The organism is Streptomyces sp. NPDC090106, assembly GCF_044747265.1.
Lineage (GTDB): Bacteria > Actinomycetota > Actinomycetes > Streptomycetales > Streptomycetaceae > Streptomyces.
The window spans coordinates 396293-508637 of record NZ_JBIVDS010000002.1; the positions used below are offsets into that span (position 1 = coordinate 396293).

The 112345-nt window shown below is 71.7% G+C and carries 105 protein-coding genes, 2 tRNA genes and 1 riboswitch (1 of these 108 only partly in view); of the genes, 59 read left to right on the forward strand and 48 right to left on the reverse strand.

Translation table 11 applies throughout. From position 1 onward, the window contains the following. The first annotated feature begins 155 nt into the window (after positions 1–155). Positions 156–1946, forward strand: coding sequence for a DUF3492 domain-containing protein (locus ACIPSE_RS07320; RefSeq protein WP_401658411.1), 1791 nt, complete (start codon positions 156–158; stop codon positions 1944–1946). A 35-nt stretch (positions 1947–1981) separates the two neighbouring features. Here ACIPSE_RS07320 and ACIPSE_RS07325 read toward each other — a convergent pair whose 3' ends face one another. After that, entirely contained in the window at positions 1982–2452 is a 471-nt protein-coding gene (locus ACIPSE_RS07325) for a hypothetical protein (RefSeq protein ID WP_401659804.1), read from the reverse strand. Between ACIPSE_RS07325 and ACIPSE_RS07330 the strand changes: the two genes are divergently transcribed. The 4 genes from ACIPSE_RS07330 to moeZ all read left to right on the forward strand — a co-directional run bounded on the left by ACIPSE_RS07330 (position 2354) and on the right by moeZ (position 6609). Further along, a complete protein-coding gene (locus ACIPSE_RS07330) occupies positions 2354–3499 on the forward strand; it encodes a hypothetical protein (RefSeq protein WP_401659739.1) in 1146 nt (381 codons plus the stop codon). The genes ACIPSE_RS07325 and ACIPSE_RS07330 overlap by 99 nt on opposite strands. A gap of 159 nt (positions 3500–3658) precedes the next feature. Further along, the gene (locus ACIPSE_RS07335) at positions 3659–4624 is read left to right on the forward strand and encodes an NAD-dependent epimerase/dehydratase family protein (RefSeq protein WP_401658413.1); all 966 of its coding nucleotides are present in this window, start codon (positions 3659–3661) and stop codon (positions 4622–4624) included. Further along, positions 4612–5367: a spherulation-specific family 4 protein gene (locus tag ACIPSE_RS07340; protein WP_401658415.1), complete on the forward strand. Its 756-nt coding sequence runs from the start codon at positions 4612–4614 to the stop codon at positions 5365–5367. The genes ACIPSE_RS07335 and ACIPSE_RS07340 overlap by 13 nt, the downstream gene beginning before the upstream one ends. Before the next feature lie 63 nt (positions 5368–5430). Next, positions 5431–6609: an adenylyltransferase/sulfurtransferase MoeZ gene (gene moeZ, locus ACIPSE_RS07345; RefSeq protein WP_401658418.1), complete on the forward strand. Its 1179-nt coding sequence runs from the start codon at positions 5431–5433 to the stop codon at positions 6607–6609. Positions 6610–6679: 70 nt separating this feature from the next. On the opposite strand, the gene ACIPSE_RS07350 is transcribed toward moeZ, so the two are convergent. The 3 genes from ACIPSE_RS07350 to ACIPSE_RS07360 all read right to left on the reverse strand — a co-directional run bounded on the left by ACIPSE_RS07350 (position 6680) and on the right by ACIPSE_RS07360 (position 12796). Next, entirely contained in the window at positions 6680–8239 is a 1560-nt protein-coding gene (locus ACIPSE_RS07350; protein ID WP_401658421.1) for an alpha/beta hydrolase, read from the reverse strand. A gap of 159 nt (positions 8240–8398) precedes the next feature. After that, entirely contained in the window at positions 8399–9943 is a 1545-nt protein-coding gene (locus ACIPSE_RS07355; RefSeq protein ID WP_401658423.1) for an alpha/beta hydrolase, read from the reverse strand. 135 nt (positions 9944–10078) lie between these two features. Beyond that, complete coding sequence (locus ACIPSE_RS07360) at positions 10079–12796, reverse strand: lysylphosphatidylglycerol synthase domain-containing protein (protein WP_401658426.1); 2718 nt, start codon at positions 12794–12796, stop codon at positions 10079–10081. Between the two features lie 186 nt (positions 12797–12982). Between ACIPSE_RS07360 and ACIPSE_RS07365 the strand changes: the two genes are divergently transcribed. The 5 genes from ACIPSE_RS07365 to nudC all read left to right on the forward strand — a co-directional run bounded on the left by ACIPSE_RS07365 (position 12983) and on the right by nudC (position 23002). Further along, the gene (locus tag ACIPSE_RS07365; protein WP_401658429.1) at positions 12983–13348 is read left to right on the forward strand and encodes an MGMT family protein; all 366 of its coding nucleotides are present in this window, start codon (positions 12983–12985) and stop codon (positions 13346–13348) included. 176 nt (positions 13349–13524) lie between these two features. Continuing rightward, on the forward strand, positions 13525–16935 hold the full coding sequence (locus tag ACIPSE_RS07370) for an ATP-dependent helicase (protein WP_401658431.1): 3411 nt from the start codon (positions 13525–13527) through the stop codon (positions 16933–16935). Positions 16936–17051: 116 nt separating this feature from the next. After that, entirely contained in the window at positions 17052–20561 is a 3510-nt protein-coding gene (locus ACIPSE_RS07375; RefSeq protein WP_401658434.1) for an ATP-dependent helicase, read from the forward strand. 10 nt (positions 20562–20571) lie between these two features. Then, positions 20572–21984 (forward strand): dipeptidase, encoded by a 1413-nt coding sequence (locus ACIPSE_RS07380; RefSeq protein ID WP_401658437.1) that lies wholly within the window; start codon positions 20572–20574, stop codon positions 21982–21984. A gap of 73 nt (positions 21985–22057) precedes the next feature. Beyond that, positions 22058–23002 carry an NAD(+) diphosphatase gene (gene nudC, locus ACIPSE_RS07385; protein ID WP_401658440.1) on the forward strand — a complete coding sequence of 315 codons (945 nt, stop codon included), beginning with the start codon at positions 22058–22060 and terminating at the stop codon, positions 23000–23002. 75 nt (positions 23003–23077) lie between these two features. Here the strand turns inward: nudC and ACIPSE_RS07390 are convergent, their stop codons facing one another. Beyond that, positions 23078–23320, reverse strand: a complete 243-nt coding sequence (locus tag ACIPSE_RS07390) for a mycoredoxin (RefSeq protein ID WP_401658443.1) — start codon at positions 23318–23320, stop codon at positions 23078–23080. Between the two features lie 184 nt (positions 23321–23504). On the opposite strand from ACIPSE_RS07390, the gene ACIPSE_RS07395 reads away from it, so the two are divergent. From ACIPSE_RS07395 to ACIPSE_RS07415, 5 genes are all read left to right on the forward strand, one after another. After that, positions 23505–25703, forward strand: a complete 2199-nt coding sequence (locus ACIPSE_RS07395) for an ATP-dependent DNA helicase UvrD2 (RefSeq protein ID WP_401658445.1) — start codon at positions 23505–23507, stop codon at positions 25701–25703. Between the two features lie 165 nt (positions 25704–25868). Continuing rightward, on the forward strand, positions 25869–26195 hold the full coding sequence (locus tag ACIPSE_RS07400) for a hypothetical protein (protein WP_401658448.1): 327 nt from the start codon (positions 25869–25871) through the stop codon (positions 26193–26195). Between the two features lie 179 nt (positions 26196–26374). Then, a complete protein-coding gene (locus ACIPSE_RS07405) occupies positions 26375–26743 on the forward strand; it encodes a WhiB family transcriptional regulator (protein ID WP_019754617.1) in 369 nt (122 codons plus the stop codon). A gap of 5 nt (positions 26744–26748) precedes the next feature. Next, the gene (locus tag ACIPSE_RS07410) at positions 26749–27072 is read left to right on the forward strand and encodes a hypothetical protein (protein WP_401658451.1); all 324 of its coding nucleotides are present in this window, start codon (positions 26749–26751) and stop codon (positions 27070–27072) included. 135 nt (positions 27073–27207) lie between these two features. Further along, positions 27208–27414 carry a hypothetical protein gene (locus ACIPSE_RS07415; protein ID WP_401658454.1) on the forward strand — a complete coding sequence of 69 codons (207 nt, stop codon included), beginning with the start codon at positions 27208–27210 and terminating at the stop codon, positions 27412–27414. An 18-nt stretch (positions 27415–27432) separates the two neighbouring features. Here the strand turns inward: ACIPSE_RS07415 and ACIPSE_RS07420 are convergent, their stop codons facing one another. Both ACIPSE_RS07420 and ACIPSE_RS07425 read right to left on the reverse strand, forming a co-directional pair. Beyond that, positions 27433–28800: an ABC1 kinase family protein gene (locus ACIPSE_RS07420; protein WP_401658456.1), complete on the reverse strand. Its 1368-nt coding sequence runs from the start codon at positions 28798–28800 to the stop codon at positions 27433–27435. After that, positions 28793–29959: a TOMM precursor leader peptide-binding protein gene (locus ACIPSE_RS07425; RefSeq protein WP_401659742.1), complete on the reverse strand. Its 1167-nt coding sequence runs from the start codon at positions 29957–29959 to the stop codon at positions 28793–28795. Before ACIPSE_RS07425 ends, ACIPSE_RS07420 begins: the two co-directional genes overlap by 8 nt. A gap of 356 nt (positions 29960–30315) precedes the next feature. Here ACIPSE_RS07425 and ACIPSE_RS07430 point away from each other — a divergent pair, with 356 nt between their 5' ends. From ACIPSE_RS07430 to ACIPSE_RS07445, 4 genes are all read left to right on the forward strand, one after another. Next, a complete protein-coding gene (locus ACIPSE_RS07430) occupies positions 30316–30912 on the forward strand; it encodes a M48 family metallopeptidase (RefSeq protein ID WP_401658459.1) in 597 nt (198 codons plus the stop codon). 145 nt (positions 30913–31057) lie between these two features. Continuing rightward, the gene (locus ACIPSE_RS07435) at positions 31058–32743 is read left to right on the forward strand and encodes a TerD family protein (RefSeq protein WP_401658462.1); all 1686 of its coding nucleotides are present in this window, start codon (positions 31058–31060) and stop codon (positions 32741–32743) included. A gap of 11 nt (positions 32744–32754) precedes the next feature. Continuing rightward, positions 32755–33435: an AIM24 family protein gene (locus ACIPSE_RS07440; RefSeq protein ID WP_274243173.1), complete on the forward strand. Its 681-nt coding sequence runs from the start codon at positions 32755–32757 to the stop codon at positions 33433–33435. A gap of 18 nt (positions 33436–33453) precedes the next feature. Further along, positions 33454–34209 carry an AIM24 family protein gene (locus ACIPSE_RS07445; RefSeq protein WP_401658465.1) on the forward strand — a complete coding sequence of 252 codons (756 nt, stop codon included), beginning with the start codon at positions 33454–33456 and terminating at the stop codon, positions 34207–34209. 99 nt (positions 34210–34308) lie between these two features. Here the strand turns inward: ACIPSE_RS07445 and ACIPSE_RS07450 are convergent, their stop codons facing one another. Further along, positions 34309–34824: an NUDIX hydrolase gene (locus tag ACIPSE_RS07450; RefSeq protein WP_401658467.1), complete on the reverse strand. Its 516-nt coding sequence runs from the start codon at positions 34822–34824 to the stop codon at positions 34309–34311. After that, positions 34821–36278: a zinc-dependent metalloprotease gene (locus ACIPSE_RS07455; RefSeq protein ID WP_401658470.1), complete on the reverse strand. Its 1458-nt coding sequence runs from the start codon at positions 36276–36278 to the stop codon at positions 34821–34823. The genes ACIPSE_RS07450 and ACIPSE_RS07455 overlap by 4 nt, the downstream gene beginning before the upstream one ends. A gap of 192 nt (positions 36279–36470) precedes the next feature. Here ACIPSE_RS07455 and ACIPSE_RS07460 point away from each other — a divergent pair, with 192 nt between their 5' ends. The 4 genes from ACIPSE_RS07460 (at position 36471) to ACIPSE_RS07475 (ending at position 39641) form a co-directional block, all read left to right on the forward strand. Beyond that, entirely contained in the window at positions 36471–37583 is a 1113-nt protein-coding gene (locus tag ACIPSE_RS07460; RefSeq protein ID WP_401658473.1) for an SDR family oxidoreductase, read from the forward strand. 120 nt (positions 37584–37703) lie between these two features. Beyond that, positions 37704–38165 carry a molybdenum cofactor biosynthesis protein MoaE gene (locus ACIPSE_RS07465; RefSeq protein WP_401658476.1) on the forward strand — a complete coding sequence of 154 codons (462 nt, stop codon included), beginning with the start codon at positions 37704–37706 and terminating at the stop codon, positions 38163–38165. A gap of 80 nt (positions 38166–38245) precedes the next feature. Next, on the forward strand, positions 38246–38467 hold the full coding sequence (locus ACIPSE_RS07470) for a hypothetical protein (protein WP_401659807.1): 222 nt from the start codon (positions 38246–38248) through the stop codon (positions 38465–38467). A gap of 79 nt (positions 38468–38546) precedes the next feature. Further along, positions 38547–39641, forward strand: coding sequence for a PDZ domain-containing protein (locus ACIPSE_RS07475; protein ID WP_401658478.1), 1095 nt, complete (start codon positions 38547–38549; stop codon positions 39639–39641). A 30-nt stretch (positions 39642–39671) separates the two neighbouring features. Here ACIPSE_RS07475 and ACIPSE_RS07480 read toward each other — a convergent pair whose 3' ends face one another. Beyond that, positions 39672–40214 carry a PPA1309 family protein gene (locus ACIPSE_RS07480; protein ID WP_401658481.1) on the reverse strand — a complete coding sequence of 181 codons (543 nt, stop codon included), beginning with the start codon at positions 40212–40214 and terminating at the stop codon, positions 39672–39674. A gap of 163 nt (positions 40215–40377) precedes the next feature. Here ACIPSE_RS07480 and ACIPSE_RS07485 point away from each other — a divergent pair, with 163 nt between their 5' ends. From ACIPSE_RS07485 to ACIPSE_RS07500, 4 genes are all read left to right on the forward strand, one after another. Continuing rightward, positions 40378–43320 carry a UPF0182 family protein gene (locus tag ACIPSE_RS07485; protein WP_401659745.1) on the forward strand — a complete coding sequence of 981 codons (2943 nt, stop codon included), beginning with the start codon at positions 40378–40380 and terminating at the stop codon, positions 43318–43320. Between the two features lie 41 nt (positions 43321–43361). Next, a tRNA-Met gene (locus ACIPSE_RS07490) sits at positions 43362–43435 on the forward strand. A gap of 217 nt (positions 43436–43652) precedes the next feature. Then, positions 43653–45473 carry a tetratricopeptide repeat protein gene (locus tag ACIPSE_RS07495; protein WP_401658484.1) on the forward strand — a complete coding sequence of 607 codons (1821 nt, stop codon included), beginning with the start codon at positions 43653–43655 and terminating at the stop codon, positions 45471–45473. A gap of 87 nt (positions 45474–45560) precedes the next feature. After that, a tRNA-Met gene (locus ACIPSE_RS07500) sits at positions 45561–45634 on the forward strand. An 82-nt stretch (positions 45635–45716) separates the two neighbouring features. Here ACIPSE_RS07500 and ACIPSE_RS07505 read toward each other — a convergent pair. The 6 genes from ACIPSE_RS07505 to hisN form a co-directional block, all read right to left on the reverse strand. Next, positions 45717–46865 carry an ABC transporter substrate-binding protein gene (locus ACIPSE_RS07505; RefSeq protein WP_401658487.1) on the reverse strand — a complete coding sequence of 383 codons (1149 nt, stop codon included), beginning with the start codon at positions 46863–46865 and terminating at the stop codon, positions 45717–45719. Next, complete coding sequence (locus ACIPSE_RS07510) at positions 46862–47722, reverse strand: ABC transporter permease (RefSeq protein ID WP_401658490.1); 861 nt, start codon at positions 47720–47722, stop codon at positions 46862–46864. Before ACIPSE_RS07510 ends, ACIPSE_RS07505 begins: the two co-directional genes overlap by 4 nt. Continuing rightward, positions 47719–48486, reverse strand: coding sequence for an ABC transporter ATP-binding protein (locus ACIPSE_RS07515; protein WP_401658492.1), 768 nt, complete (start codon positions 48484–48486; stop codon positions 47719–47721). Before ACIPSE_RS07515 ends, ACIPSE_RS07510 begins: the two co-directional genes overlap by 4 nt. A gap of 176 nt (positions 48487–48662) precedes the next feature. Then, positions 48663–49079, reverse strand: a complete 417-nt coding sequence (locus tag ACIPSE_RS07520; protein WP_401658495.1) for a Fur family transcriptional regulator — start codon at positions 49077–49079, stop codon at positions 48663–48665. Between the two features lie 130 nt (positions 49080–49209). Continuing rightward, a complete protein-coding gene (locus tag ACIPSE_RS07525; protein WP_401658498.1) occupies positions 49210–49608 on the reverse strand; it encodes a cyclic nucleotide-binding/CBS domain-containing protein in 399 nt (132 codons plus the stop codon). 170 nt (positions 49609–49778) lie between these two features. Next, positions 49779–50579, reverse strand: coding sequence for a histidinol-phosphatase (hisN, locus tag ACIPSE_RS07530; protein ID WP_401658501.1), 801 nt, complete (start codon positions 50577–50579; stop codon positions 49779–49781). 177 nt (positions 50580–50756) lie between these two features. Here hisN and ACIPSE_RS07535 point away from each other — a divergent pair, with 177 nt between their 5' ends. Beyond that, entirely contained in the window at positions 50757–51365 is a 609-nt protein-coding gene (locus ACIPSE_RS07535) for a TetR/AcrR family transcriptional regulator (RefSeq protein WP_401658504.1), read from the forward strand. A gap of 9 nt (positions 51366–51374) precedes the next feature. On the opposite strand, the gene ACIPSE_RS07540 is transcribed toward ACIPSE_RS07535, so the two are convergent. The 4 genes from ACIPSE_RS07540 to ACIPSE_RS07555 form a co-directional block, all read right to left on the reverse strand. After that, a complete protein-coding gene (locus ACIPSE_RS07540) occupies positions 51375–51698 on the reverse strand; it encodes a DMT family transporter (protein WP_401658507.1) in 324 nt (107 codons plus the stop codon). Between the two features lie 86 nt (positions 51699–51784). Beyond that, the gene (rsgA, locus tag ACIPSE_RS07545) at positions 51785–52795 is read right to left on the reverse strand and encodes a ribosome small subunit-dependent GTPase A (protein ID WP_401658510.1); all 1011 of its coding nucleotides are present in this window, start codon (positions 52793–52795) and stop codon (positions 51785–51787) included. Positions 52796–52808: 13 nt separating this feature from the next. Continuing rightward, positions 52809–54149: a 3-phosphoshikimate 1-carboxyvinyltransferase gene (aroA, locus tag ACIPSE_RS07550; RefSeq protein ID WP_401658512.1), complete on the reverse strand. Its 1341-nt coding sequence runs from the start codon at positions 54147–54149 to the stop codon at positions 52809–52811. An 86-nt stretch (positions 54150–54235) separates the two neighbouring features. Then, entirely contained in the window at positions 54236–54949 is a 714-nt protein-coding gene (locus ACIPSE_RS07555; RefSeq protein WP_401658514.1) for a M50 family metallopeptidase, read from the reverse strand. Between the two features lie 50 nt (positions 54950–54999). Here ACIPSE_RS07555 and ACIPSE_RS07560 point away from each other — a divergent pair, with 50 nt between their 5' ends. From ACIPSE_RS07560 to ACIPSE_RS07605, 10 genes are all read left to right on the forward strand, one after another. After that, positions 55000–55815 (forward strand): SOS response-associated peptidase, encoded by an 816-nt coding sequence (locus tag ACIPSE_RS07560; protein WP_401658517.1) that lies wholly within the window; start codon positions 55000–55002, stop codon positions 55813–55815. A gap of 1 nt (position 55816) precedes the next feature. Beyond that, positions 55817–56470: an alpha/beta family hydrolase gene (locus tag ACIPSE_RS07565; protein WP_401658519.1), complete on the forward strand. Its 654-nt coding sequence runs from the start codon at positions 55817–55819 to the stop codon at positions 56468–56470. Positions 56471–56715: 245 nt separating this feature from the next. Next, complete coding sequence (gene sigR, locus ACIPSE_RS07570) at positions 56716–57399, forward strand: RNA polymerase sigma factor SigR (RefSeq protein ID WP_401658522.1); 684 nt, start codon at positions 56716–56718, stop codon at positions 57397–57399. Further along, positions 57396–57701: a mycothiol system anti-sigma-R factor gene (gene rsrA / locus ACIPSE_RS07575; protein ID WP_401658525.1), complete on the forward strand. Its 306-nt coding sequence runs from the start codon at positions 57396–57398 to the stop codon at positions 57699–57701. Before sigR ends, rsrA begins: the two co-directional genes overlap by 4 nt. 94 nt (positions 57702–57795) lie before the next feature. Beyond that, on the forward strand, positions 57796–59085 hold the full coding sequence (locus ACIPSE_RS07580; protein ID WP_401658528.1) for an HD-GYP domain-containing protein: 1290 nt from the start codon (positions 57796–57798) through the stop codon (positions 59083–59085). Next, the gene (locus tag ACIPSE_RS07585; RefSeq protein WP_401658530.1) at positions 59082–60311 is read left to right on the forward strand and encodes an HD-GYP domain-containing protein; all 1230 of its coding nucleotides are present in this window, start codon (positions 59082–59084) and stop codon (positions 60309–60311) included. The genes ACIPSE_RS07580 and ACIPSE_RS07585 overlap by 4 nt, the downstream gene beginning before the upstream one ends. 117 nt (positions 60312–60428) lie before the next feature. After that, complete coding sequence (locus ACIPSE_RS07590; protein ID WP_401658532.1) at positions 60429–61409, forward strand: tetratricopeptide repeat protein; 981 nt, start codon at positions 60429–60431, stop codon at positions 61407–61409. A gap of 84 nt (positions 61410–61493) precedes the next feature. Continuing rightward, positions 61494–62144, forward strand: coding sequence for a peptide deformylase (gene def / locus ACIPSE_RS07595; protein WP_401658535.1), 651 nt, complete (start codon positions 61494–61496; stop codon positions 62142–62144). A 287-nt stretch (positions 62145–62431) separates the two neighbouring features. Further along, positions 62432–63517: an epi-isozizaene synthase gene (gene cyc1 / locus ACIPSE_RS07600; RefSeq protein ID WP_401658537.1), complete on the forward strand. Its 1086-nt coding sequence runs from the start codon at positions 62432–62434 to the stop codon at positions 63515–63517. Continuing rightward, positions 63514–64890, forward strand: a complete 1377-nt coding sequence (locus ACIPSE_RS07605) for a cytochrome P450 (protein ID WP_401658540.1) — start codon at positions 63514–63516, stop codon at positions 64888–64890. Before cyc1 ends, ACIPSE_RS07605 begins: the two co-directional genes overlap by 4 nt. On the opposite strand, the gene ACIPSE_RS07610 is transcribed toward ACIPSE_RS07605, so the two are convergent. Continuing rightward, positions 64891–65856, reverse strand: a complete 966-nt coding sequence (locus ACIPSE_RS07610) for a GlxA family transcriptional regulator (RefSeq protein ID WP_401658542.1) — start codon at positions 65854–65856, stop codon at positions 64891–64893. A gap of 92 nt (positions 65857–65948) precedes the next feature. Between ACIPSE_RS07610 and ACIPSE_RS07615 the strand changes: the two genes are divergently transcribed. Further along, positions 65949–66125, forward strand: a complete 177-nt coding sequence (locus ACIPSE_RS07615; protein ID WP_401658545.1) for a hypothetical protein — start codon at positions 65949–65951, stop codon at positions 66123–66125. On the opposite strand, the gene ACIPSE_RS07620 is transcribed toward ACIPSE_RS07615, so the two are convergent. The 9 genes from ACIPSE_RS07620 to ACIPSE_RS07660 form a co-directional block, all read right to left on the reverse strand. Further along, on the reverse strand, positions 66092–66523 hold the full coding sequence (locus ACIPSE_RS07620; protein ID WP_401658548.1) for a hypothetical protein: 432 nt from the start codon (positions 66521–66523) through the stop codon (positions 66092–66094). The two genes, ACIPSE_RS07615 and ACIPSE_RS07620, sit on opposite strands and share 34 nt — an antisense overlap. A gap of 66 nt (positions 66524–66589) precedes the next feature. After that, positions 66590–67603, reverse strand: coding sequence for a ribonucleotide-diphosphate reductase subunit beta (locus tag ACIPSE_RS07625; RefSeq protein ID WP_401658551.1), 1014 nt, complete (start codon positions 67601–67603; stop codon positions 66590–66592). Next, positions 67603–69957, reverse strand: coding sequence for a ribonucleoside-diphosphate reductase subunit alpha (locus ACIPSE_RS07630; protein WP_401658554.1), 2355 nt, complete (start codon positions 69955–69957; stop codon positions 67603–67605). The genes ACIPSE_RS07625 and ACIPSE_RS07630 overlap by 1 nt, the downstream gene beginning before the upstream one ends. Positions 69958–70101: 144 nt before the next feature. Further along, positions 70102–70185, reverse strand: a riboswitch (cobalamin riboswitch). 77 nt (positions 70186–70262) lie between these two features. Then, positions 70263–70766, reverse strand: coding sequence for a GNAT family N-acetyltransferase (locus ACIPSE_RS07635; RefSeq protein ID WP_401658557.1), 504 nt, complete (start codon positions 70764–70766; stop codon positions 70263–70265). Positions 70767–70897: 131 nt separating this feature from the next. Then, positions 70898–72514 (reverse strand): monocarboxylate uptake permease MctP, encoded by a 1617-nt coding sequence (gene mctP / locus ACIPSE_RS07640; protein WP_401658560.1) that lies wholly within the window; start codon positions 72512–72514, stop codon positions 70898–70900. Beyond that, entirely contained in the window at positions 72511–72762 is a 252-nt protein-coding gene (locus ACIPSE_RS07645) for a DUF3311 domain-containing protein (RefSeq protein WP_401658563.1), read from the reverse strand. Before ACIPSE_RS07645 ends, mctP begins: the two co-directional genes overlap by 4 nt. A gap of 127 nt (positions 72763–72889) precedes the next feature. Continuing rightward, positions 72890–73090: a CstA-like transporter-associated (seleno)protein gene (locus tag ACIPSE_RS07650; protein ID WP_401658566.1), complete on the reverse strand. Its 201-nt coding sequence runs from the start codon at positions 73088–73090 to the stop codon at positions 72890–72892. Then, complete coding sequence (locus ACIPSE_RS07655) at positions 73062–75197, reverse strand: carbon starvation CstA family protein (protein WP_401658569.1); 2136 nt, start codon at positions 75195–75197, stop codon at positions 73062–73064. The genes ACIPSE_RS07650 and ACIPSE_RS07655 overlap by 29 nt, the downstream gene beginning before the upstream one ends. A 136-nt stretch (positions 75198–75333) precedes the next feature. Next, positions 75334–76098, reverse strand: coding sequence for a GntR family transcriptional regulator (locus ACIPSE_RS07660; protein ID WP_401658572.1), 765 nt, complete (start codon positions 76096–76098; stop codon positions 75334–75336). A gap of 306 nt (positions 76099–76404) precedes the next feature. On the opposite strand from ACIPSE_RS07660, the gene ACIPSE_RS07665 reads away from it, so the two are divergent. The 4 genes from ACIPSE_RS07665 (at position 76405) to ACIPSE_RS07680 (ending at position 81083) form a co-directional block, all read left to right on the forward strand. Next, the gene (locus ACIPSE_RS07665) at positions 76405–77685 is read left to right on the forward strand and encodes an extracellular solute-binding protein (protein ID WP_401658575.1); all 1281 of its coding nucleotides are present in this window, start codon (positions 76405–76407) and stop codon (positions 77683–77685) included. Between the two features lie 78 nt (positions 77686–77763). Beyond that, positions 77764–78762 carry a carbohydrate ABC transporter permease gene (locus ACIPSE_RS07670; protein WP_401658578.1) on the forward strand — a complete coding sequence of 333 codons (999 nt, stop codon included), beginning with the start codon at positions 77764–77766 and terminating at the stop codon, positions 78760–78762. Beyond that, a complete protein-coding gene (locus ACIPSE_RS07675; protein ID WP_401658580.1) occupies positions 78759–79589 on the forward strand; it encodes a carbohydrate ABC transporter permease in 831 nt (276 codons plus the stop codon). The genes ACIPSE_RS07670 and ACIPSE_RS07675 overlap by 4 nt, the downstream gene beginning before the upstream one ends. A gap of 9 nt (positions 79590–79598) precedes the next feature. Continuing rightward, entirely contained in the window at positions 79599–81083 is a 1485-nt protein-coding gene (locus ACIPSE_RS07680) for a glycoside hydrolase family 3 protein (protein ID WP_401658583.1), read from the forward strand. Between the two features lie 92 nt (positions 81084–81175). On the opposite strand, the gene nagB is transcribed toward ACIPSE_RS07680, so the two are convergent. After that, entirely contained in the window at positions 81176–81961 is a 786-nt protein-coding gene (gene nagB, locus ACIPSE_RS07685; protein ID WP_401658586.1) for a glucosamine-6-phosphate deaminase, read from the reverse strand. Between the two features lie 623 nt (positions 81962–82584). Here nagB and ACIPSE_RS07690 point away from each other — a divergent pair. Further along, complete coding sequence (locus ACIPSE_RS07690; protein WP_401659748.1) at positions 82585–84051, forward strand: sensor histidine kinase; 1467 nt, start codon at positions 82585–82587, stop codon at positions 84049–84051. 196 nt (positions 84052–84247) lie between these two features. On the opposite strand, the gene ACIPSE_RS07695 is transcribed toward ACIPSE_RS07690, so the two are convergent. Together ACIPSE_RS07695 and ACIPSE_RS07700 are read right to left on the reverse strand one after the other, a co-directional pair. Further along, positions 84248–84505, reverse strand: coding sequence for a WhiB family transcriptional regulator (locus ACIPSE_RS07695; protein WP_006142322.1), 258 nt, complete (start codon positions 84503–84505; stop codon positions 84248–84250). A gap of 319 nt (positions 84506–84824) precedes the next feature. Continuing rightward, entirely contained in the window at positions 84825–85793 is a 969-nt protein-coding gene (locus tag ACIPSE_RS07700) for a diacylglycerol/lipid kinase family protein (RefSeq protein ID WP_401658589.1), read from the reverse strand. A gap of 207 nt (positions 85794–86000) precedes the next feature. Between ACIPSE_RS07700 and ACIPSE_RS07705 the strand changes: the two genes are divergently transcribed. Further along, on the forward strand, positions 86001–86447 hold the full coding sequence (locus tag ACIPSE_RS07705; protein WP_401658592.1) for a hypothetical protein: 447 nt from the start codon (positions 86001–86003) through the stop codon (positions 86445–86447). 33 nt (positions 86448–86480) lie between these two features. Here the strand turns inward: ACIPSE_RS07705 and ACIPSE_RS07710 are convergent, their stop codons facing one another. The 3 genes from ACIPSE_RS07710 to ACIPSE_RS07720 form a co-directional block, all read right to left on the reverse strand. Then, positions 86481–87605 (reverse strand): RNA polymerase sigma factor SigF, encoded by a 1125-nt coding sequence (locus ACIPSE_RS07710; protein ID WP_401658595.1) that lies wholly within the window; start codon positions 87603–87605, stop codon positions 86481–86483. Next, positions 87602–88015, reverse strand: a complete 414-nt coding sequence (locus ACIPSE_RS07715) for an anti-sigma regulatory factor (protein ID WP_030784224.1) — start codon at positions 88013–88015, stop codon at positions 87602–87604. The genes ACIPSE_RS07710 and ACIPSE_RS07715 overlap by 4 nt, the downstream gene beginning before the upstream one ends. A 269-nt stretch (positions 88016–88284) precedes the next feature. Next, on the reverse strand, positions 88285–88545 hold the full coding sequence (locus tag ACIPSE_RS07720) for a UBP-type zinc finger domain-containing protein (protein WP_401658597.1): 261 nt from the start codon (positions 88543–88545) through the stop codon (positions 88285–88287). Positions 88546–88606: 61 nt separating this feature from the next. Between ACIPSE_RS07720 and ACIPSE_RS07725 the strand changes: the two genes are divergently transcribed. Next, positions 88607–90202 carry a Na+/H+ antiporter gene (locus ACIPSE_RS07725; protein ID WP_401658600.1) on the forward strand — a complete coding sequence of 532 codons (1596 nt, stop codon included), beginning with the start codon at positions 88607–88609 and terminating at the stop codon, positions 90200–90202. Between the two features lie 33 nt (positions 90203–90235). Here ACIPSE_RS07725 and ACIPSE_RS07730 read toward each other — a convergent pair whose 3' ends face one another. After that, the gene (locus ACIPSE_RS07730; protein WP_401658603.1) at positions 90236–91141 is read right to left on the reverse strand and encodes a 1-aminocyclopropane-1-carboxylate deaminase/D-cysteine desulfhydrase; all 906 of its coding nucleotides are present in this window, start codon (positions 91139–91141) and stop codon (positions 90236–90238) included. 42 nt (positions 91142–91183) lie between these two features. Next, the gene (locus tag ACIPSE_RS07735) at positions 91184–91774 is read right to left on the reverse strand and encodes an N-acetylmuramoyl-L-alanine amidase (protein WP_401658605.1); all 591 of its coding nucleotides are present in this window, start codon (positions 91772–91774) and stop codon (positions 91184–91186) included. A gap of 345 nt (positions 91775–92119) precedes the next feature. Here ACIPSE_RS07735 and ACIPSE_RS07740 point away from each other — a divergent pair, with 345 nt between their 5' ends. The 7 genes from ACIPSE_RS07740 to ACIPSE_RS07770 all read left to right on the forward strand — a co-directional run bounded on the left by ACIPSE_RS07740 (position 92120) and on the right by ACIPSE_RS07770 (position 98117). Next, positions 92120–93526 (forward strand): family 2B encapsulin nanocompartment shell protein, encoded by a 1407-nt coding sequence (locus ACIPSE_RS07740; RefSeq protein ID WP_401658608.1) that lies wholly within the window; start codon positions 92120–92122, stop codon positions 93524–93526. Next, positions 93526–94764 carry a family 2 encapsulin nanocompartment cargo protein polyprenyl transferase gene (locus ACIPSE_RS07745; RefSeq protein WP_401658610.1) on the forward strand — a complete coding sequence of 413 codons (1239 nt, stop codon included), beginning with the start codon at positions 93526–93528 and terminating at the stop codon, positions 94762–94764. The genes ACIPSE_RS07740 and ACIPSE_RS07745 overlap by 1 nt, the downstream gene beginning before the upstream one ends. Positions 94765–95117: 353 nt before the next feature. Continuing rightward, the gene (locus ACIPSE_RS07750; protein WP_401658613.1) at positions 95118–95711 is read left to right on the forward strand and encodes a GNAT family N-acetyltransferase; all 594 of its coding nucleotides are present in this window, start codon (positions 95118–95120) and stop codon (positions 95709–95711) included. A gap of 112 nt (positions 95712–95823) precedes the next feature. Continuing rightward, a complete protein-coding gene (locus ACIPSE_RS07755) occupies positions 95824–96045 on the forward strand; it encodes a hypothetical protein (protein WP_401658616.1) in 222 nt (73 codons plus the stop codon). A gap of 96 nt (positions 96046–96141) precedes the next feature. Continuing rightward, positions 96142–96564, forward strand: coding sequence for a YciI family protein (locus ACIPSE_RS07760; RefSeq protein ID WP_401658619.1), 423 nt, complete (start codon positions 96142–96144; stop codon positions 96562–96564). Beyond that, positions 96561–97778 (forward strand): RNA polymerase sigma factor, encoded by a 1218-nt coding sequence (locus ACIPSE_RS07765; RefSeq protein ID WP_401658622.1) that lies wholly within the window; start codon positions 96561–96563, stop codon positions 97776–97778. The genes ACIPSE_RS07760 and ACIPSE_RS07765 overlap by 4 nt, the downstream gene beginning before the upstream one ends. A gap of 9 nt (positions 97779–97787) precedes the next feature. Next, the gene (locus tag ACIPSE_RS07770; protein WP_401658625.1) at positions 97788–98117 is read left to right on the forward strand and encodes a DUF952 domain-containing protein; all 330 of its coding nucleotides are present in this window, start codon (positions 97788–97790) and stop codon (positions 98115–98117) included. Here ACIPSE_RS07770 and ACIPSE_RS07775 read toward each other — a convergent pair. The 5 genes from ACIPSE_RS07775 to sodN form a co-directional block, all read right to left on the reverse strand. Next, entirely contained in the window at positions 98114–98842 is a 729-nt protein-coding gene (locus ACIPSE_RS07775) for a VOC family protein (protein ID WP_401658628.1), read from the reverse strand. The genes ACIPSE_RS07770 and ACIPSE_RS07775 overlap by 4 nt on opposite strands. 44 nt (positions 98843–98886) lie before the next feature. Then, positions 98887–99297, reverse strand: a complete 411-nt coding sequence (locus ACIPSE_RS07780; RefSeq protein ID WP_401658630.1) for a VOC family protein — start codon at positions 99295–99297, stop codon at positions 98887–98889. A gap of 47 nt (positions 99298–99344) precedes the next feature. After that, complete coding sequence (locus ACIPSE_RS07785; protein ID WP_401658632.1) at positions 99345–99737, reverse strand: helix-turn-helix transcriptional regulator; 393 nt, start codon at positions 99735–99737, stop codon at positions 99345–99347. Positions 99738–99840: 103 nt separating this feature from the next. After that, positions 99841–102078 (reverse strand): peptidoglycan recognition protein, encoded by a 2238-nt coding sequence (locus ACIPSE_RS07790; RefSeq protein WP_401658635.1) that lies wholly within the window; start codon positions 102076–102078, stop codon positions 99841–99843. Between the two features lie 254 nt (positions 102079–102332). Further along, positions 102333–102728, reverse strand: a complete 396-nt coding sequence (gene sodN / locus ACIPSE_RS07795) for a superoxide dismutase, Ni (protein WP_401658638.1) — start codon at positions 102726–102728, stop codon at positions 102333–102335. A gap of 145 nt (positions 102729–102873) precedes the next feature. Between sodN and sodX the strand changes: the two genes are divergently transcribed. Further along, positions 102874–103311 (forward strand): nickel-type superoxide dismutase maturation protease, encoded by a 438-nt coding sequence (gene sodX / locus ACIPSE_RS07800; protein WP_401659751.1) that lies wholly within the window; start codon positions 102874–102876, stop codon positions 103309–103311. Here the strand turns inward: sodX and ACIPSE_RS07805 are convergent. Beyond that, positions 103215–103844, reverse strand: a complete 630-nt coding sequence (locus ACIPSE_RS07805; protein WP_401658640.1) for a CGNR zinc finger domain-containing protein — start codon at positions 103842–103844, stop codon at positions 103215–103217. The two genes, sodX and ACIPSE_RS07805, sit on opposite strands and share 97 nt — an antisense overlap. A gap of 102 nt (positions 103845–103946) precedes the next feature. Between ACIPSE_RS07805 and ACIPSE_RS07810 the strand changes: the two genes are divergently transcribed. After that, complete coding sequence (locus tag ACIPSE_RS07810; protein ID WP_401658643.1) at positions 103947–104705, forward strand: class I SAM-dependent methyltransferase; 759 nt, start codon at positions 103947–103949, stop codon at positions 104703–104705. A gap of 70 nt (positions 104706–104775) precedes the next feature. Here ACIPSE_RS07810 and ACIPSE_RS07815 read toward each other — a convergent pair whose 3' ends face one another. From ACIPSE_RS07815 to ACIPSE_RS07825, 3 genes are read right to left on the reverse strand one after another with little or no spacing between them, the layout of a single operon-like run. Next, on the reverse strand, positions 104776–105537 hold the full coding sequence (locus tag ACIPSE_RS07815) for an amino acid ABC transporter ATP-binding protein (RefSeq protein ID WP_401658646.1): 762 nt from the start codon (positions 105535–105537) through the stop codon (positions 104776–104778). Then, positions 105534–106475 carry an amino acid ABC transporter permease gene (locus ACIPSE_RS07820; RefSeq protein WP_401658649.1) on the reverse strand — a complete coding sequence of 314 codons (942 nt, stop codon included), beginning with the start codon at positions 106473–106475 and terminating at the stop codon, positions 105534–105536. Before ACIPSE_RS07820 ends, ACIPSE_RS07815 begins: the two co-directional genes overlap by 4 nt. 32 nt (positions 106476–106507) lie before the next feature. Continuing rightward, the gene (locus tag ACIPSE_RS07825) at positions 106508–107470 is read right to left on the reverse strand and encodes an ABC transporter substrate-binding protein (protein WP_401658652.1); all 963 of its coding nucleotides are present in this window, start codon (positions 107468–107470) and stop codon (positions 106508–106510) included. A 618-nt stretch (positions 107471–108088) separates the two neighbouring features. On the opposite strand from ACIPSE_RS07825, the gene ACIPSE_RS07830 reads away from it, so the two are divergent. From ACIPSE_RS07830 to ACIPSE_RS07845, 4 genes are all read left to right on the forward strand, one after another. After that, positions 108089–109312 (forward strand): NADP-dependent malic enzyme, encoded by a 1224-nt coding sequence (locus ACIPSE_RS07830; RefSeq protein ID WP_401658655.1) that lies wholly within the window; start codon positions 108089–108091, stop codon positions 109310–109312. A gap of 238 nt (positions 109313–109550) precedes the next feature. Continuing rightward, the gene (locus tag ACIPSE_RS07835) at positions 109551–110516 is read left to right on the forward strand and encodes a zinc-binding dehydrogenase (protein ID WP_401658658.1); all 966 of its coding nucleotides are present in this window, start codon (positions 109551–109553) and stop codon (positions 110514–110516) included. A 100-nt stretch (positions 110517–110616) separates the two neighbouring features. Further along, positions 110617–110826: a helix-turn-helix domain-containing protein gene (locus tag ACIPSE_RS07840; protein WP_007384656.1), complete on the forward strand. Its 210-nt coding sequence runs from the start codon at positions 110617–110619 to the stop codon at positions 110824–110826. After that, entirely contained in the window at positions 110826–111392 is a 567-nt protein-coding gene (locus ACIPSE_RS07845) for a Clp protease N-terminal domain-containing protein (protein WP_401658662.1), read from the forward strand. The genes ACIPSE_RS07840 and ACIPSE_RS07845 overlap by 1 nt, the downstream gene beginning before the upstream one ends. Positions 111393–111500: 108 nt before the next feature. Here the strand turns inward: ACIPSE_RS07845 and ACIPSE_RS07850 are convergent, their stop codons facing one another. Beyond that, positions 111501–112345, reverse strand: the 3' portion of a protein-coding gene (locus ACIPSE_RS07850) for a helix-turn-helix transcriptional regulator (RefSeq protein ID WP_401658665.1). The gene runs 199 nt beyond the window's last position; only the last 845 of its 1044 coding nucleotides appear in the window; the start codon falls outside the window, past its right edge — the gene reads right to left on this strand; its stop codon occupies positions 111501–111503.

The following is a 112345-nucleotide window of genomic DNA, read 5'->3' on the forward strand; positions in this document are numbered from 1 at the left end:
CCCCACCCCGACTTTTATTTCCACCCCCTACCCCCGTTGGGGGGGGGGGCCCGACCCCCCCCCCCCCCCACCACCGCCTTGTCCGCATACGTTCGTCCCGCTGCGAGCCGCCGGGTCAACGGCGGCTCCCCAAACGGGAGATCGGGGGTGCGCGCGTGCGCATCGGACTGCTTACGGAGGGTGGCTATCCGTATGTGAGCGGTGACGCCAGGCTCTGGTGCGACCGGCTCGTGCGCGGGCTCGGGCAGCACGAGTTCGACATCTACGCGCTCAGTCGCAGCGAGCGGCAGGAGGACGAGGGCTGGATCCCGCTGCCGCCGCAGGTCAGCCGCGTCCGCACGGCCCCGCTGTGGATGGCGGAGGAGGACGGCGCGACGTACGGCCGTGCGGCGCGCAGGCGATTCGCCGAGCACTACGGCGAGTTGGCCGCCGTGCTCTGCGCGGGCCCCTCCGAGGACCCGTCGACCGCCGAGGCGGACCGTTTCGGCAGCGCGCTGTACGGGCTCGCCGAACTCGCCCGCGACGAGGGCGGGCTGGTCGCGGCGCTCCGCTCCGAGACCGCCGTGCGCGCCCTGGAGCGCGCCTGTCGTGCGCCGGGCGCCCTCCGTGCCGCCCGCGAGGCCCGCGTCCCCGATCTGCTCGCCGTGGCCGCGCACCTCGAACGCGCCCTGCGCCCCCTGTCCCTGGACTGGTACGAGGACGACGGACTCGGCTCCGTCGACCTGTGCCACGCCGCGTCCGGTGGCCCCGCGGCCCTCACCGGACTGCTCGTCCGGCACTTCGCCGGCGTCCCGCTGCTGGTGACCGAGTACGGCGTCCAGCTGCGCACCCACTTCCTGTCGGCCCCGGACACCGCGCCCCCCGTGCGCTCCCTGGCCGGTGCCTTCCAGGGCCGTCTCGCCGCGGAGATCTACCGCCGGGCCGCCCTCGTCACGCCCGGCAACGCGCACGCCCGCCGCTGGCAGGAACGCTGCGGCGCCGACCGCGACCGGATCCGCACGGTCTATCCGGGCATGGACGCCGCCCAGTTCGCCGAGGTCGGCGAGTCGGCGGAGTGCGTCGACCCGGACACGCTGGTCTGGGTCGGCCGGGTGGAACCCGCCAAGGACCTGGTCTCCCTGCTGCACGCCTTCGCGGAGGTCCGCAAGGAGGAGCCGAAGACCCGTCTGCGGATCATCGGTGCGCCGGTCGGTGCGGCGGCCGGTGCGTCAGGAGGTGCCTCGGGCGGTGCTCCAGGCAGTGCCTCGGGCGGTGTTTCGGCCGGTGGCTCAGGCGGTGCCTCGGCCGGTGCCGAGGGCGCGTCCTACCTCGGCCACTGCCGGATGCTCGCGGCCCAGCTCTTCCCGGACGAGGCGGACGGCCTGCACGCCGTCGGCTCCAACCCGGTCTCCTTCGAGGAGATCGGCGGCCCCGAGGCCCCGAGCGTCGCCGACGCCTACGCGGCGGGCGCGGTGACCGTCCTGTCGAGCGTCGTCGAGGGCTTCCCCATCAGCCTCGTCGAGGCCATGTTCTGCGGGCGCGCGACCGTCTCCACCGACGTCGGCGCGGTCGTCGAGGTCATCGGCGGCACCGGACTCGTGGTACCGCCGCGCAACCCCAAGGCGCTCGCCGAGGCGTGCCTCGCGCTGCTGCGCGACCCCGAGCGCCGCGAACGCCTGGGCGCCGCCGCGCGGGCCCGGGCGCTGGAGCTGTTCACCGTCGAGCAGAACATCGCGGCATTTCACGGCATTTACCTGGAGATCGTCTCGCACCACCCGGTCCGCCGTGTCGTCCTCGACGGCGCCACCGGGGAACCGCTGCCCTTCGCCGCCCCCGCCGAGGCCCATGTGCCCGGCCGCTGGACCGGCCCCGGGGCGCGGCTCGTGGCCAGGGGCGGCCCCGGCTGGGCCGCCGGAGCCCCGGTCCGCGCCAACTCCCCGCATCCGGCGACGGAGGGAGCACGATGAGCGAGCTCGGCGAACTGGACCGCCCTGGTACACCGTCAAGTCCCGGCGCGTGGGACCCGCGGTCGCGGGAGTGGCTGAAGGGGGAGGGGGAGGACGCCGTCGGGCCGGATGCCGTCGGGCCGGACGCGTCCGGCGGTGACGGGGCTTTCGGCGGTGACGGGGCCTTCGGCGGTGACGAGACTGTAGGTGTTGACGAGGCTGTAGTCGTTGACGGTGCTGTAGGTGTTGACGGGGTCGGCGGTGATGCAGGCGCCGTCGGCGGTGAGTCCGGCGCGCGTCGCGAGGAGGCCTCGGACGGCCAGGTGGCGGATGGCGCGACCGACGTGGCCGACGTGGCCGACGTGGCCGGGGAGGCCGCAGTGGCCGCCGGCGGGGGCGTCGGGAGCGGCGGACGCGGTGCGGGCGGCGTGGGCGGTGAGGGCGGCGACGGCGGTCCTGTCGGGCGGCGCCGGAGCGCCCCGTCCCGGCGCCGCGCCGATGCGGACCCGGTCAAGGCACTGATGCACCGTCACCGCGACCTGTGCGAACGGGCCGTGGACCCCCTGGAGATCGCGGCAGGCCTGGAGGCCCACGGCGTCACCGACCGCACCGCGGCCCGCTTCCGCCACCGCGACGTCTTCTCCCTCGCCGAGGAGATGTACGCGCGCGTGTCCCGCGACGCGGAGTCCCCGACGGCCCCCGACGACCTCCCGGCCCCCCGGATCCGCGCCGACTGGGTGCTGCTCACACTGCTGCCGGGCGCGCTGTGCGGCGCGACGCTGGCCGGGCTCGGGCTCACCCACGGCCGGGTGCGGCTGTTCGCGGCCGTCGTCGGCGGCCTCGCCGTGGCGCTGGCCCTGCGCGCGGCCCTCGCCCGGGGCCCGCTGCACGCCATGCACCCCACCCCGCCGCACACCCGCACGGTCACCTTCTGGCTCCTCGCCTGGGCCGCGCTCGGTGACGGACTCCTGCGGGGCGCCGTCAGCGGGGGCCCGGACGGCCTGCCCACCGGCGCGCCCGGCGGTGACTGGCCCACGGCGGTCGCGCCCCTCCTGGCGCTCACCCTGGCCTGCGCGCCCGCCGCCTGGTCCGCGCACCTCTTCGCGACCCGGGCCCGCCGCCGGCTCACGGGCAGCAGGGGCCTGGAGGACTTCGCGGACGCCGTACGGCCCCTGCTCGTCGGCGGCTTCGCCCTGTTCGCCGCCGCTCTGACCGCCGTCCTCGCGGTGACCGCCGCGGTGCTCGACGCCCCGGCCGCCTACGCCCAGACGGTGACCCTCGGTGCCCTCCTGTTCCTCGCCCGCCTGCTCACCGTCCACGGCTACACCCGCGCGCCCGCCCTCGTCCTCACGGTGACGGTCGCGGTGCAGGCGACGGCCCTGGCGAGCGTGTTCGCGTCCCGCCTGCCCGGCTGCGACGTCCTGGGCGCCCCGGTCACGGCGGCCGTGACGTCCTGGGGCGCGGGCAGCGTGCCCGCCCTGGTCTGCGGCGGCGGTGCCACGGTCCTCCTGCTCCACGCGACCCGCAGGCTCACCCGCGCCTCGGCCCACGCCCCCACGGACCACCCGTGGTGAGGCCGCGGAAGCGGCAGCCGCACCCCACCCCCGCGACGCGGCTCCACCCCCCACTTCCCTTCACCCGCACTCCCCGCCCCACCACCGGCGGAACCCCTCCTAAGGAGAGCACCACATGATCACCTCCCGACCCCACCCCGAGGCCCCGGGAGCAGCACGATGAGGGTCCTGCTGATCGGAGCCAACGGCTACCTGGGCCGCTTCGTGGCCGACCGTCTGCTCGCCGACCCGGCCGTCCAGCTCACCGCGCTGGGCCGCGGCGACGACGCCGACGTCCGCTTCGACCTCGCGTCCGGCAGCCCCGGCGCGCTCACCCGCTTCCTCGACGCGGTCCACCCCGGCGTCGTCGTCAACTGCGCCGGAGCCACCCGCGGCGGCGCCCGCGAGCTCACCCGCCACAACACCGTCGCCGTCGCCACGGTCTGCGAGGCGCTGCGCCGCAGCGGCTGCGGCGCCCGGCTGGTGCAGATCGGCTGCGGCGCCGAGTACGGCCCCAGCCAGCCCGGCTCCTCCACCGCCGAGGACGCCGTGCCCCGCCCCGGCGGCCCGTACGGGGTCAGCAAGCTCGCCGCCACCGAACTCGTCCTCGGATCCGGCCTCGACGCGGTCGTGCTGCGGGTCTTCTCGCCCGCCGGACCCGGCACGCCCGCCGGTTCGCCGCTCGGCCGCCTCGCCGAGGCCATGCGCCGTGCCATGCAGTCCGGCGACGGTGAGCTGAAGCTCGCCGGGCTCGGCGTCCAGCGCGACTTCATCGACGTCCGTGACGTGGCCCGCGCGGTGCACGCCGCCTCGCTGTCCGCCGCGCAGGGCGTCATCAACATCGGCTCGGGCCGGGCCGTGCGGCTGCGGGACGCCGCCGCCGTCCTCGCCCGGGTCGCCGGGTACGGCGGCGCCCTCCACGAACTCGACGGACCCCCGGGACCGCCCCTGCGGGCCACCATCGGACACCCCCGCTCCGCCGAGTCCGACCACGCGGCCCCGGTCGCGTACCCGTACCCGGACGGCTGCGGCAGCTGGCAGCAGGCCGATGTCCGCACCGCGCGCGACCGGCTCGGCTGGCGGCCCCGCATCAACCTCGAAGAGTCCCTGGCCGACATCTGGATGGAGGCGGCGTGCCGCATCTGACCAGCGCCCAGGGCGCCGCCGCCACCGGTCTGCGCACCGGCCTCGGTGTCCCGGGCTTCGCCCACCCCCTCGTCGCCCCTGCCGAGTGGGCCGAACTGACCCGGCCGGGCGCGCCCGTCGACTGGGTCGTCCTGAACGTCGCCGACGGCCCCGGCGCCCGTCCCGACACGCACTGCCTGGAGGCGGCCGGGCGGCTGCGCAACGCGGGCGTCCGCGTCCTCGGCCACCTCGACACCCTCCACGGTGCCCGCGCCTTCGGCGACCTGGTCTCCGACGCGCAGCGCTATCTCGACTGGTACCGGGTCGACGGCTTCCTCCTCGACCGCTGCCCCGCCGAACGCTCCGCGCTCCCCGAGATCCGCCGCACGGTCACCACGCTCCGCGCGATGCGCGACGGCGCCCATGTCGTCCTCGGCCACGGCACCCACCCCTACCCGGGCTACGCCGAGAACGCGGACCAGCTCGTCACCTTCGACGGACCGTGGAGCGACTACCGCTGGTCGCAGGTGGCCGAGTGGACCGCCGACTACCCGCCGGACCGCTTCTGCCACTTCGTGCACGGCGTTCCCGGACCGCATCTCGACGAGGCGCTGCGCATCGCCCGCTGGCAGGGCGCCGCCACCATCTGGTTCACCGACCGCACCGACCGCACCGACCGCGGCGGACTCGGCGACCCCTGGGAGACCATGCCCGGCTACTGGGACACCCTTGTCTCGCGGATCGGGACGGGTGTCTCGGAATGAAAAAGGGCGTGGCACTGTTACGGAGAGAACAACCGTAATGACTGACCGACCAACGGAGTCCCCGTGTCGCTGCCACCCCTGGTCGAGCCCGCCGCCGAGCTCACCGTAGACGAGGTCCGCAGGTACTCCCGCCACCTGATCATCCCCGACGTCGGGATGGACGGGCAGAAGCGGCTGAAGAACGCCAAGGTGCTCTGTGTGGGCGCCGGCGGCCTGGGCTCGCCGGCGCTGATGTACCTGGCCGCCGCGGGCGTGGGCACGCTCGGCATCGTGGAGTTCGACGAGGTCGACGAGTCGAATCTGCAGCGTCAGATCATCCACAGCCAGGCCGACATCGGCCGCTCCAAGGCCGAGTCCGCCCGTGACTCCGTCCTCGGCATCAACCCGTACGTGAACGTGGTCCTGCACGAAGAGCGGCTCGAAGCCGAGAACGTGATGGACATCTTCAGCCAGTACGACCTGATCGTCGACGGCACGGACAACTTCGCGACCCGCTACCTCGTCAACGACGCGGCCGTGCTGCTGAACAAGCCGTACGTGTGGGGCTCCATCTACCGCTTCGACGGCCAGGCCTCGGTCTTCTGGTCCGAGCACGGCCCCTGCTACCGCTGCCTCTACCCCGAGCCCCCGCCGCCGGGCATGGTCCCCTCCTGCGCCGAGGGCGGCGTCCTGGGCGTGCTGTGCGCGTCCATCGGCTCCATCCAGGTCAACGAGGCCATCAAGCTCCTCGCGGGCATCGGCGACCCCCTCGTCGGCCGCCTGATGATCTACGACGCCCTGGAGATGCAGTACCGCCAGGTCAAGGTCCGCAAGGACCCGAACTGCGCGGTCTGCGGCGAGAACCCCACCGTCACCGAGCTCATCGACTACGAGGCCTTCTGCGGCGTCGTCTCCGAGGAGGCCCAGGAGGCCGCCGCCGGCTCGACGATCACTCCCAAGCAGCTCAAGGAGTGGATCGACGACGGCGAGAACATCGAGATCATCGACGTCCGCGAGATCAACGAGTACGAGATCGTCTCCATCCCGGGCGCCAAGCTGATCCCGAAGAACGAGTTCCTCATGGGCACCGCCCTGGAGGGCCTGCCCCAGGACAAGAAGATCGTCCTGCACTGCAAGACCGGTGTCCGCAGTGCGGAGGTCCTCGCGGTCCTGAAGTCCGCGGGCTTCTCCGACGCCGTGCACGTCGGCGGCGGCGTGATCGGCTGGGTCAACCAGATCGAGCCCGACAAGCCGGTCTACTGACCGCACCCGCTCCGGCCGGCGGGGGGGGGGGGCCCCCCCCGGGGGGGGGGCCCCCCCCCCCCCGCCGCCGTCATGAGCAGACCTTGCCGTCCCTCGGCACCGTGCCCTTGAGCAGATACGCGTTCACCGTCGAGTCGACGCAGTCGCTCCCGCTGCCGTACGCGCCGTGCCCCTCGCCCTTCCAGGTCAGCACCACTCCGACGCCCTGGCCCAGTTCGTCGGCCATCTTCCGCGCGCCCTCGTACGGCGTCGCCGGGTCGCCCGTGTTGCCGACGACGAGGATCGGCGCCGCGCCGGCCGCGCTGACCTCGGGGGTGTCCCACTGCCCGGCCACCGGCCAGTCGTGGCACCAGCCGGCCGTGTCCCAGCCCAGGAACGGTCCGAAGACCGGCGAGAGCTTCTCGAACTCGGGCAGCAGCTTCTTCGTCTCCTCCGCGGTCGGCCGGGACTTGTCGTCCAGGCACGATATGACCCGCTGGGAGTGGGTCGTCGTGCCGTAGTGGCCCGAGGTGTCCCGCTCGTTGTAGCCGTCGGCCAGGCTCAGCAGCTCCGAGCCGTCACCCTGCTCGGCCGCCTCCAGCGCGCTGGTCAGGGTCGGCCAACTGGCCTTGCTGTACAGGGGGAGCACGATGCCGGTGACCGCGAGCGTCTGGGTCAGCTTCCGGGAGGACCCGGTGGGCAGCGGGTCCGCGTCGAGGTCCGCGAGGAGGTCGGCGATCTTCCGGGTGCCCGTCTCGGGGTCCTGGCCGGTCGACTTCAGATAGTCGTCGAGCGCGCGCTGGAAGCCCCGGGTCTGGTTCTCCGCGTGCCCGACGGTGTCGGCGGTCGGGTCGACGACCGCGTCGAGGATCAGCCGCCCCACCTTCTCGGGGAACAGGTGGGCGTAGACCCCGCCGAGTTCGGTGCCGTACGAGATGCCGAAGTAGTGCATCTTCGCGTCACCCAGCACCTGGCGCATCAGGTCCATGTCGCGGGCCGTGTCCGTGGTCGACACATGGGCCAACAGCGTCCCGGCCGCCCGCTCGCAGCCCTCGCCGAAGTCCTTGGCGTCCTCGAAGTACGCCTGCTCCTCGGCGGGGGTGTCCGGGGTGGCGTCGATCGACTCGGCGGCCTGGATCCGCCGGTCGTCGCGGCAGCGCACGCCCTCACTGGCGGCCACCCCGCGCGGGTCCCAGCTCACCAGGTCGTACCGCTCGCGCAGCGGGGCCACCGTCGCCCCGTACAGCGGCATCATGGAGACGCCCGAGCCGCCCGGGCCGCCGAAGTTGAACAGCAGCGAGCCGAGCCGGGTGTCCGAACCCCCGCGTGCCTCGGCGCGGATCAGCGCGAGGCCGATCGTCCGGCCCTCGGGCTTCGCCCAGTCCAGCGGCACCTTGAGCGTCGCGCACCGCCAGTCGCTGCTCGGCGCGGGCGAGTCGGACGTGCCCTTGCAGGCCTTCCAGTCGAGCTTCTGCGCGGTCAGCGAGGACGGCAGCGCCGCGACGGTCCCGGAGCCGGAGGGGGAGGCCGACGAGGGAGCCGCCCCGCTCGCCCTGTCGTCGTCGCTCCCCTCGTCAGACGAACCGCTGCACGCCCCCACCAGCAGTGCCGCGGCGGCGGCCAGGGCCGTCCACCGTACGAAACGCGTCATCGCACTTCCCCCCTCGCGGGCCGTCCGCATCGTGCGGCGGATGGCGGTCATGCCATGGTAGGCGGACCGGGCGACGACGGCCGAGACCTGTGGATAACCTTCTGACCTGCAATTTCTTTGATGGGCGGCGGGCCTGATCCGCCTGTGGGCGAGGGGACTTCAGGAACACACGGTTCCCGCCGCCGGCACCTTGCCGTTCAGCAGATAGCCGTTCACCGCGCTCTGCACGCACTTGTTCTTGCTGTCGTACGCGCCGTGCCCCTGCCCCTTGTACGTCAGCTCGACCCCGACCCCCGCGCCCAGCGCCTCGACCATCTTCCCGGCGCCCTCGTACGGCGTCGCCGGGTCGCCCGTGTTGCCGATGACGACGATGGGGGCCGAGCCCTTCGCGCTCACGTCGGGATGCGCGCCCGCGCCCGCCACCGCCCAGTCCGTGCAACTGAGCATGCCCCAGGCGAGATAGTCCCCGAAGATCTCGGAGGCCTCCCGGAACTCGGGCAGCTTCTCCTCGACGTAGGCCTCGGTGTACCGGGGCTTGTCGTCGGCGCAGTTGATGGCGATGTTCGCCGCGGCGAGGTTGCTGTACTGGCCGTCGTCGTTGCGGCCGTTCATGGAGTCGGCGAGCAGCATCAGGGTCTGGCCGTTCCCGTCGTACGCCTCCTCCAGGCCCTGGGTCAGATACGGCCAGAAGTCCTTGGAGTACAGGGACTGGGCGATGCCGCTGGTCGCCGCGGTCTGGGTCAGCCGGCGGGTGCCGAGGCCGGGGAGCGGTCGGCTGTCCAGGCTCTTCAGGAGTGCGGCGATGCGGTCCTTCACGTCGTCCGCGGTGTCGCCGATGGAGCAGTCCTCGACCTGGGAGGTGCAGTCCTTCGCGAAGTTGTCGAGGGCGAGCTGGAAGCCCTTGGTCTGTCCCAGGGAGCCCTGCTCGGAGGTCTCGGTCGGGTCGACGACGGCGTCGAACACCGCCCGGCCCACCTTCTTCGGGAACAAGTGGGCGTAGACCCCGCCGAGTTCGGTGCCGTACGAGATGCCGAAGTAGTGCAGCCGGTCGTCGCCCAGGACCTGGCGCATCAGGTCCATGTCGCGGGCCGCGTCGGTGGTGCGGACGTGCGGCAGCACCTTCTTGGAGTTGTCCTCGCAGGCCGCGTTGAACTCCTTGGTGTTGCTCAGCAGCGCGGCCCGCTCGCCCGCGTCGTCCGGCGTCGCGTCCTGCTGGAAGTAGGCGTCGAGCTGAAGGTCGGTCAGGCACTGCACGGGGGCGCTGCGGCCGACGCCGCGCGGGTCGAAGCTCACCAGGTCGTAGCGGGTGCGCAGCTTCGCGTAGTCCGAGCCGAAGGCGGGCAGGGTGGTGACGCCCGAGCCGCCGGGGCCGCCGAAGTTGAAGATCAGCGAGCCGATGCGCTGGTCCTCGTCGCCGCTCGTCCGCGCCCGGATCAGCGCCAGGTCGATCGTGTCGCCCTTGGGCTCCGCCCAGTCCAGAGGGGCCTTCAGGGTCGCGCACTGCCATGCGTCGCCGTTCGGCAGGGGTGACGGGGCGTCACCGCCGCCCTCCGCCGCGGACGGGGCCGGGCAGTCCTTCCAGCTCAGCTTCTGGGCCGTCACGTCCTGGTCCTCGGAGCCGTCTCCGCACCCGGAGAGCAGGGCGGAGAGCAGCACGGCGGAGGTGGTCAGGGCAGCGGCGCGCAGGCGGGGAGGGTTCGGCATGATCCCATCCTGCGGTGGGGCACGCCCGCCCGCTCGGGGCACGGGCCGTACGAGGTACGCGCGCGTGCCCGTCGCCACCGGGACGCCCTCGCGAGGGAGGGCCACCGCCGCGGGCCTCGCGTGTGATCCGTGCGGCTACAGGGCGCCCTTGCGGGACAGGTGGTTGAAGAACAGCCAGCCCGGCAGCACCGGCAGCCACAGGGTCAGCAGCCGGTACAGCAGCACGGACGGCGCGGCGACCTCGCTGGGCAGGCCCACCGCGATCAGACCGACCGTCAAAGTCGCCTCCACGGCGCCGACACCGCCCGGCGTCGGCGCCGCCGAACCGAGCGCGTTGCCCGCGAGGAAGACGACGGCCACGCTGGCGATGCTGATCGAGGTGCCCTCGGTGCCGAAGGCGCGGATCGAGGCGTCCAGGCACATCACGAAGCAGGCGGTCAGCAGCAGCATGCCGCCGATGCCGGTCAGGAGCTTCTGGGGCCGCTGGAGCACGTCCAGCATGCGCGGCACGACGCCCGCGAACAGCGAGCGCACGCGCGTGACGACGAACTTGCGCAGGAACGGCACCGACGTCACCACGAGCACCAGCACCGCGACCGTCAGCAGACCCGCGATGACCGTCCGGGACGGCGACAGCGACGGGGTCTTCTCGGTGCCGGTGAGATAGCCGAAGGACAGCAGCATCAGGATGTGGCAGCCCAGGCCGAACAGCTGCGAGGCGCCCACGCTGGCCACCGCGAGCCCGGGGCGCACCCCCGAGCGCTGGAGGAAGCGCGTGTTGAGGGCGACGCCGCCGACCGCCGCCGGGGCGACGATCTTCACGAAGGACCCGGCTACCTGCGCCGCCACCGTCCGCACGAACGGCACCCGCTCGGGCACGAAGCCCAGCAGCGCCATGGCCGCCGCCACATAGCTCAGCGCCGAGAACAGCACGGCCGCCGCGACCCAGCCCCACTCGGCGTTCTTGATGAGCGGCCCGAACTCGATGTGGGTGAGCTGGGTCAGCAGGAAGTACGCGCCGATGGCCCCGGCGATGAGACTGATCAGCGTGCGCGGGCGCACCCGCTCCAGGCGGGCCGGTTCGACGGGCGCCTGCGGCCGGATCAGCAGCACCTCGTGGCGGATCAGCGTGAGCAGATCCTCCTCGCGCGCTTCCTCGATGGCCTCGTCGATGGCCCGCTTCTCGGCCCGCGCCTCCGCCCGTACGGCCTTCTTGTCGGGCTTCTCGAGCACGGGGGGCGTCGCGGCGTCCGCGCTCTCCTCCAGGCGGGCCTGTTTGGCCTGCTTGGACGCTTCGAGGACCGCGTCGCGCTCGCGCTGGGCGCGTTCCCGGGCGAGCCGGCGCAGCGTCGCGCGCGTGGAGCGGCTGAGCGCGATCGGCTGGAGCATCGGCAGACAGTCGGCCACCGCGTCGGGCCCGAGGACGTCCACCGCCGCCCGCACCGCGCGCTCGGCGCCCACCCGCAGACCCTGGGTGGCCAGCAGCTGGGAGATGTCCATGCGCAGCAGCAGATCACCGGCCGCGATCTCGCCGACCCGCAGATCGGTGAGGATCACCTTGCCGGAACGATCCACCAGAATCGCGTCACCCACCAGCCTGCGGTGCGCGATCCGCCGGGACTGGAGCGCCCGCACCTGGTGCCAGGTGTCGCGCAGCAGTTCGTCGGTGATGTCCTCGTCCGGCAGCGAGTCCAGGGTGCGGCCACCGGTGTGCTCGTAGACGAGCATCACGGCGTCGGGACCGAGCTCGGAGGTCGCGATCAGCTTGGGCGCGTTGGCACCGGCGGCGATCGCCGCGTAGGCGAGCAGCGCCTCCTGCTCCAGGGCCTGGCGCAGCGACTGCAGACTGCTGCGGGTCGCGAAGCCGCGCAGCGTCAGGTTGCGCCACGCACGGTAGAAGAACCCCTGCGCCTGCTGTTCGCGGTCCACGACCGTCACGTCCAGCGGCGGACCGTCCTCCAGCGTCACGAAGTAGCGCCGCCCCCGGTCGCCCGTCTCCACCGTGTCCTGCTGCTCCTCGCGGGCCGCGCTGACCGGGTGGAAGCCGACGTGCCGCAGGCCCGCCATGAGCGTGCGCCCGGTGGGCCGGACATTGGGCGAGCCGACCGCGTACAGCGTGCCGTAGGCGACCGTCCAGCCGATCAGCACCGTCAGGATGATCGAGAACGGTGTCGTGTAGCCGGACACCAGCATCGAGAACGCGTCCAGGAGCAGCACCGTCCACAGCACCGCGCGCCAGCGCGGCCGGCGGGACATGCCGACGGCCGTCATGTACGCGATGACCGGCGCGAGATAGCCGTGCACCGGGTCGGTGAGGGCGTGGATGTCGCCGGGGGAGGGCTGGGTCAGCGCCTCCTGGATCGAGCCGGGGGCGGCCTTGGCGACCCACAGGTCGGTGGCCAGCGTCACACCGTGCGCGAGGACCGCCGCGAGCACGCCGTCGGCGATGCGCAGCCCGTCCCGCTTGATCAGCCGCTCGATCGCGAAGGCGACGGGCACCAGCAGGATCGCGATGCTGGACGCCAGCCCCGCGATCTTGATGAGCAGGTCGGGTGCCTGCCCGGTGCCCTTGTTGATGTCCTGTTCGAGACCGGAGGTGGTGCCGTGCGCGAACGCGGCGATCGCCAGCAGCACGGCGACGGCCAGTACGCCGACCAGCAGCCGCATGAGGTCCGAGGGGCGGTGCACGCGCGCGGGGAGCAGCGGCTCGTCGCCCTCGACCTCGTCGCTGTGGGTGTCGTCGTGGAAATCCGCGCTGGTCACGGCCTTCTCGTCGGTGTCCTCGGAGTCCGGGCGCGACGAAGCGGCAGAGGTGCTTTCCGCGTCCTCAGGGTGCACGCCCTGTTGCTTCATCGTCTCTTCTTGATCTCGTATCACCGGTCACCGCCCGCACGATGGTGGCATGCCGCACCGACACACGGGGGCATCAGGGTGCAAACGCGGGGGCGCACAGTCTGCCCGAAGCGCCGCCCCGGAGCGAGGGATACGCACGGTCGCCAGCGCGTCACATTGTCGGTGGGGTGGGGCAGGATGGGACGGATGAGTGACGAGAGCCTGCCGCCGGACGCGCTGCCCGAGTACGCGGAGCGGGTCCTGGAGGTCGCCGAACTGATTCCGCCCGGGCGCGTCATGACGTACGGCGATGTCGCGGAGTGGCTGGAGCAGGGCGGCCCGCGGCAGGTCGGACGCGTGATGGCCCTCTACGGCGGTGCCGTCCCCTGGTGGCGTGTCGTCCGCTCGGACGGGGCGCTGCTCCCGGGCCACGAGCTGCGGGCCCTGGACCACTACCGCGAGGAGGGCACGCCGCTGCGGACCGCGAGCAGAGCCGCCGAGGGCCACCTGCCGCGCCTCGACATGAGACAGGCGCGATGGGACGGCGGCGAACGCGCGGAAGGTCACACCTGACAGCTTCCGCCATCGCACGGGCCCAGGGGGAGCCGGTGATCCGTACGGGGGAACCGGGGCACCGCCACCCGTCGGCGGCGTAGCGTCGCCTGTACGCGTCCCTCTCACCCCGCGATCCCCGCCCCGCACCCACGGCGGACGTTCCACCAGCACACCCACCAGGACCGGCGAACCACGTGAGTTCCTCTTTCTCCACCAGAAGCCTGACGCACCCCCCGGTGCGTCAGGGGAACCGTGGCGCTTACCGACTGGTCCGCACCCCGCCGGCCACCGCCGGCCCCCCTCTTCTGGACGCCGCTCAGCGCTCCGTGGTTGACCACGGGTCCGGGCCGCTGCTCGTCCTCGCAGGTCCGGGCACCGGCAAGACCACCACGCTCGTCGAGTCGGTGGCGGAGCGCGTCGCCCGCGGCGGCGACCCCGCGCGCGTGCTCGTGCTGACGTTCAGCCGCAAGGCCGCCGTCGAACTGCGCGACCGCATGGCACTGCGCATCGGCGCCGCCCGAGCGCCTCGGGCGACCACCTTCCACTCGTTCTGCTACGCCTTGGTCCGCGCCCACCAGGACAGCGACCTCTTCGTCGAGCCGCTGCGCCTGCTGTCCGGCCCCGAGCAGGACGTCGCCGTGCGTGAACTGCTGGCCGGCCAGCCCGACCTGGAACGCCTCGGCCTGGCGCACGTGAGCTGGCCCGACGAGCTGCGCGCCTGCCTGACCACGCGCGGGTTCGCCGACGAGGTCCGCGCGGTCCTCGCCCGCAGCCGCGAACTGGGCCTCGGTCCCGGCGCCCTGGACGCCTTCGCCCGCCGTATCGGCCGCCCCGACTGGCGGGCCGCCGCCGCGTTCCTCGCCGAGTACCTCGACGTCCTCGACCTCCAGGGCGTCCTCGACTACGCCGAACTCGTCCACCGCGCGGTGCTCCTCGCGAGTGGTCCCGAGACGGCCCTGCGGCTCGCCGCGCAGTACGACGCCGTGTACGTCGACGAGTACCAGGACACCGACCCGGCCCAGGTACGGCTCCTTCAGGCCCTCGCGGGCGGCGGACGCACCCTGGTCGCGTTCGGCGACCCCGACCAGTCGATCTACGCGTTCCGGGGCGCCGACGTCAACGGCATCCTCGACTTCCCCGACGCCTTCCCGCGCGTGGACGGCCGTCCCGCCCCCGTCGAGGTCCTGCGCACCTCCCGCCGCTCCGGCGCCGGCCTGCTCGCCGCGACCCGGCTGCTGACCCAGCGCATGCCGCTGACCCGGCTTCCCACGGAGAAGGTCCGCGCGCACCGCGAGCTCACGCCCGTGCGCGACGGCGGCGGCGTCGAGGTCTTCACGTACCCGACGCCGGGCACCGAACTGGACAACATCGCGGACATCCTGCGCCGGGCGCATCTGGAGGACGGGGTGCCCTGGGGCGAGATGGCCGTCCTGGTGCGCGCCGGGTCACGCATGATCCCGACGGTGCGGCGGGCGCTGACCTCGGCGGGCGTCCCCCTGGACATCGACGGCGACGACCTGGCCCTGCGGCACGAGCCGGCGGTGGCACCGCTGCTGACGGCGCTGCGGGCGGTGGCCGAGGCGGAGACGGCGGAAGCTGGGGAAGCCGCGGCAACGGGGGAGGCCGCGGAAGCCGCGGGCGCCACGCAGACCGCGGACGCCACGGAAGCCGAGGAGGTCACCGAGGCCGAGGATGTCACCGGGGCCGCTGAGGCCGGTTCCTGCTGGCTCGGCACCGAGACCGCCCTCACCCTCCTCACCTCGCCCCTCGCCGGGATGGACGCCGCCGACCTGCGCCGCCTGGGCCGGGCCCTGCGGGAGGAGGAGCGCGCCGCGGGCAACGCGTTCCCGCCGCCCTCCGACGAACTGCTCGCGCGGGCGCTCGCCGAACCCGAGCGGCTCGCCGTGCACGACCCCGGGTACGCGCGCGGCGCCCAGCGGCTCGGCGCGCTGCTGCGCCGGGCGAGGGAGCGGCTCGCGGGCGGCGGCAGCGCCGAGGAGGCCCTCTGGGACCTGTGGCAGGGCACGCCCTGGCCCTCGCGCCTGGAACGCTCCGCCCGGCGCGGCGGCGCCGCCGGCCGCAACGCCGACCGTGACCTGGACGCCGTGTGCGCGCTGTTCGCGACCGCCGCGCGCGCCGAGGAGCGCGGCGGCGGCCGGGGCGCGCTGAACTTCCTGGAAGAGGTCGACGCCGAGGACATCGCCGCCGACACCCTCGCCCGCCGGGCCGTCCGCCCCGACGCCGTCCGCCTGATGACCGCGCACCGCGCCAAGGGGCTCCAGTGGCGCCTGGTCGTCGTCGCGGGCGTCCAGGAGGGCCTGTGGCCGGACCTGCGCCGCCGCGGTTCCCTCCTGGAGGCCGACCGCATCGGCCGCGACGGTCTCGCCGAACCGCTCACCCCGGGCGCCCTGCTCGCCGAGGAGCGCCGCCTGTTCTACGTCGCCGCCACACGCGCGCGTGAGCGGCTCGTCGTCACCGCGGTGAAGGCGCCGGCCGACGACGGCGACCAGCCCTCCCGGTTCCTGACCGAGCTGGGCGTCGAACCGAAGGACGTCACCGGCCGTCCCCGCCGCCCCCTGTCGGTGGCCGCGCTCGTCGCCGAACTGCGGGCCACGACGGTCGACCCGCGCGTGTCGGAGCGGCTCAGGGAGGCCGCCGCCCGCCGGCTCGCCCGGCTGGCCGCGCTCGCCGACGAGGAGGGCCGCCCGCTCGTGCCGTCCGCCCACCCCTACCGCTGGTGGGGCATGTTCGAGCCGACCGAGTCCAAGGTGCCGCTGCGCGACCGCGACGAGCCCGTAGTGCTCTCCGGGAGCGCCCTCGACCAGCTCGCCAACACCTGCGCCCTGCAATGGTTCCTGGGCCGCGAGGTGAAGGCCGACGCGCCCGCCACGGCCGCCCAGGGCTTCGGCAACGTCGTGCACGTCCTCGCCGACGAGGTCGCCTCCGGGCACACCCCGGCCGACCTCGCCGTCCTCATGGAGCGCCTGGACTCCGTGTGGAACGCGCTCGCCTTCGACGCGCCCTGGAAGTCGGCGCAGGAGAAGGAGAACGCGCGCGTGGCGCTCGAACGCTTTCTGAAGTGGCATGTCGACACCAGTGGTGCCCGCACCGGACGCACCCCGGTCGCCAGCGAGCACGACTTCGACGTCACCCTCGCGGCGGGCGACTACGAGGTGCGCATCCGCGGCCAGATGGACCGCGTCGAGGCCGACGGCGACGGCCGCGCGTACGTCGTCGACTTCAAGACCGGCAAGCAGGCCCCCAGCGCCCGTGAGGTGGAACACCACCCGCAGCTCGCCGTCTACCAGCTCGCCGTCCGTGAGGGCGCCGTCGACGACGCCTTCGGCGGGGCGCGGCCCGAACCGGGCGGCGCCGAACTCGTCCAGCTGCGGCAGGGCGCCGCCCAGCGCGACGGCGGCGAGACGCTGCCCAAGGTGCAGGCCCAGGAGCCGCTGGACGGCGAGTGGGTCGGCGACCTGCTCGCGACGGCCGCCGGGAAGGTCCTCGACGAGCGGTTCGCGCCCAGGACCGGGCAGCACTGCACGCACTGCTCGTTCCGGGCCTCGTGCAGCGCCCGGCCCGAGGGGCGCCAGGTGGTGGAGTGAGCGCACCGCTGTGACGCGTCGCACCACATGAGCTGACCTGCGCTTCTTCCGGATCGGGGGGCGACCGGAGGGCGATTCGTCCTCGACTGTCGGTGCCCGCCGCTAGCCTCTGCCTCATGCCCGCCCGTATCACCGATCCCGACCAGCTCAAGGAGCTCCTCGGCATCCCGTTCACCCCGGAGCAGACGGCCTGCATCACCGCGCCGCCCGCCCCGCAGGTGATCGTGGCCGGAGCCGGGTCGGGCAAGACGACGGTGATGGCGGCCCGCGTGGTCTGGCTCGTCGGCACCGGCCAGGTCGCCCCCGAACAGGTCCTCGGCCTGACCTTCACCAACAAGGCCGCCGGCGAACTCGCCGAACGCGTCCGCAAGGCGCTGGTCAGGGCGGGCGTCACCGACCCCGACGTCATCGACCCGGACAACCCGCCGGGCGAACCCGTGATCTCGACGTACCACTCCTTCGCGGGCCGCCTGCTGACCGACCACGGGCTGCGCCTCGGCCTGGAGCCCACCTCGCGGCTCCTCGCCGACGCCACCCGCTACCAGCTCGCCGCGCGCGTGCTGCGCGAGGCCCCCGGCCCCTACCCGTCGCTGACCCGCTCCTTCCCCGACCTGGTCGGGGACCTGCTCACCCTCGACGCCGAGCTGTCCGAACACCTCGTCCGGCCGGAACGGCTGCGCGCGTACGACGCCGGGCTGCTGCTCTCCCTCCAGAGCGCCAAGCTCACCAACGCCGACCTGCGCAAGGTGCCCGAGGCGGCGGCCTCCCGGCGGGAACTGGCCGAACTGGTCGGCCGCTACCGGGCCGCCAAACGCGCGCGCGACCTGCTCGACTTCGGTGACCAGATCGCCCTGTCCGCCGAACTCGCCCAGATCCCCGAGGTGGGGCGCGTCCTGCGGGACGAGTTCCGGGTCGTCCTGCTCGACGAGTACCAGGACACCTCCGTCGCCCAGCGCATCCTGCTCGCGGGCCTGTTCGGCGACGGCACCGGACACCCCGTGACCGCCGTCGGCGACCCCTGCCAGGCCATCTACGGCTGGCGCGGCGCCTCCGTCGCCAACCTCGACGACTTCCCCGAGCACTTCGCCCACGCCGACGGCCGCCCCGCCACCCGCCAGGCACTCAGCGAGAACCGGCGCAGCGGCGGCCTGCTCCTCGACCTCGCCAACGGCCTCGCCGAGCCCCTGCGCGCCATGCACGCGGGCGTGGAGGCGCTCCGCCCGGCCCCGGGAGCCGAACGCGACGGCATGGTCCGCTGCGCCCTGCTGTCCACCCACGCCGAGGAGATCGGCTGGATCGCCGACTCCATCGCCCATCTCGTGCACACCGGCAAGGCACCGGGCGAGATCGCCGTCCTGTGCCGTACGGCCACCGACTTCGCCGAGATCCAGGGCGCGCTGGTCGCCCGGGACGTCCCCGTCGAGGTCGTCGGCCTGTCCGGGCTGCTGCACCTGCCCGAGGTCGCCGACCTCGTCGCCGTCTGCGAGGTCCTCCAGGACCCCGGCGCCAACGCCGCCCTGGTCCGTCTCCTCACCGGCCCCCGCTGGCGCATCGGCCCGCGCGACCTCGCGCTGCTGGGCCGCCGCGCCCGGCGGCTCGTGGCGCACGCGCGCGTGGACGCCGGTGACGACCGCGACCGGCGGCTCGCGGTCGCCGTCGAGGGGGTCGACCCGGCCGAGGTGATATCGCTCGCGGACGCCCTCGACACCTTCGTCCTCGACACGTTCACCGGGGCGGCGGACGGCGACGACGACGGGCTGCCGTTCTCGCCGGACGCGCGCGTGCGGTTCGCCCGGCTCGCCACCGAGCTGCGCGAACTGCGGCGCTCGCTCGCCGACCCGCTCATGGACGTCCTGCACCGCGTGCTCGCCGTCACCGGCCTCGAGGTCGAGCTGTCGGCGTCCCCGCACGCCCTGGCCGCCCGCCGCCGCGAGACCCTGTCCAACTTCCTCGACGTCGCCGCCTCCTTCGCGGCCGGTGACAACGAGGCGACCCTGCTGGCCTTCCTCGGCTTCCTGCGCACCGCCGCCCAGTACGAGAAGGGCCTCGACAACGCGCTCCCGGGCGGCGAGAACACCGTCAAGGTGCTCACCGCGCACCGGTCCAAAGGCCTGGAGTGGGACGTCGTCGCCGTTCCCGGCCTGGTCACCGGCACCTTCCCCAGCACCCAGGGCCGGGAGAAGTGGACCGCCCAGGGCAAGGTCCTGCCGCACGAACTGCGCGGCGACGCCGTCACCCTGCCGGACGTCGAGGCGTGGGACTCCCGGGGCCTGAAGGCCTTCCACGAGGCCATGAAGGACCATCAGCACACCGAGGAGCTCCGCCTCGGCTACGTCACCTTCACCCGCCCCCGCTCCCTCCTCCTCGGCTCCGGCCACTGGTGGGGCCCGGCCCAGAAGAAACCGCGCGGCCCCTCCGGCTTCCTCCAGGCGCTGTACGAGCACTGCGCGGCCGGACACGGCGAGATCGAGGCTTGGGCCGACGAGCCCGCCGAGGGCGAGGAGAACCCGGCGCTCCACCCGGCCGACGCCGACCACGCCTGGCCCCTGCCCCTGGACGGCACGGCGCTCAAGCGCCGCCGGGCCGCCGCCGAGACCGTCCTCGCCCACCTGGAGGCCCTCGCCTCCGACGCCGCCGACGACAGCCGCCCCGCCGCCTCGCACGACCCGGACGCCTACGACGACCCGGACTGGCCGCCGCCCCCGGAGGACGACTTCGACGGCGACTTCGACGACGGCTTCCCCGCTGAGATCCCGCAGGAGGACGCCGGCGACTGGGACGCCTGGACCGCGGACCGCCCGACCGTCCCCCACCAGGCGACGGCCCCCGCGGCTCCGCACTCCGCGACTCCGCACCCCGAGGAGCCCAGGCCCCGGGAGCCCCTCACCCCGGAGGAGGCCCGCACCCTCGCCTCCTGGGACCGCGACCTCGACGCCCTCACCGGCGAACTGCTCCGCGCGCGGGAGGCCGTCACCGATGTCCCCCTGCCCATGACCCTCAGCGCCTCGCAGGTGATGCGCCTGGCCGCCGACCCGGACGGGTTCGCCCAGGAACTCGCGCGCCCCATGCCGCGCCCCCCGCAGCCTGCCGCGCGCCGGGGCACGCGCTTCCACGCATGGGTGGAGGCCCGCTTCGAAGAGCTGACGCTGCCCATGCTGGAGCCCGACGACCTCCCCGGCGCCGACGCCGAGATCGCCGACGAACGCGACCTGGAAGCCCTCAAGGAGGCGTTCGAACGCACCGAGTACGCCCACCGCACCCCCCACAGCGTCGAGGCCCCGATCCAGCTCACCATCGCCGGACGCGTCGTACGGGGCCGCATCGACGCCGTCTACGAGCTGGAGGGCGGCGAGCACCCGTCGTACGAGATCGTCGACTGGAAGACCGGCCGCGACCGCAGCGCCGATCCGCTCCAGCTCGCCCTGTACCGGCTGGCCTGGGCCGAGCAGCAGGGGGTGCCCGTCGAGTCGGTCACGGCCGCGTTCGTGTACGTGCGCAGCGGCGAGGTCGAACGGCCGCGGGACCTGCCCGGGCGCAGAACGCTAGAGCGACTGTTGCTGGAGGAGCCCTCCGCGCCAGCAAACTGTGAGGAACCGCCCACCGAGGATGTCGGTGCGGGCCGATAGGCTCGTGACCATGAGCCATCCCGTTGACAGCGTCGTCAGCGCTGTCCGTCCGTACGTCGAGCAGCACCGCGCCGCCTTCCTCGGCGACCTCGCCGAATGGCTGCGCATCCCGTCCGTGTCGGCCCAGCCCGACCACGCGCCCGACGTACGCCGCAGCGCCGACTGGCTCGCCGCCAAACTCAAGGAGACCGGCTTCCCCACCAGCGAGGTCTGGGAGACGCCCGGCGCCCCCGCCGTCTTCGCCGAGTGGCCCTCGGACGACCCCGAGGCGCCCACCGTCCTCGTCTACGGCCACCACGACGTGCAGCCCGCCGCCCTGGAGGACGGCTGGGACAGCGAGCCCTTCGAGCCCGTCGTCCGCGACGGCCGCCTCTACGCGCGCGGCGCCGCCGACGACAAGGGACAGGTGTTCTTCCACACACTCGGCGTCCGCGCCCACCTCGCCGCCACCGGCCGCACCGCGCCCGCCGTCCACCTCAAGCTGCTGATCGAGGGCGAGGAGGAGTCGGGCTCCCCGCACTTCCGGGCCCTGGTGGAGGAGCGCGCGCAGCGGCTCGCCGCCGACGCCGTGATCGTCTCCGACACCGGCATGTGGGCCGAGGACACCCCCACCGTCTGCACCGGCATGCGCGGCCTCGCCGAGTGCGAGATCCAGTTGCACGGACCCGACCAGGACATCCACTCCGGCTCCTTCGGCGGCGCCGTGCCCAACCCGGCGACCGCCGTCGCCCGCCTCGTCGCGGCCCTGCACGACGAGCACGCGCGCGTGGCCGTCCCCGGCTTCTACGACGGGATCGTCGAGCTCACCGACCGCGAGCGCGCGCTCTTCGCCGAGCTGCCGTTCGACGAGTCGCGCTGGCTGCGCACCGCCAAGTCCCACGCCGCCCACGGCGAGGCCGGACACACCACGCTGGAGCGGATCTGGGCCCGCCCGACCGCCGAGGTCAACGGCATCGGCGGCGGCTACCAGGGCCCCGGCAGCAAGACGATCATCCCGTCCTCCGCGATGGTGAAGCTGTCCTTCCGGCTCGTCGCCGGCCAGGACCCCGACCACGTCGAGAAGGCCGTCCGCGCGTGGGTCGCCGACCAGGTGCCCGCCGGGATCCGGGCCGAGATCACCTTCGGCGCCGCCACCCGCCCCTGTCTGACCCCGCTGGACCACCCGGCGCTCCGCTCCGTCGCGCACGCGATGGGACGGGCCTTCGGGAAACCCGTCCGCTTCACCCGCGAGGGCGGCTCGGGTCCCGCCGCCGACCTCCAGGAAGTACTGGGCGCGCCCGTGCTCTTCCTCGGCATCTCCGTCCCCTCCGACGGCTGGCACGCGCCGAACGAGAAGGTCGAACTGGACCTCCTCCTCAAGGGCGTCGAGACCACCGCCTACCTGTGGGGCGATCTCGCCGAGCAGTGGCGGCACGCGCCGTGACCCTCCCGCACCCCATGTCCTGTCGAACCACCCGCCGAAACAATCCGTTCCACCGGGGGAGTTGGAAGCACCCGTGACCACCTGGACCGACCACACCGCCGACCGACCCATCTCGCTCACCGCCCCCAGCGGCATCGACCGGGCCGCCCACCACCGGCTCGACGAGGCCTGGCTCGCGGCGGCCTGGAGCCACCCCACCACGCGCTGCTTCGTGGTCTCCGGCGGTCAGGTCCTCATCGACGAGACGCCCGAGGGGCGTACCGAACTCGTCATGACGCCGGCCTTCGAGGCGCCCCTCACCGAGGCCCACCGCTACTTCCTCGGCATCGACGAGGACGGCGTGCGCTACTTCGCCCTCCAGAAGGACGCCCTGCCCGGCCGGATCGACCAGTCCGCCCGCCCCGCCGGCCTGCGCGAGGCCGGACTGCTGCTGTCCGCGCGCGAGGCCGGACTGATGGTGCACGCGGTCGGCCTGGAGAACTGGCAGCGCACCCACCGCTTCTGCTCCCGCTGCGGCGAGCGCACCGTCATCGCCGCCGCCGGGCACATCCGGCGCTGCCAGGCGTGCGGCGCCGAGCACTATCCGCGCACCGACCCCGCCGTGATCATGGCCGTCACGGACGAGGAGGACCGCATCCTGCTCGGCCGCCAGGTGCACTGGCCCGAGGGACGCTTCTCCACGCTCGCCGGTTTCGTCGAGCCCGGTGAGTCCATCGAGCAGGCGGTGCGCCGCGAGGTCTTCGAGGAGGCCGGGGTCACCGTCGGCCCCGTCGAGTACGTCGCCAGCCAGCCCTGGCCGTTCCCGTCCAGCCTCATGCTCGGCTTCATGGCCCGCGCCACCACCACCGAGATCGACGTCGACGGCGACGAGATCCACGAGGCCCGCTGGTTCTCCCGCGACGAACTGGGCGCCGCCTTCGAGTCCGGCGAGGTCATGCCGCCCTACGGCATCTCCATCGCGGCCCGCCTGATCGAGCTCTGGTACGGCAAGCCGCTCCCGACCCGGAGCTTCGTCTGACCGCGGCGCCGGACGTATGACGACGTGAGGGGCCGCCCCGTCCGGGGCGGCCCCTCACGTCGTACACGCCTGCGTCTACGCGGCGATCTTCTGCTTCACCTGCGCCAGCGACGGGTTCGTCAGCGTGGAGCCGTCGCCGAAGAGCACGGTCGGGACCGTCTGGTTGCCGCCGTTCGCCTTCTCGACGAACGCCGCGGACTCGGGGTCCTGCTCGATGTTGATCTCGGTGTACGCGATGCCTTCGCGGTCGAGCTGCTTCTTCAGCCGCTGGCAGTAACCGCACCATGTGGTGCTGTACATCGTCACGGTGCCCTGCATGTCTCGCGCGCTCCTCTGATGGCTCGGGGGAAGAAGTCGTCCAGAGAGGGAACGTACGCGAACCGGCCGCCATTCCCACCCGGGGTATGCCCGCGAGGTGACGCCTGCCGCATTAGTACGACCACGGGTGCCCGCCTGTGGACAACCGGCACAGCCGTCTCCGCCGACCTGGCAGCATGGCGGGGTGACACCAGCAACGCACTCCTCACTCTTCCCGCAGGTCCCGGACTCGGCCGACGCGGTGCTCGACGGGCTCGACCCCGAGCAGCGCGAGGTGGCCACCGCCCTGCAGGGACCGGTGTGTGTGCTGGCGGGCGCGGGCACCGGCAAGACCCGGGCCATCACCCACCGCATCGCCTACGGGGTGCGCGCGGGCATCCTCCACCCCTCCAGCGTGCTCGCCGTCACCTTCACCAACCGCGCCGCCGGTGAGATGCGCGGCCGGCTCCGCCAGCTCGGCGCCTCCGGCGTCCAGGCCCGCACCTTCCACTCGGCCGCCCTGCGCCAGCTCCAGTACTTCTGGCCCAAGGCCGTCGGCGGCTCCATGCCCCGGCTCGTCGACCGCAAGATCCAACTCGTCGCCGACGCCGCGGCGGCCTGCCGCATCCGCCTGGACCGGGGCGAGCTGCGGGACGTCACCGCCGAGATCGAGTGGTCCAAGGTCACCCAGACCGTCCCCGCCGACTACGCCCCCGCCGTCGCCAAGGCGGGCCGTGACGCCCCCCGCAACCCCGCCGAGATCGCCCAGCTCTACGCCGCCTACGAGGACCTCAAGCGCGACCGGGGCGTCATCGACTTCGAGGACGTCCTGCTGCTCACGGTGGCCGTCCTCCAGGACCGGCACGACATCGCCGACCAGGTCCGCGCCCAGTACCAGCACTTCGTCGTCGACGAGTACCAGGACGTCAGCCCCCTCCAGCAGCGGCTGCTGGAACTGTGGCTCGGCGACCGCGACAACCTGTGCGTCGTCGGGGACGCCAGCCAGACGATCTACTCGTTCACAGGCGCAACTCCCGACCATCTCCTCGACTTCCGCACCCGCCACCCCGGCGCCACCGTCGTCAAGCTGGTGCGCGACTACCGCTCCACCCCCCAGGTCGTCCACCTCGCCAACGGCCTGCTCGCCCAGGCCAGCGGACGCGCCGCCGACCACCGCCTCGAACTCGTCTCCCAGCGCGCCGCCGGACCCGAGCCCGGCTACGGCGAGTACACCGACGAACCCGCCGAGGCCGAGGGCGCCGCCCGGCGCATCCGCGACCTGATGGCCGCCGGGGTCCCGGCCGCCGAGATCGCCGTCCTGTTCCGCACCAACGCCCAGTCCGAGACCTACGAACAGGCCCTCGCCGACGCCGGCGTCCCCTACCAGCTGCGCGGCGCCGAGCGGTTCTTCGACCGCCCCGAGGTGCGCAAGGCCGGGATCGCGCTGCGCGCCGCGGCCCGCTTCGGAGGCAACGACACCCGCCTGGAGGACGCCGTCGACCTGCCCTCGCAGGTGCGTGCCGTCCTCTCCGGCGACGGCTGGACCTCCGAGCCGCCCGCCGGTTCCGGCGCCGTCAGGGAGCGCTGGGAGTCGCTGGCCGCGTTGGTGAACCTCGCGCAGGACTTCGCGGCCGGTCGGCCCGGCGCGACCCTCGCCGACCTCGTCGCCGAACTCGACGAACGGGCGGGTGCCCAGCACGCCCCGACCGTCCAGGGCGTCACCCTCGCCTCCCTGCACTCCGCCAAGGGACTGGAGTGGGACGTCGTGTTCCTCGTCGGCGTCGCCGAGGGCATGATGCCGATCACCTACGCAAAGACCGACGAGCAGATCGAGGAGGAGCGCCGCCTCCTCTACGTGGGGGTCACCCGCGCCCGCGAGCGCCTCCATGTCTCCTGGGCCCTGTCCCGCTCGCCCGGCGGGCGCCCCAGCCGCCGCCCCAGCCGCTTCCTCGACGGGCTGCGCCCCGGCTCCACCGCCACCACCGGCCGCACCGCCGCCGCGGGCCCCGGCGGCGTCGAGCGCGGCTACACGAGCGCCGCGGCGGGAGTCGTGCCGCGCCGGAGCCGACGCGTCCCGGCCCGCTGCCGGGTCTGCGGACGCACGCTCACCGACGCCGGCGAGATGAAGCTGATGCGGTGCGAGGACTGCCCCTCCGACATGGACGAGGGCCTCTACGAACGGTTGCGGGAGTGGCGCGCGGTCCAGGCGCGACGCAGCGGACAGCCCGCGTTCTGTGTCTTCACCGACAAGACCCTCATCGCGATCGCCGAGTCGGCCCCCGACGACGAGCACGAACTGGCGCGCATCGCGGGCGTCGGACAACGCAAGTTCAACCGCTACGGAGCCGATGTCCTGGCCATCTGCGCAGGCCAGGAGGTCGGGACCGAAGACGATGACGACTGAGGCGAACTCGTCGAAAAAATAGTTTGCGCATGCCCCAGCAATCCCCATAGGTTCTTAGCCACGGGAACGGAGGGCTTCTCTGAGCCCCCGATTCCGTGCTGTACTTACATATCCGCAGGGCCGGTTCACCCCGGTCCATCGAGACGCCGAGAGGAGGCGAGTCCAGTGATCAGCATCAACACCAGCTCTGTCAGCTCCGTGAAAATGACCGATCCCTCGGTCGTCGCCTCCCTGTGCATGCTCGGCGCCCCGATTCAGGGCACCGGTCTGTCCGGCATCAATGCCGCCAAGCCGGCGTCCTCCCTGTCGCTCTCGGGCCTTCCCGTCCGTGAGCGCGATGAGCGACCGACCAAGGCACTGGAAGCAGTAGCGGCACAGGCGCAGGCCTATGCCTTTGCGGCGGCCGGTGCCGGATTCCGGAAGCTGACGACGACGCAGCACCACCAGATGTGGGCCTTCCGTGGGCCAGAACCCTGGAGTGATCCAGCCTGACAGCCGATCAGGCCGGCGCCTTCAGGGCCGCGGAACCCCATCCGGGATCCGCGGCCCTTCTGTTTTTCCCCTCACCGGGGACGACGGAGCCGAAGGGGCCTCGGGACAAGAAAAGAACCCGGTACCAAGCCGACCACCGGTCCTACAGGGCCGGACCGACCAGACGAGGAAGACCAACCGTGCAACTCGAAGCGCACGCCCCGTCCGTACCGCCTTCAGACACGATCCCCAAGCCCGGCCTCACGGAGGACTCCACCTTGACCCCGCTCACCGCGCTCACCGCGCTCGACGACGCCATCGAGAACCTCGGCGTACCCGTCCCCTGCCGCTCGTACGACCCGGAGGTCTTCTTCGCGGAGTCGCCGGCCGACGTCGAGTACGCCAAGTCCCTCTGCCGCACCTGCCCGCTGATGGAGGCCTGCCTCGCCGGCGCCAAGGAGCGGCGTGAGCCTTGGGGCGTCTGGGGTGGCGAGCTGTTCGTCCAGGGCGTCGTCGTCGCCCGGAAGCGGCCCCGTGGCCGTCCGCGCAAGAACCCGGTCACGGCATGAACACCATGAGCACCGCAGGAACGATCGACCGTCCCCACACGCACGACCCCAAGAAGCAGGCCCCGATGACACCGTCGACCAGCGAGCCCGCGGGCTCCGCGACTTCAGACTTCACCACCACCGACGCGAACGACTCGCGTCAGAACAGGACCCGTGAGATGCAACTCCAACCAGAAGCCCTGGCTCGTGCGCATATGCACGAGCGACTGCGGGAGGCGCAGCGGGAGCGCCGGGCCGTGAGCCTGGCCGCCGCGCGCCGCATGCAGCGCCGGGCCGAGCGTGCCTCGCTGCGCGCCCGCCGTGCGCTCGCCCTCGCGGTCATGCAGTGACCGAACCCACCTGAAGCGGTGGCCCCCGCGCGCCGGGGGAGAAGGCTCCTCGCGGGGGCCGGTCCGTCCGAGCGGACCGGCCCCCGCGGTGCGTGGTGCCGGGCCGCCGACCGGTCACGGCGTTATCGTCGCCGGGTGACGAGTCTTCCCGGGAACGGTGACGACGGCTCGGCCCCGGAGCCGCGTCCACTGGTCTGCGCCCGCTGCGGCACCACAGCCGACGGCCCCCGCCCCACCTGGACCTGTTCCGTGGAGAACGGGATCCGCGCCTACTTCTGCGACACCTGCTCCAGAGCGAACCTCAGAGCGATCGAGAGCCGCTTGGACTCGGCCTGGTGGTAGGGCCGGACCGGCGCGGTCTCACGCCTCCGCGGCGGTCGCCTCGTCCTCCGGCTCCTCATGGACGAACCCGGGCAGCCAGGCCTCCAGCTCCTCGCGCAGCCGGACCGTCGCGCCGAGCTGGCACAGCACACCGATGGTGCTGAGGGTCACCCGGTGGATCAGGAGATAGGCGGGCGGGAGGTTGAGCTGCTTGCCGAGCTGGTAGGCGGGGGAGCGGATGTCGGCGATCCGGGCCGCCTGGCTGCGCATCCAGCCCCGGGTGAAGGTGAACTCCTCGACCAGCGCCGGTTCGATGATCGGGCGCAGGTAGTCGAGGACGGCGTCCGGGTCGAGGTCTATCGACTCCTTGACGAACCCCTCCAGGCGCAGGAGTTCGTAGACGGCCTCGGCCTCGTCGTCGAGGGTCATGCGCAGGGACTCGCCGATGGTGGTCGGCAGACCGCCCGGAAGGCGGTCGACCGTACCGAAGTCCAGGACGCCGAGCCGCCAGTCGTCCTCCCCGTCCGGGCCGCCGGGCAGCAGCCGGAAGTTCCCGGGATGCGGGTCGGCGTGCAGCAGACCGGTGCGGGCCGGGCCGGAGAACAGGAAACGGGCCAGGAGCTGACCGGCGCGGTCGCGCTGCTCCTGGCTGCCGTCCGCGATGACCTCGGACAGCGGCACCCCGTCGATCCACTCCGTGACCAGGACCTGTTCGCACTGGTGGACCACCGCGGGCACCACCACGTCCGGGTCGCCCGCGAACTCCTCGGCATGCACTTCCTGGGCCTGCGCCTCCAGGCCGTAGTCCAGTTCCTCCGAGACCCGGTCCCTGAGCTCGGCGATCAGCGGCTTGATGTCCATGCCGGGGATCAGCGGGCCCAGCAGACGGGCGAAGCGGCTCAGCTGGGTGAGGTCCGAGAGCAGGGCCTCGCCGGCGCCCGGATACTGCACCTTGACCGCCACCTCGCGGCCGTCGTGCCACACCGCGTGGTGCACCTGGCCGATCGACGCCGCGGCCGAGGGCTTGTCCTCGAACTCCAGGAACAGTTCCTGCCAGTCCTGGCCGAGCCGCTCCTCCAGCACACCGTGCACGGTGCGGGTGGGCATCGGGGGCGCGGCCTCCTGGAGCCTGGTGAGTGCCGCCCGGTAGGGCCCGGCGACCTCCTCGGGCAGCGCCGACTCGAACACGGACAGCGCCTGCCCGAACTTCATCGCGCCGCCCTTGAGCTCGCCGAGCACCTTGAACAGCTGCTCCGCGGTGCGCTGCTGCAGCTCACGGCCGACGATCTCCGCGGACTCCCCGACGATTCTCTTGCCGAGCCCCCAGGTCGCCCGACCGGCGAAGCCGAGCGGGAGCGCGGCGAGCTTGGCGGTCCGGGTGACCGCCTTCCGGGGAAGATCAGACATGCGCCCTCCAAGTCCCAGCAGGCCGTGCGGTGCCCGTCCGGCGGAGAGGCTCCGCCCGACCGGGCGACGTCTTCGACGGCCCATGCTCCGCCATTGTCTCGTGCGACTCCCCTGCAATGGAGGTGTGTTCTCCCTTACCTTCGCGCACCGCTCCGCACGGACACCCCGGGTGCGCCCAGACCGGCCGGGCGTGCCAGTTCATCGCGGGCAGCGACACCTCCCAGCGGGCGCCCGCGCTGGAGGGCAGCCGCCCGTCGAGGAAGGCCAGCGCGTGCGCGGCGGCCAGACCGGCGACCGTCGTGGCCAGCGCCACGTCGCAGGACGGCACCGGCCGCGGGCGCCCCGCCCCCGACCGCCACTGCGCGACCAGCCGCGGCCAGACCGGGTCCCGGTCCGTGCGGCCCTCGTGCAGACAGCCCGCGCAGCTCGTCTCGCCCGGCAGGACGAGCGGGCCCACGACACCCGTCGCCTCCACCACACCGGCGTACAGATGGGGTGTGCCGGAGGCGATGAGGTCCTCTTCGAAGGGCGGCGCGTGCACGTCGACGTCGTCCCTCGGGGCGAGGACGACCAGGGAGTACCCCGGATCGGCGGCTCCTGAGGACGACCCGGGGCCGCGGCGCGGCGAGGTGTCGGGGGCGCAGCGGCGTACCGCCCGGCGGGCGGCCTCCTCCCGGCGCACGCCGACCGACTCGGCGGGCAGCCCGCCCGGGGCGACGTCCCACGGCTCGACCTTGCCCGTGTCGCGGACCTCGACCTCGCCGACGCCGGCGGCCGACAGCAGGGAGGCCAGCAGGACGCCGACCCGGCCCGCGCCCCTGATCCGGACCCGCAGTGAGCGGCGGGCGGCCAGCAGTTCCATCGCCTCGCCCGGTACGGACGTGGTCACGGACAGCGAGGCCAGATCCGGGCGCAGCCGGTCGAGGGTCTTCCGCTTCCGGCGCAGCGCCGCGACCGCCGGGCCGCCGCCCCGCGTGTCGTCCAGGAGCCCGGAGGCGGACAGCCGCCGCACCAGCGCGTCGGCATGACCGTCGGGCAGGCCCGTGCGGGCGGCCTCCTCGCGCAGCAGCGCGTTGCCGCGCGTGCCGTTGAGCAGGTCGAGGAAGCTGCCCGTCGCCGTGTCGACCGGGCCGAGCGTCATCGCGTGCGCCGGGGCCATCCCGAACTGGACGGTGTTCAGATCGCGCCAGCCGCGCCGCAGCGCCGGTTTCACGACCGGGACCTGCGGAATCCGCACGGCCGCGGGCGCCGCGCCCGCCGGAACGGATGGAGTCTTCGACCGCATGACAGGCCCCCGTAGCCTCGTGGAACATCCCCGTGCGCCGCCGGAGAACGCTCGGTGAGCGCTCGTCGACCCGTCGGCGAACGCCAGCTTGCCCGGAAGCGGCGGACCGTGCCGAAAGTTATCCACAGGCTGGGGGTATTCGTCGTACGAATCCAGCGGTTGGCTGGGGATCGGAACCGAACCGTCCCGGAGTCGGGACTTCCACCGTGCACAGCGGGTAACGTCGGGGCGTGTCCGCCGACCCACTGCACCGCGCCGGAACACCACAGCGCAGCACGAAGAGCCAGCCGCCGAACGGCTCGGGGGCGACCGCGATCGAGGTGCGCAGAAGCGCTCGTCGACGCCGGACGGTCTCCGCCTACCGCGAGGGCGACCGCACGATCGTGCTGATCCCTGCCCGGATGTCCGAGGCGGAGGAGCAACGCTGGGTGAGCGTCATGCTCGACAAACTCGCCGCGCAGGAGAGCAAGCGGGTGCTCGGCGACGACGAGCTGGCCGAGCGCGCGGAGCGGCTGTCGGGCCAGTACTTCGGCGGCCGGGCCCGGCCCAGGTCGGTGCGCTGGGTCACGAACCAGAACACGCGCTGGGGCTCGTGCACCCCCGCCGAGGGCAGCATCCGGCTGTCGCACCGGCTCCAGGGCATGCCCGAGTACGTCGTCGACTACGTCCTGCTGCACGAGCTCGCGCATCTGCTCGTCCCCGGACACGGGCCGCGTTTCTGGCGGCTCCTGGAGGCGTATCCGCGCACCGAGCGGGCCCGCGGCTATCTGGAGGGCGTGGTCGCGGCCGAGCGGCTGCCCCATCTGCCCGGCGCGCGCGGGGAGTGAGCAGCGCGCCTGCGGCGGGGAATGACCCGACATCCCCTTGCGCGGTGATTGTGTACCGGGTCTGTACCGACATCCTCCGGTGTCAGTGTTTGCGGTTAGCCTGACGCGACGCACTCACAATCCGGATGGGGGACGGTCGTTACGCATGGCCAGGGAATTCCAGCGCGGCCACAAGGCCAGGATCAGTGACCTCACCGCGGGCACCGATCTGTACGTAGGCGTGCAGATCACCGGCCCCGGACTGACCTTCGACATCAGCTGCTTCGGCCTCGACGCCGACGAGCGGCTCACGGACGACCGGTACTTCGTCTTCTTCAACCAGCCGAAGTCCCCGGAGGAGTCCATCCAGCTCCTGGGCGCCCAGGCGGGCGACACGGAGTCGTTCCGGATCACCCTCGACCGGATCCCGCAGCAGATCCAGAAGCTGTCCTTCACGGCGACGATCGACGGCGCAGGCCAGATGTCGCAGATCGCCCCCGGGTACGTCCGGATCGTGGCGGGCGGCGAGGAAGTGGCCCGCTACTCCTTCAACGGCTCGGAGTTCTCCACCGAGCGTGCCGTGATGCTCGGCGACTTCTACCTGAAGGACGTCTGGCGGTTCGCCGCGGTCGGACAGGGCTTCGACGGCGGTCTGGAGGCGCTGCTGAAGAACTTCGGCGGCGAGGTGATGGAGGAGGAGGCCCCCGAGGCTCCCCAGCAGCAGGCGCCCCCGTCCGGCGCCGCTCCCGGGTTCGCCCCGCCGGCCTTCGGAGCCCCGAGCGCCCCCGTCCCGGCGCCCGCTCCGGCCCCCGCGCCCGCGCCGCAGGGCTACGCACCCCCGGCGCACGTGCCGGACATGCACGCCCAGCCGACCATCGTCGCGCCCCTGACCCCGCCCGGCGGCGCCCCCGTACCGCCCCCGGCGCCGGCTCCCGCCTTCGGCCAGCCGCCGCAGCAGCAGCCGTACGGCCAGGGCGCCCCCGGTCAGACGGCCCCGCCGCCGCCCGGCTACGGCACCGCGCCGCACGCCCCGCAGCCTCCCGGCCCGCCGCCCGGCTACGGCCAGCAGACGCCGCCCCCGGGGTACGGCCAGCACACCCCGCCGCCGGGCTACGGCCAGCAGCCTCCCGGCTACGGTCAGGTCCCCGGCCAGCCCGCCCCCTACGGCGCGCCCCAGGGCGCCGGACAGGCCCCGGGTGTGGCCGCAGCCCTCCAGCAGTTCAAGGAGACGCCCACCGGGCAGCGCTGGACCCAGCAGAACAAGAAGATGGTCCGTGTCGACCTCGGCATCGGCGGCCAGCCCGTGCTCGCCCGGCAGGGCAGCATGGTGCTCTACCAGGGCAAGGTCGACTTCAGCTACAAGGGCGCGGGCTTCGCCGGCCGGATCGTGGGCAACGCGACCGGCCAGGAGATGCAGCTCATGCGCTGTACCGGCCAGGGTCAGGTGTTCCTCGCCGAGAACTCCACGATGCTCCACCCGATCGAACTCCAGGGCGACGGCATCTGCGTCTCCGCGGAGAACGTCCTCGCCTTCGACGAGAGCCTCCAGTACGAGGTCCGCCGGATCGAGGGGCACGGCATCCCCGGTGGCGCGCTGTTCACGATGCAGTTCACCGGCACCGGCACGATCGTCGTCAAGACGCACGGCACGCCCGTCGTCCTCCCGGTCACGCCCACGACGTTCGCCGACGCCAACGCGGTCGTCGCCTGGTCGTCCGCCGCCCAGGTGGTCGTCTCCAGCCAGGTGCGCATGCGCCGCAACGCCTACCCCGGCGACACCGGGGAGAGCGTCAACCTGCAGTTCCGGGCCGCTCCCGGCAACTTCATCGTCGTCCAGCCGTACGAGATCTGAGGGAGTCCGTCATGAACCAGCCGCTCGCGGGCTTCGCTCCCGCACCCGTCTCGGCCCGCATGGAGAACCACGGCAACCACATGCTGAAGGTCGCCATGCAGACCGGCAACGACCTCTTCGCGCGCGTGGGCTCGATGGTCGCCTACGAGGGCTTCGTGCAGTACGAGCCCAACCCGCCCGCCGTCCGGCAGATCGCCAAGGACTGGATGACCGGCGAGGGCGCGCCCCTGATGAAGTGCACCGGCGACGGTCTGCTCTACCTCGCCGACTACGGCGCCAACGTCGTCGTGATCAACCTCAACGGCGACGGCATCTCCGTCAACGCCACCAATCTGCTCGCCTTCGACGCACATCTGACGTGGGGCGTGGAGCGGGTCAAGGGGCTCGCCAAGTTCGCCGGTCAGGGCCTGTGGAACACCAAGATCTCCGGGCAGGGCTGGGTCGCTCTGACCTCCCGGGGCAAGCCGATCGTCGTCGACTGCGGTGGCGGCGAGGACGAGACGTACGTCGACCCGGACGCGCTCGTGGCCTGGTCGCCGAACCTCAAGGTCAAGGGCAAGCGCAGCTTCAAGGCGCAGTCGCTCATCGGCCGGGGCAGCGGTGAGGCCTACCAGATGGCCTTCTCCGGCCAGGGCATCGTCGTCGTCCAGCCCAGCGAGGACAGCACCGACCGTCTCCGGGTCCGGGGCTGAGGGGGAGCCAGAAAAGCCATGCAGAGCCCGATTTTCGCGTACAACGACCAGCAGACCCAGGAGCGCTGGAGCCTGCAGAACAAGCAGATGCTCCGCGTCACCCTGGAGGGCCACGACGACATCCTCGCCCGCAAGGGCACGATGGTCGCCTACCAGGGGCTGATGGAGTTCGACGCCGAGTACCAGAACAACCAGCAGGGACGCTCGCGCGCGTACACCGGCGAGGGACTGGACCTCATGCGCTGCCACGGGCAGGGCACCGTCTACCTCGCCAACCTCAAGCAGCACGTCCATCTCGTCGACGTGGAGGGGGACGGTCTCACCGTCGACAGCTCCTACGTCCTCGCCATGGACTCCTCGCTGCACCACGAGGTCATCGCCGTCGACAGCCAGTACGGCATCTCCGGCTCCGGGAAGTACCAGCTCAACATCACCGGCCGCGGCAAGGTCGCCCTCATGACCTCCGGCGCCCCGCTGATGATGCAGGTCACCCCGGACAAGTACGTCAACTGCGACGCCGACGCCATCGTCGCCTGGTCGACGTCGCTGCGCGTCCAGATGCAGGCCCAGACGCATTCCTCCGGGGTGTGGCGGCGCCGCGGCAGCACCGGTGAGGGCTGGGAGCTCAGCTTCATGGGCAGCGGCTACGCCATCGTCCAGCCCAGCGAGCTGCTCCCGCCGCAGAACGCCCAGATCGGATCGGGGCTCGCCGCCCAGTACGGGATGGGCCAGCAGGGCGTGCGCGGCCAGAACCAGGGCAACGTCTGGAGCTGACGCGAAGTCCGAGGACCGGGCCCGGCGAGCCCGGCACGACGCGCGAGGGGCGGCCACCCGGGTGGCCGCCCCTTCCGCGTGTCCGCGCCCGCGGCACGGTCACAGCCTGGCGCGGGTCGCCTCCAGCAGCCGTACGACCGAGTCGTCGGCCACGTCCGCCACCTCGTCGTAGGGGAACCAGCGCAGGTCCAGGGACTCGTCGCTGATCGCCTCCACGGCGTCGGCCGGGGCCAGCGCGGCGTACTGCACGTCCAGGTGCCAGGCGCACGGGGTGAGGTGGCGGTCCAGCCGGACCGGGCCGCCGGACAGCAGCGCCAGACCTTCGATGCCGGACTCCTCGGTGCCCTCGCGCAGGGCGGAGGCCGCCAGCGAGACGTCCCCGGGCTCGCAGTGGCCGCCCGTCTGGAGCCACATCCACAGCTTCTTGTGCAGGGTCAGCAGCACCCGCCCGCGCGACGGGTCGATCACCAGCGCGCTCGCCGTGACATGCCCGTCGGAGCAGGCCTTCCACATACCGTCCGGGTGGGCCGCCAGATGGTCCAGGTACTCCTGGCGCAGCTCGGCCTGGTCCTCGTATCCCTTCAGGACGAGGACCGCGTCGTCGTGCAGGCTCACTCGGAGTCGTCGCCCTTTTCTTCCTCGTCCTTCGTCAGCTTCGGCTTCTCGGCGGAGTCAGAGCCGGAGCCGGAGCCGGACGCCGCCTCGCCGAGCATCTTGTCCAGCTCGGAGAAGTCGAGCTGCTCGCGGTGCACGAAGCCGTCCGGGTCGTCCAGGTCGGAGGCGGTCGGCAGCATGTCCGGGTGGGCCCACAGACCGTCCCGGCCGTCGACACCGCGCGCGTCCGTGAGCGAGGCCCACAGACGGGAGGCGTCACGCAGCCGGCGCGGGCGCAGCTCCAGACCGATCAGCGTGGCGAACGTCTGCTCGGCCGGACCGCCCGAGGCGCGACGGCGGCGCAGGGTCTCGCGCAGCGCGTCGGCGGACGACAGACGGGGCTTGGCGGCGGCGTGGACCACCGCGTCGACCCAGCCCTCGACGAGCGCCAGAGCCGTCTCCAGACGGGCCAGGGCGGCCTTCTGCTCCGGGGTGTCCTCCGGCTGGAACATGCCCTGCTGGAGCGCGTCCTGAAGCTGCTCGGGGTTCTGCGGGTCGAACTGGCCGACCACGTCCTCCAGCTTCGCCGTGTCGACCTTGATCCCGCGCGCGTAGCCCTCGACCGCGCCGAACAGATGCGAGCGCAGCCACGGCACGTGCGCGAACAGCCGCTGGTGGGCGGCCTCGCGCAGGGCGAGATACAGCCGCACCTCCTCCTGCGCCACGCCCAGGTCCTTGCCGAACGACTCGATGTTCAGCGGCAGCAGCGCGGCCTTCCCGGCCGGGCCGAGCGGCAGGCCGATGTCGGTCGAGCCGACGACCTCGCCCGCGAGCACGCCGACGGCCTGCCCGATCTGCGTGCCGAACATGGCGCCGCCCATCGAGCGCATCATGCCGATGAGCGGGCCCGCCATGGCCTGCATCTCCTCGGGCAGGACATCGCCCATCGCGGTGCCCACGCGCTCGGCGACCGGGTCGACGAGCTCCTTCCACGCGGGCAGGGTCGCCTCGACCCACTCCGCGCGGGACCACGCCACGGCGGTGCCGGCGCCGGACGGCAGCGACGTCGCGTCGTCGAGCCACAGGTCGGCCAGGCGCACGGCCTCCTGGACGGCGGTGCGCTCGGACGGGCCGATACTCGCGTCCTTCACGCCGTCCGACGTGCCCTGGGAGACCGTCTGGCGGGCGATCTGCTTGGCCATGTCCCAGTTCACCGGGCCGCCCTCGTACGAGAGCATCTGGCCCAGCTGCTGGAACGCGGCGCCCAGGTCGTTGGGGTTCAGGGAACCGAACATGGCAGCGAACGGGTTGTCGGCACCGGGGGCGCCAAAGCCTCCGGCTCCGGGCAGCCCGCCGAAACCGAACGGGTTGGCCGGGCCCTGACCACCACCGCTCTGCTGGTCCTTCTTCTTGCCCTCGTCGCCGTCTTCCGGCTCCTCCGGCGGAAGGCCGAATCCGAATGGGGTGTCACTCACGGGATTCCTCGGCTGGTAAGGCCACCGGTTCTCGCCGGCGGCACGACTGCCCGATAACACCACCCAGCGTAGACACCGCGGACGGTTCGGGCCTCGATGCTTCGCCGACTCCCGGCCTGCGGCAGGATGGATGCCACCTGGTACGTACGCGTCACTCGCGCCCGTACTGAAGACAACCGCTGGAGACGCCCGGTGAGTTCCCCTGATCCACAGGTTCGCGCAGCGCGAAACCCGTCAACCCCGTCCGGCGTGCGCGGGCCCGTCGTCGCGGTCACCGGTGCCGCGGCGGGCATCGGCGCGCTGCTCACCGAGCGGCTCGCCGCGTCCGAGGAGATCAAGCAGGTCATCGCCATCGACGAGCGCCGCGGCGAGTGCGCCGCCGCGCAGTGGCACATCCTCGACGTGCGGGACCCGGCCATCGCGGACAAGCTGCGCGGCGCCGACGTGGTGGTCCACCTGGCGCTCGACCTGGACCTGGAGACCGACGCGGCGGCGCGCACGGCGTACAACGTCCGGGGGACGCAGACCGTGCTGACGGCCGCCGCGGCGGCCGGCGTGCACCGCGTGGTGCTGTGCACGTCCGCCATGGTCTACGGCGCCCTCCCCGACAACGAGCTGCCGCTGTCCGAGGACGGCGAACTGCGGGCGACGGCCGAGGCGACCGGCGTCGGCGACCTGCTGGAGATCGAGCGGCTCGCCCGCCGCGCCCCGCGCGCCCACCCCGGGCTCAATGTCACCGTCGTACGGCCCGCCGTCCTCGTCGGTGGCACCGACACCGCTCTGACCAGGTACTTCGAGTCTCCCCGGCTGCTCGTGGTCGCCGGGTCCCGGCCCGCCTGGCAGTTCTGCCACGTCGAGGACCTGTGCAGCGCCCTGGAGTACGCCGTCCTGGAGAAGGTCGAGGGGGAGCTCGCCGTCGGGTGCGAGGGGTGGCTGGAGCAGGAGGAGGTCGAGGAGCTCAGCGGCATCCGGCGCATGGAGCTGCCCTCCGCCGTCGCGCTCGGCGCGGCGGCCCGGCTGCACCGGATCGGCCTGACGCCGTCCCCCGCGGGGGACCTCGCCTACACGATGTACCCGTGGGTGGTCAGCGGGAGCCGGCTGCACGACGCCGGATGGCGGCCCCGGTGGACCAACGAGGAGGTCCTCGCCGAGCTGCTGGAGGAGGTCGCCGGACGGCACACCGTCGCCGGGCGGCGCCTCGGACGCAAGGACGCCACCGCCGCGGGAGCGGCCGGTGCGACGGTCGCGCTGCTGGGCGCGGCGGCCGTGGTGCGGCGGGCCCGCAAGGCCCGGCGCCGGATCTGACGGCCCGCGCGCGGGAGCCGCTGCCGCGCGGCGCGCTGTAGGAGGCTCCAAAGCGGCACGCGCGCGTGCCGGGTGATCGGCGTATTCCGTGACGTCGAAGGCATGCGGCACGATGGGGCCATGGGAAGCAGAATCGACCACCCGGGTGAGCTCGCCGCCGACGAGCCGGTCAAGCTCATCGCGATCCGGGAGAGCGCGCTCTCGCTCGACGAGGTCTTCGCGGCCGTCGGGGACGACGCCGCCGGCGGGACCGCCCTGTTCGTGGGAACCGTGCGCAACCACGACGGCGGCGCCGACGTGGACGCGCTCGGGTACTCCTGCCACCCGAGTGCCGAGGCCGAGATGCGGCGGATCGCGGAGAAGGTCGTCGCCGAGTACCCGGTACGGGCGCTCGCCGCGGTGCACCGCGTGGGCGATCTGGAGGTCGGGGACCTCGCCGTCGTCGTCGCCGTCTCCTGTCCGCACCGCGGGGAGGCCTTCGAGGCCTGCCGCAAGCTGATCGACGACCTCAAGCACGAGGTGCCCATCTGGAAGCACCAGCGCTTCTCGGACGGCACCGAGGAATGGGTCGGCGCCTGCTGATCCGGCCCGGCCCCGTCCCCCTGCCAGCGGCTTCCTCCGGTTGCGTAACCGCCCCCCGCGCGTGAGCGTTGTCAGTGCGGATGGTTAATCTGCTGATCAGTCAGTTGTGGTGGTACGTCTGGGGTTGGGAGGTCGGGATGGCGGCGCTCGCCTGGTTGCTGATTCCGCTGGCGGCTGCGATCGGTGCCGGTCTGTGGGGGACCTGGGCCAACCGGACGCGCAGGAGCCGCAGCGACGGTCCCGAACTCGACGGATACGCCCGCTTCCGTGAGGCCATGGAGAAGCAGCACTCCGGTACCTGAGCGGGCACCGGTACCCGCGAGGGCACCTGAACACCCGCCCTGACGGGTCGCCGACAGACGCGTCCCGTACTGTCGTTCCATGCCACGCCGCACCGCGACGATGCTCGCCTCCACCCTGATGCTGATCGCGCTCCTGTGCGCGGGAGTCTTCATCCCCGTGCCGTACGCGGAGATGTCCCCGGGGCCGACGGTCAACACCCTCGGCGAGCACGACGGCGAGCCGGTGCTGCAGATCTCCGGTCACAAGACCTACGCGACCTCCGGGCACCTGAACATGACCACGGTCCGGGTCACGAGCGCCGACTACCGGATGAACCTCGTCGAGGCCGTCTACGGATGGCTCGCGCACGACAACAAGGTCGTGCCGCACGACACGCTCTACCCGGACGGCAAGACCGAGGAGCAGTCCACCCAGGAGAACGCCGAGGAGTTCAGCCAGTCCCAGGAGAGCGCCAAGGTGGCGGCGCTCAAGCAGCTGGACGTCCCGGTGAAGTCCTTCGTGATCGTCTCCACGGTCGTCAAGGACTCGCCCTCGGAGGGCAAGCTGCACGCCGGTGACGTGATCAAGGCCGTCGACGGGACCGTCGTCAAGGAGCCCACCGACGTCGCCGAACTCGTCACCCAGCACAAGCCGGGGGAGAAGGTCGTCTTCACGATCGTGCCGGCCAAGGAACAGGCCGCCGCGGAGAAGGAGAACAAGACGGCCACGGAGACCGAGGACGTGACGATCACGACCGCGACCTCCACCGACTCCGCCGAGAAGCGCGCCATCGTCGGGATCTCCGCCGGGACCGACCACACCTTCCCGTTCACCATCGACATCAAGCTCGCCGACGTCGGCGGCCCGAGCGCCGGACTGATGTTCGCGCTCGGCATCTACGACAAGCTCACCCCGGGCAGCCTCACCGGCGGCAAGTTCGTGGCCGGCACCGGGACCATCGACGACGACGGCACGGTCGGCCCGATCGGCGGCATCGAGATGAAGACGGTCGGCGCCAGGGACAAGGGCGCGCAGTACTTCCTGACGCCCGCCGACAACTGCGCGTCGGCCGCCGAGGACACCCCCGACGGCCTCACCCTGGTCAAGGTGAAGACCATCGAGGACGCCCTCGGCGCACTGAAGGACATCCGCTCCGGCAAGACCTCCGACCTGCCGAAGTGCACCACGAAGTAGCCCGCGCGAGGAACACGCGGGCGCTCTCCGTCAGTCCTCGAACGTCGCCGCCAGCGCCTCCGCCAGCCCCGGCACCAGCTTGCCGCCGGTGAGGACCTCCGTCGGGGAGTCCTTCTCACGCAGCCGGATCGCGGCGTCGCGCGTGCCGTCGCGCAGGACGGCGACCGTCATCCGGACCTCCTGACGGTCGGGGTGCCGGGCGACCCAGGCCGCGAGCTTCTTCTCGCTCAGCCCCTCGGGGACCTGCGCCTCGGCGGACGGCGGCAGCATCAGCCGCTCGACGGTCAGGGCGCAGCCGACGACCGCGTCGGGCCAGGCGATCGTGCCGAGGAAGTCGTCCAGCGGCTTGCCCGCCGGGATCTCCTCCTGCTCGATGGGGGTGAGACCGGAGGTCTCCTGCGCGTCGGCCAGGCCGAGCTGGGCCGCGAGGGCCGGTTCCTGGGTGCGCAGCCGGGCGGTGTCTACGAGGGCGAACAGGCGGGCGGGCTGGTCCCAGCCGAGGCCGGAGACGTACTCGTCGATCTCGAGCACGGCCCGGGTCAGGGGGCTCGCTGCCATAGGAGTGTTGGACATGGTCACAATCCTGCCTCGTTCATGGCCGGAATCGGGAACCGAGTAAAGCGTGAGTAAGTTGCATAGGTGAGGGCCTACGATCACGTGGCCCACGGACGGCTCGTGACAAGGCGGGCCTGACGGACCAACAGCGAACTTCGAGGTGCGCACCTTGGCTTTCCAGATGCCGGACCGCGGCGGAGGCCCGACGGGGCCACGGATCAGAGTGGGCCGCCCGTCCCGGCGTGTCCGGACCCTGCTCATGACGCTGGGCGTCCTTGCCGTACTCGGCATGGCGTTCACCATGTTCGCCGGGTTCTGGACGGACTGGCTCTGGTACCGGTCGGTGAACTACTCGTCCGTGTTCACGACCACCCTGTGGACGAAGATCGGGCTGTTCTTCGTCTTCGGCCTGCTGATGGCGGTGGCGGTCGGCTTCAACATCTGGCTGGCCCACCGGCTGCGTCCGCCGCTGAGCGCCATGTCCATGGAGCAGCAGAACCTCGACCGCTACCGCATGGGCATCGCCCCGTACAAGAAGTGGCTGCTGCTCGGGATCACCTCGCTGGTCGGCCTCATCGCGGGCGCCTCCGCGTCCAGCCAGTGGCGGACCTGGCTGATGTGGGTCAACGGCGTGTCCTTCGGTGAGAAGGACCCGCAGTTCAAGCTCGACATCTCCTTCTACACCTTCGACCTGCCCTGGTACCGCTTCCTGCTCGGTTTCGGATTCGCGGCCGCGATCCTCTCCCTGATCGCCGCGGCGCTCGTCCACTACCTCTACGGCGGGCTCCGGGTGACCTCCCCGGGCGCGCGCGCCACCGCCGCCGCGACCGGACACCTCTCGGTGCTGCTCGGTCTGTTCGTCACGCTCAAGGCGGTCGCGTACTGGCTCGACCGGTACGGGCTCGCGGTGAAGTCCAGCGACTTCAAGGCGACCGACAACTGGACGGGCCTGCGGTACGTCGACGCCAACGCATATCTGCCGGCCAAGACGATCCTGTTCTGCATCGCCGTCATCTGCGCCCTGCTGTTCTTCGCCACCCTGTGGCGGCGCACCTGGCAGCTGCCCGTCATCGGCTTCGGCCTGATGGTGCTCTCCGCGATCCTCATCGGCGGCCTGTACCCGGCGATCGTCCAGAAGTTCCAGGTCCAGCCGAACGAGCAGGCCAAGGAAGCGCCGTACGTCGAGAAGAACCTGAAGGCGACGCGCGACGCCTACGGCATCGACGACGCCCAGGTCAGCGAGTACGAGGGCACGGGCAGCACCACGGACAAGACCAAGCTGCGCGACGACGTCGACACCACGGCCAGCATCCGCGTGATGGACCCGAACATCGTCTCGCCGACGTTCCAGCAGCTCCAGCAGATGCGGAACTACTACGCGTTCCCGACCAACCTGGACGTCGACCGGTACAGCAAGGACGGCAAGGACCAGGACACGGTCATCGGTCTGCGTGAGCTGAACCTCGCGGGCATCCCGAAGAACAACTGGATCAACGACCACTTCCGCTACACCCACGGGTACGGCGTGGTCGCCGCCAAGGGCACCGCCGCCGACTCCGAGGGCCGCCCGGTCTTCACCGAGTCCGACCTGCCCTCGCAGGGCGACCTCGGCACGTACCAGCAGCGGATCTACTACGGCGAGAAGACGACCGAGTACTCCATCGTCGGCGGTCCCCAGAAGGAGATCGACTACTCCGACGACAACGGCGAGAAGACCTTCAGCTACACCGGCGACAGCGGGGTCAACCTCTCCAACCCGGTCAACCGGGCGGCGTACGCGGTGGCGTTCAGCGAGCCGCAGATCCTCTACTCCGGAGCGATCGGCGAGGGCTCGCGCATCCTGTACAACCGCACGCCCAAGGAGCGCGTCGAGGCGGTCGCCCCCTGGCTGACCATCGACGGCGACGCCTACCCGGCGGTCGTCAGCGGGCGCATCCAGTGGATCGTCGACGCGTACACGACGACGAACGGCTACCCGTACTCGTCCCGTACGACCCTCGGTGACACGACGGCGGACTCGCTGACCGCGACGAACGACTCGCGCGCGGTGGTGGCCCAGCAGAACCAGGTCAACTACATCCGCAACTCGGTGAAGGCGACCGTCGACGCGTACACCGGCGAGGTCAAGCTCTACCAGTGGGACACCAAGGACCCGGTCCTCAAGACCTGGATGAAGGCGTTCCCGGGCACGGTCGAGCCGAAGACCGCGATCTCGGGCGACCTGATGGACCACCTGCGGTACCCGCAGGACCTGTTCAAGGTCCAGCGTGAGCTGCTCAGCCGCTACCACGTGAAGGACGCCACGACGTTCCTCAGCGGCAGCGAGGTGTGGCAGGTGCCGGACGACCCGACCAACACGTCGGGCGACGCGGTGCCGCCGTACTACCTGAGCATGAAGATGCCCGACCAGAAGGAACAGGCGTTCTCGCTCACGACGACGTTCACGCCCAACGGCCGGGACAACCTCAGCGCGTTCATGTCGGTGGACGCCGAGGCGGGGACGGACAGTTACGGCAAGATCAGAATCCTGAAGCTGCCGACGAACACCACCGTCCAGGGTCCCAAACAGGTGCAGAGCCAGTTCAACTCCGAACAGGAGATCGCCGAGACCATCAGCCTCCTCAACAGAGGCGACTCCAAGGTCGAGTACGGCAACCTCCTGACGGTGCCCCTGGACGGCGGTCTGCTGTACGTCGAGCCCGTGTACGTGCGCGGTGGCGGCCTGAAGTACCCGCTGCTGCGGAAGGTGCTGGTGACCTACGGAGGCAACACCGCCTTCGAGGACACCCTCGACGAGGCCCTCAACAAGGTCTTCGGCGCCGAGGGCACGACCACCGAGCCGCCGGAGGACGACGGCGGCGGGACGACCACTCCGCCGAGCTCCGACAACCCGACGGTCCAACAGGCCCTGGACGACGCCCAGAAGGCCTTCGACGCCGGCCAGGAAGCCCTGAAGAAGGGGGACTGGGAGGCGTACGGAGTGGCGCAGAAGGACCTGGAGGAAGCGCTCCAGCGCGCCGAGGACGCTCAGGCGCAGGAGGACAAGACCGGGAGCGGCCCGAGCCCCGGCGCGAGCCCGAGCGGCAGTCCCAGCAGCAGTCCCAGCAGTAGTCCCACCGCGTGATCAAGCTCCTCCCGCGCCGTGATACGGTTGTCTCACAACGGCGCGGGGTGGAGCAGCTCGGTAGCTCGCTGGGCTCATAACCCAGAGGTCGCAGGTTCAAATCCTGTCCCCGCTACTGAAAACGAAGGCCCGGATCCTGATACAGGATCCGGGCCTTCGTGGTGTGTGAACGATCGACGAACGCATGTGCCGAGGGAGTGATGGCCGCGCCGCCGTGGGGAGTTGGGGGAACTGTGTTTGACTTGTCGTTCTGTGGGCATGTCGACAAAACGCTGAAGTGACCTTACGGGCTGCGGTATACCGGGTGTACCCAGGTTGCAGGTGGTGCGACGATGGATGTTATGGGGGACAAGGCAACTCTGTACGAGACAGGGCGATTTGCGCAGCCCTCCGCTCGCGACGGAGCGAGCGAGGGCGCCGAGGAGGCGGCTGAGGAAGCCGTGGAGGAGCTCCGCCGACGGCTCGCCGCCGAGGCCGGTGACGTCGAGGCGATGAGTGTCCTCGGCGCGATGCTGCTGCGCCGCGGTGACCTCGACGGAGCCGAACCCCAGCTCCGTGCCGCCACCGCGGCCGGTGACCGGGCCGCCGCCAACAACCTCGGTGTCCTCCTGCACCAGCGCGGCTACGCCGACGACGCCGCCGGCTGGTGGCGGATCGCCGCCGTCGCCGGGTCCGCCGCCGCCGCGCACGCCCTGGGCCGCCACCACCGCGAGCGCGGCGACGAACCCGCCGCCGAGTACTGGCTGCGCCAGTCCGCCGAACAGGGACACGCCCTCGGCACGTACGCCCTCGCCGACCTGCTGGAGCACCGCGGCGACGCCGGGGCCGGCGACTGGATGCGCGCCGCCGCCGAGCGCGGCCACCGCGAGGCGGCCTACCGGCTCGCGCGCGCCCTCGACCGGCAGGCGCCGGGCGAGGACGAGACCGGGCCGGACGCCGCCGCGACGGCCGAGGCCGAGCAGTGGTACCGCCAGGCCGCCGCGCGCGGGCACCGGCGGGCCGCGCTGTACCTCGGTGCGATCCTGGAGCGCCGCGGCGACCTCAAGGAGGCCGGCCGCTGGTACCTGACCTCCGCCAAGGACGGCGACGCCCGGGCCGCCTGCGCGCTCGGCTTCCTGCTGCGCGACGCCGGCGACACCGAGAGCGCCGCCGTGTGGTGGCTGCGCGCCGCCCAGGACGGCGACGGCAACGCCGCCAACGCGCTGGGCGCGCTGCACGCCGAGCGGGGCGAGACCCAGACCGCCGAGCGCTGGTACCGGGCCGCGATGGACGCCGGGGACGTCAACGGCGCCTACAACCTCGGCCTGCTCTGCGCCGAACAGGGCCGCACCGCCCAGGCCGAGCAGTGGTACCGGCGCGCCGCGTACGCCGGGCACCGCGAGGCCGCGAACGCGCTCGCGATCCTGCTGCTCCAGGTCGGGGACGCGACCGGCGCCGAGCCCTGGTTCTCCAAGGCGGCCGAGGCGGGCAGCGTGGACGCCGCGTTCAACCTCGGCATCCTGTTCGCCGGCCGGGGCGAGGAGACCGTCGCCCTGCGCTGGTACGAGCGCGCCGCCGCCGCCGGGCACACCGAGGCGGCCCTCCAGGTCGGCATCGCCCGGCTCCGGGACGGCGACGAACCCGCCGCCGAGCGGCATCTGCGCTGCGCCGCGGGCGGCGGCAGCCCGGAGGCGGCGTACCGCCTGGCGACGGTGCTGGACGCCCGGCGCCCGCCGGCACCCGCCCATGAGCTGGGCGAGCCGGTGCACACGCTGAAGACCGAGTGCGAGGAGTGGTACGAGCGCGCCGCCACGCAGGGGCACCGGCGCGCGCAGGTGCGGGTCGGCATGCTCGCGGCGGGCCGGGGCGACGTCGTGGAGGCGGCGCGCTGGTACCGCACCGCCGCCGAGGCCGGGTCCCGCAACGGCGCCTTCAACCTCGGGCTGCTGCTGGCCCGCGAGGGGAGTGAGCCCGAGGCCGCCGTGTGGTGGACCAGGGCCGCCGACGCCGGGCACGGGCGGGCGGCGTTGCGGCTCGCCCTGGTCTACGCGCGTCGTGGCGAGCTGGCCGAGGGGCAGCGCTGGGCGGACCGTGCGGTGACCCTGGGGCCGGACGAGGTCACCGAGCGCGCGGCCCGGCTGCGGGACGCCCTGCGGGAGGAGCTGTCGGCGTGACGGCGGTCGCCTCCCGTCCCCGCGGGCGGCCCCTGGGGAAGCGATTTGCCTCCGCTCGCGTCCCTGACGTAGTGTTGCGTTCATCGACGCGGGGTGGAGCAGCTCGGTAGCTCGCTGGGCTCATAACCCAGAGGTCGCAGGTTCAAATCCTGTCCCCGCTACTGAAGGCCGAGGGCCGGAATCCGAAAGGGTTCCGGCCCTCGGTGCGTGCGCGGTCCTTGGTGTCTTCCGGACCGCCGGCCGTCACTCCCGGTGCCCGACGGCCTCCTCGTACAGGGACCGGTCCACCGTCCTCGACTCCGGCAGCGGATCGCCCTCGCCCGCGCCCTGGGCGGCGTACGCCTTCTGGAGGCGGTCCGTGGTGCCGGAGCGGATCTCCCAGTCCATGCGCAGGGACGGGGTCGACCGGAGGGTCTCCTCGTCGGCCTTCAGGAGCTTCGCGAGATAGCCGACGAAGGCCGCGTCGGACTTGTAGTCGCTCGCGAAGTACGTGTTCACGGTGCGGATGTACGCCCGCAGCAGCGCGACCCCGGCGTCCACGTCGTCCTGGAGCAGCGCGGGTCCGTAGAGCAGGCCGCCGAGCGGTTCGCCCGCGGGCTGGCCGCCCAGGAAGGCGTATCCGGCCTTGCCGTCGACCGTGCGCCAGACCGGGTCGAGGAGCCAGGCGGAGTCGACGCCGCCGTTCTGGAGGGCGGTCAGGACGTCGGCGGAGCCGAGCTGCTGGTACTGGATCCGGTCGAGACCGCCGCCGTGCCGCTCCAGCGCCTTCTCCATGGGGTACGCGATGACCGAGCCCTTGCCGATCATCGTGCCGAGGCGGCGGCCCGCCATGTCGACGCGGGCCGCGCTCTCGCCGTCCTTCAGGCGCACCCACAGGCCGCTCCTGGACGCCGGGTCGGGGGAGAAGTTGCCGGCCACCCACCTGATGTCGAAGCCGCCCCGGACGCCGTTCATGACGGCCGCCTCGGGGGCCGCCCAGATCGCGTCGAGGTCGCCCTTGGCGAGCAGCGGGAGCGCGTCCGGGGTCGGCAGGACCTTGAGGGTGACGTCCAGGCCCTCCTTCCTGAACTCGCCCTTGTCCAGAGCCACTTGAAGCGGCGCCACGTACTCGGCGCTGAGCGTGCCCGTCGCGATCGTCAGCGTGCGGGTCCGCTTCAGCGGGCGGGGTGCCGGGGCGCCCTGCCGGCAGCGGGCGGGCGGCCGGTTCGCGGACAGGTCCGCGGGGTCCGTCCACGCGGTGTCGCCGCACCCCTCCACCGGCCCGACCGTCCGCTCACCCGCCCCCGTCCCCGGCTCCGTGTCCGCGTCGTACGGCGACGAGCACGCCGCCGACGCGAGCAGCGCGGCCGTCACGGCGGCCACCGCGTATCCGCGCGCACGTCCCGCCCTCATGACTGCCCCCGTCCGCGGTCCCTCGGCGCCCACGGGGTGAGCAGCCGTCCCGCCCGTCGCACCAGTTCGGAGAAGACGACGCCGAGGACGGCGACGCAGACGATGCCGACGAACATCACGTCGTTCCGGAACAGCGCGCGCGAGTCGAAGATGAGATGGCCGAGGCCGTTCGTCGCGGCGATCTGCTCCGAGGCGACGATCACCAGGACCGCCACGCCCGCCGCGATCCGCGCGCCCACCAGGACGGACGGCAGGGAGGCGGGCAGCAGGACATGGCGGAACATCTGCCAGGGCGTGGCGCCGAAGACGCGGCCCGCGTCCCGGTGGCCCTCGGGGATCGACATCACCGCGGACATCGTGGAGATCCAGACGAAGAAGAAGACCGTGGCCGCCACCAGGGCGACCTGCGGGCCCTCGCCCAGGCCGAACATGTTCAGGAAGACCGGCAGGAGCGCCAGCTTGGGGACCACGTACAGGGCGTCCAGGAGGGGCTCCAGGGCGGCCCGCACCAGGGAGAGGGAGCCCATCAGCAGGCCGAGCAGGTAGCCGGCGGCGGTGCCGACCGCGTAGCCCGCCAGGACGCGCTTCAGGGTCGCCCACACGTCCGGCCACAGCTCGCCGGCCGCGGCCCGGTCCCAGCCGTCGGCGAAGATCGTGGACGGGGCCGGGTAGACGCGGGGGTCGATCCAGGCCCGGTCGGCGGCCAGTTGCCACAGCAGGACCAGCGCGGCCGGGACGGCGACCGCCAGGGACAGTTCGAGGGCCCTGCGGCGACGGTGGGTGCGGACGGGGTGCAGTTCGTGCGGTCCCGGGGCGCGGACCAGGACGGTCCCGGGGGTGGGAGCGGTGGTCGTCATGCCGGTACCGCCTCCTTGCGCAGCAGGTCCCACAACTCGCTCTTCAGGGACGTGAAGTCGGGGGTGTCGCGGATGCCGCCGGTGCGCGGGCGGGGGAAGGGCGGGCGGTGCTCGGCGATGATCCGGCCCGGGCGGGCGGACATCACCAGGACGCGGTCGCCGAGGACGATCGCCTCCTCCAGGCTGTGCGTGATGAAGAGGGTGGTCGTGCGCAGCGCCTGGGTGAGGTCGAGGAGTTCGTCCTGGAGGATCGTGCGGAGCTGGGCGTCCAGGGCGGCGAACGGCTCGTCCATCAGCAGGAGTTCGGGTTCCACGGCCAGCGCCCGGGCGATCGCGACGCGTTGGCGCATCCCGCCGGAGAGCGTGGCCGGGTAGGCGTCCGCGAAGTCGGCGAGGCCCATGCGGGCCAGCCACGCGTCGGTGCGGGAGTCGGCCTCGGCGCGCGGGACGCGCTGGACGTCCAGGCCGAAGCGGACGTTGGCGCGGACCGTCTTCCAGTCGTAGATGCCGTAGTCCTGGAAGATCATGGCCGCCGGGCGGGGCGAGGACGCGCGGATCTCCAGGCGGCCCGTGCTCGGGCGCAGCAGGCCCGCCGCGATGCGCAGCAGCGTCGACTTGCCGCAGCCCGAGGGGCCGACCAGACAGACGAACTCGCCCGGGGCGACGGTCAGATCGAGCGGGCCGAGGGCGTCGACGGCGCGCGGCGGGCGGCCGAAGACGCGGGTCACGGAGGTGGCGTGGAGTTTGGGGTGCGGGTCTCCCACGGTTGCTCCTCGCGGAGTTCGGTACGGAGTGAGGTGTCGGCGGGGTGTGATCGGGGTGCGCGTGGGGGTGCCGCACGACGATATGACGGACCGTCAGTTTCGGGAAGTGTGCAGACGGCACGAAGCCCCGGCATCGCGGGGATGCCGGGGCTTCGGACGAGCGGGACGAGCGGGTGCTAGGCGACCGCGCAGTTCGGGCAGACGCCTCGGTAGGTGACCTCGACGTCCGAGACCGTGAAGCCGAACCGCTCCGAGTCGGGGAGGTCGGCCAGCGGGTTGCCGCTCGGGTGGACGTCCTTGATCGCGCCGCACCGGGCGCAGACCAGGTGGTGATGGGGGCGGTGCGCGTTGGGGTCGTACCGCTTGGCGCGCTTGTCGGTGGCGACTTCGAGGACCTCGCCGAGCGAGACCAGCTCGCCCAGCGTGTTGTAGACGGTCGCCCGGGAGATCTCGGGCAGTTTGGCGACGGCCCTGGAGTGGACCTCGTCGGCCGTCAGGTGGACGTGTTCGCCGTCGAGGACCTCGGCGACGACGCGTCGCTGCGCGGTCATTCGCCATCCGCGTCCACGGAGCCGTTCCAGAAGGTCACTCATAGGCGTCAGCCTAACAGAAGGGGACCAGGATGCGAATGAGTGTGATATTGGACGGTGTCTAAGGTGGCCGTGGTGCGGGGCCCGGGCGCGGGCCCTGGTGCGGGCCCGGGCGCGGGCTCCGGAGCGGGCTCTAGTGCGAGAGCGTCATGCGCTGCCGCACCGGTACCCAGCAGCGGATGATGTCGCGGACCGAGACGATGCCCGCGGGCTCGCCGCGCTCCAGCACGATGAGGTGGCGGAAGCCGCCGTGCGCCATCGCGTGCGCGGCCTCGTCGAGGGTCCAGGTGGGGGCGGCGAAGACGACGTCGGTCGTGGTGTGGGCTCCCGCGGGCTCCAGGTCCGGATTCTGGCCCAGGCCGACGGAGTTGAGGATGTCGCGTTCGGTGAGGATGCCGGTGCCGGTGCCGTCGGGATCGAGGACGACGGCCGCGCCGACCCGGCGGGCGGCCATCAGGGCGGCTGCCTGGCGCAGGGTGTGGGCGGGGCCGATGGTGAGGACGACTGTGCTCATGGCGTCGCGGACGAGCATGGGTGCGGAGTCACCTCCTGAGGAACCGCTGCGATAGTTCAGCGATTCACAAGTTCACAAATGAGGGTTCTCTCAGAGTGGCAGGTAAAGCAGGGGTCAACAAGGGGGCGCGTGCCGCCCATTGAGGGCGCACGCGCTCATCTGTGGCGATCGGGGACGCCGCCCGGCCATCAGTAACGCTGGTTGAGATAGTCCAGCAGCTCGTCGTGGAGCAGGCCGTTGGACGCCGCCGCGTTGCCGCTGTGCGGGCCGGGCCGGCCGTCGAGACCGGTGAAGCTGCCGCCGGCCTCCTGGACGACGACCGCCGTGGCCGCCATGTCCCACAGGGAGAGCTCCGGTTCGGCGCAGATGTCCACCGCGCCCTCGGCGACCAGCATGTACGGCCAGAAGTCGCCGTACGCGCGCGTGCGCCACACGTCACGGGTCAGGTCCAGGAAGCCGCCGAGGCGCCCCTGCTCCTCCCAGCCGGTCAGCGAGGAGTACGCGAACGAGGCGTCCGCGATCTTGCCGACCTGGGAGACGCGCAGCCGGGACGCCGAGGACAGACTGCGCCCGGTGAACGCGCCGTGCCCCTTCGCGGCCCACCAGCGGCGGCCCAGCGCGGGCGCGGAGACGACCCCGACGACGGGCTGGTAGCCGCCCTCCGCCGCCTCCGTCAGGGAGATCAGCGTGGCCCAGACGGGCACGCCGCGCACGTAGTTCTTGGTGCCGTCGATCGGGTCGATCACCCAGCGACGCGGACCGGTGCCCTCGACACCGAACTCCTCGCCGAGGATCGCGTCCCGCGGGCGGGCCCGCTGGAGCTGGCCGCGGATCAGTTCCTCCGCCGCCTTGTCGGCCTCGCTCACCGGGGTCATGTCCGGCTTGGTCTCGACCTTCAGGTCGAGGGCCTTGAAGCGCTCCATGGTCAGCGCGTCGGCGGCGTCGGCGAGGACGTGGGCGAGGCGGAGGTCGTCGAGGTAGTCCGGCATGTGACGAACCGTATCCGCCGGTGGCGGTACGGGGCTACAGGGGCCGAACTGTGGACATGCCCCACGGCAGACGGCGTATAGCCGATCAAGGGCGCCCCCCCAGTGCCCTCGCGAACCCTTGACAGTGCCCCCGCGCGCGTCAAATCTGGGTGCGGAGCCGCTCGGCCCTGGGAGGCGATGATGCCTGCAGCGCGGGAATCCCTGCTCGACGCCGCGTACACGGCGCTGGCCCGCCGGCCGTGGTCCGCCGTGCGGATGGTGGACGTCGCCGCGGCGGCCGGAGTGTCCCGGCAGACGCTGTACAACGAGTTCGGGAGCAAGGAGGGGCTGGCCCGCGCCCTCGTCAGGCGAGAGGCCGACGGCTATCTCGCCGGCGTCGAACGCGCGCTGGCCACCCCGTCCGACGCCCGGGACCGGCTGACCGCCGCCGCCCAGTGGACCACCGGCTCCGCCCGCGAGAACGCGCTCGTGCGGGCCATGCTCACCGGCTGCTGGAGCGAGCGGCTGCCCTCCCCGACCCTGTCGGCGGTGCCGTCCTCCTCGGCCGTGCCCGCGCAGCGCCGCGCCGACGGCCCGCTGCCCTCGCCCGGTGACTTCGTCGCCATGGTGCGCGACCGCGCGGTCACCGTCCTCGGCGGCCCCGGCACCTCCAAGACGGACACCGCCGAACTGGCCCGCGCCTGCGAGCTCGTCGTCCGCCTCGCCATCTCCTGCGTCGCGGCCCCGCCGGGGGAGGGCGGCGTCACCGATCTCGTCCGCTTCGCCCTCCACCGTCAGCCGGTGTGAACGCCCCGCTCAGTGCGCCGATCCGGAGAGCTGGAGGCCGATCACGCCGACGATGACCAGGCTGATCGAGATCAGCTTGAGGGTCGACACCAGGTCGCCTAGGAAGATCATCCCGTAGATCGCGGTACCCGCGGCCCCGATGCCGGTCCACACGGCGTAGGCGGGGCCGACGTCGAGCTTGCGCAGGGACAGGGTCAGCAGGCCGAAGCTGCCGAGCGCGAAGACGCAGAACGCGACCGTCGGCCACAGCCTCGTGAAGCCGTGCGACAGCTTGAGGCACACGGCGAACCCGGTCTCCAGCAGTCCGGCCACCACCACCAGCAGCCACGCCATGTGCTGTCCTCCCGTTTGTCCGGCTCGGTCCGGCTCGGTGCGATTATGCACTTACCGGCCTCGCGCCCTCACAAACAACGCGGAGGTCAGTCGCCTTCCTTCCGCTCGCGCGTGGCGAGCAGTCGGCGCAGCGAGTACAGACGCGCGGGGTCCGCGTGCCCGTCGGCCACCCACTGGTCCAGCGCGCAGTCCGGCTCATCATGACTGCACGCGCGCGGACAGCCCTCGGTTCCCGGTTCCAGGTCGGGGAACGCGTGGATCACCCGGGACGGGTCGATGTGCGCGAGTCCGAAGGACCGCACGCCCGGGGTGTCGATGACCCAGCCGTCCGAGTCGTCCAGGGGGAGCGCCAGCGCCGAGGTCGTGGTGTGCCGGCCGCGGCCGGTCACCGCGTTCACATGACCCGTCAGCCGGCGCCGCTCCTCCGGGACCAGCGCGTTGACCAGGGTCGTCTTGCCGACACCGGAGTGGCCGACGAACGCCGTGATCTTGCCGTTCAGGACGGCGCGCACCCGGTCCGCCGCGTCGCCGTTCTCCAGCTCCTCACGGCTGGTGACGACGTAGGGGATGTCGAGGTCGCCGTACAGCTCCAGGAGCTTGTCCGGCGGGGCCAGGTCCGACTTCGTCAGGACCAGGACCGGTTCCAGGCCGCCGTCGTAGGCCGCGACCAGGCAGCGGTCGATCAGCCGTGGGCGGGGTTCGGGGTCGGCGAGGGCGGTGACGACGGCGAGCTGGTCGGCGTTGGCGACGACCACCCGCTCGTAGGGGTCGTCGTCGTCCGCGGTGCGGCGCAGCACCGAGGTGCGCTCCTCGATGCGGACGATCCGCGCGAGGGTGTCCTTCGCGCCGGACAGATCGCCCACGAGAGCGACCCGGTCGCCCACGATCGCCGCCTTGCGGCCCAGCTCACGGGCCTTCATCGCCATCACGATCCGGTCGTCGACCAGGACGGTCAGCCGGCCCCGGTCGACGGTGAGGACCATGCCCTCGGCCGCGTCCTCGTGCTTGGGGCGGATGTTGGACCGCGGCCGGTTGCCCTTGCGGTTGGGGCGCTGCCGGATGTCGTCCTCGTCGGTGTGCTTGCCGTAGCGGCGCATGGTTCCTGAGCCCCTATGCCCCGAGCATCCCGGTCCACAGATCGGGGAAGTCCGGCAGGGTCTTCGCCGTCGTCGCCACGTTCTCGATCTCCACGCCCTCGACCGCGAGGCCGATGATCGCTCCGGCCGTCGCCATGCGGTGGTCCTCGTAGGTGTGGAAGACGCCGCCGTGCAGGGGGCGCGGGCGGATGCTCAGTCCGTCGGCGGTCTCGGTGACGTCACCGCCGAGTTCGTTGATCTCCTTGGTGAGCGCGGCCAGCCGGTCCGTCTCGTGCAGCCGCAGGTGGGCCACCCCGCGCAGGGTCGAGGGGGAGTCGGCGAGAGCCGCGACGGCCGCGATGCCCGGGGTCAGCTCGCCGACCTCGCTCAGGTCGACGTCGATGCCGTGGATCGCGCCCGACCCGGTGAACTCCAGTCCGTACTCGGTGAGTTCGCAGGAGCCGCCCATCTCGGTGAAGATCTCCCGGAGCCGGTCACCCGGCTGGGTGGTGCGGGCCGGCCAGTCCGGGACGACGACCTTGCCGCCGGTCACCAGCGCCGCCGCGAGGAACGGCTGGGCGTTGGACAGGTCCGGCTCGATCGTCAGGTCCCGGCCCAGCAGGGCACCCGGCGTCACCCGCCACACGTTCGCCTCGCCCCCCGACTCCGGGGTGTCGACCTGGGCGCCGACCGCGCGCAGCATGTCGACCGTCATCCGGATGTGCGGCAGCGACGGCAGCGTGCCACCGGTGTGCCGGACCTCGACGCCCTGGTTGAAGCGCGGCCCGGACAGCAGCAGGGCGCTCACGAACTGCGAGGAACTGGACGCGTCGATCTCCACCGGGCCGCCCTCCAGGGCGCCCCCGCCGTGCACCGTCAGCGGCAGTGCGCCCCGCCCGTCGTCGTCGATCCGCGCACCGAGGACCCGCAGCGCGTCGATCACACCGTGCAGCGGACGCTCGTACGACCGCGGGTCGCCGTCGAAGCGGATCGGGCCCGCGGCGAGCGCGGCGACCGGGGGCAGGAACCGCATCACGGTGCCCGCGTTGCCGACGTCGACGGTGGCCGGGCCCGACAGGCCCGCGGGGAGCACCCGCCAGGCCTCGCCCGAGCCGTCGGCACCGCCCGTGGCGGAGGAGCTGGAGGACACCGTCTCCTCGATGCCGACGCCCATCGTGCGCAGGGCCGCCGCCATGAGCAGGGTGTCGCGGGAGCGCAGGGGGCGGCGCAGCCAGCCGGGCTCGCTGGCGAGGGCCGCGAGGACCAGGGCGCGGTTGGTGACGGACTTCGACCCCGGGACGTGGACCGTCGCGTCGACGGCCCCGGTTGCGTGAGGGGCGGGCCAGAGGGCGGTGTCTGCGGGGTTCAAAGCCATGGGGCCACTTTAGTGCGGGGCCGCGCACGGGGTGCGGCCCCGTTGTCGCTGGTCGCGCCCCGCGGCGGACGCCGCCCTGGCCCCCGTCACACCTCCAGCAGCCACCTGCCCCCGCCTATCAGCGAGCACAGGGACACCGCGTGGAACAGGAACAGCCACATCCCCGCCGGTACATGGGTGAGCCGGGACAGCTGGTCCGCGTCCGAGTCGCCCGCGCCGCCGCGCCGCCGCTTCGCCTGGAGCTCGAACGCCGGACGCACCCCGCCGAGCAGCAGGAACCACACCACCGCGTACGCGAACGCCGCCTGCACCTGGGGTCCCGCGAGCCAGGACACCACCACGAAGGTGCCGCCGGTCAGGATCACGGTCAGGGCGCCGTAGGCGTTGCGGATCATCACCAGCATCGCGATCAGCAGGGCCGTGGCCAGCCAGAGCAGCAGGGTGATGCGCCCGGCGGCGAGCAGGGCCGCGCCTCCCAGGCCCAGCAGGGGCGGGGCCGTGTAGCCCGCCGCGGCGGTGAGGATCATGCCGATGCCGTGCGGCTTGCCCCGGCTGACGGTCAGGCCGCTGGTGTCGGAGTGCAGGCGGATGCCGGTGAGCTGGCGGCCGGTGAGGAGCGCGACCAGACCGTGGCCGCCCTCGTGGGCGATGGTGATGGCGTTGCGGGAGACGCGCCACAGGCCCGGGGGCGCGACCACGGCGAGTGCCGCGACCAGGGTGGCGATCACCACCCACACATCGGGGTCGGGCTGGGTGCCGATGAGCTCGTCCCACAGGGAGGTCGCCGTACTGCTGTCCATATCTCCTGGTCGCTCCCTCTGGTCGTACCGGGTCTGGCAGTGTGGCACGTATGTGCGGACGGTATGCAGCCAGTCGTGGGCCCGAGGATCTCGCAGGAATCTTTGAGATCGAGAAGTGGGAGCCGGAGGAGACCCTGGCGCCCGACTACAACGTGGCCCCGACCAAGGAGGTCCATGTCGTCCTCGACCGTCCTGTGAAGGACGCGGACGACCCGAGGCCGGTTCGCCAGCTGCGCAAGCTGCGGTGGGGGCTCGTCCCGAGCTGGTCCAAGACGCCCGAGGGCGCGGCCCGGATGATCAACGCGCGCGCGGAGACCGTGCACGAGAAGCCCTCCTACAAGCGGGCGTTCATGACGCGGCGGTGCATCGTCCCCGCCGACGGCTACTACGAGTGGGTCACCTCCGGTGCCGAGCGGGACCTGGAGGTCGAGGGGAAGAAGAAGCGGCCCCGCAAGCAGCCCTACTTCGTGCTGCCCGCCGACGGGTCGGTCTTCGCGATGGCCGGGCTGTACGAGTTCTGGCGTGACCGCACCCTGCCCGACGACCATCCGCAGGCCTGGTGGGTGACCTGCTCGGTCATCACGACCGAGGCGGAGACCGCCCCGCTGGCCGTGGCCCCCGCCGAGGGTCCCCGCGCGCTCGCCGACATCCATCCCCGTATGCCTCTCATGCTCACCCCCGACCGCTGGGACTCCTGGCTGGACCCGGCCCGCACCGACGTCGAGGACCTGCGGTCGCTGCTGGCCCCGCCGCCGCACGGCCTGATGCGCGCCTACCCCGTGTCCACCGCCGTCAGCAACGTCCGCAACAACGGGCCGGAGCTGCTGACCGAACTGGAGGGGCCCGAGGAGGGCACACTCTTCTGATGTGACGACAGAGACCGATGTGACGACGGAGACCGTGACCACCGACGCGGGGGACGCCCGTGTCACCTGGCACCGGGCGAAGCGGAAGGCCCGGCTCGTGCTCGCCGTCGGCCACGGCGCCGGCGGCGGCATCGAGGCCCGGGACCTCCGGGCGCTCGCCGGGGTCCTGCCCGCGCACGGCGTCACCGTCGCCCTGGTGGAGCAGCCCTGGCGGGTGGCGGGCAGGAAGGTCGCGCCCGCGCCGAAGACGCTCGACACGGGATGGCGGGGCATCTGGCCGGCCGTCGCGGCCCCCGGGCTCCCGGTGATCTCCGGCGGGCGCAGCGCGGGCGCGCGCGTGGCCTGCCGTACGGCCGCCGAGCTGGGGGCCGCCGCCGTCCTCGCGCTCGGCTTCCCGCTGCACCCGCCGGGGCGGCCGGAGAAGTCGCGCGCCGCGGAGCTGCTCGGCGCGGGGGTGCCGACCCTCGTCGTGCAGGGCGGGAACGACCCCTTCGGCAGGCCGGAGGAGTTCCCGGACGGCGGTTCCTTCGAGCTGGTGGAGATTCCCTCCGGCGACCATGGATTCGCGGTGCCCAAGCGCGCGGGGATCACTCAGGAAGAGGCCGTGACGCTCATCACCGACGCGGTGGTGACGTGGACCGGGTCACTCGGGTAAAGGCTCGGGAATGTTGCGCGACGGACCTCTGTTGTGCGGGACAGAAGCGCTCACACGCCTGAGGAGAGGGAGTCCGCCGCATGGGTTCGACCTACTGCCCGAGCCGCAGCAGCCGTTCCGACCTGGACTGGACGGTGCTGCACGCGGCCAAGCCCGCGCCCATTCGAGGGGCGGCGGGGACGGGTAGTCGTCTATCCTCCGATTCTGGTGGCATCGGGTTCGGTGCTGCCCGGAATCTTGAGGAGGTGGGTCCGGTTCCCGGTACCGACGCAGGGACCGACAACGGCCAGGCGGAGCAGCCCGAGGGCCGGGGCACGAGCACGGAGTCCACGGCGGAGCGCACCGCGCGCTTCGAGCGGGACGCGCTCGAATTCCTCGACCAGATGTATTCGGCCGCCCTGCGCATGACGCGCAACCCGGCCGATGCCGAGGACCTGGTGCAGGAGACCTACGCCAAGGCGTACGCGTCCTTCCACCAGTTCCGTGAGGGCACCAATCTGAAGGCCTGGCTGTACCGGATCCTCACCAACACGTTCATCAACTCCTACCGCAAGAAGCAGCGCGAACCCCAGCGCTCCGCGGCCGAGGAGATCGAGGACTGGCAGCTGGCGCGCGCCGAGTCGCACATGTCGACCGGTCTGCGCTCGGCCGAGTCGCAGGCGCTGGACCACCTGCCCGACTCGGACGTGAAGGAAGCGCTCCAGGCGATCCCGGAGGAGTTCCGTATCGCCGTGTACCTCGCCGACGTAGAGGGCTTTGCGTACAAGGAGATCGCGGACATCATGGGGACACCCATCGGTACGGTGATGTCCCGGCTGCACCGGGGCCGCCGCCAACTGCGCGGCATGCTGGAGGACTACGCGCGCGAGCGCGGCCTGGTCCCGGCGGGCGCCGGAGAGTCGGACGAAGCGAAAGGCTCGGGCTCATGAGCTGCGGAGAGCCGCACGAGACGGACTGCAGCGAGGTACTCGATCATCTCTACGAGTTCCTCGACAGCGAGATGCCGGACGTCGACCGCGACAAGTTCAAGCAGCACTTCACGGAGTGCTCGCCGTGCCTGGAGAAGTACGGGCTCGAAGAGGCCGTGAAGAAGCTCGTCAAGCGCTGCTGCGGTCATGACGACGTCCCGACCGACCTGCGCGCCAAGGTGCTGGGCCGGCTCGACCTGATCCGCTCCGGGCAGGCCGTGCCCGAGCACGACGTGGCCGCGGCCCCGGCCCAGGAGGCCTGAACTCCCCCCGGGGAACGGGCAGTCGTCACTCGAACGTGCTAATCCCCGGGTTATCGGCCCGCAGGACCCCTCCGGCCCTCCTACGCTCCGGAGCATGGAGGGGCTACCGGCACAGGCGCGCGCATACGTGGTCTGTGTGGCTCTTCTCGCACTCCTGTGCCTGACACCGCTGCCCGACGTGCACACCCCCTGGTGGGCGGTGGCGCTGCTCGCGGCGCTGTACGCCGGGGGCGAGCGACTGTCGGGCGCCTTCTACCCCGTGCTCCTCGCCGGAGCCTTTCTGCTGCCCCCGCCCGCCGCCGCGCTGGTCGCCCTCCCCGGCGCCCTGCTCGCCCCGGTGGAGCGGCGGCCCCGGACCGTGCGGCGCGTGTGGCGCGCCGCCCAGCTGGCCCTGGCCGTCTGGGCGGCGGCCCGCGCGCACTGGGCGCTCGGCGGCCGGGACGCGGTCGTCGCCTCCGACTTCCCCTACGCCCTGGTGCCCGGGGGCGCCGCCGTCCTCGCCTTCTGCCTGGTCCTCACCGCCCTCGACGGCGGCATCCTCGCCCTCGCCGAACGCGTCCCGCCGCGGCTCGCCTGGCGGGGGCTGCTCGCCCGCTCCCTCGCGCCCGTCGGCGTCCACGGCCTCGCCGGACTGATGATGGCCGTCCTGTGGCGCAGCCCGTACGGGCCCGTCGCCGCGCTGCTCGTGCTGCTGCCGATGTGCGTGTCCTGGTGGGCGTTCGCCCAGTACCACCGCGAGCGGGCCGCGCATCAGGCCACCATCCGCGCGCTCGTCCAGGCCGTCGACATCAAGGACGGCTACACCCGCGGGCACAGCGAACGCGTCGGCCAGGCCTCCTTGATGATCGCCCGCGAACTCGGCATGGACGAGAGCCGTGTCGAGGTCCTGCGCTTCGCCGGGATCCTGCACGACGTCGGCAAACTCGGCGTCCCCACCCGGCTGCTGCGCAAGGACGGCCCGCTGACCCCCGAGGAACGCCGGGTCATCGAGCTGCACCCCGAGTACGGGCACGAGATGGTGCGCGGGATCTCCTTCCTCGGCGAGGCCCGGGCCGCCGTGCTGCACCACCACGAGCGGCTGGACGGCAGCGGCTACCCGTACGGGCTCAAAGGGACGCAGATCCCCGAGTCCGCCCGGGTGGTGGCCGTCGCCGACGCCTTCGACGCCATGACGTCCACCCGTTCCTACAGCCGCGCCCGCCCCGTCGACGTCGCCCTCGCGGAACTGGAGCGCTGCGCCGGCGCCCAGTTCGACCCGTCGATGGTCACCGCCCTGGTCCGCGCGCTCGGCCGGCACGGCTGGCATCCGGCGGTCACCGCGGACGAGCCCGAGCCGCCGCGACCGCGCAGGCCGGTGTCCCCGCGCCCGGGTGCCCGGCGGTGAGGCGCCCCGAGCGGCTGGTGCACGTCTGCGCCGGGCTCGTGGTGTGCGTGTCCCTGACCGAGGTCCTGCGCGAAGGGCTCGCGGACCGGGGAATCGCGCTCGCCTTCGCCGCGCTGATCGTCGTCGGCGAGGTGACGCGCTGGACCGGCGCCCGGGTGCGGGAGGCGGCCCCGCTCGGGGCGGCCGGGGCGCTGTCGTACGCGCTGCTCGGGGCGGACGCGGGGGCGGCGACGCGGCACGGGGCGGCGCAGGTCGTGGCCATCGTGTTCGCCGCCGCGCTGCTCGGGTGCGTGCCGCACACCGTGCGGGGGCTGCCGGTCCTCGACCACCTCGCGCGGCGGATGCTGTGCACCGGGTTCGCCGCCGTCTGCTTCCAACCGCTCTACAACCAGGGCGTGTTCGGCGCCTGGGACGGGCCCGCGTACGCGCTGCTGCTCCTCGCGCTGCTCGCGCTCACCGCGCTGTGCGACGCCGTGCTCGCCGCCGCGCTGAAGCACTTCCGCACGGGCTGGCCCTTCGGGCCGATCCTGCGCGACGAACTGCGGGCGCTGCTCGGCATCGGCTCGGCGGTGTGCGCCACGGGCGCGGTGATGGCGCTCGCGGTCGCCGTCGTCGGGCTGTGGGCGCTGCCGGTGTTCTGTGTGCCCCTGCTGCTCACCCAGCTCTCCTTCCGCCGGTACGCCGCCGTACGGACCACCTACCGGCAGACCATCGCCTCCCTCGCCCGCGCCACCGAGATCGCCGGGTACACCCCGGCCGGGCACGCCCACCGGGTCGCCGCGCTCAGCCGGGCCGTCGGCCGGGACCTGGGGCTGACCGGCCGGGACCTCACCGTCCTGGAGTACGCCGCCCTCATGCACGACATCGGACAGCTCAGCCTCGTCGACCCGGTCCCCGCCGGGGCCACCGCCGCCCTGCCCGCCGCCGAGCAGCGGCGCATCGCCCTGCTCGGCGGTGCCGTCGTCCGGCAGACGGGCGTGGACGGGGAGGTGGCCGTCGTGGTGGAGCGGCAGGCCGATCCCTACCTCCGGCAGCCCGTCGCCGCGCGGATCGTGCGGGCCGTCAACGCCTACGAGGAGAAGGCGCGGGACGCCGGTCCCGGAGGGCCGCTCACCGCCTTGGAGGAACTGCGCCTCGCGACCGCCGGGGACTACGCGCCGGAGGTCGTGGAGGCGCTCGGACGGGTGCTGTCGCGCGAGCGTCTTACCCTGCCCCAGGCTGGGTAACCCATGGGTAATGAGCGCCCCTCCAGCCGCACGTGGTTGGATGCGAAAGAGGCCCCGGCGAGCAGGGTGTCCGGGGGCAGGGCAGAGGTCACAGAAGGTAACTGGCAGGCGGGAATCGTGAGGATCTTCGGCAAGGGACGGCACCGGCCCTCCGCCTCCTGGCGGCAGGCCACCGACCGTGCGTTCACCCTCATCGGCGACGGCCGGTACGAGGACGCGGGCGCGCTGCTGACGCGCGCCGCCGATCTGGAGCCCTGGCTGTCCGAGTCCTGGTTCAACCTCGCCCTGCTGCACAAGTTCCGGCACGACTGGGAGCAGGCCCGTGCCGCCGGACTGCGCGCCGTCGCGCTCCTGGACCGGGAGACGGGCGCACCCGACTGGTGGAACGTCGGCATCGCGGCCACCGCCCTCCAGGACTGGCCGCTGGCCCGCCGCGCCTGGCAGGCCTACGGGCTGCGCGTCCCGGGCGGCGCCGCGGCCTCCGGGGAGCCGCTCGGCATGGACCTCGGCAGCGCCGCCGTGCGCCTGTCCCCGGAGGGGGAGGCCGAGGTGGTGTGGGGGCGGCGCCTGGACCCGGCCCGGATCGAGGTGCTGTCCATCCCGCTGCCGTCCTCCGGGCGGCGCTGGGGCGAGGTCGTCCTGCACGACGGGGTGCCGCACGGCGAGCGGACCACCGCCGCCGGGCACTCCTACCCGGTGTTCGACGAGATCGAGCTGTGGGCGCCCTCGCCGGTGCCGACCTGGGTGGTGCTCCTGGAGGCGGCCACCGAGTCCGACCGGGACGCGCTGGAGCAGCTCGCGGCCGACGCCGGGTTCGCCGCCGAGGACTGGTCGTCGTCGGTGCGGCTGCTGTGCCGGATGTGCTCCGAGTCGCGGATGCCGTCGGACGAGGGCGACGGGGAGCATCTGGACCCCCACGACCACAGCGAGCCCGGACACCCCGGCCCGCTGGGCCACCGGACCGACGGCCAGCTGTGGGTGCCGGAACGGGAGTGCGGGGTGGCCGCGCCCGCCTCGCTGGTCCGGGGCCTCCTGGACGGCTGGGTCGCCGACAGCCCGGACTCACGGGACTGGCGGGACCTGGAAGAGGTCTGCTGAGCTCCACGGACCGGTCCCGCCGTACCCGGCCTTTAGGCTGTACCCGCAGAAATTTCCATGGTTGCAGGAAGGCATACGTCGCTCATGGCGCAGCAGGACACCGATCAGCAGCACGCGGGCGTGCTCCCCGTGGACGACGAGGGCTTCGTCGTCGACACCCAGGAGGCCGAGGAGCGCGAGAACGCCTGGCGCGAGCGCGGCACCTCGCGTCCCATCACGGTCGTCGGCAACCCGGTGCTGCACAAGGAGTGCCAGGACGTCACCGAGTTCGGCGCGGAGCTGGACCGGCTCGTCGCCGACATGTTCGCCTCGCAGCGGACCGCCGAGGGCGTGGGCCTGGCCGCCAACCAGATCGGCGTCGATCTGAAGGTCTTCGTCTACGACTGCCTGGACGACGAGGGCGCCCGGCACGTGGGGGTCGTCTGCAACCCGAAGGTCGTCGACCTGCCCGCCGACCGGCGCCGGCTGGACGACAGCAACGAGGGCTGCCTGTCGGTGCCGACGGCCTACGCGCCGCTCGCGCGCCCCGACTACGCCGAGGTCACCGGGCAGGACGAGAAGGGCAACCCGATCAAGGTGCGCGGCACCGGCTACTTCGCTCGGTGTTTGCAGCACGAGACCGACCACCTGTACGGATACCTGTACATCGACCGGCTCTCCAAGCGTGAGCGCAAGGACGCGCTGCGCCAGATGGCCGAGAACGAGCCACGCTACCCCGTGGTCGCCAACGACTGAGTCACCGGCGCCTCTCAGGTCCCGCACGCACGGCGTCCGTTCAGGAACCCCTTCCCGAACGGGCGCCGTTCGTCTGTCCGTCGCACGCCCGACCGCTTGCGCTCTCTTAGTGATCGAAAACCAGTCGCGCAAGGGAGAATCTCAGCGCTGTGGGGTAGTGAATGGTGCAAATACGTTCCCAGAACGGTCAGTTGTGGTGCTGAATGGGAAGTGCGGGGATACGCAACGGCGCACGCCCGGCACTGCGGGAGGGGCGTGCGCAACTGGCGGCTGAGAGGGGTTAGTTCGTGCATGCATATCCACACGGCACCACATCGACACCGACAGCGGTCGCGGTACCGCCCTCGCTCTCTCTCCCGGTGATCGAGGCGGCGTTTCCCCGGCAACTCCATCCGTATTGGCCCCAGCTCCAGGAGAAGACCCGTGCCTGGCTGCTGGAAAAGCGGCTCATGCCCGCGGACAAGGTGGAGGAATATGCCGACGGACTTTGCTACACCGACCTCATGGCCGGCTACTACCTGGGCGCCCCCGACGAGGTGCTCCAGGCGATAGCGGACTACAGCTCCTGGTTCTTCGTCTGGGACGACCGGCACGACCGCGACATCATCCACGGGCGGTCCGCCGCCTGGCGCCGGCTGAGGTACCGGCTGCACGCGGCCACCGACTCACCCCAGGACCACCTGCACCACGAGGATCCCCTGGTCGCCGGGTTCGCGGACAGCGTGCTCCGGCTGTACGCGTTCCTGCCCCGGACGTGGAACGCGCGCTTCGCCCGGCACTTCCACGACGTGATCGAGGCGTACGACCGCGAATTCCGCAATCGCACCGAGGGAATCGTGCCGGGCGTCGAGGAATACCTCGCGCTGCGCCGTCTCACCTTCGCGCACTGGATCTGGACGGATCTGCTGGAGCCGTGCGCGGGACGTGAACTCCCGGACTCCGTGCGGAAACATCCGGCCTACCGCAGGGCGGCCCTGCTCAGTCAGGAATTCGCCGCCTGGTACAACGACCTCTGCTCACTGCCGAAGGAGATAGCGGGCGACGAGGTCCACAATCTCGGGATCAGTCTCATCAAACACGAGGGGCTGACACTCGAACAGGCCGTGACGGAACTCCGAGGACGCGTCGAGGACTGCATATCCGAATTCCTCGTCGTCGAACGGGACACACTGCGGCTCGCGGACTCGCTCATCGACGGAACGATGCGCGGAAAGGAACTGGGCGTCGCCGTCCGGGCCTGTGTCGGCAATATGCGCAACTGGTTCAGCACCGTCTACTGGTTCCACCACGAGTCCGGCCGTTACATGGTCGACAGCTGGGACGACCGGTCCACGCCCCCGTACGTCAACAACGAAGCGGCAGGTGAGAAATGACCGTCGAGTCTGTGAAGCCCGGGACGCCGGTGACCCCGGTGCCGGACCTCGGTGAGCCGCCCCTGGCGGGAGGAGCCGTTCCCGTCCTCGGCCACGGCCTGAAGCTGCTGCGCGACCCGCTGGCCTTCATGTCGCAGCTCCGCGAGCACGGTGACGTCGTCCGGCTCCGGCTGGGCCCCAAGACCGTGTACGCCCCCACCACGCCGGCCCTCACCGGCGCCCTCGCGCTCAACCCCGACTTCATCATCGCCGGACCCCTGTGGGAGTCCCTGGAGGGCCTGCTCGGCAAGGAGGGCGTGGCCACCGCCAACGGCCCCCGCCACCGGCGCCAGCGCCGGGTCATCCAGCCCGCGTTCCGGCTCGACGCGATCCCCGGCTACGCCGCCGTCATGGAGGAGGAGGCGCACGCGCTGACCGAGCGCTGGCGGCCCGGCGAGACGATCGACTGCACCTCGGAGTCCTTCCGGGTGGCCGTGCGCATCGCGGCCCGCTGTCTGCTGCGCGGCGACTTCATGGACGAGCGCGCCGAGCGGCTGTGCGTCGCCCTCGCCACCGTCTTCCGCGGGATGTACCGGCGGATGGTCGTCCCCCTGGGGCCGCTGTACGACCTGCCCCTGCCGCCCAACCGCAAATTCAACGCGGCCCTGGCCGATTTGCATCTCCTCGTCGACGAGATCGTCGCCGAACGGCGCGCCTCTGGTCAAAAGCCGGACGATTTGCTGACGGCATTGCTGGAGGCGAAGGACGACAATGGCGACCCCATCGGGGAACAGGAGATCCACGACCAGGTCGTCGCCATACTCACCCCGGGCAGCGAAACGGTGGCCTCCACGATCATGTGGCTGCTCCAAGTCCTCGCGGAACACCCGGAACACGCGGACAGGGTGCACGACGAGGTCCGGACCATTACCGGCGGGCGCCCCGTCGCATTCGACGACGTGCGGGCGCTCACGCACACCAACAATGTCGTCACCGAGGCCATGCGTTTGCGCCCCGCCGTATGGATATTGACGCGGCGGGCGGTCAAGGACACGGAACTCGGTGGCTATCGCATTCCGGCCGGGGCCGACATCGTGTACAGCCCGTACGCGGTCCAGCGCGATCCGAAGTCGTACACCGGCAACCTCGACTTCGATCCCGACCGATGGCTTCCGGAACGCGTCAAGGACGTGCCCAAATACGCCATGAGCCCCTTCAGCGTGGGCAATCGCAAGTGCCCCAGCGACCACTTCTCCATGGCGCAGCTCTCGCTGATCACGGCGGCGGTCGCGACGAGGTACCGCTTCGAGCAGGTGTCCGGGTCGAACGACGCGACCCGGGTGGGCATCACGCTCCGCCCCCACGACCTGCGGCTGCGGCCGGTCGCCCGGTGATCAGGCGGCCTCCGGGCCCCGGAACGCCCGCCGGTAGGCGTTCGGGGTGGTGCCGAGCGCGCGGGTGAACTGGTGGCGCAGCGCGGCCGCGGTGCCGAACCCCGTCCGGCCCGCGACCGCGTCCACCGTCTCGTCCGTCGCCTCCAGCAACCGCTGGGCCAGCAGCACCCGTTGGCGCAGGATCCAGCGGTAGGGCGTGGTCCCGGTCTCCTGCTGGAAGCGGCGGGCGAAGGTCCGCGGGGACATGTGCGCGCGGGCGGCGAGCTGCTCGACGGTGACGTCCTCGTCCAGGTGCCGCTCCATCCAGGCCAGCACCTCCCCGACGGTGTCGCAGGTGTCCCGGGGCAGCGGCCGTTCGACGTACTGCGCCTGGCCGCCGTCGCGGTGCGGCGGGACGACCATCCGGCGGGCGATCTTGTTGGCGATCTCGGGCCCCTGCTCCTTGCGCACGATGTGCAGACAGGCGTCGATGCCGGAGGCGGTGCCCGCGGAGGTGATCACCGGGTCCGCGTCGACGTAGAGGACGTCCGGCTCGATCACCGCCCGGGGGTTGCGCAGCGCCAGCTCGCGGGCATGCTTCCAGTGCACGGTGCAGCGCCGCCCGTCGAGCAGCCCGGCGGCGCCCAGCACGAACACCCCCGAGCAGACGCTCAGCACCCGCGCGCCCCGCTCCGTGGCCCGTACGAGCGCGTCGAGCAGCTCCGGCGGGTACTCCCGCACGACGTAGTGACTGCCCGCCGGCACGGCGATCAGGTCGGCCTCCTCCAGCCGCTCCAGGCCGTACGGCGTCGACACGCTGAGCCCGCCGACGTGCGTGCTCAGGGTCGGCCCCTCCGCGGACACCACGGCGAAGTCGTACACGGGCAGCCCGTCGTCGCTGCGGTCGAGGCCGAAGACCTCGCAGACCACACCGAGTTCGAAGGGGTGCACACCGTCGAGCAGGACCGCCGCCACGTTCTTCAGCATGGTCCCAGTGTGCCTCGGCGGTGGCAGTAAATCGAGGGTCGGCGGCAGTCCTGCCACTGTTTGTCAGGAGTGTGGAGCGCGACAGTGGTGACATGACTACCGCACAGACACAAGGACTGATCGGCATGCTGACCGTGCTCGGAATCCTCGTCCTGCTCGTCACCCCGGCCCTGGTCGGCATCGTGCGCGACCGCCGCCTGGAGCGCCAGATCCGCCGGGCGGCGGCGGACCGCCGCTACTTCACCACCACCTTGACCCACCACTCCTGAATGCCCTTGCAGGACACCTTGCCCGGCTCCGTGGCGCACAGCGGACGGGACGAGGTCAGACGGGCCGTGCCCGGCCCGGTCGCCCGGTACGCGGCGTTCGAGTCGCCCGGCGGCAGCGCGATCCCGCTGTTGACCGGCTCCAGGCCGTCGCCCTCGGCGGTCACCGCCGTCCAGGCGCGGTCGTTGGTCCCGTTCAGCGAGACACGCACGGTGTCGCCCGCGGCCAGACAGACCGTACGGCCGCTGTCCTTCGCGCCCAGTTCCCCGGACGGCGGGGCACAGGCGGACGAGCCGGACGGCGACGGGGAGACGGCGGCGCCGTCGTCACCCGCCTGGGTCCCGCACCCGGCGGCGAACAGCATCAGGGACACGGCGGCGAGCATGGTCGTACGACGCATGATGGATCCCTCCTCGCCGATCTGACGTATCGGAGGCGAGGAGGGATCCCTCATGAGCGGATCAGGCTAGAAGTCCTCGTCGAGGTCGACCGTGCCCTCCACCGCGACCTGGTACGCGGACGGGCGGCGCTCGAAGAAGTTGGTCAGTTCCTGGACACCCTGGAGCTCCATGAAGGAGAACGGGTTCTCCGAGCCGTACACCGGGGCGAAGCCGAGACGGCCCAGGCGCTGGTCGGCGACGCACTCCAGGTACTGGCGCATCGACTCGGTGTTCATCCCCGGCAGACCGTCGCCGCACAGGTCACGGGCGAACTGGAGTTCGGCCTCCACGGCCTCCCTCAGCATGTCCGTCACCTGCTGCTGGAGCTCGTCGTCGAAGAGGTCCGGCTCCTCCTTGCGGACGGTGTCGACCACCTCGAACGCGAACGACATGTGCATCGTCTCGTCCCGGAACACCCAGTTGGTGCCGGTCGCCAGACCGTGCAGCAGACCCCGGCTGCGGAACCAGTACACGTAGGCGAAGGCGCCGTAGAAGAACAGGCCCTCGATGCACGCGGCGAAGCAGATGAGGTTGAGCAGGAAGCGGCGGCGGTCCGCCCGCGACTCCAACCGGTCCAGCTTCTCGACCGAGTCCATCCACTTGAAGCAGAACTCGGCCTTCTCACGGATCGAGGGGATGTTCTCCACCGCCGCGAAGGCCGCCGTCCGGTCCTCCGGGTCGGGGAGATAGGTGTCGAGCAGCGTCAGATAGAACTGGACGTGCACGGCCTCCTCGAACAGCTGGCGCGACAGGTACAGGCGCGCCTCGGGGGAGTTGATGTGCTTGTACAGCGTCAGGACCAGGTTGTTCGCCACGATCGAGTCGCCCGTCGCGAAGAACGCGACCAGCCGGCCGATCAGGTGCTGCTCCATCGGGGACAGCTTCGCGAGGTCCGCGACGTCCGAGTGGAGGTCGACCTCCTCGACGGTCCAGGTGTTCTTGATGGCGTCCCGGTAGCGCTCGTAGAAGTCCGGGTAGCGCATCGGACGCAGGGTCAGTTCGAAGCCCGGGTCGAGCAGGTTCTTCTGGGTGGAGCTCATTACTGGCAGGCCTCGCAGGACTCGGGGTTCTCAAGGGAGCAGGCGACCGCCTCGGGGTCGGCGGCCTGCTGCACGGGGACAGTTGCCTGCGCGGCGCGGGCGATCCTCGTCGCCGGGCGCGAACGCAGGTAGTACGTCGTCTTCAGCCCGGACTTCCAGGCGTAGGCGTACATCGAGGAGAGCTTGCCGATCGTCGGCGTCTCCAGGAAGAGGTTCAGGGACTGCGCCTGGTCCAGGTACGGGGTACGGGCGGCGGCCATGTCGATGAGGCCGCGCTGCGGGATCTCCCACGCCGTGCGGTACAGCGCCCGCACGTCCTCGGGGATCCACGCGAAGTCCTGCACCGAGCCGTTGGAGTCGCGCAGCGCCTCACGGGTCCGGGCGTCCCAGACGCCGAGGTCCTTCAGGTCCCGCACCAGGTAGGAGTTGACCTGGAGGAACTCGCCGGACAGCGTCTCGCGCTTGAACAGGTTGGAGACCTGCGGCTCGATGCACTCGTACACGCCCGCGATGGAGGCGATCGTGGCGGTGGGCGCGATGGCCAGCAGCAGGCTGTTGCGCATGCCGGTCGTCGCGATCCGCTCGCGCAGCGCCGCCCAGCGCTCCGGCCAGACCGGCTCGACGCCGTAGTGGTCGGGGTGCAGCACACCGCGCGCGGTACGGGTCTTCTCCCACGCCGGCAGCGGCCCGTTGCGCTCGGCGAGGTCCGCGGAGGCCTCGTACGCGGCGAGCATGATCCGCTCGGCGATCCGGGTGGACAGCCGCTGCGCCTCGGGGGAGTCGAAGGGCATCCGCAGCTTGAAGAAGACGTCCTGGAGGCCCATCGCGCCGAGGCCCACCGGGCGCCATTTCGCGTTGGAACGGCCCGCCTGCTCGGTCGGGTAGAAGTTGATGTCGACGACCCGGTCGAGGAAGGTCACGGCGGTGCGGACCGTCTCGTCCAGCCGCTCCCAGTCCAGCTCCCCGTCCGCGACGAACGCGCCCAGGTTCACCGAACCCAGGTTGCAGACCGCCGTCTCCCCGTCGTTCGTGACCTCCAGGATCTCCGTGCAGAGGTTGGAGGAGTGGACGACGTGCCCCGGCTCGGCCGTCTGGTTGGCGGTGCGGTTGGCGGCGTCCTTGAAGGTCATCCAGCCGTTGCCGGTCTGCGCGAGGGTGCGCATCATGCGGCCGTACAGGTCGCGCGCCGGGATGGTCTTCCGGGCGAGGCCCTTCGCCTCCGCCGCGCGGTACGCGGCGTCGAACTCCTCGCCCCACAGGTCGACCAGCTCGGGCACGTCCGCCGGGGAGAACAGCGACCACGGGGCGTCGGCGTTGACCCGGCGCATGAACTCGTCGGGGATCCAGTGCGCGAGGTTCAGGTTGTGGGTGCGCCGGGCGTCCTCACCGGTGTTGTCGCGCAGCTCCAGGAACTCCTCGATGTCGGAGTGCCAGGTCTCCAGGTAGACCGCCGCGGCCCCCTTGCGCCGGCCGCCCTGGTTCACCGCGGCCACCGAGGCGTCCAGCGTCTTCAGGAACGGGACGATGCCGTTGGAGTGCCCGTTGGTGCCCCGGATCAGCGAACCGCGGCTGCGGATGCGGGAGTACGACAGCCCGATGCCGCCGGCGTGCTTGGAGAGGCGGGCGACCTGGTGGTAGCGGTCGTAGAGGGAGTCCAGCTCGTCCAGCGGGGAGTCGAGGAGGTAGCAGGACGACATCTGGGGGTGCCGCGTGCCGGAGTTGAACAGGGTGGGGGAGGACGGCAGGTAGTCCAGGCGGCTCATCAGCCCGTACAGCGCGGCGACCTCGTCGAGCGCGCGGACGCCGTCGTCCTCGGCGAGTCCGGCGGCGACGCGGAGCATGAAGTGCTGCGGGGTCTCGACGACCTTGCGGGTGATCGGGTGCCGGAGCAGATAGCGGCTGTGCAGGGTGCGCAGACCGAAGTAGCCGAAGCGGTCGTCGCCGGCCGGGTCGATCAGGGCGTCCAGGCGCGCGGCGTGGATCCGGACGAACTCCGCGGTGCGGTCGGCGATCAGACCCTCGCGGTGCCCCACCGCGACCGACCCGGTGAAGGAGGTGACGCCCTGCGAGGCGGCCTCGGCGGCGATGGAGACGGTGAGGAGCCGGGCGGCCAGCCTGCTGTACGCGGGGTCCTCGGAGATGAGTCCGGCGGCGGCCTCCGTCGCCAGCTCGCGCAGCTCGGCCTCGTCGGCCCGGGCGGACCGGCCGCGCAGCGCGGCGGCGGCGACCCGGCCGGGGTCGGCGTCGGGGAGGTCGGCGGTCAGCTCGGTCAGGGTCCGCAGCAACGCGGTTCCGGGACCGTCCTCTTCCACAGGGGTGATCGCTGAAGCCGGGTCGGCTGGCGCGATGGTCACGTGGGGTCTCCCTCGCTCGGCAGGAGGCCTCGCCGAGGGCAGGGGGCAGCACACGAGCGCACGGGGCGTCGCGTCCACCGGCCCATTCCACGAGGCCCGGACGTCATGGCACCCGGGCCGGGGCGGCCGGGCGCACTGTCGACAGGTCCTCGGACTGACTCCCGTGCATGTCTGGGACATGCACAAGTACACCGTTGCGGGACAGTTCCGGATTCGCACCGGATTCCCCTGCGGCGACAGCGAGCACGAGCATACATCTTGTGCCGGGCTGTCGAGGCACCCCTAGATGTTGTGTCGCGCCGACTTCAGAGCGTCAACTGATAGGCGAGGAGCGTGAAGTCGTCGCCCTCGATCGGCCGCCAGTCGCGGGCCGGCGCGCGGACGAATCCGAGGCGCCCGTAGACGCGGTGCGCCGCCCGCATGGAGGGTTGCGTCGACAGCACCAGGCCGGTGCGTCCGGCGGCCCTGGCCCGCTCCACGCAGGCGCGTACGAGGGCCTCGCCGGCGCCTCTGCCGCGCGCCTCGCGGGCCACGGCGAGCATCCGGATCTCGGCCTCGTCCGGGGCGGCGAGGTCGGACAGGGGGCCGGGGGCCGGGACGTAGGTGACGCCGCCGAGGACGCGGTCCCGGTCCACGGCCACCAGCACCTCGGCGCCGGCCGCCCGCTTGGCCACGTCCCTCAGCTCGTGGAGGTACCAGTCGTCCTCGCCGCCGAAGGCCAGCAGTCCGTCCTGGAGATAGGCCTGGGCGGTGATCTCGCCGAGGGTGCCGTATTCGGTGGGGTGCGCGGCCCGGATCGTGACGTCCATGAGGGCGAGTCTGCCCGACGGGTACGACAACGGGCCCCGGGTGCGGCGACGGGCCCCGGGTACGGCGACGGGCCCCGGGTACGGCAGCGGGCCGCCGGGAGGTTCCGGCGGCCCGCTGACCGGCGTACCGCTCAGTGGCCGGCGGCCACCGGGAGGTCGCGCTGGACGCCGGGGTCGCCCGCGTCCGCCGTGTAGTCCTCCGGGCTGGTCTCGTCGATGCCCTCGGGCGCCTTCACGGCCTTGAGGACGAAGGTCAGGACGATCGTGACCACCGCGTTGAGGACGAACGCGGTGAGACCGATGTAGCCGATCTCGCCGATGCCGGGGATCTCCTTGGAGGAGCCGCCGAAGTGCTCCTGCGTCGGCGAGGCCACCCCGTAGGCGGCGAGCGTGCCGTAGACCATGCCGACCGCCCAGCCCGCGAGCAGCGCCCAGCGGTGGAACCAGCGGGTGAACAGGCCGCCGACCAGCGCCGGGAAGGTCTGCAGGATCCAGATGCCGCCCAGCAGCTGGAAGTTGATGGCGACCGTCTTGTCCATGGTCAGCACGAAGACCAGCGCGCCCACCTTCACCAGCAGCGACACCAGCTTGGAGACCTTGGTCTCCTGCTCGGGCGTGGCGTCGGGGCGGATGAAGTCCTTGTAGATGTTGCGGGTGAACAGGTTCGCGGCGGCGATGGACATGATGGCCGCGGGGACCAGTGCGCCGATGCCGATGGCCGCGAAGGCCACGCCCGCGAACCAGTCCGGGAACATGTCCTCGAAGAGCTGCGGGATCGCCAACTGGCCGTTGGCCACCTTGATCCCGGCCGCGATCGCCATGAAGCCGAGCAGCGCCAGCAGACCCAGCATCAGTGAGTACAGGGGCAGGATCGTGGTGTTGCGGCGGATCACGTCACGGCTCTTGGAGGAGAGCGTCGCGGTGATCGAGTGCGGGTACATGAACAGCGCGAGCGCCGAGCCCAACGCGAGGGTGGCGTAAGTCCATTGGCCCGCCTCGCCGGGTGCCAGCGCGCCGCGCGGGGCGCCGGTGGCCGGGTTGGTCTGCGCGAACGCCTCGCCCGCCTTGGCGAAGATGTCGTCGAACCCGCCCAGCTTGATGGGGATGTAGATGATCGCCACCACGATGACGATGTAGATCAGCGTGTCCTTGACGAACGCGATCAGGGCCGGCGCGCGCAGACCCGACGAGTACGTGTACGCGGCGAGCACACCGAACGCGATCAGCAGCGGCAGGTCCTTGACGAACCAGTTGGTGTCCTCGCCGCCGCCGACGCCCATCACGTCCAGGACCGCCTGGATACCGACGAGTTGGAGCGCGATGTACGGCATCGTCGCGAGGATGCCGGTGACGGCGACCGCCAGGGACAGGCCCTTGGAGCCGAAGCGTCCGCGCACGAAGTCCGAGGTCGTCACGTACCCGTGCCTGTGCGAGACCGACCAGAGGCGGGGCAGGAACGTGAAGATCAGCGGGTAGATGAGGATCGTGTACGGCACCGCGAAGAAGCCGGCCGCGCCCGCCGCGTAGATCGCCGCCGGCACGGCGACGAAGGTGTACGCCGTGTACAGGTCGCCGCCGAGCAGGAACCAGGTGACCCAGGTGCCGAACGACCGTCCGCCCAGGCCCCATTCGTCGAGGCTGTCGTTCTCGGCGCGGCGCCAGCGCGCGGCGAGGAAGCCCATGACGGTGACGGCCAGGAAGAAGAAGATGAAGACGCCGAGCGCGACGCCGTTGACTCCGTCGTTCACCGGGAACCTCCACGACGGGCACGCTGGTCACGCTGCCACAGCTGGTACGCGGTCATCGTCAGCGCGGTGGAGATGAGCACCCACAGCATCTGGTACCAGTAGAAGAAGGGGATCCCGATGAAGGTGGGGTCCACCTTGGCGTACGAACCGACCCACAGCATCGCCACGAACGGGGCGATCAGGCAGAGGGCGATGACCACCCGCACCGGTGTCACCACCGGTGGTCTCACTTCAGGCGCATCCGACATGTCGCGACTCCTACCCCTCACCGTCCGGCGTTGATCACCTGTAACGCGCAGGCAATCTAGGCGCTGGTGTCACGGCAGCGGAAGGCCTCGTCCGCATATCGGTATGTCGATTCTGTGAAGCTCCTGTTCAGCAGCAGCGGAATCCCTGCCGGGGGTCGCTTTCCTGGCGTTCCGTCCTCATCCGTTCGAACGCGCGCCGTGTCGGCACCGACGCCCCGGGGTGCGCCCCGCGCACATGCGCGACGTAACGCTCGTAGGCCGACTCGTCGGTGAGCTCGCGCACGTACCAGCGCACGCTCCTAAGGACGCGCAGCAGTGACCGCGTCACGTGCCTCCTCCTTCTCCCGCGGGGTCGCGAACAGACCGGCCGGGGCGACGATCCTCGACTCGGTGTACGGGGTCTCGCTCAGGGTGGACAGGGCGGGGCGGCGGACGTGACGGACGCAGACGCGGGCCGCGTCGGCGATCACGACGACGACGAGCAGGGCGAGGACGGCCGCGAGGACGCCGTCCACCGTGGAGTTGGTGACCACGGTGTGCATGTCGTCCATGGACCTGGCGGGCGGCAGGATCTCGCCGCGGTCGATCGCGTCCTGGAACACCCGGCGCTGCTTGAAGAAGCCGACCTTGGGGTCGCTGGAGAACACCTTCTGCCAGCTCGCGGTCAGGGTGACCGTCGCGTCCCAGGCGAGCGGGATCCCGGTGATCCAGGCCCACTTGAGGCGCCCGGACTTCACCAGCAGCGTGGTGCACACGGCGAGCGCGACGGCGGCCAGCAGCTGGTTGGAGATGCCGAAGACCGGGAAGAGCTGGTTGATCCCGCCGAGCGGTTCGTGCACGCCGACCCAGAGGAAGTAGCCCCACAGTCCGCACACGATCGCGCTGGTGATGACCAGGCCGGGCTTCCAGCTGACGTTCCTGAACGGCTTGACGACGTTGCCCAGCATGTCCTGGAGCATGAACCGGCCCACCCGTGTGCCGGCGTCGAGCGCGGTGAGGATGAACAGCGCCTCGAACATGATCGCGAAGTGGTACCAGAAGGCGCGCAGGCCGCCCCCGGTGACCTTGGAGAAGATCTCCGAGACGCCGACGGCGAGGGTCGGTGCGCCGCCGGTGCGGGACAACAGGCTGGATTCCTCGACGCGTTCGGCCGCGCGGGCGAGGTCGTCGGGGGAGATGGCGTAGCCCCAGCCGGTGACCGCCCGGGAGGCCTCCTGCACGGTGGTGCCGATGGCGCCGGAGGGCGCGTTCATCGCGAAGTACAGGCCGGGGTCGATGATGCTCGCCGCGATCAGGGCCATCACGGCGACGGACGACTCCATCAGCATGGAGCCGTAGCCGATCATCCGGATCTGGGTCTCCTTCTGGATCATCTTCGGGGTGGTGCCCGAGGAGATCAGGGAGTGGAAGCCGGACAGGGCGCCGCAGGCGATGGTGATGAACACGAACGGGAACAGCGAGCCCGCGAAGACCGGGCCGTCGCCCCGCGCGGCGAAGTCGGTGACCGCGTCCATCCTCAGCGTCGGCAGGGCGACGACGACGCCGAGCGCGAGCAGGAAGATCGTGCCGATCTTCATGAAGGTGGAGAGGTAGTCCCGGGGCGCGAGCAGCATCCACACCGGCAGGATCGAGGCGATGAAGCCGTACGCCACCATCCACACGACCAGGGTCGAGGGGGCGAGGGTGAAGGTGCCGGCCCAGGAGGACTCCGCCACCCAGCGGCCCGCGACCAGCGCGAGCAGCAGCAGTCCGACGCCGATCAGGGAGACCTCGGCGATCCGGCCGGGGCGCACGACGCGCAGATAGAACCCCATGAGCAGGGCGATCGGCACGGTCATCGCGATGGAGAAGGTGCCCCAGGGCGACTGGGCGAGGGCGTTGACGACGACCAGGGCCAGCACGCCCAGCAGGATGATCATGATGGCGAAGGTGGCGAGCAGCGCGGCGGCGCCGCCGAAGGGGCCGATCTCCTCGCGGGCCATCTGCCCCAGCGAGCGTCCGTCGCGGCGCGTGGAGAAGAACAGCACCACCATGTCCTGCACGGCCCCGGCGAAGATCACCCCCGCGATGATCCAGACGGTGCCGGGCAGATACCCCATCTGCGCCGCCAGCACCGGCCCGACCAGGGGCCCGGCCCCGGCGATCGCCGCGAAGTGGTGACCGAGCAGGACGCGGCGGTCGGTGGGGTGGTAGTCGATGCCGTTGTCGAGGCGTTCGGCCGGGGTGGCCCGGGTCGGGTCGGCCTTCAGGACCTTGTGGGCGATCCACTTCGCGTAGAAGCGGTAGGCGATCGCATACGAGCCGAGGGCCGCCGCGACCATCCAGGCGGCGGAGACGTCCTCGCCGCGGGAGAGGGCCAGCACCGTCCAGCCGGCGGCGCCGACGAGGGCGACCAGGGACCAGATGACGATGGTTCGGACGTTCGCGGTACGCACAGGGCGGTCCTCCCGTCCAGACGGAGACGGGAGGACCGTAGAGCAGGAGAGCCGGTTGCGCCACACCGCTCGCACCACTCGGCCACCACCAGGCCACTACTCGGCCACTCGGGGCCTGTTCCTGGTCGGCCTGTTCCTAGTCGACCGGCCTCTTGAGGCGGGCCACGAACTTGTAGCGGTCGCCCCGGTACACCGAGCGCACCCATTCCACCGGCTGGCCCTCGCGGTCCAGGGAATGGCGGGAGAGCATCAGCATCGGCAGGCCGACGTCCGTGCTGAGCAGGCCCGCCTCGCGCGGGGTGGCCAGGGAGGTCTCGATGGTCTCCTCGGCCTCGGCGAGATGGACGTCGTAGACCTCGGCCAACGCCGTGTACAGGGACGTGTACTTGACGAGCGAGCGGCGCAGGGCGGGGAAGCGCTTGGCGCTGAGGTGGGTCGTCTCGATGGCCATCGGTTCGCCGTTGGCCATGCGCAGCCGCTCGATGCGCAGCACCCGGCCGCCCGCGGTGATGTCGAGGAGGCCCGCGAGCCGGTCGTCGGCGGTGATGTAGCCGATGTCGAGGAGCTGCGAGGTGGGTTCGAGGCCCTGGGCGCGCATGTCCTCGGTGTAGGAGGTGAGTTGCAGCGCCTGGGAGACCTTCGGCTTGGCGACGAACGTGCCCTTGCCCTGGATGCGTTCGAGGCGGCCCTCGACGACCAGCTCCTGCAGCGCCTGGCGCACGGTCGTGCGGGAGGTGTCGAACTCGGCGGCGAGCGTGCGCTCGGGCGGGACGGGGGTGCCGGGCGCCTGGGTCTCCGTCATGTCGAGCAGATGCTTCTTCAGCCGGTAGTACTTGGGCACGCGCGCGGTACGGACACTGGGCCCACCCTCGTTCTCCGCACTGCTGACGTCGGTGCTCATGCTCTGCCTTCCCGGCTCCGGATGAGGGTCACATCGTGATCCCCTCTGTATACCGTCGCCGCCTCTTTTGGTCTAGTCCATAGCCCCAAGTGGTCTAGTGGAAGAGAGTACTCCGGTGGCGCTGTTTTCGCTGGCTTCTTACTTAAAGGTTCCTGCATATGTAGGTCGGATAACGGCTGGTCAGGGCCTGTTCGGGCACCCTTGACAGGTCCCGTGGTCTGGTCCAAGCTCCCGGTACTGGTCTACACCATTGGTCCAGGGCCCAGCTTCATGGGCGGGGGGTGTGGGCATCCTGAGGAGGGTGGCGTGAAGCGCAAGCTGATATCCGCGATCGGTGTCGCGGCCATGTTGGTCTCCGTCGCTGCGTGCGGCGGCGACGACGGCGGTGACAGTGGTGACAAGGCGGGGGCGGACGGGTACGCCGGCCAGACCCTCACCGTCTGGGTGATGGACGGCTCTTCCCCGGACCAGTGGCAGAAGGACGTCCAGGCGGCCTTCGAGAAGAAGACCAAGGCCAAGGTCAAGTTCGAGATCCAGCAGTGGAACGGCATCCAGCAGAAGCTGACCACCGCCCTGTCCGAGGAGAACCCTCCGGACGTCTTCGAGATCGGCAACACCCAGACCCCGGCCTATGCCAAGACCGGCGGCCTCGCCGACCTCGCCGACCTCAAGTCGTCGATCGGCGCCGACTGGACCGCGGCCCTCAACAATTCCTCGGTCTTCGAGGGCAAGCAGTACGCGGCGCCCTGGTACTTCGCCAACCGTGTCGTCATCTACAACAAGAAGGTCTGGGCCGACGCCGGCATCAAGGACACCCCGAAGACCCGGGACGAGTTCTACGCCGACCTCAAGCAGATCGGTGACAAGACCAAGGCCGAGCCGATCTACCTGCCCGGCCAGAACTGGTACCACTTCGTCGGTCTCACCATCGGTGAGGGCGCCGAGCTGGTGAAGAAGGACGGCGACAAGTACGTCTCCAACCTCGCCGACCCGAAGGTCGCCGCGGCCATGGAGACCTACAAGAAGTTCCAGTCCCTGTCCAAGGCCCCCAAGGACAAGGACGAGGCCACCCCGCAGCAGGCCGAGGTCTTCGCCAAGGGCGACGTCGGCGCCTTCATCGGCATGGGCTGGGAGGCCGGCACGGCTATCGCCGCCAACAAGAAGATCGAGTCGGACATCGGCTACTTCACCATCCCCGGTGCCACGGCCGACAAGCCCGAGGGCGTCTTCCTCGGCGGCTCCAACCTCGCCGTCGCCGCGGGCAGCAAGAAGCAGGACCTGGCCAAGGAGTTCCTGAAGATCGCGCTGTCCGACCAGTACGAGGGCCAGCTCGCCAAGGAGAACGGCGTCATCCCCAACAAGGAGGCGCTGCAGAGCAACCTCGCGGGCAACGCCGTCGCCGAGGCAGCCGCCCCGGCCGCCGCGGGCGGTGGCACCACGCCGCTGATCCCCGAGTGGGCCTCCGTCGAGAACGCGCCCAACCCGGTCAAGACCTACATGACCGCCGTTCTGAACGGCAAGACCCCGGCCGAGGCGGCAGCCCAGGTCGAGGACGAGTTCAACAAGCGGTTGGCGCAGCAGCAGTAAGCGCACCGGATGTGGGGGCCGCTCGAGTCGCGGCCCCCGCACCCGCGTTCACGTAGGTCGAGAAGAGAGATCGCGAGCATGACCGTGCAGACCGAACGGCCGCCCTCGGGTCCGGTTGACGTGACCAAGGCGCAGGCGAACGCATCCGGCGGACCCGGCAGGAGAGCGGCGGCCCGGGCCGGCGCGCTCGCCCCCTACCTCCTGCTGCTCCCCGCCTGCGCGGCCACCGTGCTGCTGCTGGGCTGGCCGCTGCTCAAGGACGCGCTGCTGTCGTTCCAGAACCTCAACATGGCGCAGCTGATCCAGCACGTCACCGAGTGGAACGGCGTCGACAACTACACCGAGGTCCTCGGCGGCGAGGACTTCTGGCGCGTCACCCTGCGCTCGATCCTGTTCACGGCGGTCAACGTCGCCCTGACCATGGTCCTCGGCGCCCTGTCCGGCCTGCTGCTCGCCCGGCTCGGCCGGCGGATGCGGGTGACCCTGATGATCGGCATGGTGCTGGCCTGGGCGATGCCCGTGGTCGCCTCCACCACCGTCTACCAGTGGCTGTTCGCCCAGCGGTTCGGCGTCGTCAACTGGGTCCTGGACAAGCTCGGCTGGCACTCCATGGCCGACTACAGCTGGACCAGCGACCAGATGTCCACGTTCTTCGTGGTCACCTTCCTGATCGTCTGGCAGTCGATCCCGTTCGTCGCGATCAACCTCTACGCCGCCACCACGACCATCCCGGGCGAGCTCTACGAGGCCGCCTCCCTGGACGGCGCGGGCGCCTGGCGCAGCTTCACCACCGTGACCCTGCCCGTGCTGCGGCCCTTCCTCTACGCCACGACGTTCCTGGAGATCATCTGGATCTTCAAGGCGTTCGTGCAGGTCTACACGTTCAACCAGGGCGGACCCGACCGGCTCACCGAGATCCTGCCCGTCTACGCCTACATCGAGGGCGTCGGCAACCAGCACTACGGCATGGGCGCCGCCATCGCCCTGCTGACCATCCTGATCCTGCTCGGCCTCACCGCCTACTACCTGCGGATCGTGCTCAAGCAAGAGAAGAAGGAAGAGGAGGCCGGCCTGTGAAGCGCACGCTCTTCAGCCGCATCTGGCCCAACGCCACGGCCCTCGCGCTGTTCGTGGTCTTCGTCTTCCCCGTCTATTGGATGATCGCCACGGCCTTCAAGCCGGCCGGCGACATCCTCTCCGAGGACCCGGTCTGGTTCCCGACCGACATCACCTTCGAGCACTTCAGGACCGCGACCGGCGTCGACCACTTCTGGACCTACGTCACCAACTCCCTGACGGTGACGGTCCTCGCGGTCGTCTTCTCGCTGGTGATCGCGCTCGCCGGCTCCTTCGCCCTGGCCCGGATGCGGTTCAAGGGGCGGCGCGGCTTCATCATCGGGTTCATGCTGGCCCAGATGGCGCCCTGGGAAGTCATGATCATCGCGATGTACATGATCGTCCGGGACTCCGGCATGCTGAACAGCCTGGTCCCGCTCACGGCCTTCTACACGATGATGATCCTCCCCTTCACCATCCTCACCCTGCGCGGCTTCGTCGCCGCGGTGCCGATGGAACTGGAGGAGGCGGCCATGGTCGACGGCTGCACCCGGATGCAGGCCTTCCGCCGCGTCATCCTGCCCCTCCTGGCCCCCGGCCTGATGGCCACCTCGCTGTTCGGCTTCATCACCGCCTGGAACGAGTTCGCCCTCGTCCTGGTCGTGAACAAGGAGGCCGAGGCACAGACCCTGCCCCTGTGGCTGTCCAGCTTCCGCACCGCCTTCGGCGACGACTGGGGCGCGACGATGGCGGCCTCCACGCTCTTCGCCGTCCCGATCCTCATCCTCTTCGTCTTCCTCCAGCGCCGGGCCGTCAGCGGCCTGACCGCCGGCGCCGTGAAGGGATAACCGCACCCGATGACGACATTCGCCAGCGACACCCTGACCCGGGACGCGCTGACCGTCCTCCAGCCCGGCTTCGCCGGCACCACCGCCCCCGACTGGCTGCTGCGCCGTCTCGGCGAGGGCCTCGCCTCGGTCGGCCTGTTCGGCCGCAACATCGCCACGCCCGAGCAACTGTCCGCGCTCACGGCCCAGTTGCGTGCCGAGCGCGACGACGTCCTGGTCGCCATCGACGAGGAGGGCGGCGACGTCACCCGCCTGGAGGTCCGCACCGGCTCCTCCTTCCCCGGCAACCACGCGCTGGGCGCGGTCGACGACGTGGAGCTCACGCGCGAGGTCGCCCATGAACTGGGCCGCCGCCTCGCCGCCTGCGGGGTCAACTTCAACTGGGCCCCCTCCGCGGACGTCAACTCCAACCCCGGCAACCCGGTGATCGGTGTACGGTCCTTCGGCGCCGGCGCCGACCTGGTCGCCCGCCACACCGCGGCCTACGTCAGCGGCCTCCAGTCGGCCGGGGTCGCCGCCTGCACCAAGCACTTCCCCGGGCACGGCGACACCGCGATCGACTCCCACCACGCGATGCCCCGCATCGAGGCGGACGCCCCGACTCTGGCCGACCGCGAACTCGCCCCGTTCCGCGCCGCGATCGCCGCCGGCTCCCGCGCGGTGATGAGCGCCCACATCCTGGTCCCGGCCCTGGACCCCGACCACCCGGCAACGCTGTCCCGGCACGTCCTGACCGACCTGCTGCGCGGCGGACTCGGCTACACCGGCCTCATCGTCACCGACGGCATGGAGATGCGCGCCATCGCCGACGCCTACGGCATCGAGCGCGGCAGCGTCCTCGCCGTCGCGGCCGGCGCGGACGCCATCTGCGTGGGCGGCGGCCTCGCCGACGACGAGACGGTACGACGGCTGCGCGACGCCCTCGTCGCCGCCGTGCGCGCGGGTGAACTTCCCGAGGAGCGGCTCGCGGACGCCGCGGAACGGGTCCGGGAGCTCGCCCGCTGGACGGCCTCCGCGCAGACCCCCGGGACCCGGGGCGGCGACCCCGAGGTCGGCCTGCGCGCCGCCCGCCGGGCGCTGCGGGCGACGGTCGCCGACGGGCGCGCCTTCACCCCGCTCACCGAGGCGCCCTACGTCGCCGCCTTCACCCCCGTCGCCAACATCGCGGTGGGCGAGGAGACCCCCTGGGGCGTGGCCGCCGAACTCTCCCGGCTGCTGCCCGGCACGGAGACCGGCAGCTTCGTCGAGGACGGCGCGGGCCTCGCCGCGCTCGCCGCGGCCGGCCCCCGGCGCATCGTCGTCGTGGTCCGCGACGAGCACCGCCACGCCTGGATGGCCAAGGCCCTCGACACCGTCCTGCGCACCCGCCCCGACACGATCGTCGTCGAGATGGGCGTCCCCCAGGCCACCCCCCGCGGTGCCCTCCATCTCGCGACCCACGGCGCGGCCCGCGTCTGCGGACGCGCCGCGGCGGAGGTCATCGCGGGGGTGTGACCGACGCCCGGCCGCGAAAGGGCCCGGTCACGGGGTACCACGACCCCGTGACCGGGCCCTTCCTCACGCGCCGCGTTGCCCGGCGCGGGTGCCTAGATGCCCTGCCAGTCGGGCTTGTTGACGAACGTGTGCCGGAAGTAGTCGGCCAGCTTCAGCTTGGACGCGGCGGCCTCGTCGACCACGACCGTGGCGTGCGGGTGGAGCTGGAGCGCGGACGCCGGGCACACCGCCGCGACGGGCCCCTCGACGGTCGCGGCGACCGCGTCCGCCTTGCCCTCGCCGGTGGCCAGCAGCACCAGATGCCGCGCCTCCAGGATCGTCCCGATGCCCTGGGTGATCACGTGGTGCGGGACCTGCTCGATGTCCCCGTCGAAGAACCGCGCGTTGTCGACGCGGGTCTGCTCCGTCAGCGTCTTGATCCGCGTCCGCGAGGCCAGCGACGAGCACGGTTCGTTGAACCCGATGTGCCCGTCGGTCCCGATGCCGAGCAGTTGCAGATCCACGCCGCCGGCCGCCGCCAGCGCCGCGTCGTACGCCGCGCAGGCCGCCTGCACGTCCGGTGCGGTGCCGTCCGGGCCCATGAACGCGTCCATGCCGATCCCGAGCGGCTCCAGCACCTCCCGGCGCAGCACCGAGCGGTACGACTCGGGGTGCTCGGCCGGCAGCCCCACGTACTCGTCGAGCTGTGCGATCCGCGCCCGCGAGACGTCCGCGGCGCCGGACCGCACCTGGGCCGTCAGCGCCTGGTAGACGGGCAGCGGCGTCGAGCCGGTGGCCACACCGAGCACGGCGTCCGGCTTGCGGCGCAGCAGCCGCGCCATGGCCTCGGCGACGAGCTCGCCGCCCGACTCCGCGTCCGGGACGATGACAACTTCCACGCTGGGCCTGCCGTTCTGAAGAGGGCTGGAAGGTGTATGTGGTTTAGACCAATCCTGTGGACAATCTAACAGAGAAGGGGTTTCCCGGCCCGGGTGAACCAAGGGCTGGACGCCCTCGCGGAAATTGCCCTGACGATCTGGCTCCGCACATGAACCCACACGGGTTAGGCTGCGTGCTGGATGCTAGGGCTTCCGAACAGTTCTCCAGCCGGGGTCGAGCCGACCGCGTCAGACTCGGAGAGCTGACAACAACAAACAGGCTCGAACGCATGGACACACAGAGTGGTCTAGTCCACAATGCCATGTAAGAGCCGAGAACCGCACCGAGAACTGAACACACGTGCTTCCGTCTTCCCCGCACAGGAAGGCGGACCGAGGAACCGGAGCTCTCTGCCCTGACTGCCCCGGATCCTCATCCTTCGGCCGAACCGGGACCGCACACCCCGCGGCCGATATTGCTCCGGGCTGCGGTGCCGAGAGGGTTGAGGGTCCCTCTCAGGCGCCGCGGCCCGCGGGTGTTCCAGGGCCCGGAAGGCGAAGCGGGACAAGGCGTCGAACCCGGCCGGGACGGCCGATTCCCGACGGTGTCCGTACCGCCAGGTACGCTCGCACCCGTGCCCTCCATGAACGAACTGGTCCGCCAGCACACCGCCCTAGACGACTCCGACCTGGAGTGGCTGCATCTGCTGGTCTCGGAGTGGCAGCTGCTCTCCGACCTCTCCTTCGCCGACCTCGTCCTGTGGGTCCCCACCCGGGACGGCGCGCGCTATGTCTCGGTGGCCCAGATGCGGCCCAACACCGGGCCCACCTCCTACCAGGACGACATGGTCGGCCACCTCGTCCCACGCGGCCGTCGCCCGCTGCTGGACGTCGCGCTCGACGAGGGCCGGATCGTGCGCGAGGGCGACCCCGAGTGGCGGGAGGAGGTCCCCGTCCGGATCGAGTCCATCCCCGTACGCCGGGAGGGCCGCGTCCTCGGTGTCATCGCGCGCAACACCAACCTGCTCACCGTGCGCACCCCGAGCCGCCTCGAACTGACCTATCTGCAGAGTGCGTCGGACCTCGCGCAGATGATCGCGGCCGGCGCCTTCCCGTTCGCGAACCAGCAGATGGACATGGACGCGGCCCCCCGCGTCGGCGACGGCCTGATCCGCCTCGACGCCGACGGCATCGTCCAGTACGCCTCGCCGAACGCCCTGTCCGCCTACCACCGGCTCGGTCTCGCCTCCGACCTGGTGGGCCAGCACCTCGGCCAGACCACCGCCGAACTCGCCCCCACCCGGGGCCCGGTGGACGAGGCGCTCGCCAAGGTCGCCAGCGGCTGGGCCCCGCGCGAGTTCGAGATCGAGTCCGGCGACGGGGTCATCCAGTTCAGGGCCATTCCGCTCAAGCCCAAGGGCACCCGCATCGGTTCCCTGGTCCTGCTCCGTGACGTCACCGAACTGCGGCGCCGCGAGCGTGAGTTGATCACCAAGGACGCGACCATCCGGGAGATCCACCACCGGGTGAAGAACAACCTCCAGACGGTCGCCGCCCTGCTCCGCCTCCAGGCCCGCCGCATCGAGTCCGAGCGGGGGAGGGAAGCCCTGGAGGAGGCGGTCCGCCGGGTCGGGTCGATCGCGATCGTGCACGAGACGCTGTCCCAGAACCTGGACGAACGCGTGGAGTTCGACGAGATCGCCGACCGCGTGCTCGCGATGGTCGCCGAGATCTCCCCGGGCAAGGTCACCGGCCGCCGCACCGGACGCTTCGGCATCCTCGACGCCGAGGTCGCCACCCCGCTCTCCATGGTCCTCACGGAGATCCTGCAGAACGCCCTGGAGCACGGGTTCCGCGAGGGCGAGACCGGAACCGTCGAGGTCTCGGCCGTCCGCGGCGGCACCTCGAAGGAGGCGCGCCTCCTGGTCACCGTCCAGGACGACGGGGTCGGTCTGCCCGAGGGCTTCGACCCGCACACCGCGGGCAACCTCGGCCTGCAGATCGTACGGACGCTGGTGGAGGGCGAGTTGGGCGGGACCTTCGACATGGTCCCGGCCCCCGAGGGCGGCACCCGCGTGATCCTCGACGTCCCGGTCCGCCCCAACAAGTAGGACCTGGCGGGGAGACGGCCCGCGGAGGCGAGGGCGAGGACAGCACGAAGCCCCGGACCAGATGAGGTCCGGGGCTCGGATGCTCGTTGCTGTCAGCTTGTGCTGCGCATCGGGGTACTGCGCGCTGCGGCTCGGGGGCGGGAGATGCGTACTCGCTGTACGCGCCGCCAAGCTCAGGCTGGTTGGGGCGGGTATGTCAGGCAGAAGCCTGACGGGCCCGGTTGCGGGCGGCGCGGCGCTTCATAGCGCGACGCTCGTCCTCGCTGAGACCACCCCAGACGCCGGAGTCCTGACCGGACTCGAGCGCCCACTGCAGACACTGATCCATAACGGGGCAGCGCCGGCAGACGGCCTTGGCTTCCTCGATCTGCAGCAGCGCAGGACCGGTGTTGCCGATGGGGAAGAAGAGCTCGGGGTCTTCCTCGCGGCAAACGGCGTTGTGACGCCAGTCCATGGCTGCTACCTCTCCTTGGTTTTACGTGCAAGTTGCTTGTGAATGTGAACGCTTTCACGAATCCCTCAACAAGTGAAGGGCCACCAGCCAGGTTCCCTGGCGAGGTCCTGTGATTCGAAGAGGGGTTCCGGTGATCTGTGGATGCCGGTGTTGCGGGCTGTCCCGATCGCCACGTAGAGACTCGCAAACCTCAGCGGCGGATACAACCCCTTCTGGAAAGTTTTTTTTGATTCCTCGGTGTCGACTAGGTCACAGCCGTACTTCCATGGGGTGGATGCTGGCCTAAACGTTCGAGTGAAAGGACTTTAGCCCCTTCTGCTCACACAATCACACGCAGTGCCCGGCGTACGCCTGTGAACGTCACGCTCGTACGCAGTCCGAGGTGGTCGCCGTCCATCTGAAGGGGCAGGGGCACCTTCGAATGCAAGGTGAACTCGGTCAGGTCGTGCAGGGACGTGACGTGCTTGCCATGGGGTCCCCGCTCGGGGGACGAAGCGAGCAACTGGGTGCCATACCGGGCAACCGCGACGGCCGACATCCGGCTGAGACCGAGTACGTCGAGCCCGGTATCGAACGAGGCCTTAGGTGACGCGTACACCGGACGATTGCCGAGATACGTCCACGGGGACGTATTGCAGACTATGGACAGCACCAGGTCGCTCACCGGTTCCCCGCCCGGAACCTGGAGCGTGATCGTGCCGTTCCGGCGATGGGGTTCCTGAAGGAACTGGCGTACCACCTGGCGCAGATAAAGGGCGTGCGTGGATTTCTTTCCGCGCTCCCGCTGCTGTTCGACCCGGCCGACCACGCCCGCGTCGAATCCGAGCCCCGCGCAGAAGGTGAACCAGCGGGACGGCACCCCTTCGTCCTCGGTGCCCGGCGTGCCCGAGGCGATGCCCATGCCGACCGTGCGCTCACTGCCCTCGCGCAGCGCGCCCAGGATCGCCCCGGTCGCCTCGACGGCGTCGTTGGGCAGACCCAGGGCGCGGGCGAAGACGTTGGTGGAGCCGCCGGGGACCACCGCGAGGCGCGGCAGCCGCTCCGGGTCGGGGCCGGCGTGCAGCAGTCCGTTGACGACCTCGTTGACCGTGCCGTCGCCGCCGAGGGCGACCACCAGGTCGATGTCCTCGCCGTCCGCCGCCTGCCGGGCGAGGTCCCGTGCGTGGCCGCGGTACTCGGTGGTGACCGCTTCCAGCTTCATCTCGCTCGCGAGGGCGTGGATCAGGACGTCGCGCGTACGTGCGCTTGTGGTGGTTGCCGCCGGATTGACCACGAGAAGTGCACGCATGAGTTGCAGGGTACCTACTGGGTGGTACCCGGGACAGGCCGAGGTAGGGATCACGTAAGAGATGGGTGCGTGAACCTCGCCACGAGTGCGCCGGGCAACCCGTGCGCCGGGATGTGCGTCACCGCCCGCCCGCACCGGCGTCCGGCCTCGCAGGCGGGCCCGCGCCCGGTCGTGTCCGGGGAGATCCCGCCCGGCTACCCTTCAGGGGTGAGCAGTGAGCAGACTCCTGAGGCCGTCGCCGGTCCCCGTCCGCGGCGCCTGACGTACGCCGCCGTCCTGACCGCCCTCGAAGGGCTGGCGCTCCTCGTGGGCGGCGTCTGGATGCTCGTCGAGGGTCTCGCGGGGCACCCGGACGACCGGCGGTCCGCCGTCACCGGCGGTGTCACCCTCGTCGTGCTCGCCCTGCTGCCGCTGCTGGCGACGCGCGGTCTGCTGGCGCTGCGCGGCTGGAGCCGGGGCCCCGCCGTCATCACGCAGATCATGGCGCTGCCCGTCGCCTACAACCTGCTCCAGGCGGACAGCGTCGCCATCCCGGCGGGCATCGCCCTCGCGGCCGTCGCGGTCACCGCGCTGGTCCTGCTCGTGAACGCCGAGACGACCCGGGCCCTCGGGATCAAGGGGCCGGGCCGTGCGCAGGAGAACGGCGACCGGTAGGCCGCGGCGGCCGAAGCCGCCGGATTCCGGGTCCTACTCCTCGACGAGGAGCTTCTCCCGGAGCTGGGCCAGGGTGCGGGCCAGCAGACGGGAGACGTGCATCTGGGAGATGCCGACCTCCTGCGCGATCTGCGACTGGGTCATGTTGCCGAAGAACCGCAGCAGCAGGATGCGCTTCTCGCGCGGCGGGAGGTCCTCCAGGAGCGGCTTGAGGGACTCCCGGTACTCGACGCCCTCCAGCGCCTCGTCCTCCGCGCCGAGGGTGTCGGCCACCGCCGGGGACTCGTCGTCGGTGTCGGGGACGTCCAGGGACAGCGTGGAGTACGCGTTGGCGGACTCCAGGCCCTCCAGGACCTCCTCCTCCGAGATGGCGAGCTTCTCGGCGAGTTCGTGCACGGTGGGGGAGCGGCCGTGCTGCTGGGACAGCTCCGCCGTGGCCGTCGTGAGCGCGAGGCGCAGCTCCTGGAGCCTGCGCGGTACGCGGACCGCCCAGCCCTTGTCCCGGAAGTGGCGCTTGATCTCGCCGACGACCGTCGGGGTGGCGTACGTCGAGAACTCGACGCCGCGCTCCGGGTCGAAGCGGTCCACGGACTTGATCAGGCCGATGGTGGCGACCTGGGTCAGGTCGTCCAGCGGCTCGCCGCGGTTGCGGAAGCGGCGCGCGAGGTGCTCGACGAGCGGCAGATGCATCCGGACCAGCCGGTTGCGCAGCTCCGCGTACTCGGGGCTGCCGTCCTTCAGCAGGCGCAGCTCCACGAAGAGCGCGCGTGCCCCGCTGCGGTCCTGAGGGTCGTGCCGCGTGGCGGGCCCGCTGGGCTCGCCCTGTTTCTCGTCTCGTTCGTGCTCGCTCATCGTCCCGCCCGTCGCCCTTCCCCGAGCTCTCGTCTCCGCTCGGACAGGGGAGGCCCCGATCCGTCCGTCCGGAGGCGCGCTCCGCACGGCAGCTTCCTGATCCCGCCGCCCGTCGTCCGGGAAGCCGCTCGCCGCCGTGTCGTCGGCGTCGTCCTCCGGATGCGGGCGGGCCTGCTCGGGGATGCCGGCGACAGCGGCGGCACCGCCCGTGGAGTCACCGTTGTGCCGGGACCCGCCTGTGCCGCCGGTCGGCAGCTCCCGTGTGCCGATCTCTTCGTCACGCACCGGCCCGTCCCCTGTCCTCACGCCGGCCCGGGGCCCGCGCCGCGCTGTTTGTAGAGGCTGATCGAAACGGTTTTGTCGTCGTCGACGGCGGAGGAGACCTTGCCCGCCAGGGCGGACAGGACGGTCCAGGCGAAGGTGTCACGCGCGGGGGCGTGACCGTCCGTGGTCGGGGCCGAGACGGTGACTTCGAGCGAGTCGTCGACGAGGCGGAAGACGCAGCTCAGCACCGAGCCGGGCACGGCCTGCTGGAGCAGGATCGCGCACGCCTCGTCCACGGCGATGCGCAGGTCCTCGATCTCGTCGAGGGTGAAGTCCAAACGGGCCGCGAGTCCGGCCGTCGCCGTACGCAGCACCGACAGGTAGGCACCCGCGGCCGGCAGCCGGACTTCCACGAAGTCCTGGGTCGCGGGCTCGCCTGCGATCTGGGACACCCTCACCTCCAAGGTGGTACAAGCTTTTCAGGGCCGAGGGTCGCCCCCCGGAGTAACGCGAAGTGTGGTTCAGCGGTGACGCTATCGCGCTCTGAACTTTCCTGTCCCCGGTACCCCAACCCCTGCCGTCACTCACAGTAAAACTGTGGACACGCTCCGTGTCTAGGGGTCTGCGGCTCCAATTGGGAAGAACGCGCGCCGGGTTGACGTACCCAGACGTCAGACGGTCGAACCGTCCTCGTCCGGCCCCGCGGCGACGGGCCGCGCGATCACACCAGGACGTGGTCCTCGAAGCACCAGCGCCAGTCCTCACCGGGCTCGAAGGTCCGCATGATGGGGTGCCCGGTCTCCTTGTGGTGCTCGGTGGCGTGCCGGCCCGGCGAGGAGTCGCAGCAGCCGACGTGACCACAGGTGAGGCACAACCGCAGCTGCACCGGGTGCGTACCGTCGCGCTCGCACTCGGGACAGGTCCGGTGGAGCGGTTCGGGTTCCGGGTGCGGCAGCGCGTCGGCGTGCGTGCACTGTTTCATGATTGCCAGGTTACGACGGCCGCGCGGAAGTCCGCGCGGAAAAACGAGGACGGTTGAGGTCATGGACGTGATGCCACTGCTGTTGCTGGTGGCGGGCAGCGCCGCGATCGCCGCTGCCGCCCGGCGCACCCCGGTGCCGGCGCCGCTGCTGCTGGTCGCGGCCGGACTGGTGTTCTCCTACGTCCCCGGGGTCCCGGAGTACACCCTCGACCCGGACATCGTGCTCCCGCTGGTCCTGCCGCCCCTGCTGCACTCGGCGGCCACCGACAGCTCGTACCTGGACCTGCGCGCGCAACTGCGGCCGGTCGCCCTGCTCTCCGTCGGCTACGTGCTCTTCGCGACCTTCGTCGTCGGCTGGGCGGCCTACCAGATCGTCCCGGGGCTGTCCCTGACGGGCGCGCTGGTGCTCGGCGCGGTGGTGGCGCCGCCGGACGCCGTCGCGGCCACCGCGGTCGCGCGCCGCGTGGGCCTGCCCTCCCGCATCACCACGATCCTCCAGGGCGAGTCCCTGGTGAACGACGCCACCGCGATCACCGCCTACCGGGTGGCGCTCGCGGCGGCGGTCGGCGAGGGCGCCTCCTGGGCGGGCGGCATCGGTGAGTTCCTGCTCGCGGCGATCGGCGGTGTGGCCGTCGGCCTCGTCCTGATGGTCCCGATCCACTGGCTGCGCACCCACCTCAAGGAGCCCCTGCTCCAGAACACCCTGTCCCTGCTGATCCCCTTCGTCGCCTACGCGGCGGCGGAGCAGTTCCACGCCTCCGGTGTCCTCGCCGTGGTCGTCGTGGCGCTCTTCCTCGGCCACCGCGCGTGGGAGGTGGACTTCGCCACACGCCTCCAGGAGGACGCCGTCTGGAAGATGGTCGCCTTCGTGCTGGAGTCGTCGGTCTTCGCGCTGATCGGGCTCCAGCTGCGGGTCGTGGTCAAGGGCGTCGGCGAGTACGCGGGGCTGGACGCCGCCTGGTACGCGGTGGCGGTGTTCCTGGTCGTCGTCGTGTCGAGGTTCGTGTGGGTCTACCCGGCGACGTTCCTCCCGCGCGTGCTGTCCGCGCGCATCAGGGAACGGGAGGAGAACCCCACCTGGAAGGGCCCGTTCGTCATCGCCTGGGCCGGCATGCGCGGGGTGGTGTCCCTGGCGATCGCCTTCTCCGTGCCGGAGACGCTGCACGACGGCGAGCCCTTCCCCGGCCGCAACCTGATCCTCTTCCTGACCTTCACCACCGTCATCGGCACCCTCGTCGTCCAGGGCGTCACCCTGCCGCCGCTGATCCGCCTGCTGCGCCTGCCCGGACGCGACGCCCAGGCCGAGACCCTCGCCGAGGCCAACGCCCAGGCGCAGGCGTCCATCGCCGCCGAACGCCACCTGGACGAACTCCTGGACGACGAGCGCAACGCCCTGCCGCCACCGCTGGCCGACCGTCTGCGCACCGTCCTCGAACGCCGCCGCAACGCCGTGTGGGAACGCCTCGGCGCGGTGAACCCGGTGACCGGCGAGACCGTCGACGACACCTACCGGCGCCTGTCCCGCGAGATGATCGGCGCCGAACGCGCGGTGTTCGTCCGGCTCCGCGACGGCCGCTACATCGACGACGAGATGCTCCGCACCCTGCTGCGCAGACTCGACCTGGAGGAGGCGGCGGCGTACCGGGAGGCGACGTGAGGGACACGGCCCCCAACCCCGGGGGAGCGTCCGCTAGCCCTCCGGGAACGGCGCCCCGCTCACCACCCCCACCACCCGGCACCCCGCCGGGAACGCGCCCTCCTGCGCCAGGGTCACCAGCCCGTACAGCAACTTGGCGACATAGAGCCGCTCCAGCGGAACCCCGTGGCGGCGCTCGAAGTCGGTGGCGAAGGCGTCCAGTGCCGGTGGGGTGCGCGCGTAGCCGCCGAAGTGGAAGCGGTCGTCCAGGGACCAGTCGCCGCGCCGCCCGCCGAACGCCTCGACCTGCAACGCCTCGATCTCACCGCCCAGGAAGCCGCCCTTGAGGACGGGTATCCCCAACCCCCGCTGGCCCGGCCCCAGTCCGGCGGCCGTCCCGGCGAAGGTGCCGCCGGTCCCGCAGGCCAGGGCGACGACGTCGGCCCGCCCGCGCAGCTCCTCGCCGAGGGCCCGGCACCCTCGTACCGCCAGGGCGTTGCTGCCGCCCTCGGGGACGACGTACGCGTCCTCGGCGCCGGCGGCGCGCAGCAGGGCGGCGAGGACGGGCGGCTCGTGCTTGCGGCGATAGGCCGCCCGGTCGACGAAGTGCAGGCGCATCCCGTCGGCGGCGCAGCGGGCCAGGGAGGGGTTGAGGGGGCGGGACGCCAGCTCCTCGCCGCGCACCACCCCCACCGTCGTGACGCCCAGCAGCCGGCCCGCCGCGGCGGTCGCGCGGAGGTGGTTGGAGTAGGCGCCGCCGAAGGTGAGGAGGGTGCGGCCGGACGCGGCCGACAGGTTCGGGGCGAGTTTGCGCCACTTGTTGCCGACCAGGTCGGGGTGGATGAGGTCGTCGCGCTTCAGGAGGAGCCGGACACCGCGGCGGGTGAAGCGCTCGTCCTCGACCGGCTGCAGAGGGGAGGGCAGCCGGGGGCGCAGGGAGGTGAGGGCGTCGCTGGTCACCCCCTCATTGTCACGCCCCCGCCGTCACACGGGCGTCCGTGATCACTTGAGGCGTTCGCGAATGCGTTCACGCAGCCAGGTCATGGTGAAGCCGCGCGGATCGACCTTTCCGGGCTGCCACTCCCGGTGCCCGACGACCGAGCGTTCCGTCCAGCCGTGGTGGCGGCAGATCGCCGCGGAGACCCTCTCGATCGCCTCCAGCTGGGCCGCCGGCCAGGGGTCCTCGCCGTCGCCGAGGTTCTCGCACTCGAAGCCGTAGAAGTGCCGGTTGCCGTCGGTGTTGGCCTCGTTGTCGAGGGGCAGCGCCTTCTCGGCGATCACCGCGCGGAGCACGTCGTCGTCGCCGAGCCCCGCGTGGTTGGCGCGACCGTGGCCGACCAGATGGACCCGGCCGTCCTTGGTGATGACGCCGTGGCACAGCGGGCCGGGGAGGTCCTCGTGGCCGTCGCGGCAGAGGGCGACCGTGCGTTCGCTGCCCTTGGTCACCGTGTGGTGGATCATCACGCCGTGCACCGGCCCCCAGGGGCCCTTGTGGTTGCGGTTGTGATGCCTCCAGTCGCCGACCTCGACGACGGTGACGCCCTCGTCCCGCAGGATGTCGAGGAACCGGGCCGCCGACATGGGTGGGGCCATGTCGCCTCCTTCACGTGCGCGACGGCCGCCTCTCGCGGCCGGCTCGTGAGGGATCTTGTATCCAAAACGGGCGGCCCGGACTACTCGTTCGCACGATGTGCGAGCCGTTTCGGACACCGGGGCGCGACGAAGCCGTGGGTACCGGGACGCAGGGTGACCGGACGCGGAGGGGAAGGGCCGGCGGGGCGGGGGGAAAAGAGCCGATCGCGCAGCATGCCCAGCCGCCCGGAGATCCATTCCAACTCTTTCGGGTAATAGCACCAACACGCTGAGTGAGGAAGGCTTGCCGGTGCAGATGCTCGGCGCAGCACGGTGCCCGGGCATGACCGGGAGGGCGATTCACATATGTCGGTAGGCGAAGAGGTCCGCACGGAGCAACAGGACCGGCCGCAGCAGTCCCTCGGCACGGCCGCCGCGCGGAACCTGGCCACCACCACCAAGTCCGCGCCGCAGATGCAGGAGATCAGCTCCCGCTGGCTGCTGCGCACGCTCCCCTGGGTGAACGTGCAAGGCGGCGCGTACCGCGTCAACCGCCGTCTGACCTACGCCGTGGGGGACGGCAGGGTCACGTTCGTGAAGACCGGCGACCGCGTCGAGGTCATCCCCGCCGAACTCGGCGAACTCCCCGCGCTCAGGGCGTACGAGGACGACGAGGTCCTCGCCGAACTCGCCCGGCGGTGCCAGCAGCGGGAGTTCGCGGCGGGCGACGTCATCGCCTCCTTCGGCAGCCGCTCCGACGAGGTGTACCTCCTCGCGCACGGCCGCGTCGAGAAGATCGGCACCGGCCCCTACGGCGACGACGCCGTGCTCGGCGTGCTCGCCGACGGCTCCTACTTCGGCGACCAGTCGCTCCTCGACGCCGACGCCATGTGGGAGTTCACCGCCCGCGCCGCCACCGCCTGCACGGTCCTGGTGCTGCCCCGCACCGACTTCGAGCAGGTCGCCGAACGCGCCGAGTCGCTGCGCGGACACCTGGAGGGCCTGCGCGCGATCCCGGAGCAGCGCACCAACACCTACGGCGAGAAGGCCATCGACCTCTCCGCCGGCCACAGCGGCGAACCCGACATCCCGCACACCTTCGTCGACTACGAGGCCAGCCCGCGCGAGTACGAACTCAGCGTCGCCCAGACGGTGCTGCGCATCCACTCGCGCGTCGCCGACCTCTACAACCAGCCGATGAACCAGACCGAACACCAGCTCCGGCTCACCGTCGAGGCGCTGAAGGAGCGCCAGGAACACGAACTGGTCAACAACCGCGAGTTCGGACTGCTGCACAACTGCGAGTACGACCAGCGCCTCCAGCCGCACGACGGCGTGCCCAGCCCCGACGACCTGGACGAACTGCTCAGCCGCCGGCGCGGCACCAAGCTGCTGCTCGCCCACCCGCGCGCCATCGCGGCCATCGGACGGGAACTCAACAAGCGCGGACTCGTGCCCGAGACCATCGACATGGGCGGTCACCGCATCCCCACCTGGCGCGGGGTGCCGATCTTCCCGTGCAACAAGATCCCGGTCACCGAGACCCGGACGACCTCGATCATCGCCATGCGTACCGGCGAGAGCGACCAGGGCGTCATCGGGCTCCAGCAGAGCGGCATCCCCGACGAGATCGAGCCGGGCCTGTCCGTGCGGTTCATGGGCATCAACGAACAGGCCGTCATCAAGTACCTCGTGACCGCCTACTACTCGGCCGCGGTGCTCGTCCCGGACGCCCTCGGTGTCCTGGAGAACGTCGAGATCGGCCGCTGGTAGTGACCTCTTCGGCCATGTCCGCGGGGGTGACGTTTCTGCATCTCGGGGCCGTGTCCCGGCCCGCACGGATGGGTACATCCCGGTCGGACGCGCCCATTCACAGCGGAAGCGCCACCGTCCGCGGACTGACCGAGGGGGAACCCATGGCAGAGCTCACGACGGAGGTGGAACGGCACCGCGCCGCGACGGACCGCCCCGAAGCGCACCAGGCGACCGCGATCCTGGAGCACACCCGCGAGGCCGTCGGCCCCGCGCTGCGCGCCGCGATCGACTCGCTGCCCGGGTCCATGCGCCGGATCGCCCTCTACCACTTCGGCTGGGAGCACGCCGACGGCACCCCGGCTGCGGGCGGCTCCGGCAAGGCGATCCGGCCCGCCCTCGTCCTCACCGCCGCCGCCGCGCTCGGCGGACCCGAGGCGCGCGCCGCCGCCGTACGGGCCGCCGCCGCGGTGGAACTGGTCCACAACTTCAGCCTGTTGCACGACGACGTGATGGACCACGACACCACCCGCCGCCACCGGCCCACCGCCTGGACGGTGTTCGGCGAGACCGACGCCATCCTCGCCGGCGACACCCTCCAGGCACTCGCCCTCAAACTGCTCGCCGAGGACCCGCACCCGGCGTCCGCGGCGGCCGGCGCCCGGCTCGCGGCCTGCGTCGTCGACCTGTGCGCCGGACAGCACGCCGACGTGGCCATGGAACGACGGCACCCCGGCGAGGTCACCCTCGACGAGGCGCTCGCCATGGCCGAGGCCAAGACCGGCGCGCTCCTCGGCTGCGCCTGCGCGATCGGCGCGCTCTACGCGGGCGCGTCCCGCGAGGACGTCGAGGCACTGGACGCGTTCGGCCGCGAGGCCGGGCTCGCCTTCCAGCTCATCGACGACGTCATCGGCATATGGGGCGACCCCGACCGCACCGGCAAGCCCGCCGGCGCCGACCTCGCCGCCCGCAAGAAGTCCCTGCCCGTGGTCGCCGCGCTGGCCTCCGGCACCCCGGCGGCGGCCGACCTGGCCGAGCTGTACACGGCCCCCTTCGACGACCGGGACGAGGCGGCCCGGGAGATCCTCGCCCGCACGGCCCGCGCCGTCGAAGAGGCCGGCGGACGCGACTGGGCGCAGCTCCAGGCCGCCGACCGCATGGCCCACGCCCTCGGGGAACTGTCCCGGGTGATCCCCGAACCGGAGACCGCGGAGGGACTGCTCGCCCTGGCGGAGTACGTGACCCGGCGCAGCGACTGACAGCACCCCGCTGTCCTCATGGACCCCGGAGCCCCCGGGTCCGTACGGCTCCTGACCCCGTACGGCCCCCGAAGGCGCCGGGCCGGGGGCGGGTCCCGCACATCCCCACGGTGTGCGGGCCCCGCCCCCCCTTTTTTGAGGCTCGGTTCGCCTCCGGGGCGCCTGTTGCCGGTGCCGGGACACCGATCGTGCTCGACCCTTCGGGCCTCCGCGCGTTCGGTGTCCCGGCACCGGCGCGCCCCTTCGGCTCACTCGCCCTTGGTCCCGCACCCTGCGCCCCACTCCTCGCTGCCGTCCCGTATAAGGTCAACGGTCGTACGGTCGAGGTCAGTTGGTAGGGAAGGGCGGGGACCATGGGCGTGGCGATCCGGGCGGCGGGCGAGGGCGACCGCGAGCTGGTCGTGCGGCTGCTGGACGCGGCGTTCCAGGACGACCCCGTCAGCTCCTGGGTCTTTCCCGGCACGGAGTACCGCCGCGAGACGCACCACCTGCTCATGGGCGCGTTCGCCGACATCGTGCTCGAAGAGGGCTGGATCGACGTCACCGAGGACGACACCGCCTGTGCGCTGTGGATGTCCGTCCCGGCCGAGCCGCACGACGACGGCGGCGAGGGGTTCGCGCAGGTCCGTGCGGCGGTCGACCCGGCCAACGCGCGTATCGAGCAGATCGGCCTGCTCACCGGGGACGTCCACCCCGTGGGCCGGCCCCACGCCTACCTGTGGATGATCGGCGTGCGCCCCGACCGCCAGGGCGAGGGGGTGGGCGGCGCGCTCATCGGCTCCGTCCTCGAACGCTGCGACCGCGAGGGCCGGCCCGCGTATCTGGAGGCCAGCAGCGCCCGCAGCCGGAGCCTGTACGAACGCCTCGGCTTCCGTCTCCTGGACCGCCCCCTCGACCTCCCGGACGGCCCCCGGATGTGGCCGATGTGGCGCGACCCGCGCGACTGACCCGCGAGAGTCCCCGCACACCCCCTAGGGAGTGTTGCGCCTTCGGCAACGGCGTCCCCGTGCGCACGTACAGCAGGAAGCGCTGAGACCGCCGCCGCCCTACCCTGAAGGCATGGACAGCGAAGCACACGCCTGTCCCGTCTGCGGACAGCCCGTCGAAACGGTCGTCCGGCGCCACAAGACGCTGGGCGCATGGGTGCCGCGCTGGGTCGCGGGACCCTGCACGAACCCCGAGTGCGCGACGTACACCGAGGAGGGCGCCGGACCCGGCGCCGGCCACGGCGCGGGAGCGCCCGCGGGCACGTCCGTGAGCGAGCAGCCGAGAAAATCCTGAACCCGTGTCGGGAATCCGTCGAGAACCCGGATCCGGCTCCGACGTTCCCCGTGAGAGCCGCCCGTGAGGGGCGGCCGGAGCCGAAGGAGCGGATCCATGAAGTACCTGGTGATGGTGCAGGGCAGCCAGGCCGACTACGAGGCCATGCAGGGCAAGCCCTCCGAGAGCTCCCCGGTGGCCTGGACCGAGCAGGACGTCCAGGCGATGTTCACCTTCATGGGCGCCCTCAACAACGATCTGGCCGAGTCCGGCGAGCTGATCGACGCCCAGGGCCTCGCCGAACCCGCCACGACCCGCCATGTCACCCTGGGTGACGACGGCAAGGCGGTGATCACCGACGGGCCGTACAGCGAGACCAAGGAGCTGCTCGCCGGGTACTGGGTGCTGGACTGCGCGAGCCTGGAGCGGGTCACCGAGATCGCCGAGCGCGTCCAGCGCTGCCCGCAGCCCGCGGGCGCGCCCCTGCACCCGGTGGTCATCCGGCCCATCCCGGACGGCGCGGCCGACACCTGCGCATGACCCGTACGACCCCGGCGACCGTCATCGAGGACCTGCTGCGCCTGCACGCGCCGCAGGTCCTCGGCGCGCTGGTGCGCCGCTACGGACACTTCGACACCGCCGAGGACGCCGTCCAGGAGGCGCTGCTCGCCGCGGCCGGGCAGTGGCCGTCGGCCGGGGTCCCGGACAACCCGCGCGGCTGGCTGATCCGGGTCGCCTCCCGGCGGCTCGTGGACGCGCTGCGGGCGGACGAGGCCCGGCGGGCCCGGGAGGAGCGGGCCACGGCGCTGGACCTGCCACTCGCCTCCGGAGCCGACCGGGCGCCCCGCGACGACGACACCCTCACCCTGCTCCTCCTGTGCTGCCACCCCGACCTGACCCCGTCCGCGCAGATCGCCCTGACCCTGCGCGCGGTCGGCGGTCTGACCACGGCCGAGATCGCCCGCGCCCATCTGGTCCCCGAGGCGACGATGGCGCAGCGCATCAGCCGAGCCAAGGCGAAGGTGCGCGGGGTGCGCTTCGGCCGCCCGGACGACTGGGGCGAACGGCTGCCGGCCGTCCTCCAGACCCTCTACCTGATCTTCAACGAGGGCTACACGGCCACCTCGGGCCCCGCCCTGCAGCGCCGTGAGCCGGCCACCGAGGCCATCCGCCTCACCCGCACCGTCCACCGCCTCCTCCCCGGCACCGGCGAGGTCACCGGACTGCTCGCCCTGATGCTCCTCACCGACGCGCGCCGCGAGGCCCGCACCAGCGGCCCGCACGGCGACCTCGTGCCCCTCGACGCACAGGACCGCGACCGCTGGGACAAGGCCGCGATCGAGGAGGGCGTCGCCCTGATCACCCAGGCGCTGCGGCACGGCCCGGCCGGCCCCTTCCAGCTCCGCGCCGCCATCGCCGCCGTCCACGACGAGGCACCCTCCGCCGAGGCCACCGACTGGCGGGAGATCCTCGGCCTCTACGACTTCCTGGTCCGCCTCGTCCCCGGCCCCGTCGAACGCCTCAACCGCACGGTCGCCCTCGCCATGGTCCACGGACCGGAGGCGGGCCTCGCCGAACTGGACGTGCTGGAAGGCGAGTTGGGCCACCGCCGGGACGCCGTCCGGGCACATCTGCTGGAGCGGGCCGGGGCGTACGACGAGGCCCGTGCCGCCTACGAGTCGGCGGCCTCGCGGACCCTGAGCCTGCCCGAGCAGCGGTATCTGCGCGGGCGGGCCGGGCGGCTGGGCCCGTAGCGTGGACGCATGACCGACCACATCCTGCATCTCACCGAGCGCGCCCACTGGGACGCGGCCCGCGCGAAGGGCCGCTACGAGATCTCCACCCGGGGCCGCACCCTCCAGGAGGAGGGCTTCATCCACTGCTCGACCCGCGCCCAACTCCCGGGCACGGCCTCGGCGTTCTTCGCCGGTCTCACCGACCTCGTGGTCCTCGTCATCGACCCGGCCCTGCTCGACGTACCCCTGAGGTACGAGGCGGCCCGGCCCGGTGGGGAGGAGTTCCCGCACGTGTACGGGCCGCTCCCGGTGACCGCCGTCGTGGACGTCGAACCCTGGGGCGCGGACACGCCCTAGGGCCGGGACAGGCCGCCTGTCTCCGGGTCCCGGCCGGTCAGGCAGTACACGCCGCCCGCCGGGTCCCGCAGCACCGTCCAGTGCGGGCCGGCGCTCAGGAACCCGGCGCCCAGCCGCTCGTGCCGGGCGCGGGTCGCCGCGATGTCGGCGCAGGCCAGGTCGAGATGGGCCGAGGCGGGGCGTTCCTCGCCGAGGCGCTGGAGGAGCACGCGCACCGGGAGACCGGCCGGGGGCCGCAGGACGTGGAACTCGGGAAGGGAACCTGGCAGGGAGTCCCAGTTGGTCAACAGAGCGCTCCAGAACGCCACTTCGGCCGTGAAGAGCGACGGGGGCAGGTCCAGGCACACCTGGTCCAGACGGCTCCCGTCGACCACCGGCGGCCGGTCCGCCTCACCCTGCCAGGGCACCACGCAGAACGACTGCCCGGCGGGGGAGCGCAGCACGGTCCATCCCTCGTGCGCGGCGGCCGTCGACGCGCCGAGCCGCAGCGCCGACCGCACGAACTCCGGTACGTCGTCCACGCAGAGGTCGAGATGCGCGCCCCCCGCGCCCTCCTCGACGCCCTGCACCTTCACGCACGCGTCGGCCCCCGCGGGGACCAGCGTCACGAACTCGCCTCGGGGCGCCGACAGCCGCGTGTCCGTGACCGCGGTCCAGAACGCGTGGGCCCGGTCGAGGAGTTCGGCGGGGCGGTCGACGAAGGCGTACGTCCAGCGGATGCTCATGCCCGGGATCGTAGATCAGCGGCCATGGGCCCAGGGGGCGGCCGTCAGGGCGCCTGCATGAACCGGAGCATGTTCCCCGCCGGGTCCCGGAACGCGCAGTCGCGCACCCCGTAGGGCATGTCCGTCGGCTCCTGGAGGACGTCCGCTCCGGACGCCAGGACGCGGGCGAAGAGGGCGTCGCAGTCGTCGGTGGTGAAGTTGACGCCGCGCAGCACGCCCTTGGCGAGGAGCCGCTCCATCGCCTCGCGGTCGGCGGGGGAGAGGTCGGGGTTGGCGGCGGGCGGCTCCAGGACGATCGACACGTCCGGCTGGAGCGGCGAGCCGACGGTCGTCCAGCGCATCCCCTCGTACTTGACGTCGTTGCGGACCTCCAGGCCCAGGACGTCGCAGTAGAAGGCGATCGCCTTGTCGTGGTCGTCGACGGCGATGAAACAGGTGTGGAGTCTCAGGTCCATGGGCCCAACCTAAGGTCGCGGCGGCCCGTGCGCCCGGCTCCGGCGCCTCACGCCCGTCTCGGCCGGGTGTACGTCCGCACCACGCAGGGCGGGATGCCGGCGGTCTCCTCGTGCGAGCGGGCCCGGTAGGAGCTGGGCGTCTCACCGACCAGCTCGGTGAAGCGCGAGCTGAAGGAGCCGAGGGACGTGCAGCCCACCGCCATGCAGACCTCGGTGACGCTGAGGTCGCCGCGGCGCAGCAGGGCCTTCGCGCGTTCGACGCGCCGGGTCATGAGATAGCCGTAGGGGGTCTCGCCGTACGCCTCGCGGAAGCTGCGCTGGAAGTGGCCCGGGGACATCAGGGCGGTGCGGGCGAGGGCGGCGACGTCGAGGGGCTCGGTGTACTCACGGTCCATCCGGTCGCGGGCCTTGCGCAGACGCACCAGATCCTCACGGTTCACGCCCCCAGGATCGCACGGCCGTACGACGACGGGGGACCCTCGCGGGGTCCCCCGTCGCACGCTCACCCCCGGCCGGTCACTCCCGGCCGGTCACTTCAGCCGGTCACTTCAGGTAGACGAGACCGTCGGTCGTGATGGTGGGGCGGCCACTGGTCGCGACGACCACGATCTTCACCGTGTGCTTGGCACTGCTCGACCAGGACTTCGTCCAGATCGCGTTGCGGTACTGCGTCGTGGACGACTTCAGGTCGACCGTGGCGACCTTCGCGCCGTCGACATAGACGTACGCCTGCCCCGAGGTCGAGGCCCGCGAGACCACCCAGGACGCGGAGCGCCCGGTGAACGTCCAGCTCAGCGAGGCGTTCTTCGTCTTGCTGGTGTAGGACTTGCCGCCCAGGTAGCTGGTGGACGACTTGCTCGTCCAGGTCCCGGACCTGGTGGCCGAGGTCTCCTGGAGGATCACCGGGGTGCCGGCCACCGACGTCGAGGCGGTGTTGCCTGCCTGGTCGTACGCCGTCATCTTCCAGGTCGTGGCGGTGCCCGAGGCGGCCGTGTGGCTCGCGCTGGTGGTGGTGGGGCCGTAGGTCCTGGCGACCGGCGCGGTCAGCCTGACCTCCTTGAGCGCGGTCGCGTCCGTCGCCTTCCACTTCAGCGTGAGCGGGACGGCCGTGGTGTTCACCGTGCCGGTGCGCAGCGCGAGGCTCGGCTTGGTGGAGAAGGTGGGCGCGGTGGTCTCCGCGATCACCGTGGCCGTCGCCGAGGTGACCGTCTTCCCGGACTGGTGCACGGCCCGGACGGCGACCTTGTGCGTGCCCACGGCCAGCGTGGCCTTCGCGGAGGCGGCGGTGCCGGTGGCGGTGGCGGCCACCCTGCCGTCGACCAGCACCTCGTACTTCGAGACGAACGCCGCCGGGCTGGTGATCGACCAGCCGAGGGTGACCGACGCCTTGGTGTACCGGGTCGAGCCGACGGTGTTCGTGCCGGTCACCGACTTCAGGGTGAGGCCGGTGACGGGGCCCGCGGCCCAGCCGCGGATGGTGGGCAGCTGGTCGTAGAGGGAGGTGCCGGGGCACTCGGTGTTGTAGCCGTCGCGGTGGCCGATGATCGTCGGGAAGGTCATCTGGGCGCCCAGGGCCCAGGTCTTGCCGGCGTAGTTGCCGCCCGCCGCGCCCGCGGTGAGCGTGGTCGTGCCGTTCGGGTCGACGCCGTACTGGCCGAGCTTCCACGCGGCGAGCCGGGCGACCGCGGCCGTGGCCTCGGAGGACGGGGCCGTGGTGCCGTAGTCACCGAGCACGGCGACGCCCGTGGTCTGGGTGTTGAAGCCGTACGTGTGCGCGCCCAGCACCGGCTGGTCGATGCCGCCCTTGCGGCCCTCGTAGATCGTGCCGCACTTGTCGACGAGGAAGTTGTAGCCGATGTCCTTCCAGCCCTGCGACTTCACGTGGTACGTGTACACGCCGCGGATGAGGGCCGGGGCGTCGGCGCACGTGTAGTCGTTGGAGTTGACGGTGTGGTGGACCGTCACCGCCTTGATCGTGCGGCTCGGCAGGTACTCCGGAGCCTCGGGGCTGATCGATTCGTCGGCGCCCCAGCCGGCCCGGTTCACGATCGGGGGCTGCGGGACGGACGAGGTCGGGCCGGGGGTCGTCGAGGGGGAGGCGGGCGCGGACGGCGTGTCCGAGGCGCTGCTCGTCGACGGCGAGGGCGTCGTGGTGGCCGTGTCGGAGGGGGAGGGCGAGGCGCTCTCGCTCGCGCTGACCGACGGCTCGGCGGTGCTCTCCTCGGCGGCGGGGGCGGACGCCGAGGGCGACTCGCCGTCCTCCACGGCGAACGCGGCCGGCTCCAGGTTGTTCACCGTTCCCGCGCCCGGGTCGATCATGTCGAGGCGCAGCCCCGCGGGGAGCCGGGCGGAGGACTTGCCGTCGACCTTGACCTCGACGCCGTCGGACGGGCCGACCCACGCGGGCTCGGTGCCGCCGCGTGTGGCGCCGCGGTCACCGGGTTCGTTGCCGGCCTCCAGGGTCAGCCACTTCGACCAGGCGCCGCTCGCGGCGTCCCGGGTCCGCGCCTCGATCGTGGCGCCCATCTTCGCGGAGGGGTCGGACCAGGTGAGGCCCAGCATGCTGAAGTCCGTGGTGTCGCGCTTGCCGAGCGCGGCCGACGTGCCGTCCGACGCGACGGTCAGCTTCGCCGTCCGCGTACTGCTCTCGACCGGCCCGGACTTGCCGTCGCTCGCCGAGGCGCCGTTCTCCGCCGGGCTTGTGCCCACACCCTGGACGACCAGCGTCCCGGTCACCGCCGCGACCGCGACCGCGGCCGTCCCCCACCAACGACGTCTCATCTCGACGCGCACACCCTTCTCTTCCCGCACGCTCCGCACGGGCATTCACAACGGACCTCACAGGCCCCACAGATGTGACGCCCAGGGAAAGGTATGCGCAAGGTAACTACCTGAAAGGCCGTCAATCCGCACAAGCGGGTCGTCGTGTCTTTCATGATTCAAGTGATCTGCGTCACGAGTGCCCCGTGAAGACGCGAAAAGGGTCCGACCGGCAGCACCGGTCGGACCCTTTGCGTGAACCTCGACTCGCCGAGTCAGGCCTTCTTGGTCTCCCAGAAGATCTTGTCGATCTGGGCGATGTGGTCGAGCGCCTTCTGGCCGGTGGCCGGGTCCGTGGACGCCTTGGCGGCCGACAGGGCCTTCAGGGTGTCGTTGACCAGGACGTGCAGCTCCGGGTACTTCTCGAAGTGCGGGGGCTTGAAGTAGTCGCTCCAGAGCACCGAGACGTGGTGCTTGGCCAGCTCGGCGCGCTGCTCCTTGATGACGGTGGCGCGCGCCTGGAAGTGCGGGTCGTCGTTGGCGGCCATCTTCTCCTGCACGGCCTTCACCGACTCCGCCTCGATGCGGGCCTGGGCCGGGTCGTACACGCCGCAGGGCAGGTCGCAGTGGGCGCTGACCTTGACCTTGGGGGCAAACAGGCGGGAAAGCATGGAGCATTCCTTCCTCGTGATCGTCTTCTCAGGTGGGACATTACTCCCTGCGAGACGGGTTTTCGCGGGTGCCCCCATGGGCTTAGGACAAAAGTCCGGGGTCAGACTGAGACTGGTGGAGGAACGGACCGGGGAGGTGCCGGGGATGCCGGAACTGTCGCAGGAGACCGAGCGTGGAGGGGCGGCCCCGCCGCTCGGATGGGTCGAGGTGACCGGGCCCTCCATGGTGCCCACGCTCTACCACGGGGACCAGCTCCTGGTGCGCTACACGGGCCGGGTCAGGGCCGGCGACATCATCGTGCTGCGCCACCCGCTCCAGCAGAACCTGCTCGTGGTCAAGCGGGCCGCCGAACGCCGTCAGGGCGGCTGGTGGGTGCTGGCCGACAACGCCTTCGGTGTGACCACCGACAGCAACGACTTCGGGGTCGTGCCGGACGAGCTGATCCTCGGCAAGGTGCGGTTCCGGTACCGGCCGCCGCAGCCCGGTCAGCGCTCGCCGCTGGCGCTGGCGCGCTGGCTGGTGTCGGCGGCCAGGCCCGTCTTCTCCGACCGGTCGGCCTCCAGGCGTTTGCGGGCCCGGTAGGCGGCCACGTTCGCGCGGGTGGCGCAGCGGTCGGAGCAGTAGCGCCGCGAGCGGTTGGTGGAGGTGTCCAGATAGGCGTTGCGGCACGGCGCCGCCTCGCACAGACCGAGCCGGTCCACGCCGTACTCCGTCAGATGGAACGCCAGCCCCATCGCCGCGATCGCCGCGTAGCCCGCGGTCGCGTTCGAGGGGTGGTCCGCGAGGTGCATGTGCCACAGCGGGCGTCCGTCGTCGTCCCGGAAGTCGTGCCCGGAGATCTGAGGGCTGACCGGGAACTCCAGCAGGAGCGAGTTCAGCAGGTTGACCGCCAGGGTCTCGTCGCCCCCGTCGGCGGCCTCGAAGACCGCGCGGAGCCGGGCGCGGACCGAGCGGAAACGGCTGACGTCGGCCTCGGTGGTGCGGCGGGCCGCGTCCTGGCTGGCGCCGAACAGATCGCGGACGGCCTCGACCGAGGTCAGCGAGTCCTTGCCCCGGGCCGGGTCCTCGGTGTTGACGAGACGCACGGCGTAATCCGAGTAATAGGCCAGTTCCACTTGTAGTCCTTACAGAGGCGTTCTATGGTCGTCGTGCGGACGGTCGGTAAGAGCTGATCGTGCTTCCAGGGTATTACGCAAGCTTCTGAGATGGGGGCTCCCATGACGACCCGTACCGAGACCGACTGGCAGGCCTGGCAGGAGAGCTGGGACCGCCAGCAGGAGTGGTACATGCCCGACCGGGAGGACCGCTTCCGGATCATGCTCGACATGGTCGAGGCCGTCGTCGGCCCCCGCCCGCGCGTGCTCGACCTCGCGTGCGGCACGGGAACCATCACCGCCCGGCTCCTCGCCCGCCTCCCCGAGGCGACCAGCACCGGTGTCGACCTCGACCCGGCCCTCCTCACCATCGCCGAGGGCACCTTCGCCGCCGACGACCGCGTCACCTTCGTCACCGCCGACCTCAAGGACCCCGACTGGGCCACGGCGCTGCCGTACGACTCCTACGACGCCGTCCTGACCGCCACGGCCCTGCACTGGTTGCACAGCGAACCCCTGGCGGCCCTCTACGGTCAAGTCGCGGAACTCGTCCGCGACGGCGGTGTCCTCATGAACGCGGACCACATGATCGACGAGACCACGCCCCGGATCAACGCGGCCGAGCGCGCCCAGCGCCACGCCCGGATGGACCAGGCCAAGCGCGAGGGCGCCCTCGACTGGGCCGAGTGGTGGCAGGTCGCCGCCCAGGACCCCGTCCTCGCCGCCCCCACCGCCCGCCGCTTCGAGATCTACGGCGAGCACGCCGACGGCGACGTGCCCTCCGCCGCCTGGCACGCGCGCGTGCTGCGCGAGAAGGGGTTCTCGGAGGCCCGGCCGGTGTGGGCCTCGCCGTCGGACACGCTGCTGCTGGCCGTGAAGTAGCCGCGGACACCCGGAACGCGGAGGGGCGGTACGGGAATCCCGTACCGCCCCTCCGCGTGTGCGCGTCGCGCTACAGCACCTTCGACAGGAAGGCCTGGGTGCGCTCGTGCTGTGGGTTCGTCAGGACGTCCCGCGGGTTGCCGGACTCGACGACCACACCGCCGTCCATGAAGACCAGGCTGTCGCCGACCTCGCGGGCGAAGCCCATCTCATGGGTGACGACGACCATCGTCATACCGGACTCGGCGAGGTCGCGCATGACGTCGAGGACGTCACCGACCAGCTCCGGGTCGAGCGCCGAGGTCGGCTCGTCGAACAGCATCAGCTTCGGGTCCATGGCCAGGGCCCGGGCGATGGCGACCCGCTGCTGCTGGCCGCCGGAGAGCTGCGAGGGGTAGTTGCCGGCCTTGTCGGCCAGCCCCACCCGCTCCAGCAGGGCCTGCGCCCGCTCCCGGGCCTGGGCCTTGTTCTGGCCCTTGACCTGGACCGGGGCCTCCATGACGTTCTCGAGGGCCGTCATGTGCGGGAACAGGTTGAACCGCTGGAACACCATGCCGATGTCCCGGCGCTTCAGCGCGACCTCGCTGTCCTTGAGCTCGTACAGCTTGTCGCCCTTCTGGCGGTAGCCGACCAGCTCGCCGTCGACGTACAGCCGTCCGGCGTTGATCTTCTCCAGGTGGTTGATGCACCTGAGGAAGGTCGACTTGCCGGAGCCGGAGGGGCCGATCAGGCAGAACACCTCACCGGACTGGACCTCCAGGTCGATGCCCTTGAGCACCTCGACCGGGCCGAAGGACTTGTGGACGCCCTCCGCCTTCACCATGGCGGTCATGCGGCACCTCCCGCCGGCTTGCGGTTCGACAGGGACAGCAGGTTCGCCCTGATCTTCTGCAGCGGCGTCGCCGGCAGGCTGCGGCTGGAACCGCGCGCGTAGTAACGCTCCAGGTAGTACTGGCCGACGCTGAAGACCGACGTCAGGACCAGGTACCAGGCCGCGGCGAGGAAGAGCATCTCGGCCGGGGCGCCGGACGTCTGCCCGATGTCCTGGGCGACGCGCAGCAGCTCCGAGTACTGGACGACCGAGACCAGCGAGGTCGTCTTCAGCATGTTGATGACCTCGTTGCCCGTCGGCGGCACGATCACGCGCATCGCCTGCGGGATCACGATCCGGCGGAGCGTCTTGGCGTGGCTCATGCCCAGCGCGTGGGACGCCTCGGTCTGCCCCTCGTCGACGGCCAGCAGACCGGCGCGGCAGATCTCGGCCATGTACGCGGCCTCGTTGAGCCCGAGGCCGAGCAGCGCCGTCAGGAACGGGGTCATGAACTGCGACCACTCGTCCTTGTAGATCGGCCCGAGGTTGATGTACTCGAAGACCAGGCCCAGGTTGAACCAGACGATCAGCTGGACCAGGACCGGGGTGCCGCGGAAGAACCAGATGTAGAACCAGGCGATCGACGAGGTCACCGGGTTCCGCGACAGCCGCATCACCGCGAGCAGGATGCCGCCGACGATGCCGATCGCCATGCACAGCACGGTCAGCAGCAGGGTCTTGCCCACGCCGCTGAGGATGCGGTCGTTGAAGAAGTAGTCGGGGATCGCGCCCCAGTTGATCCTGCCCTGGGAGAACGCGTAGACGATGCCGCCCAGCACGGCGAGGGCCACCACGGCGGAGACGTACCGCCCGTAGTGACGGACCGGGATGGCCTTGATGGCCTCCGGGCCGGCCGGCGGGGTGTCCGCCGGCCCGTCCGTCTTCTTGATGTCAGTCACGGGTGTTGCCTTTCAGGCCGGTCGACCCGCCGTCACTTGCCGCCGTTGACGGAGGCTTCCGTCACGGCACCGGCGGTGACGCCCCACTTGGTGAGGACCTTGTCGTACTCGCCGCTCTTGATGACGGCGTCGAGCGCCGCCTGGAGGGCGTCGCGCAGCTCGGTGTTGCCCTTGGCGACCGCGATGCCGTACGGGGCGGCCTCGACCTGCTCGCCGACGAGCTGGAAGTCGTTGCCGCCGCCGGAGGTCTTCACCGCGTACGCGGCGACCGGGAAGTCGGAGGAACCGGCGTCCGCGCCGCCCGCGCGCAGGCGGGTCTGGGCCTGCTGGTCGTTGTCGAACGACTCGATGGAGATCGTCTTGCCGCCGGAACACTTCTTCGACTCGGACTTGGCGAGGTCCTCGGAGACCGTGCCGCGCTGCACCACGATCTTCTTGCCGCAGAGGTCCGACCAGGTCTTGATGTCGGTGTTCTTGCCCTTCTGCGTGTAGATCGAGACACCGGCGGTGAAGTAGTCGACGAAGTCGACGCCCTCGCCGACCTTCTTGCCGGTGTCGGAGTCGACGCCGTCCTGGCGGTCCTTGGTGTCCGTCATCGCCGACATGGCGATGTCGTAGCGCTTGGAGCGCAGACCGGTGAGGAGGGTGTCGAAGGTGCCGTTCTCGAACTCGAACGTCACGCCGAGCTGCTTGCCCATGGCGGCGGCGAGGTCGGGGTCGATGCCGACCGTCTTGCCGGAGCTGTCCTTGAACTCGACCGGCGCGTAGGCGATGTCCGAACCGACCTTGATGACGCCCTTGTCGCGGATCTCCTTGGGCAGCTTGTCCGCGAGCGGAGCCGAGGACGCCGACGACGACTCGGAGCTGTCCGAGCCGCTGTCCTTGGTCTGGTCACCGCAACCGGTGAGAATCAGGGCGCCTGCGACCGCGATCGAGCCGACCGCTGCGAGCCGGGTACGGGCGGCGGTGGTACGACGGGTGGAGCTTGCGGTCATTTTGGGTTCCTCCGGCGGATGAGTGGAGATGCCGATGGGGCCGGCGCCCGTCGGCGCGTGGCCGTCAGGTGCCTTGTATTCCTAGGTCGACGAGAGCACACGCCTTCGAGTGCCGCGACCTCGTGTGATTACGGCATCTTGCCATTCGGACCGATCCAATCAGGGGGCCAGCCATGTCAAAATCGGATAACGGGTGACCCCCGAACCGCATCAGGACGGACATCGGGGCCGGACCTCTTGCGGGAAACCCGTACCCCGGCCGGAGGATCTTCGGCCCATCCGGAGCTGTGGCCGACGGTCTGCCCGGCTCATCAGCCACTCCGTCCCATGTCAAGGGCGCGTCGAGGACGAGTCTGCATATTTGTTCATGATTCATGTCACCGATATGTGATCTGCGGTGTTCGTCATGTGACCTTGCGCCTAGAGGACTCGTCGCAGGTGCCGTCCGTCCGGTAAGAAGGTTCTTTACACCCCTCATCCGGGGCTCAGGGCGCATGTGCGGTGCGCCCGTCGCGTACGGCCCGTACGCATCACCTGACAGGGCTGTAAGCGGTGCCCGCCCACTCCTCAACCAGGAGTGGCCACCCTCAAATCATGAATACCTAAGGGGTAGAACAAGTGGCAGCGGAGATCGTCAATCCTCGCAGCGACGCCGATTCGGGCCAGGAAGGCGGGGCCGAGCCCCTCGATTCCTTCGACCCGGCGTTCGCGCTGCATCGCGGCGGCAAGATGGCAGTGCAGGCCACCGTGCCGATCCGCGACAAGGACGACCTGTCCCTCGCGTACACGCCCGGCGTGGCGAAGGTGTGCAGCGCCATCGCCGAGCAGCCCGAGCTCGTCCACGACTACACATGGAAGTCGTCCGTCGTCGCCGTCGTGACCGACGGCACGGCCGTGCTGGGGCTCGGTGACATCGGACCCGAGGCCTCTCTTCCGGTCATGGAAGGCAAGGCCATCCTCTTCAAGCAGTTCGGCGGCGTCGACGCGGTGCCGATCGCGCTGGCCTGCACGGACGTCGACGAGATCGTCGAGACCGTGGTCCGGCTCGCCCCGTCCTTCGGCGGGGTCAACCTGGAGGACATCTCGGCGCCCCGGTGCTTCGAGATCGAGAAGCGCCTCCAGGAGCGCCTCGACATCCCGATCTTCCACGACGACCAGCACGGCACCGCCGTCGTGACCCTGGCCGCGCTGCGCAACGCCGCGCGGCTGACCGGGCGCGCGGTCGGTGAGCTCCGTGCGGTCATCTCGGGCGCCGGCGCGGCCGGTGTGGCCATCGCGAAGATCCTCGTCGACGCCGGGATCGGGGACGTCGCCGTCGCCGACCGCAAGGGCGTGGTGTCGGCCGACCGGGACGACCTCACCCCGGTCAAGCGGGACCTCGCCGGCTTCACCAACAAGGCCGGTCTGAGCGGTTCGCTGGAGGACGCGCTCGCGGGCGCCGACGTGTTCATCGGCGTCTCCGGCGGCACGGTCGCGGAGGAGGCGGTGGCGTCGATGGCGAAGGGCGCGTTCGTCTTCGCCATGGCCAACCCGAACCCCGAGGTGCACCCGGACGTCGCGCACCAGTACGCGGCGGTCGTGGCGACGGGGCGCTCGGACTTCCCGAACCAGATCAACAACGTCCTCGCGTTCCCCGGCATCTTCGCCGGCGCGCTCCAGGTGCGGGCCTCCCGTATCACCGAGGGGATGAAGATCGCTGCGGCGGAGGCGCTGGCGGCGGTCGTCGGTGACGACCTCGCGGCGGACTACGTGATCCCGTCGCCGTTCGACGAGCGGGTGGCCCCCGCGGTGACCGCCGCGGTCGCCGCCGCCGCCCGGGCGGAGGGCGTGGCCCGGCGCTGAGCCGAACCCGACCGAGGGTGGCCCCGTCCGGGATCCGGGCGGGGCCGCCTTTTTGGCGGGGCGGGGTGGGCTGTACGGGTGTTCCGCTCGCCCCCGCCGCCCCTTCCCGCCCCCGCCGCCCCTTCCCGTGTCCAGGGGCTGCGCCCCCGGACCCCCGGCGGGGGCGGTCTGGCAAGAGGGTGTGTGTCACACGGTCCCCTGGTTCCCCCGTGCCGTCGTGGAACCTATCGTCAAGGTCATGTTCGCTGCCTACGCCGCACGTATCGACCGGGACCAGCCGCTGAACGGACTCGAGCTGGGGGAGCGTCCGGCCCCCGAGGCCCGTTCGGGGTGGAGTGTGATCGACGTCAGGGCCGCCTCGCTCAATCACCATGACCTGTGGTCCCTCAAGGGGGTCGGGATCACCGACGAGCTGCTGCCGATGATCCTCGGCTGCGACGCCGCCGGGGTCGACGAGGACGGCAACGAGGTCGTCCTGCACTCGGTGATCGGGCAGAGCGGCCACGGCGTCGGGCCCAGGGAGCCCCGCTCCATCCTCACCGAGCGCTACCAGGGCACTTTCGCCGAGCGCGTCACCGTGCCCACCTGGAACGTGCTGCCCAAGCCGAAGGAGCTCTCCTTCGCCGAGGCCGCCTGCCTCCCCACGGCCTGGCTGACCGCCTACCGGATGCTCTTCACCAACGCCGGTGTCCGCCCCGGTGACTCCGTCCTCGTCCAGGGCGCGGGCGGCGGTGTCGCCACGGCCGCGATCGTCCTCGGCAAGGCCGCCGGGCTGCGCGTCTTCGCGACCAGCCGGGACGAGGCGAAGCGGAAGCGGGCGATCGAGCTCGGCGCCGTGGACGCCGTGGAGCCGGGTGCCCGGCTGCCGCAGCGTGTGGACGCCGTCATCGAGACCGTGGGAGCCGCCACCTGGTCCCACTCCGTCAAGTCTCTCAAGCCCGGCGGCACCCTCGTCATCTCCGGAGCCACCAGCGGTGACCGGCCCTCGCACGCCGAGCTGACCCGGATCTTCTTCCTGGAGCTGAAGGTCGTCGGCTCGACGATGGGCACCAAGGACGAGCTGGAGGACCTGCTGGCCTTCTGCGCCGCCACCGGGGTGCGCCCGGTGATCGACGAGGTCCTCCCGCTGGACCGCGCCCGCGAGGGCTTCGAGCGGCTGGCGTCCGGCGACCTCTTCGGCAAGATCGTGCTCACCCCCTCCTGAGGTACGGCCGAGGCGGGTCCGGGGCTCCGGGCCCGCCTTTCTCGCGCCGCGTGTGTCAACTTTGGTTGACATGCCGTGCGTGTCAACGTAAGTTGACGACATGACCGAAGCAACGGACCTCGCCGAGCGCGCGGGCGACCGCGATCCACGGGTCGGCCTGCGAGCCGTCGCCGCGCTGCGCCGGCTCCTCGAACAACTGGAGTCGGTGCAGGTGCGCAGCGCGCGCAACCAGGGCTGGTCGTGGCAGGAGATCGCCGCCGAACTCGGCGTGAGCAGGCAGGCCGTGCACAAGAAGTACGGGAGGCATTGATGTTCGAACGGTTCACCGAAAACGCCCGCGCCGTCGTGCAGTCGGCGGTGGAACAGGCCGAACGGACGGGTGCGGCCACCGTCGACGCCGAGCATCTCCTGCTCGCGCTCCTCGACCGCGAGGCGAGCCGCGCGTCCTTCGCGCTGGCCGCGCTGGGTGTCGCGGACGAACGCAAGCAGTCGGTACGGGCGTCCCTGGCCGAGTCCCGGCGCCGCGGGGGACTCTCCCAGGCCGAGTCCGACGCCCTCGCCGGACTCGGCATCGACGTCGCGCGGATCGTCGCCCGCGTCGAGGACGTGCACGGCGTCGGCGCGATGTCCGGCGACCGCGGGACCGGACGCGGCCTGTTCGGACGCCGCCCCTTCAGCCGGGGCGCCAAAGACGTCCTGCAACGCGCGCTGCGCACCGCCGTCGCCCGCCGCGACCGTCATGTCGGGGACGAGCATCTGCTCCTCGCCCTCACGACCCGCCCCGGCGTACCGGGCGAGATCCTCGCCGACCACGGGGTCACCCATGAGTCGCTGATCCGCGTCCTTTACGGCGACGGGGAGGCGAAGGCGGGCTGACGGGCGGCGGGCCCTCTTCGGCTCCGAGAGCGCTCAGGAGCACTCAGGAGGACTCGGGGGGAGCGGGGGAACCCGGGTGACTCGGGGGGACCCGGGGGACCCGAGGGCTCAGTCCTTCGGCGTCCGCAGCAGTGCTCCTATCCTGGCCGCCGCCGTCGACAGGTGCTGCCGGGCGTCCCGGTACTGGTCGGGGGTGACCCCGTGGTCGCGGGCGGCGTCGCGGATGTCGTCACGGAAGCGGTCCAGGAGCCGGTCGAGGTCGCGGGCCGGTTCGCCGGTCCCCTCCTCATGCGCCCAGGCCGGTTCGTAGTCGGCGGGGAAGTCGTCCGGGGTGTGGGTGTACTCCGGCGCGGGCCGCGGACCACGGGCGCCGCCGTGTCCGAAGCCGAAGTCCTTGCCGAACTCCCTGCCGTAGTCCCGCCCGAACTCGCCGAACTCCTTCGCCAGTTCGGTCAGACCCTCGCGCACCCCCGTCGGCCAGTCGCCGCGCGTGAAGTGGTCCTGGACCTGCTCCTGGACGCGCCGGGCGATACGCTGCACCTCCTCCTGCGCCTGCTGCCTGGCCCGCTCCTGCGCCTCCTTGGCCTGGCGCCGGGCCCGCTGGGCCTCCTCGCGGGCCCGGCGGCTCTCGTCCTTGGCGCGTCGGGCCTGCTCCTTCCACTCCTGCTTGACGCGGCGCATCTCCTCCTTGGCGGCGCGCCACGCCTCGCTGTCCGTGTACTCGCCCGCGGCGCCCTCCGTGCCGCTCCCGCTCCCGCTGTCGCGCCGCGCCTCGGAGGCCGCCGCGCGCATCTCGCGGCGCAGATCGCCGGCCGCGCCGCGCACGTCGGCCCTTATCTCGGCGGCGAGTTCCGCGACCGACTCCCTGATCTCCAGCTCCAGGTCGGCCAGTTCACCGCTGCGGTCGGAGAGCTCGGCGCGGCCCGCGTCCGTGATGGCGTACACCTTGCGGC

Bases quoted from the DNA above. Each gene is read 5' to 3' on its own strand.
- ACIPSE_RS07335 (WP_401658413.1), top strand. From the start codon at position 3,659: ATGAGGGTCCTGCTGATCGGAGCCAACGGCTACCTGGGCCGCTTCGTG.
- ACIPSE_RS07350 (WP_401658421.1), bottom strand. From the start codon at position 8,239: ATGACGCGTTTCGTACGGTGGACGGCCCTGGCCGCCGCCGCGGCACTG.
- ACIPSE_RS07355 (WP_401658423.1), bottom strand. From the start codon at position 9,943: ATGCCGAACCCTCCCCGCCTGCGCGCCGCTGCCCTGACCACCTCCGCC.
- ACIPSE_RS07360 (WP_401658426.1), bottom strand. From the start codon at position 12,796: ATGAAGCAACAGGGCGTGCACCCTGAGGACGCGGAAAGCACCTCTGCC.
- ACIPSE_RS07365 (WP_401658429.1), top strand. From the start codon at position 12,983: ATGAGTGACGAGAGCCTGCCGCCGGACGCGCTGCCCGAGTACGCGGAG.
- ACIPSE_RS07375 (WP_401658434.1), top strand. From the start codon at position 17,052: ATGCCCGCCCGTATCACCGATCCCGACCAGCTCAAGGAGCTCCTCGGC.
- ACIPSE_RS07380 (WP_401658437.1), top strand. From the start codon at position 20,572: ATGAGCCATCCCGTTGACAGCGTCGTCAGCGCTGTCCGTCCGTACGTC.
- ACIPSE_RS07390 (WP_401658443.1), bottom strand. From the start codon at position 23,320: ATGCAGGGCACCGTGACGATGTACAGCACCACATGGTGCGGTTACTGC.
- ACIPSE_RS07410 (WP_401658451.1), top strand. From the start codon at position 26,749: ATGAGCACCGCAGGAACGATCGACCGTCCCCACACGCACGACCCCAAG.
- ACIPSE_RS07420 (WP_401658456.1), bottom strand. From the start codon at position 28,800: ATGTCTGATCTTCCCCGGAAGGCGGTCACCCGGACCGCCAAGCTCGCC.
- ACIPSE_RS07425 (WP_401659742.1), bottom strand. From the start codon at position 29,959: ATGGCCCCGGCGCACGCGATGACGCTCGGCCCGGTCGACACGGCGACG.
- ACIPSE_RS07435 (WP_401658462.1), top strand. From the start codon at position 31,058: ATGGCCAGGGAATTCCAGCGCGGCCACAAGGCCAGGATCAGTGACCTC.
- ACIPSE_RS07440 (WP_274243173.1), top strand. From the start codon at position 32,755: ATGAACCAGCCGCTCGCGGGCTTCGCTCCCGCACCCGTCTCGGCCCGC.
- ACIPSE_RS07445 (WP_401658465.1), top strand. From the start codon at position 33,454: ATGCAGAGCCCGATTTTCGCGTACAACGACCAGCAGACCCAGGAGCGC.
- ACIPSE_RS07465 (WP_401658476.1), top strand. From the start codon at position 37,704: ATGGGAAGCAGAATCGACCACCCGGGTGAGCTCGCCGCCGACGAGCCG.
- ACIPSE_RS07470 (WP_401659807.1), top strand. From the start codon at position 38,246: ATGGTTAATCTGCTGATCAGTCAGTTGTGGTGGTACGTCTGGGGTTGG.
- ACIPSE_RS07475 (WP_401658478.1), top strand. From the start codon at position 38,547: ATGCCACGCCGCACCGCGACGATGCTCGCCTCCACCCTGATGCTGATC.
- ACIPSE_RS07480 (WP_401658481.1), bottom strand. From the start codon at position 40,214: ATGTCCAACACTCCTATGGCAGCGAGCCCCCTGACCCGGGCCGTGCTC.
- ACIPSE_RS07485 (WP_401659745.1), top strand. From the start codon at position 40,378: ATGCCGGACCGCGGCGGAGGCCCGACGGGGCCACGGATCAGAGTGGGC.
- ACIPSE_RS07495 (WP_401658484.1), top strand. From the start codon at position 43,653: ATGGATGTTATGGGGGACAAGGCAACTCTGTACGAGACAGGGCGATTT.
- ACIPSE_RS07505 (WP_401658487.1), bottom strand. From the start codon at position 46,865: ATGAGGGCGGGACGTGCGCGCGGATACGCGGTGGCCGCCGTGACGGCC.
- ACIPSE_RS07510 (WP_401658490.1), bottom strand. From the start codon at position 47,722: ATGACGACCACCGCTCCCACCCCCGGGACCGTCCTGGTCCGCGCCCCG.
- ACIPSE_RS07520 (WP_401658495.1), bottom strand. From the start codon at position 49,079: ATGAGTGACCTTCTGGAACGGCTCCGTGGACGCGGATGGCGAATGACC.
- ACIPSE_RS07525 (WP_401658498.1), bottom strand. From the start codon at position 49,608: ATGCTCGTCCGCGACGCCATGAGCACAGTCGTCCTCACCATCGGCCCC.
- hisN (WP_401658501.1), bottom strand. From the start codon at position 50,579: ATGCCGGACTACCTCGACGACCTCCGCCTCGCCCACGTCCTCGCCGAC.
- ACIPSE_RS07535 (WP_401658504.1), top strand. From the start codon at position 50,757: ATGATGCCTGCAGCGCGGGAATCCCTGCTCGACGCCGCGTACACGGCG.
- ACIPSE_RS07540 (WP_401658507.1), bottom strand. From the start codon at position 51,698: ATGGCGTGGCTGCTGGTGGTGGTGGCCGGACTGCTGGAGACCGGGTTC.
- rsgA (WP_401658510.1), bottom strand. From the start codon at position 52,795: ATGCGCCGCTACGGCAAGCACACCGACGAGGACGACATCCGGCAGCGC.
- aroA (WP_401658512.1), bottom strand. From the start codon at position 54,149: ATGGCTTTGAACCCCGCAGACACCGCCCTCTGGCCCGCCCCTCACGCA.
- ACIPSE_RS07555 (WP_401658514.1), bottom strand. From the start codon at position 54,949: ATGGACAGCAGTACGGCGACCTCCCTGTGGGACGAGCTCATCGGCACC.
- ACIPSE_RS07560 (WP_401658517.1), top strand. From the start codon at position 55,000: ATGTGCGGACGGTATGCAGCCAGTCGTGGGCCCGAGGATCTCGCAGGA.
- rsrA (WP_401658525.1), top strand. From the start codon at position 57,396: ATGAGCTGCGGAGAGCCGCACGAGACGGACTGCAGCGAGGTACTCGAT.
- ACIPSE_RS07580 (WP_401658528.1), top strand. From the start codon at position 57,796: ATGGAGGGGCTACCGGCACAGGCGCGCGCATACGTGGTCTGTGTGGCT.
- def (WP_401658535.1), top strand. From the start codon at position 61,494: ATGGCGCAGCAGGACACCGATCAGCAGCACGCGGGCGTGCTCCCCGTG.
- ACIPSE_RS07605 (WP_401658540.1), top strand. From the start codon at position 63,514: ATGACCGTCGAGTCTGTGAAGCCCGGGACGCCGGTGACCCCGGTGCCG.
- ACIPSE_RS07610 (WP_401658542.1), bottom strand. From the start codon at position 65,856: ATGCTGAAGAACGTGGCGGCGGTCCTGCTCGACGGTGTGCACCCCTTC.
- ACIPSE_RS07615 (WP_401658545.1), top strand. From the start codon at position 65,949: ATGACTACCGCACAGACACAAGGACTGATCGGCATGCTGACCGTGCTC.
- ACIPSE_RS07620 (WP_401658548.1), bottom strand. From the start codon at position 66,523: ATGCGTCGTACGACCATGCTCGCCGCCGTGTCCCTGATGCTGTTCGCC.
- ACIPSE_RS07625 (WP_401658551.1), bottom strand. From the start codon at position 67,603: ATGAGCTCCACCCAGAAGAACCTGCTCGACCCGGGCTTCGAACTGACC.
- ACIPSE_RS07635 (WP_401658557.1), bottom strand. From the start codon at position 70,766: ATGGACGTCACGATCCGGGCCGCGCACCCCACCGAATACGGCACCCTC.
- ACIPSE_RS07645 (WP_401658563.1), bottom strand. From the start codon at position 72,762: ATGTCGGATGCGCCTGAAGTGAGACCACCGGTGGTGACACCGGTGCGG.
- ACIPSE_RS07660 (WP_401658572.1), bottom strand. From the start codon at position 76,098: ATGAGCACCGACGTCAGCAGTGCGGAGAACGAGGGTGGGCCCAGTGTC.
- ACIPSE_RS07670 (WP_401658578.1), top strand. From the start codon at position 77,764: ATGACCGTGCAGACCGAACGGCCGCCCTCGGGTCCGGTTGACGTGACC.
- ACIPSE_RS07680 (WP_401658583.1), top strand. From the start codon at position 79,599: ATGACGACATTCGCCAGCGACACCCTGACCCGGGACGCGCTGACCGTC.
- ACIPSE_RS07690 (WP_401659748.1), top strand. From the start codon at position 82,585: ATGAACGAACTGGTCCGCCAGCACACCGCCCTAGACGACTCCGACCTG.
- ACIPSE_RS07695 (WP_006142322.1), bottom strand. From the start codon at position 84,505: ATGGACTGGCGTCACAACGCCGTTTGCCGCGAGGAAGACCCCGAGCTC.
- ACIPSE_RS07700 (WP_401658589.1), bottom strand. From the start codon at position 85,793: ATGCGTGCACTTCTCGTGGTCAATCCGGCGGCAACCACCACAAGCGCA.
- ACIPSE_RS07720 (WP_401658597.1), bottom strand. From the start codon at position 88,545: ATGAAACAGTGCACGCACGCCGACGCGCTGCCGCACCCGGAACCCGAA.
- ACIPSE_RS07725 (WP_401658600.1), top strand. From the start codon at position 88,607: ATGGACGTGATGCCACTGCTGTTGCTGGTGGCGGGCAGCGCCGCGATC.
- ACIPSE_RS07735 (WP_401658605.1), bottom strand. From the start codon at position 91,774: ATGGCCCCACCCATGTCGGCGGCCCGGTTCCTCGACATCCTGCGGGAC.
- ACIPSE_RS07740 (WP_401658608.1), top strand. From the start codon at position 92,120: ATGTCGGTAGGCGAAGAGGTCCGCACGGAGCAACAGGACCGGCCGCAG.
- ACIPSE_RS07750 (WP_401658613.1), top strand. From the start codon at position 95,118: ATGGGCGTGGCGATCCGGGCGGCGGGCGAGGGCGACCGCGAGCTGGTC.
- ACIPSE_RS07755 (WP_401658616.1), top strand. From the start codon at position 95,824: ATGGACAGCGAAGCACACGCCTGTCCCGTCTGCGGACAGCCCGTCGAA.
- ACIPSE_RS07760 (WP_401658619.1), top strand. From the start codon at position 96,142: ATGAAGTACCTGGTGATGGTGCAGGGCAGCCAGGCCGACTACGAGGCC.
- ACIPSE_RS07765 (WP_401658622.1), top strand. From the start codon at position 96,561: ATGACCCGTACGACCCCGGCGACCGTCATCGAGGACCTGCTGCGCCTG.
- ACIPSE_RS07770 (WP_401658625.1), top strand. From the start codon at position 97,788: ATGACCGACCACATCCTGCATCTCACCGAGCGCGCCCACTGGGACGCG.
- ACIPSE_RS07775 (WP_401658628.1), bottom strand. From the start codon at position 98,842: ATGAGCATCCGCTGGACGTACGCCTTCGTCGACCGCCCCGCCGAACTC.
- ACIPSE_RS07780 (WP_401658630.1), bottom strand. From the start codon at position 99,297: ATGGACCTGAGACTCCACACCTGTTTCATCGCCGTCGACGACCACGAC.
- ACIPSE_RS07790 (WP_401658635.1), bottom strand. From the start codon at position 102,078: ATGAGACGTCGTTGGTGGGGGACGGCCGCGGTCGCGGTCGCGGCGGTG.
- sodN (WP_401658638.1), bottom strand. From the start codon at position 102,728: ATGCTTTCCCGCCTGTTTGCCCCCAAGGTCAAGGTCAGCGCCCACTGC.
- sodX (WP_401659751.1), top strand. From the start codon at position 102,874: ATGCCGGAACTGTCGCAGGAGACCGAGCGTGGAGGGGCGGCCCCGCCG.
- ACIPSE_RS07810 (WP_401658643.1), top strand. From the start codon at position 103,947: ATGACGACCCGTACCGAGACCGACTGGCAGGCCTGGCAGGAGAGCTGG.
- ACIPSE_RS07815 (WP_401658646.1), bottom strand. From the start codon at position 105,537: ATGACCGCCATGGTGAAGGCGGAGGGCGTCCACAAGTCCTTCGGCCCG.
- ACIPSE_RS07825 (WP_401658652.1), bottom strand. From the start codon at position 107,470: ATGACCGCAAGCTCCACCCGTCGTACCACCGCCGCCCGTACCCGGCTC.
- ACIPSE_RS07835 (WP_401658658.1), top strand. From the start codon at position 109,551: ATGTTCGCTGCCTACGCCGCACGTATCGACCGGGACCAGCCGCTGAAC.
- ACIPSE_RS07840 (WP_007384656.1), top strand. From the start codon at position 110,617: ATGACCGAAGCAACGGACCTCGCCGAGCGCGCGGGCGACCGCGATCCA.
- ACIPSE_RS07845 (WP_401658662.1), top strand. From the start codon at position 110,826: ATGTTCGAACGGTTCACCGAAAACGCCCGCGCCGTCGTGCAGTCGGCG.